Annotated in this window: 110 protein-coding genes (2 of these 110 running past the window's edge); 68 read left to right on the top strand and 42 right to left on the bottom strand. The window is 70.8% G+C overall.

The annotated features are described in order from the left end of the window. The 7 genes from panC to E9232_RS23425 form a co-directional block, all read right to left on the bottom strand. Positions 1–373 carry the start of a pantoate--beta-alanine ligase gene (gene panC / locus E9232_RS23395; RefSeq protein WP_309798053.1) on the bottom strand. 473 nt of this gene lie to the left of the window's left edge, so the window shows 373 of its 846 coding nt (coding positions 1–373); the start codon lies at positions 371–373; its stop codon lies beyond the left edge, outside the window. After that, entirely contained in the window at positions 370–1,194 is an 825-nt protein-coding gene (gene panB, locus E9232_RS23400; RefSeq protein WP_309798056.1) for a 3-methyl-2-oxobutanoate hydroxymethyltransferase, read from the bottom strand. Before panB ends, panC begins: the two co-directional genes overlap by 4 nt. 143 nt (positions 1,195–1,337) lie before the next feature. After that, a complete protein-coding gene (locus E9232_RS23405; RefSeq protein WP_309798059.1) occupies positions 1,338–1,814 on the bottom strand; it encodes a carboxymuconolactone decarboxylase family protein in 477 nt (158 codons plus the stop codon). Between the two features lie 123 nt (positions 1,815–1,937). Then, a complete protein-coding gene (locus tag E9232_RS23410) occupies positions 1,938–3,728 on the bottom strand; it encodes an ABC transporter ATP-binding protein (protein ID WP_309798061.1) in 1,791 nt (596 codons plus the stop codon). A gap of 428 nt (positions 3,729–4,156) precedes the next feature. Beyond that, positions 4,157–5,740 (bottom strand): M28 family metallopeptidase, encoded by a 1,584-nt coding sequence (locus tag E9232_RS23415; RefSeq protein WP_309798063.1) that lies wholly within the window; start codon positions 5,738–5,740, stop codon positions 4,157–4,159. 313 nt (positions 5,741–6,053) lie between these two features. Further along, on the bottom strand, positions 6,054–7,652 hold the full coding sequence (locus E9232_RS23420; RefSeq protein ID WP_309798066.1) for a M20/M25/M40 family metallo-hydrolase: 1,599 nt from the start codon (positions 7,650–7,652) through the stop codon (positions 6,054–6,056). A 288-nt stretch (positions 7,653–7,940) separates the two neighbouring features. Next, positions 7,941–8,552 (bottom strand): glutathione S-transferase family protein, encoded by a 612-nt coding sequence (locus E9232_RS23425; RefSeq protein WP_309798068.1) that lies wholly within the window; start codon positions 8,550–8,552, stop codon positions 7,941–7,943. Positions 8,553–8,751: 199 nt separating this feature from the next. On the opposite strand from E9232_RS23425, the gene sucC reads away from it, so the two are divergent. From sucC to queC, 11 genes are all read left to right on the top strand, one after another. Further along, positions 8,752–9,948, top strand: a complete 1,197-nt coding sequence (gene sucC / locus E9232_RS23430; protein ID WP_309798069.1) for an ADP-forming succinate--CoA ligase subunit beta — start codon at positions 8,752–8,754, stop codon at positions 9,946–9,948. Further along, the gene (gene sucD / locus E9232_RS23435) at positions 9,948–10,823 is read left to right on the top strand and encodes a succinate--CoA ligase subunit alpha (RefSeq protein WP_309798071.1); all 876 of its coding nucleotides are present in this window, start codon (positions 9,948–9,950) and stop codon (positions 10,821–10,823) included. Before sucC ends, sucD begins: the two co-directional genes overlap by 1 nt. Before the next feature lie 382 nt (positions 10,824–11,205). Next, the gene (locus tag E9232_RS23440) at positions 11,206–14,118 is read left to right on the top strand and encodes a 2-oxoglutarate dehydrogenase E1 component (protein WP_309798270.1); all 2,913 of its coding nucleotides are present in this window, start codon (positions 11,206–11,208) and stop codon (positions 14,116–14,118) included. A 42-nt stretch (positions 14,119–14,160) separates the two neighbouring features. Further along, entirely contained in the window at positions 14,161–15,420 is a 1,260-nt protein-coding gene (gene odhB / locus E9232_RS23445) for a 2-oxoglutarate dehydrogenase complex dihydrolipoyllysine-residue succinyltransferase (protein ID WP_309798073.1), read from the top strand. A 51-nt stretch (positions 15,421–15,471) separates the two neighbouring features. Then, the gene (locus E9232_RS23450) at positions 15,472–15,975 is read left to right on the top strand and encodes a YfjT/YkfB family phage-associated protein (RefSeq protein ID WP_309798074.1); all 504 of its coding nucleotides are present in this window, start codon (positions 15,472–15,474) and stop codon (positions 15,973–15,975) included. 73 nt (positions 15,976–16,048) lie between these two features. Further along, positions 16,049–16,618: a TetR/AcrR family transcriptional regulator gene (locus tag E9232_RS23455; protein ID WP_309798076.1), complete on the top strand. Its 570-nt coding sequence runs from the start codon at positions 16,049–16,051 to the stop codon at positions 16,616–16,618. A gap of 131 nt (positions 16,619–16,749) precedes the next feature. Beyond that, the gene (locus E9232_RS23460; RefSeq protein WP_309798078.1) at positions 16,750–17,205 is read left to right on the top strand and encodes a (2Fe-2S)-binding protein; all 456 of its coding nucleotides are present in this window, start codon (positions 16,750–16,752) and stop codon (positions 17,203–17,205) included. 13 nt (positions 17,206–17,218) lie between these two features. Next, complete coding sequence (locus tag E9232_RS23465) at positions 17,219–19,438, top strand: xanthine dehydrogenase family protein molybdopterin-binding subunit (RefSeq protein WP_309798080.1); 2,220 nt, start codon at positions 17,219–17,221, stop codon at positions 19,436–19,438. A 218-nt stretch (positions 19,439–19,656) separates the two neighbouring features. Beyond that, positions 19,657–20,289 carry a 7-carboxy-7-deazaguanine synthase gene (gene queE, locus E9232_RS23470; protein WP_309798082.1) on the top strand — a complete coding sequence of 211 codons (633 nt, stop codon included), beginning with the start codon at positions 19,657–19,659 and terminating at the stop codon, positions 20,287–20,289. Continuing rightward, entirely contained in the window at positions 20,286–20,642 is a 357-nt protein-coding gene (gene queD, locus E9232_RS23475; RefSeq protein ID WP_309798083.1) for a 6-carboxytetrahydropterin synthase QueD, read from the top strand. The genes queE and queD overlap by 4 nt, the downstream gene beginning before the upstream one ends. Then, positions 20,632–21,366 (top strand): 7-cyano-7-deazaguanine synthase QueC, encoded by a 735-nt coding sequence (gene queC, locus E9232_RS23480; RefSeq protein WP_309798085.1) that lies wholly within the window; start codon positions 20,632–20,634, stop codon positions 21,364–21,366. The genes queD and queC overlap by 11 nt, the downstream gene beginning before the upstream one ends. On the opposite strand, the gene E9232_RS23485 is transcribed toward queC, so the two are convergent. Then, positions 21,350–22,618: an MFS transporter gene (locus E9232_RS23485; protein WP_309798087.1), complete on the bottom strand. Its 1,269-nt coding sequence runs from the start codon at positions 22,616–22,618 to the stop codon at positions 21,350–21,352. The genes queC and E9232_RS23485 overlap by 17 nt on opposite strands. 223 nt (positions 22,619–22,841) lie before the next feature. Between E9232_RS23485 and E9232_RS23490 the strand changes: the two genes are divergently transcribed. Together E9232_RS23490 and E9232_RS23495 are read left to right on the top strand one after the other, a co-directional pair. Continuing rightward, positions 22,842–24,230 (top strand): FAD-binding oxidoreductase, encoded by a 1,389-nt coding sequence (locus E9232_RS23490; protein WP_309798089.1) that lies wholly within the window; start codon positions 22,842–22,844, stop codon positions 24,228–24,230. 125 nt (positions 24,231–24,355) lie between these two features. Continuing rightward, entirely contained in the window at positions 24,356–25,249 is an 894-nt protein-coding gene (locus E9232_RS23495; RefSeq protein ID WP_309798091.1) for an SDR family oxidoreductase, read from the top strand. A 17-nt stretch (positions 25,250–25,266) separates the two neighbouring features. Here the strand turns inward: E9232_RS23495 and E9232_RS23500 are convergent, their stop codons facing one another. Further along, complete coding sequence (locus tag E9232_RS23500) at positions 25,267–26,175, bottom strand: choline sulfate utilization transcriptional regulator (protein ID WP_309798093.1); 909 nt, start codon at positions 26,173–26,175, stop codon at positions 25,267–25,269. 133 nt (positions 26,176–26,308) lie between these two features. Between E9232_RS23500 and betC the strand changes: the two genes are divergently transcribed. Then, complete coding sequence (gene betC / locus E9232_RS23505; protein ID WP_309798095.1) at positions 26,309–27,841, top strand: choline-sulfatase; 1,533 nt, start codon at positions 26,309–26,311, stop codon at positions 27,839–27,841. 39 nt (positions 27,842–27,880) lie between these two features. Beyond that, entirely contained in the window at positions 27,881–28,828 is a 948-nt protein-coding gene (locus E9232_RS23510) for a choline ABC transporter substrate-binding protein (RefSeq protein ID WP_309798097.1), read from the top strand. Positions 28,829–29,107: 279 nt separating this feature from the next. Here the strand turns inward: E9232_RS23510 and E9232_RS23515 are convergent, their stop codons facing one another. Continuing rightward, entirely contained in the window at positions 29,108–29,947 is an 840-nt protein-coding gene (locus E9232_RS23515; RefSeq protein WP_309798098.1) for an alpha/beta fold hydrolase, read from the bottom strand. Positions 29,948–30,264: 317 nt separating this feature from the next. Here E9232_RS23515 and E9232_RS23520 point away from each other — a divergent pair, with 317 nt between their 5' ends. Further along, positions 30,265–30,729, top strand: coding sequence for a MarR family winged helix-turn-helix transcriptional regulator (locus E9232_RS23520; protein ID WP_309798100.1), 465 nt, complete (start codon positions 30,265–30,267; stop codon positions 30,727–30,729). Positions 30,730–30,835: 106 nt separating this feature from the next. Beyond that, positions 30,836–32,236: a dihydrolipoyl dehydrogenase gene (lpdA, locus tag E9232_RS23525; protein WP_309798102.1), complete on the top strand. Its 1,401-nt coding sequence runs from the start codon at positions 30,836–30,838 to the stop codon at positions 32,234–32,236. 189 nt (positions 32,237–32,425) lie between these two features. On the opposite strand, the gene E9232_RS23530 is transcribed toward lpdA, so the two are convergent. Next, on the bottom strand, positions 32,426–33,115 hold the full coding sequence (locus tag E9232_RS23530; protein ID WP_309798103.1) for an IclR family transcriptional regulator: 690 nt from the start codon (positions 33,113–33,115) through the stop codon (positions 32,426–32,428). Positions 33,116–33,268: 153 nt separating this feature from the next. Between E9232_RS23530 and E9232_RS23535 the strand changes: the two genes are divergently transcribed. From E9232_RS23535 to E9232_RS23555, 5 genes are all read left to right on the top strand, one after another. Then, positions 33,269–34,468, top strand: a complete 1,200-nt coding sequence (locus E9232_RS23535) for a CaiB/BaiF CoA transferase family protein (protein WP_309798105.1) — start codon at positions 33,269–33,271, stop codon at positions 34,466–34,468. Further along, positions 34,465–35,331, top strand: a complete 867-nt coding sequence (locus tag E9232_RS23540; RefSeq protein WP_309798107.1) for a citryl-CoA lyase — start codon at positions 34,465–34,467, stop codon at positions 35,329–35,331. The genes E9232_RS23535 and E9232_RS23540 overlap by 4 nt, the downstream gene beginning before the upstream one ends. A gap of 74 nt (positions 35,332–35,405) precedes the next feature. Then, positions 35,406–36,386: a Bug family tripartite tricarboxylate transporter substrate binding protein gene (locus tag E9232_RS23545; RefSeq protein WP_309798109.1), complete on the top strand. Its 981-nt coding sequence runs from the start codon at positions 35,406–35,408 to the stop codon at positions 36,384–36,386. Further along, entirely contained in the window at positions 36,386–36,913 is a 528-nt protein-coding gene (locus E9232_RS23550) for a tripartite tricarboxylate transporter TctB family protein (RefSeq protein WP_309798111.1), read from the top strand. Before E9232_RS23545 ends, E9232_RS23550 begins: the two co-directional genes overlap by 1 nt. A 1-nt stretch (position 36,914) precedes the next feature. Further along, positions 36,915–38,423: a tripartite tricarboxylate transporter permease gene (locus E9232_RS23555; protein WP_309798113.1), complete on the top strand. Its 1,509-nt coding sequence runs from the start codon at positions 36,915–36,917 to the stop codon at positions 38,421–38,423. 4 nt (positions 38,424–38,427) lie between these two features. Here the strand turns inward: E9232_RS23555 and E9232_RS23560 are convergent, their stop codons facing one another. Then, positions 38,428–38,658, bottom strand: coding sequence for a hypothetical protein (locus E9232_RS23560; RefSeq protein WP_309798117.1), 231 nt, complete (start codon positions 38,656–38,658; stop codon positions 38,428–38,430). A gap of 107 nt (positions 38,659–38,765) precedes the next feature. Between E9232_RS23560 and E9232_RS23565 the strand changes: the two genes are divergently transcribed. After that, positions 38,766–39,839, top strand: coding sequence for a LacI family DNA-binding transcriptional regulator (locus E9232_RS23565; RefSeq protein ID WP_309798119.1), 1,074 nt, complete (start codon positions 38,766–38,768; stop codon positions 39,837–39,839). Between the two features lie 85 nt (positions 39,840–39,924). After that, positions 39,925–40,236 carry a hypothetical protein gene (locus E9232_RS23570; RefSeq protein WP_309798121.1) on the top strand — a complete coding sequence of 104 codons (312 nt, stop codon included), beginning with the start codon at positions 39,925–39,927 and terminating at the stop codon, positions 40,234–40,236. Between the two features lie 21 nt (positions 40,237–40,257). Here E9232_RS23570 and E9232_RS23575 read toward each other — a convergent pair whose 3' ends face one another. Next, positions 40,258–40,959 carry a haloacid dehalogenase type II gene (locus E9232_RS23575; protein WP_309798122.1) on the bottom strand — a complete coding sequence of 234 codons (702 nt, stop codon included), beginning with the start codon at positions 40,957–40,959 and terminating at the stop codon, positions 40,258–40,260. Between the two features lie 45 nt (positions 40,960–41,004). Next, positions 41,005–41,400: a winged helix-turn-helix transcriptional regulator gene (locus E9232_RS23580; RefSeq protein ID WP_309798124.1), complete on the bottom strand. Its 396-nt coding sequence runs from the start codon at positions 41,398–41,400 to the stop codon at positions 41,005–41,007. 56 nt (positions 41,401–41,456) lie between these two features. Here E9232_RS23580 and E9232_RS23585 point away from each other — a divergent pair, with 56 nt between their 5' ends. Both E9232_RS23585 and E9232_RS23590 read left to right on the top strand, forming a co-directional pair. Beyond that, positions 41,457–41,786 (top strand): nuclear transport factor 2 family protein, encoded by a 330-nt coding sequence (locus tag E9232_RS23585; RefSeq protein ID WP_309798126.1) that lies wholly within the window; start codon positions 41,457–41,459, stop codon positions 41,784–41,786. After that, complete coding sequence (locus tag E9232_RS23590; protein ID WP_309798128.1) at positions 41,783–42,589, top strand: SDR family oxidoreductase; 807 nt, start codon at positions 41,783–41,785, stop codon at positions 42,587–42,589. The genes E9232_RS23585 and E9232_RS23590 overlap by 4 nt, the downstream gene beginning before the upstream one ends. A 166-nt stretch (positions 42,590–42,755) precedes the next feature. Here E9232_RS23590 and E9232_RS23595 read toward each other — a convergent pair whose 3' ends face one another. Further along, positions 42,756–43,700 (bottom strand): 2-hydroxyacid dehydrogenase, encoded by a 945-nt coding sequence (locus E9232_RS23595; protein WP_309798130.1) that lies wholly within the window; start codon positions 43,698–43,700, stop codon positions 42,756–42,758. A 239-nt stretch (positions 43,701–43,939) separates the two neighbouring features. Between E9232_RS23595 and E9232_RS23600 the strand changes: the two genes are divergently transcribed. The 3 genes from E9232_RS23600 to E9232_RS23610 all read left to right on the top strand — a co-directional run bounded on the left by E9232_RS23600 (position 43,940) and on the right by E9232_RS23610 (position 47,412). Next, positions 43,940–44,479 carry a glutathione peroxidase gene (locus E9232_RS23600; protein WP_309798132.1) on the top strand — a complete coding sequence of 180 codons (540 nt, stop codon included), beginning with the start codon at positions 43,940–43,942 and terminating at the stop codon, positions 44,477–44,479. 235 nt (positions 44,480–44,714) lie between these two features. Beyond that, positions 44,715–46,019, top strand: a complete 1,305-nt coding sequence (locus tag E9232_RS23605; protein ID WP_309798134.1) for an MFS transporter — start codon at positions 44,715–44,717, stop codon at positions 46,017–46,019. A 1-nt stretch (position 46,020) separates the two neighbouring features. Beyond that, positions 46,021–47,412, top strand: a complete 1,392-nt coding sequence (locus E9232_RS23610) for an FAD-binding oxidoreductase (protein ID WP_309798136.1) — start codon at positions 46,021–46,023, stop codon at positions 47,410–47,412. Here E9232_RS23610 and E9232_RS23615 read toward each other — a convergent pair whose 3' ends face one another. Next, a complete protein-coding gene (locus E9232_RS23615) occupies positions 47,413–47,841 on the bottom strand; it encodes a MarR family winged helix-turn-helix transcriptional regulator (protein ID WP_309798138.1) in 429 nt (142 codons plus the stop codon). It lies immediately after the preceding gene. 102 nt (positions 47,842–47,943) lie between these two features. Here E9232_RS23615 and E9232_RS23620 point away from each other — a divergent pair, with 102 nt between their 5' ends. Then, a complete protein-coding gene (locus E9232_RS23620; protein WP_309798140.1) occupies positions 47,944–49,797 on the top strand; it encodes a chloride channel protein in 1,854 nt (617 codons plus the stop codon). A 3-nt stretch (positions 49,798–49,800) separates the two neighbouring features. Here E9232_RS23620 and E9232_RS23625 read toward each other — a convergent pair whose 3' ends face one another. Beyond that, positions 49,801–50,583 carry a gamma-glutamyl-gamma-aminobutyrate hydrolase family protein gene (locus E9232_RS23625; protein ID WP_309798142.1) on the bottom strand — a complete coding sequence of 261 codons (783 nt, stop codon included), beginning with the start codon at positions 50,581–50,583 and terminating at the stop codon, positions 49,801–49,803. Between the two features lie 212 nt (positions 50,584–50,795). Between E9232_RS23625 and E9232_RS23630 the strand changes: the two genes are divergently transcribed. Together E9232_RS23630 and E9232_RS23635 are read left to right on the top strand one after the other, a co-directional pair. Next, positions 50,796–51,197 carry an SET domain-containing protein gene (locus E9232_RS23630; RefSeq protein ID WP_309798144.1) on the top strand — a complete coding sequence of 134 codons (402 nt, stop codon included), beginning with the start codon at positions 50,796–50,798 and terminating at the stop codon, positions 51,195–51,197. After that, positions 51,194–51,685 carry a GNAT family N-acetyltransferase gene (locus tag E9232_RS23635; RefSeq protein ID WP_309798146.1) on the top strand — a complete coding sequence of 164 codons (492 nt, stop codon included), beginning with the start codon at positions 51,194–51,196 and terminating at the stop codon, positions 51,683–51,685. The genes E9232_RS23630 and E9232_RS23635 overlap by 4 nt, the downstream gene beginning before the upstream one ends. 16 nt (positions 51,686–51,701) lie before the next feature. Here the strand turns inward: E9232_RS23635 and E9232_RS23640 are convergent, their stop codons facing one another. From E9232_RS23640 to E9232_RS23650, 3 genes are all read right to left on the bottom strand, one after another. Further along, positions 51,702–52,895 (bottom strand): MFS transporter, encoded by a 1,194-nt coding sequence (locus tag E9232_RS23640; protein ID WP_309798148.1) that lies wholly within the window; start codon positions 52,893–52,895, stop codon positions 51,702–51,704. 155 nt (positions 52,896–53,050) lie between these two features. Then, the gene (locus E9232_RS23645; RefSeq protein ID WP_309798150.1) at positions 53,051–53,959 is read right to left on the bottom strand and encodes a LysR substrate-binding domain-containing protein; all 909 of its coding nucleotides are present in this window, start codon (positions 53,957–53,959) and stop codon (positions 53,051–53,053) included. Between the two features lie 71 nt (positions 53,960–54,030). Then, the gene (locus E9232_RS23650) at positions 54,031–54,660 is read right to left on the bottom strand and encodes a LolA family protein (protein ID WP_309798152.1); all 630 of its coding nucleotides are present in this window, start codon (positions 54,658–54,660) and stop codon (positions 54,031–54,033) included. A 222-nt stretch (positions 54,661–54,882) separates the two neighbouring features. Between E9232_RS23650 and E9232_RS23655 the strand changes: the two genes are divergently transcribed. Both E9232_RS23655 and E9232_RS23660 read left to right on the top strand, forming a co-directional pair. After that, the gene (locus E9232_RS23655) at positions 54,883–56,100 is read left to right on the top strand and encodes a mandelate racemase/muconate lactonizing enzyme family protein (protein ID WP_309798153.1); all 1,218 of its coding nucleotides are present in this window, start codon (positions 54,883–54,885) and stop codon (positions 56,098–56,100) included. 10 nt (positions 56,101–56,110) lie between these two features. Continuing rightward, positions 56,111–57,724, top strand: a complete 1,614-nt coding sequence (locus E9232_RS23660) for a GMC family oxidoreductase (RefSeq protein ID WP_309798154.1) — start codon at positions 56,111–56,113, stop codon at positions 57,722–57,724. Between the two features lie 103 nt (positions 57,725–57,827). On the opposite strand, the gene E9232_RS23665 is transcribed toward E9232_RS23660, so the two are convergent. From E9232_RS23665 to E9232_RS23685, 5 genes are all read right to left on the bottom strand, one after another. Next, positions 57,828–58,250: a hypothetical protein gene (locus tag E9232_RS23665; RefSeq protein WP_309798155.1), complete on the bottom strand. Its 423-nt coding sequence runs from the start codon at positions 58,248–58,250 to the stop codon at positions 57,828–57,830. A 287-nt stretch (positions 58,251–58,537) separates the two neighbouring features. Then, complete coding sequence (locus E9232_RS23670; protein WP_309798157.1) at positions 58,538–58,759, bottom strand: hypothetical protein; 222 nt, start codon at positions 58,757–58,759, stop codon at positions 58,538–58,540. A 165-nt stretch (positions 58,760–58,924) separates the two neighbouring features. Then, complete coding sequence (locus tag E9232_RS23675; RefSeq protein WP_309798158.1) at positions 58,925–61,561, bottom strand: DNA translocase FtsK; 2,637 nt, start codon at positions 61,559–61,561, stop codon at positions 58,925–58,927. Positions 61,562–61,571: 10 nt separating this feature from the next. Then, positions 61,572–62,804, bottom strand: coding sequence for an aminotransferase class I/II-fold pyridoxal phosphate-dependent enzyme (locus tag E9232_RS23680; protein ID WP_309798160.1), 1,233 nt, complete (start codon positions 62,802–62,804; stop codon positions 61,572–61,574). Positions 62,805–63,074: 270 nt separating this feature from the next. Further along, on the bottom strand, positions 63,075–63,221 hold the full coding sequence (locus E9232_RS23685; RefSeq protein WP_309798162.1) for a hypothetical protein: 147 nt from the start codon (positions 63,219–63,221) through the stop codon (positions 63,075–63,077). A 111-nt stretch (positions 63,222–63,332) separates the two neighbouring features. Here E9232_RS23685 and E9232_RS23690 point away from each other — a divergent pair, with 111 nt between their 5' ends. Then, positions 63,333–64,559, top strand: a complete 1,227-nt coding sequence (locus tag E9232_RS23690) for a UbiH/UbiF/VisC/COQ6 family ubiquinone biosynthesis hydroxylase (protein WP_309798164.1) — start codon at positions 63,333–63,335, stop codon at positions 64,557–64,559. Between the two features lie 34 nt (positions 64,560–64,593). On the opposite strand, the gene thpR is transcribed toward E9232_RS23690, so the two are convergent. The 3 genes from thpR to E9232_RS23705 form a co-directional block, all read right to left on the bottom strand. Beyond that, on the bottom strand, positions 64,594–65,130 hold the full coding sequence (gene thpR / locus E9232_RS23695; RefSeq protein ID WP_309798166.1) for an RNA 2',3'-cyclic phosphodiesterase: 537 nt from the start codon (positions 65,128–65,130) through the stop codon (positions 64,594–64,596). 14 nt (positions 65,131–65,144) lie between these two features. After that, entirely contained in the window at positions 65,145–66,125 is a 981-nt protein-coding gene (gene ftrA / locus E9232_RS23700) for a transcriptional regulator FtrA (RefSeq protein ID WP_309798168.1), read from the bottom strand. Positions 66,126–66,344: 219 nt separating this feature from the next. After that, the gene (locus E9232_RS23705; protein ID WP_309798171.1) at positions 66,345–68,876 is read right to left on the bottom strand and encodes a Tex family protein; all 2,532 of its coding nucleotides are present in this window, start codon (positions 68,874–68,876) and stop codon (positions 66,345–66,347) included. A gap of 273 nt (positions 68,877–69,149) precedes the next feature. Between E9232_RS23705 and E9232_RS23710 the strand changes: the two genes are divergently transcribed. The 8 genes from E9232_RS23710 to E9232_RS23745 all read left to right on the top strand — a co-directional run bounded on the left by E9232_RS23710 (position 69,150) and on the right by E9232_RS23745 (position 76,377). Continuing rightward, a complete protein-coding gene (locus tag E9232_RS23710; protein ID WP_309798173.1) occupies positions 69,150–70,628 on the top strand; it encodes a DHA2 family efflux MFS transporter permease subunit in 1,479 nt (492 codons plus the stop codon). A 94-nt stretch (positions 70,629–70,722) separates the two neighbouring features. Beyond that, positions 70,723–71,526, top strand: coding sequence for a DUF1835 domain-containing protein (locus tag E9232_RS23715; protein ID WP_309798174.1), 804 nt, complete (start codon positions 70,723–70,725; stop codon positions 71,524–71,526). 18 nt (positions 71,527–71,544) lie between these two features. Then, positions 71,545–72,309, top strand: coding sequence for an aldolase/citrate lyase family protein (locus E9232_RS23720; RefSeq protein WP_309798176.1), 765 nt, complete (start codon positions 71,545–71,547; stop codon positions 72,307–72,309). An 83-nt stretch (positions 72,310–72,392) separates the two neighbouring features. After that, positions 72,393–72,776 carry a DUF2946 family protein gene (locus E9232_RS23725; protein ID WP_309798177.1) on the top strand — a complete coding sequence of 128 codons (384 nt, stop codon included), beginning with the start codon at positions 72,393–72,395 and terminating at the stop codon, positions 72,774–72,776. 104 nt (positions 72,777–72,880) lie between these two features. Beyond that, positions 72,881–73,375, top strand: coding sequence for a copper chaperone PCu(A)C (locus tag E9232_RS23730; RefSeq protein ID WP_309798179.1), 495 nt, complete (start codon positions 72,881–72,883; stop codon positions 73,373–73,375). A gap of 1 nt (position 73,376) precedes the next feature. Next, on the top strand, positions 73,377–73,982 hold the full coding sequence (locus tag E9232_RS23735; RefSeq protein ID WP_309798181.1) for an SCO family protein: 606 nt from the start codon (positions 73,377–73,379) through the stop codon (positions 73,980–73,982). A gap of 65 nt (positions 73,983–74,047) precedes the next feature. Beyond that, on the top strand, positions 74,048–74,566 hold the full coding sequence (locus E9232_RS23740) for a YcnI family copper-binding membrane protein (protein ID WP_309798186.1): 519 nt from the start codon (positions 74,048–74,050) through the stop codon (positions 74,564–74,566). A gap of 110 nt (positions 74,567–74,676) precedes the next feature. After that, positions 74,677–76,377 (top strand): copper resistance CopC/CopD family protein, encoded by a 1,701-nt coding sequence (locus E9232_RS23745; protein ID WP_309798187.1) that lies wholly within the window; start codon positions 74,677–74,679, stop codon positions 76,375–76,377. A gap of 13 nt (positions 76,378–76,390) precedes the next feature. Here the strand turns inward: E9232_RS23745 and E9232_RS23750 are convergent, their stop codons facing one another. Beyond that, a complete protein-coding gene (locus tag E9232_RS23750; protein ID WP_309798189.1) occupies positions 76,391–77,125 on the bottom strand; it encodes a prepilin peptidase in 735 nt (244 codons plus the stop codon). Between the two features lie 13 nt (positions 77,126–77,138). Next, positions 77,139–79,340 (bottom strand): type II secretion system secretin GspD, encoded by a 2,202-nt coding sequence (gene gspD, locus E9232_RS23755; RefSeq protein ID WP_309798191.1) that lies wholly within the window; start codon positions 79,338–79,340, stop codon positions 77,139–77,141. A gap of 362 nt (positions 79,341–79,702) precedes the next feature. On the opposite strand from gspD, the gene E9232_RS23760 reads away from it, so the two are divergent. From E9232_RS23760 to E9232_RS23825, 14 genes are all read left to right on the top strand, one after another. Beyond that, complete coding sequence (locus E9232_RS23760; RefSeq protein ID WP_309798193.1) at positions 79,703–81,388, top strand: GspE/PulE family protein; 1,686 nt, start codon at positions 79,703–79,705, stop codon at positions 81,386–81,388. Between the two features lie 4 nt (positions 81,389–81,392). Continuing rightward, the gene (locus tag E9232_RS23765; protein ID WP_309798195.1) at positions 81,393–82,598 is read left to right on the top strand and encodes a type II secretion system F family protein; all 1,206 of its coding nucleotides are present in this window, start codon (positions 81,393–81,395) and stop codon (positions 82,596–82,598) included. Positions 82,599–82,606: 8 nt separating this feature from the next. Beyond that, positions 82,607–83,065: a type II secretion system major pseudopilin GspG gene (gspG, locus tag E9232_RS23770; protein ID WP_309798198.1), complete on the top strand. Its 459-nt coding sequence runs from the start codon at positions 82,607–82,609 to the stop codon at positions 83,063–83,065. After that, a complete protein-coding gene (locus tag E9232_RS23775) occupies positions 83,040–83,531 on the top strand; it encodes a GspH/FimT family pseudopilin (RefSeq protein ID WP_309798199.1) in 492 nt (163 codons plus the stop codon). Before gspG ends, E9232_RS23775 begins: the two co-directional genes overlap by 26 nt. Next, positions 83,521–83,940: a type IV pilus modification PilV family protein gene (locus E9232_RS23780; RefSeq protein ID WP_309798200.1), complete on the top strand. Its 420-nt coding sequence runs from the start codon at positions 83,521–83,523 to the stop codon at positions 83,938–83,940. Before E9232_RS23775 ends, E9232_RS23780 begins: the two co-directional genes overlap by 11 nt. Continuing rightward, entirely contained in the window at positions 83,937–84,779 is an 843-nt protein-coding gene (locus E9232_RS23785) for a prepilin-type N-terminal cleavage/methylation domain-containing protein (protein WP_309798201.1), read from the top strand. Before E9232_RS23780 ends, E9232_RS23785 begins: the two co-directional genes overlap by 4 nt. Continuing rightward, complete coding sequence (locus tag E9232_RS23790) at positions 84,760–85,755, top strand: type II secretion system minor pseudopilin (RefSeq protein WP_309798203.1); 996 nt, start codon at positions 84,760–84,762, stop codon at positions 85,753–85,755. The genes E9232_RS23785 and E9232_RS23790 overlap by 20 nt, the downstream gene beginning before the upstream one ends. 8 nt (positions 85,756–85,763) lie before the next feature. Then, on the top strand, positions 85,764–86,819 hold the full coding sequence (locus E9232_RS23795) for a PilN domain-containing protein (RefSeq protein ID WP_309798205.1): 1,056 nt from the start codon (positions 85,764–85,766) through the stop codon (positions 86,817–86,819). Next, positions 86,816–87,388, top strand: coding sequence for a type II secretion system protein GspM (gene gspM, locus E9232_RS23800; protein ID WP_309798206.1), 573 nt, complete (start codon positions 86,816–86,818; stop codon positions 87,386–87,388). The genes E9232_RS23795 and gspM overlap by 4 nt, the downstream gene beginning before the upstream one ends. Position 87,389: 1 nt before the next feature. Continuing rightward, a complete protein-coding gene (locus E9232_RS23805; protein ID WP_309798208.1) occupies positions 87,390–87,905 on the top strand; it encodes a hypothetical protein in 516 nt (171 codons plus the stop codon). Next, complete coding sequence (locus E9232_RS23810; RefSeq protein ID WP_309798210.1) at positions 87,902–88,558, top strand: cell wall hydrolase; 657 nt, start codon at positions 87,902–87,904, stop codon at positions 88,556–88,558. Before E9232_RS23805 ends, E9232_RS23810 begins: the two co-directional genes overlap by 4 nt. Before the next feature lie 238 nt (positions 88,559–88,796). After that, positions 88,797–89,216, top strand: coding sequence for a rhodanese-like domain-containing protein (locus tag E9232_RS23815; RefSeq protein WP_309798212.1), 420 nt, complete (start codon positions 88,797–88,799; stop codon positions 89,214–89,216). Positions 89,217–89,294: 78 nt separating this feature from the next. Beyond that, a complete protein-coding gene (gene upp / locus E9232_RS23820) occupies positions 89,295–89,945 on the top strand; it encodes a uracil phosphoribosyltransferase (protein ID WP_309798213.1) in 651 nt (216 codons plus the stop codon). A 5-nt stretch (positions 89,946–89,950) separates the two neighbouring features. Then, a complete protein-coding gene (locus tag E9232_RS23825) occupies positions 89,951–90,196 on the top strand; it encodes a DUF4170 domain-containing protein (protein ID WP_309798214.1) in 246 nt (81 codons plus the stop codon). A 23-nt stretch (positions 90,197–90,219) separates the two neighbouring features. Here the strand turns inward: E9232_RS23825 and E9232_RS23830 are convergent, their stop codons facing one another. Continuing rightward, positions 90,220–90,678 (bottom strand): MarR family winged helix-turn-helix transcriptional regulator, encoded by a 459-nt coding sequence (locus E9232_RS23830; protein ID WP_309798215.1) that lies wholly within the window; start codon positions 90,676–90,678, stop codon positions 90,220–90,222. Positions 90,679–90,859: 181 nt separating this feature from the next. Between E9232_RS23830 and E9232_RS23835 the strand changes: the two genes are divergently transcribed. The 4 genes from E9232_RS23835 to E9232_RS23850 all read left to right on the top strand — a co-directional run bounded on the left by E9232_RS23835 (position 90,860) and on the right by E9232_RS23850 (position 94,025). Further along, positions 90,860–91,282, top strand: coding sequence for an organic hydroperoxide resistance protein (locus E9232_RS23835; RefSeq protein WP_309798216.1), 423 nt, complete (start codon positions 90,860–90,862; stop codon positions 91,280–91,282). A 60-nt stretch (positions 91,283–91,342) separates the two neighbouring features. Next, positions 91,343–92,116 (top strand): alpha/beta fold hydrolase, encoded by a 774-nt coding sequence (locus E9232_RS23840; RefSeq protein WP_309798217.1) that lies wholly within the window; start codon positions 91,343–91,345, stop codon positions 92,114–92,116. A 69-nt stretch (positions 92,117–92,185) separates the two neighbouring features. Next, complete coding sequence (locus tag E9232_RS23845; RefSeq protein ID WP_309798218.1) at positions 92,186–92,746, top strand: GNAT family N-acetyltransferase; 561 nt, start codon at positions 92,186–92,188, stop codon at positions 92,744–92,746. A 91-nt stretch (positions 92,747–92,837) separates the two neighbouring features. Further along, complete coding sequence (locus E9232_RS23850; protein WP_309798219.1) at positions 92,838–94,025, top strand: hypothetical protein; 1,188 nt, start codon at positions 92,838–92,840, stop codon at positions 94,023–94,025. A 333-nt stretch (positions 94,026–94,358) separates the two neighbouring features. On the opposite strand, the gene E9232_RS23855 is transcribed toward E9232_RS23850, so the two are convergent. The 6 genes from E9232_RS23855 to E9232_RS23880 all read right to left on the bottom strand — a co-directional run bounded on the left by E9232_RS23855 (position 94,359) and on the right by E9232_RS23880 (position 99,896). Further along, the gene (locus E9232_RS23855; protein WP_309798220.1) at positions 94,359–94,709 is read right to left on the bottom strand and encodes a hypothetical protein; all 351 of its coding nucleotides are present in this window, start codon (positions 94,707–94,709) and stop codon (positions 94,359–94,361) included. A gap of 9 nt (positions 94,710–94,718) precedes the next feature. Continuing rightward, the gene (locus E9232_RS23860; protein WP_309798221.1) at positions 94,719–95,069 is read right to left on the bottom strand and encodes a hypothetical protein; all 351 of its coding nucleotides are present in this window, start codon (positions 95,067–95,069) and stop codon (positions 94,719–94,721) included. Between the two features lie 94 nt (positions 95,070–95,163). Then, positions 95,164–96,420: a DUF763 domain-containing protein gene (locus E9232_RS23865; RefSeq protein WP_309798222.1), complete on the bottom strand. Its 1,257-nt coding sequence runs from the start codon at positions 96,418–96,420 to the stop codon at positions 95,164–95,166. Positions 96,421–96,450: 30 nt separating this feature from the next. Further along, positions 96,451–97,008 (bottom strand): DUF6886 family protein, encoded by a 558-nt coding sequence (locus E9232_RS23870; RefSeq protein ID WP_309798223.1) that lies wholly within the window; start codon positions 97,006–97,008, stop codon positions 96,451–96,453. Positions 97,009–97,028: 20 nt separating this feature from the next. Continuing rightward, positions 97,029–99,182 carry a methylmalonyl-CoA mutase gene (scpA, locus tag E9232_RS23875; protein WP_309798224.1) on the bottom strand — a complete coding sequence of 718 codons (2,154 nt, stop codon included), beginning with the start codon at positions 99,180–99,182 and terminating at the stop codon, positions 97,029–97,031. Between the two features lie 84 nt (positions 99,183–99,266). Next, a complete protein-coding gene (locus tag E9232_RS23880; protein WP_309798225.1) occupies positions 99,267–99,896 on the bottom strand; it encodes a LysE family translocator in 630 nt (209 codons plus the stop codon). A gap of 144 nt (positions 99,897–100,040) precedes the next feature. On the opposite strand from E9232_RS23880, the gene E9232_RS23885 reads away from it, so the two are divergent. The 3 genes from E9232_RS23885 (at position 100,041) to olsC (ending at position 101,740) form a co-directional block, all read left to right on the top strand. After that, a complete protein-coding gene (locus E9232_RS23885) occupies positions 100,041–100,280 on the top strand; it encodes a type II toxin-antitoxin system Phd/YefM family antitoxin (RefSeq protein WP_309798271.1) in 240 nt (79 codons plus the stop codon). Beyond that, positions 100,277–100,666 carry a type II toxin-antitoxin system VapC family toxin gene (locus E9232_RS23890; protein ID WP_309798227.1) on the top strand — a complete coding sequence of 130 codons (390 nt, stop codon included), beginning with the start codon at positions 100,277–100,279 and terminating at the stop codon, positions 100,664–100,666. Before E9232_RS23885 ends, E9232_RS23890 begins: the two co-directional genes overlap by 4 nt. A 228-nt stretch (positions 100,667–100,894) precedes the next feature. Beyond that, positions 100,895–101,740: an ornithine lipid ester-linked acyl 2-hydroxylase OlsC gene (gene olsC, locus E9232_RS23895; RefSeq protein ID WP_309798228.1), complete on the top strand. Its 846-nt coding sequence runs from the start codon at positions 100,895–100,897 to the stop codon at positions 101,738–101,740. Positions 101,741–101,912: 172 nt separating this feature from the next. Here the strand turns inward: olsC and E9232_RS23900 are convergent, their stop codons facing one another. The 4 genes from E9232_RS23900 to E9232_RS23915 all read right to left on the bottom strand — a co-directional run bounded on the left by E9232_RS23900 (position 101,913) and on the right by E9232_RS23915 (position 104,430). Continuing rightward, a complete protein-coding gene (locus tag E9232_RS23900) occupies positions 101,913–102,491 on the bottom strand; it encodes a cysteine hydrolase family protein (protein ID WP_309798230.1) in 579 nt (192 codons plus the stop codon). Then, the gene (locus tag E9232_RS23905; RefSeq protein ID WP_309798232.1) at positions 102,491–103,495 is read right to left on the bottom strand and encodes a GlxA family transcriptional regulator; all 1,005 of its coding nucleotides are present in this window, start codon (positions 103,493–103,495) and stop codon (positions 102,491–102,493) included. The genes E9232_RS23900 and E9232_RS23905 overlap by 1 nt, the downstream gene beginning before the upstream one ends. A 232-nt stretch (positions 103,496–103,727) precedes the next feature. Continuing rightward, on the bottom strand, positions 103,728–103,901 hold the full coding sequence (locus E9232_RS23910) for a hypothetical protein (protein WP_309798234.1): 174 nt from the start codon (positions 103,899–103,901) through the stop codon (positions 103,728–103,730). A 67-nt stretch (positions 103,902–103,968) separates the two neighbouring features. After that, on the bottom strand, positions 103,969–104,430 hold the full coding sequence (locus tag E9232_RS23915) for an MEKHLA domain-containing protein (RefSeq protein ID WP_309798236.1): 462 nt from the start codon (positions 104,428–104,430) through the stop codon (positions 103,969–103,971). A gap of 196 nt (positions 104,431–104,626) precedes the next feature. Between E9232_RS23915 and E9232_RS23920 the strand changes: the two genes are divergently transcribed. After that, complete coding sequence (locus tag E9232_RS23920; protein WP_309798238.1) at positions 104,627–105,406, top strand: substrate-binding domain-containing protein; 780 nt, start codon at positions 104,627–104,629, stop codon at positions 105,404–105,406. 316 nt (positions 105,407–105,722) lie between these two features. Then, on the top strand, positions 105,723–109,496 hold the full coding sequence (gene metH / locus E9232_RS23925) for a methionine synthase (RefSeq protein WP_309798240.1): 3,774 nt from the start codon (positions 105,723–105,725) through the stop codon (positions 109,494–109,496). 268 nt (positions 109,497–109,764) lie between these two features. Here metH and E9232_RS23930 read toward each other — a convergent pair whose 3' ends face one another. Next, complete coding sequence (locus E9232_RS23930) at positions 109,765–110,232, bottom strand: MarR family winged helix-turn-helix transcriptional regulator (protein WP_309798242.1); 468 nt, start codon at positions 110,230–110,232, stop codon at positions 109,765–109,767. Between the two features lie 112 nt (positions 110,233–110,344). Between E9232_RS23930 and E9232_RS23935 the strand changes: the two genes are divergently transcribed. Both E9232_RS23935 and ilvD read left to right on the top strand, forming a co-directional pair. Further along, complete coding sequence (locus E9232_RS23935; RefSeq protein ID WP_309798244.1) at positions 110,345–111,754, top strand: MFS transporter; 1,410 nt, start codon at positions 110,345–110,347, stop codon at positions 111,752–111,754. A gap of 169 nt (positions 111,755–111,923) precedes the next feature. Next, positions 111,924–112,090, top strand: the 5' end (the start) of a protein-coding gene (gene ilvD / locus E9232_RS23940) for a dihydroxy-acid dehydratase (protein WP_309798246.1). Its footprint extends 1,696 nt past the window's final position; 167 of the gene's 1,863 nt are visible here — the first part of the coding sequence; it begins with the start codon at positions 111,924–111,926; its stop codon lies off the right edge, out of view.

Here is a 112,090-nt window from a genome sequence, read left to right on the forward strand (position 1 = left end):
CGGCCACGATCGGCCCGCCCGGCACGATCGAGAAGGCGAAGCCGGGCGGATAGATCTCCTCCACCGTCGGCAGGTAAGCCAGATCGGCGCCGATGCCGGCCAGCTTGGCCAGATCCTCGGCCTCGCGCCGGGGATAGCGGCTGAAATCCTCCTTCGGCCCGAACTGGGCCGGGTTGACGAAGATGCTGAACAGGATCCGGTCGGCCCCCGCCCGCCGCGCCGCCTCGGCCAGGGTGAGGTGGCCCTGGTGCAGCGCGCCCATGGTCGGGACCAGGCCGATCCGGGCGCCGTCGCGGCGCCAGCCGGCCACCACGGTGCGCAGTTCGGCCGCCGTCCGGGCGACCAGCGGAAGGGCGGGCGCCGCAGGGCTCATGACGGCTTCTTCTCGGCAAAGACGTGTTCGGGGCCGGGGAAGCGCCGGGCCTTCACATCCGCGGCGAAGGCCGACGCCGCCTCGGTGATGGCGCCGGCGAGGTCGGCGTAGCGGCGGACGAAGCGCGGCGTGCCGGCCCCGGTCAGCCCCAGCAGGTCGTCCACCACCAGCACCTGGCCGTCACAATCGACCGAGGCGCCGATGCCGATGGTCGGCACCGCCACCTCTTCCGTGATCCGGCGGGCCAGCGGCTCGACCGTGCCTTCGATCACCAGGGAGAAGGCGCCGGCCTCGACCATGGCCTTCGCTGCCGCCAGGATGCGCTCGGCCTCCTCCGGGCTGCGGCCGCGGGCGTTGTAGCCGCCGAGCATGTTGACCGATTGCGGCAGCAGGCCGACATGACCCATCACCGGGATGCCGCGGGCGGTGAGGAAGGCCACCGTCTCCGCCATCTCCGCGCCGCCCTCCAGCTTCACCGCCGAGGCGCCCTCGACCATCAGCCGGTGCGCGGCGGCGAAGGCGTCGCGCGGAGACGCCTGGTAGCTGCCGAAGGGCAGGTCGGTCACGATCGCGGCACGGACGGAACCGCGGCGCACCGCGGCGGTGTGCAGGGCCATCATCTCGACCGTGACGCCGACGGTGCTGTCCAGCCCGTGCACCACCATGCCGACGCTGTCGCCGACCAGCAGCACGTCGACATGCGGGTCGAGCAGCCGGGCCACCGGCGTGGTGTAGGCGGTCAACGCGACGATCGGCTCCTGCCCCTTGCGGGCGCGGAGCTGCGGGATCGTGATGCGCCGGATCGCGGCGGAAACGCTCACCTCGGTGCTCTCCCAGTCGAACGGGATCTGTCGTCCCCGGACCGGGATGCTGCAGTGCAAAATCATCCAGCGCAAGCCGGATGTCATGCAGTGAAAAACCGTGGGCGGCCGAGGCCGCCCACGGTCAGGTCATGGGCCGGACGTCAGGCCGCGGCGGCCTGGGCGCTGGCCGCGTCCGGCTTCGGCGCCGCGGCGAAGCCGACCGCGATCCGGTTCCAGCTGTTGATCGAGCACACCGCGAGGGTCAGGTCGACCAGGTCGCGGTCGCTGAACTCCGCCTTCACCGCCTCGTAGATCGCGTCCGGCACCTGCCGGGTGTCGGCGATGCGGGTCAGCGCCTCGGCCCAGGCCAGCGCCGCCTGCTCGCGGGCGCTGAACAGGCCATGCGCTTCGCGCCAGCCGGCGACGCAGTCCAGCCGCTGCTGGCCCTCGCCGTCCTCGCGCAACGCCTTGGAGTGCATGTCGAGGCAGTAGGCGCAGCCGTTGATCTGCGACACCCGCAGGAAGATCAGCTCCTGCAGGGTCTTCGGCAGGTTGGAGCTTTCGAGATAGGCGTGCACGCCCAGCTGGGCCTGCAGGGCACCCGGCGCGGCGGCGGCATAGTTGAGACGCTTGGACATTTCGGAACGGCTCCCGTTTCGGATCGGAGCCGCCGCTCCCCATGGAAACGGCGGCCTCGATCATAAGACGAGATGGTGCTCGCGGATGTGACAGGGGCGGGAGAAGAAGGTTCCGATCCTCCCCTATGCCGCCTCCTGGCCGTCGATCAGGCCCATCGCCTGGTGCTCGAACAAGGCGCGGTAGTGGCCGCCCTCACGCTTCACCAGCTCGGCATGGGTGCCCTGCTCGACGATGCGGCCGCGGTCGAACACCAGGATGCGGTCGACCTTCTGCACCGTCGATAGCCGGTGGGCGACGATGATCGTGGTGCGCCCGACGATCAGCTTCTCCACCGCCGCCTGGATCAGCGATTCCGACACGCTGTCCAGGCTGGACGTCGCCTCGTCCAGGATCAGGACCGGCGCGTCGGCCAGGATGGCGCGGGCCAGGGCCACGCGCTGCCGCTCGCCGCCCGACAGCTTCACCCCGCGCTCGCCGACCGGCGTCTGGTAGCCCTGCGGCAGGCGCTCGATGAAGTCGTGGGCATAGGCCTGCTTCGCCGCATCGATGATCTGCTCCAGCGTCGCCTCGGGCCGGCCATAGGCGATGTTCTCCGCCAGCGAGCGGTGGAACAGGATCGGCTCCTGCGGCACCAGCGCGATCTGGCGGCGCAGGCTCTCCTGCGTCACCGCGGCGATGTCCTGGCCGTCGATCCGGATGGCGCCGCCATCGATGTCGTACAGCCGCTGCACCAGCTTGACGAAGGTGCTCTTGCCGCTGCCGGAATGGCCGACCAGGCCGATCTTCTCGCCCGGGGCAATGGCCAGCGAGAAGTCGTCATAGATCGGGTCCCGCTGCCCCTGGTAGCGGAAGGTCACGGCGTCGAGGTCGATGCGCCCGGCTGCGACGGCGATCTCCGGCGCGCCCGGGCGGTCCTCGACCCCGAGCGGCTGGTCCATGAAGTCGACCAGCTCCTCCATGTCGTTGACCGCACGCTGCAGGTTGCGGACATGCATGCCGACGCCGCGGAGATAGCCGTGGATCAGGGCGTAGGTGCCCAGCACATAGGTGATGTCGCCCGGCGTCGCCTGGCCGCGGCTCCACAGCCACAGGGCGATGCCCAGCACCATGCCGTTCAGCGCCACCATCAGCAGGTTCTGGGTGGTGCCGGAATTGGTGCCGCGGTGCCAGGTGCGGATGGTGCGGCTGCGCCAGATCTCGACCGTGCGAGCGATGAAGGCGTCCTCGCGCCGCTCGGCGCCGAAGGTCTTCACCACAGCGTTGCAGCCGATCGAATCGGCCAGGTTGCCGCCCAGCTTCGAATCCATCTCATTGGCCAGCCGCGCCGCCGGGGCGACGTAGCGCAGCACCAGGATCAGGCTGAGCAGCAGGAACAGGGCGACGCCGAACGCCACCGCCACCCCCATGATCGGCCAGCGCGCCGCCAGCAGCGCGGTGGCGCCGAGCAGAACCAGCACCGAGGGCAGCAGCTCGACCAGGATGACGTCGTTGAGCAGGTCCATTGCCCAGGTGCCGCGGTTGATCTTGCGCACCGTGGCGCCGGCGAAGCTGTTGGCGTGCCAGTCGGTCGAGAAGCGCTGGACCCGCCAGAACGCCTCCTGCGTCATCGCCTGCATGATCCGGGTGGTCAGCCGGATGATGGCGCGGAACACGGTGTCGCGCAGCGCGACATAGACGATGCCGAGCCCGACGATGGTCAGCAGCGCCGTCAGCGCCGCGTCGAAGCCGCCGCCGCCCGCCGCGATGGCGTCGACCATGCGGCCGGCGAAGATCGGCAGCACCACGTCGATCGCGGTCGAGGAGACCACGGCGCCGATGGCGACCGTCACCGCCAGCGGATGGCGGCGCCAATGGGCAAAGGTGAAGCGCAGCACGCGCGCGAGGGGATTCTGGGTGTTCTGGTCTACGGCCACGGTCGTTCCGACACCGCCAAAGCGGCATCCTCCCGGCTGAATCGTTCTGGCGAATCGACAACGGCGCGAACCGGCATCGACGGCGATCTGGAGGGGTTTCGGGACGGGACGCCGGTTTCGGAAGTCGTCGGGCGTCCTCGGCGTGGATCCGGCGGCCCCCGGGGCCAAACCTGCCGGGAGCGCGGGGCGGGACCTACCTAGTGACGGAGGTCCGGGGAGCTGGCGAAGCGTGTTGGTGTCACTGCAACTCCCCCTTTGTCGTTTCGTGAACGCCGATCGACCCGCCGCACGGGACGGGAGGATCTTGATACCAGCGACAGATTGTTTCGGCAAGCCGGCATGGGAAGAATGTCGGGACGGGCCGGATCGCGGGCATGAAAAAGGGGCCGGGCGTCGCCGCCCGGCCCCTCGGGATCCGGCTGCCGCGATCAGCGCTGCAGCATCGGGCCCTTGTACAGCGGGCCGCGCTTGGCCGAGGCGGCGCGCTTGGCGGCCGAGGCCGCGAACTCCGCGGTGTCGGCCACCGGGTCGCGCCGCATCGCGAAGGTGATCACCGAGTTCGCCACCGCGTCCGAGAACTGGTCCAGCGCCGTGTTGCTGATGTTGGCGATGCCGTCGCAGGGCTGGTGGTAGCAGGCATCGTAGGGCTGGCCGGCGGTGCCGCCATAGATCCGCGCCTCGGCCTCGGACTTGACGTTCTCGGCGCCGCTGAAAAGGCCGCCGGCCGGGATGCCGTTCTCGATGAACGGGCCGTAGTCGGACCGGCCGTCGAAGGCGGTGGGGGCGGTGGCCAGGTTCTTCCGGGCGAAATGGGCCAGGAACACGTTCTCGATCAGGCCCGAGCCGTTCGGCCCGGCATCCGGCGTGTCGGAGCCGTTGCCGTCATAGACGAAGCGGACGTAGTTGGGCGACGCCAGCATGTCGAAGTTCAGGTTCAGCAGGATCTTCGCCTTCTCGGCGGCGCTGAGCGACGCGACGTAGTGGGTCGAGCCGAGCAGCCCCAGCTCCTCGCCGCCCCAGAAGGCGAAGCGCACCTTGTTGCGCAGCAGCAGCTGGCGGCGGCCCACCTGCTCGGCGACCTCGAGATTGGTCGCGGTGCCGCTGCCATTGTCGTTGATGCCCGGGCCGACCTGCACCGAATCGAGATGCGCCCCGACCGTGACGACCTTGTTCGGGTTGCCGAACCAGGTGTCGGCGATCACGTTCCAGTTCGTCCGCCGCTCGTTGACCGCCTGGACCTTGATGCGGACGGTGACCGGGCCGGACTGGGCCTGGGTGTACAGCTCGTTGCCGACCTCGAAGGTGGTGAACACCCCCGGATACGGCCGCGGCCCGCCGAGGCCGACGCCCTCGACCACCTCGGTGCGGCCCGGCTGGCCCTCATTCATGATGATGACGCCGATGGCGCCCGCCGCCTCCGCCATCTCCGCCTTCTGGGCGAAGGGGCAGGTGCCGCGCTGGATCAGCGCGATGGCCCCGGCCGTCTCCGGCGGATAGTCGGCGGCCTCGCAGCCGCTGGCCGAGCTCGGCGTCGGCGTTGGCGGCAGGACGATGTTGTTGGTCGGCACCACCCGGCCGGTGACCTCACGCGAGGCGGAATAGAGCGTGGTCGCGAAGTCGGCATGGGGTGCGTAGGTGCGCGGCGACGGCGACACCCGCGCCAGCTCCGGCGTCCCGGTCTCCTGAAAGAAGTCGAACGGGAAGGGCTGGACGGTGACCTGGTAGCCGGCGCGCTGCAGCCGCTGCTTCACATAGTCGACCGAGGCCTTGTAGCCCGGCAGTCCGGCGGCGCGGTTGCCGCCATTGGCGGTGGCGATCGCCTGCAGCGCGGTCAGGTGCTGGCGGATGCCGGCGACCGTGACCGCGCGCTGCAGGTCGGCGCTCATCAGCCCGGTGATCAGGTCGCCGATCGGATTGCTGCTTTGGGCGGATGCCGTGGCGGCCAGGGCCGAAGACGCAGGAATCGCGATGGCGGTCGCCAGCAGGGCGGCCGCCAGACAGCGGATTTTCACGATGGTCCCCCTTCAATTCGTTGCGGAGGGGCTTGTGCCGCCCGAGTCGCATCGAATGGCCCCGCTTGGCCAGCCCCCTCTTGACTGCACTGTCCGGCACCGCTGCGAGAGACGTCAAATGATTTGTTGAATTTCGTTTTGGGAAATCTTTGAGAAAATTTTATCTGATCTCAATTTATGCTTTAAGAACCTTGGATTCTCAAAATTACCCTTTCCAATTGCCGGACAATATCCGGTTTTCTCTTGGCGAGACTGAGACAAAGAAAAGGGCCGGACGCAAGCGTCCGGCCCCCTTCATGGTCTGGCTTGCAGCTCAGCGGATGAGCAGCGGGCCCTTATAGAGCGCACCGCGCGTCGCGGCGCGGGTCGCGGCACGCTTGGCGGCCGAGGCCACCAGGCCGGCGGTGTCGACGACCGGCTGGCTGCGCTGGGCGAAGACGACGACCGAGTTCGCCACCGAATCCGAGAACTGGTCGAGCACGGTGTTGTTGATGTTGGCGATGGTGTCGCAGGCCTGGTGATAGCAGGCGTCGTAGGGCTGGCCGGCGGTGCCGCCGTAGATCCGCGCCTCGGCCTCGGTCTTGATCCCCTCGGCGCCGGTGAAGATGCCGCCGGCCGGGATGCCGGCGTCGGTGAAGGCGACGTAGTCGGACCGCCCGTCGAAGGCGGTCGGGCTGGTCGCCAGGTTGCGCTTGGCGAAGAACGCCAGGAACACGTTCTCGACCACGCCGGAGCCGTTCGGGCCCGCCGCGTCCGGGAAGGTCGACCCGTTGCCGTCATAGACGAAGCGCACGTAGTTGGGCGACGCCAGCATGTCGAAGTCCAGCATCACCTTGACCTTCGCCCGCTCGGCGTCGCTCAGCGTCTCGACATAGTGGAACGCGCCGAGCAGACCGAGTTCCTCCGCGCCGAAGAAGGCGAACCGCACCTTGTAGCGCAGCAGCAGCTGGCGGCGGCCCAGCTGCTCGGCAACCTCGAGGTTGGTCGCGGTGCCGCTGCCGTCGTCGTTGATGCCCGGGCCCGCGGGCACCGAATCATTGTGGGCCCCGACCACCACGACCGTGTCGGGCCGGCCGAAATACGTCTCGGCGATGACGTTCGAGGTCGGACGGTTCTCGGACAGCGTGTTGGTGGTGACATGCACGGTCACCGGGCCGGCCTGGGTCTGGGCATAGAGGTCGGCGCCGACCTGGAAGGTGGCCTTCAGCACCGGAATGTCGATCGGCACATCCATGGCGGCGGTGGGGAACAGGTCGGTCCGGCCGGGCTGGCCTTCGTTGAAGATGACCACGGCCCTGGCCCCGGCCGCCTTGGCGTTGGCCGCCTTGGTGCTGAAGTCGCAGGTGCCGCGCTGGACCAGCGCGATCTGGCCGGACACCGCGGCCGGGAAGTCCGCGGCCTCGCAGCCGCTGCTCGAATTCGGCGCCGGGGCCGGCGGGATTTCGATGTCGTTGGTCGGCACCAGCCGCCCGGTGACGTCGCCCGACCCCGAGAACGGCATCGTGGTGAAGTCGGTCAGGTCGACATAGGTCTTCGGGGTCGGCGCCGTCTCGGCGAAGCTGCCCGGGCCGAGCTCCTTGTAGAACGGGATGTCGAAGTTCTGCACCGTCACCCGGTAGCCGGCGCGCTGCAGCCGCTGCTTGAGGTAGTTGACCGTGGCGACGTTGCCCGGCGTGCCCGCGGCGCGGGTGCCGTCATTGGCGTCGGCGATCCGCTGCAGGGCGTTGAGGTGCTGGCGGATGCCCGGGACGGTGACCGCCCGCTGCAGGTCCAGGCTCATCAGACCGGTGATCAGGTCGCCGAGCGGATTGCCCTGGGCGGAGACGTTGGTGGCCGTGGCGGCCAGGGCAGAAGACGCAGGAATGGCGATGGCGGACGCCAGCAAGGCGGCCGCCAGATGACGCACTTTCACAATGGTCCCCCTTCGTTTCGTTGCGGTGGGGCTTTTGGCCGCCCGGATCGCATCGAATGGCCTCGGTCCAGGCCAGCCCCCACTTGCCGACACTGTCAAACAGCGCAGAGACAAAGGTCAATAGACCAAAGTTGAATTCATTTTATCCATCTTTGAGCAAACTTGACGTCAGATTGATGGATTTTGCCCTTCTCTTGTCCTAATCTTATACTGCTTACTCAATTGCCAGACAAAACGTCAAACGATCTGTGGAAAGGACTGCATAACCGCGTCCTCACTACCGGCATCTCAGTCGAAATACTGGGCCCAGGTCTCGGCCACGACAGGGTTCGCCAGCATCCGGTCCCAGGCGGTGCCCAGCGGCGGCATCTCCTCGCGGAAGTCGTACCAAGTCAGCAGCATCAGCAGGTACAGGTCGGCCGCCGTCATCTGGTCGCCCAGCAACAGCGGGCCGGGATCGAGCGCGTCGGCGATCAGCGCCCAGCAGCGGTCCACGGCGCGGTCCGCCACCTCCTTCACCCCCGGCGCGCCGGCGGGGTCGGTGGTGTAGCGCTCGGGGTGGAACTGCCGCAGGGCGGCGCCATACAGGTTCACCGCCATGAACAGCAGCCAACGGTCGAACCGGGCGCGGTCGGCGCTGCCGGGCGGCGGCGCCAGCCCGGCCTGGGGATGGGCGTCGACCAGATGCAGCAGCATCGCCGCCGATTCGGTCAGCACCGTGCCGTCGGGCAGCACCAGGGTCGGCACCTCGCCCATCGGGTTCAGCCGGAGATAGTCGGGCCGGCGGTGCTCGCCCTGGAGATGGTCGATCCGGATCCGTTCGCAGGGCACGCCGGCCAGGCGCAGCACCACATCGGGCGCGAAGGCGCCGGTGTCCTTGTTCCAGTACAACCTGTACATCGCCGACATCCTCGCCCCAGGGGACCACCGCGGAGCATTGTATCACCGCGGCGGGACGATGGCCGGGATCAGCGAGCCCGTCGCCCGCGGTTTTGCTGCATTGCGGCGACTCGGTTGCCCGCTGCGATTCAGGTGCTATTGTGCCGCCCGTTTCGCGGGCGGCCTCAGGCGCCGCGCTCTCACCCAGGACGGACGGTCCATGAACATCCACGAATATCAGGCGAAGGCGCTGTTGGGACGGTACGGTGTCCCGGTGCCGCGCGGCGGGGTGGCGTACACGCCGGAGGAGGCGGTTCGCGTGGCGGAGGGTCTCGGCGGCGGTGTGTTCGTCGTGAAGTCCCAGATCCATGCGGGCGGCCGCGGCAAGGGCCACTTCAAGGAGGATCCGGCGGGCAAGGGCGGCGTCCGGGTGGTGAAGTCGGTCGAGGCGGTGAAGGCCGAGGCCGAGGCGATGCTGGGCCGGACGCTGGTGACGGTGCAGACCGGGCCTGCGGGCAAGGAAGTCGGGCGGGTCTATGTCGAGGAAGGCTGCGACATCGCCCGTGAGCTGTACCTGTCGCTGCTGGTCGACCGCAAGAGCGGCCGGGTGACGGCGATCGCGTCGACCGAGGGCGGCATGGCGATCGAGGAGGTGGCGGAAGCCACGCCGGAGAAGATCCTGACCATCGCGATCGACCCGGCGACGGGGCTGTCGGACTTCCACGCCCGCAAGGTGGCCTTCGGGCTGGGCCTGGAGGGCAAGCAGGTCGGCGCCGCGGTCGGCTTCCTGAAGAGCCTGTACAAGGCCTTCACCGAGCTCGACGCCGCGCTGTTGGAGATCAACCCGCTGGTGGTGACCGGGGCCGGGCAGATCATCGCGCTCGACGCCAAGATGGGCTTCGACGACAACGCGCTGTTCCGCCACCAGGAGATCGAGGAGCTGCGCGACGAGAGCGAGCAGGACCCGACCGAGACGGCGGCGGAGAAGGCGTCGCTGAACTACGTCAAGCTGGACGGCAACATCGGCTGCATGGTCAACGGCGCCGGGCTGGCGATGGCGACCATGGACATCATCAAGCTGGAAGGCGGCGAGCCGGCCAACTTCCTGGATGTCGGCGGCGGCGCCACGCGGGAGCGGGTGACCACGGCGTTCAAGCTGATCCTGTCGGACCCGAATGTCGAAGGCATCCTGGTCAACATCTTCGGCGGCATCATGCGCTGCGACGTGATCGCCGAGGGCGTGGTAGAAGCCGCGCGCGAGGTGGCGCTGCACGTGCCGCTGGTGGTGCGCCTCGAGGGCACCAATGTCGAGCGCGGCAAGCAGATCCTGGCCGAGAGCGGGCTGCCGATCCTGTCGGCCGACGACCTCGGCGACGCCGCGACCAAGATCGTCCGTGCCGTGAAGGAGGCCGCATAATGGCCGTGCTCGTCGACAAGACCACCAAGGTGCTGTGCCAGGGCTTCACCGGGGCCCAGGGGACGTTCCATTCCGAGCAGGCGATCGCCTACGGCACCCGCATGGTCGGCGGCGTGACGCCGGGCAAGGGCGGCACCAGGCACCTGGACCTGCCGGTGTTCGACACCGTGGCCCAGGCGGTGGACCAGACCGGGGCCAACGCCAGCGTGATCTACGTGCCGCCACCGTTCGCGGCGGATGCGATCCTGGAGGCGATCGACGCCGAGATCCCGCTGGTGGTGTGCATCACCGAGGGCATTCCGGTGCTGGACATGGTGAAGGTGAAGCGGGCGCTGGCCGGGTCGGGCACGCGGCTGATCGGGCCGAACTGCCCGGGGGTGATCACGCCGGGTGAATGCAAGATCGGCATCATGCCCGGCCACATCCACCGTCGCGGCAAGATCGGCATCGTCAGCCGGTCGGGCACGCTGACCTATGAGGCGGTGGCGCAGACCACGGCGGCTGGGCTGGGCCAGACCACCTGCATCGGCATCGGCGGCGACCCGGTGAACGGGACCAGCTTCGTCGATGCGCTGGAGCTGTTCCTGGGCGACCCGGAGACCGAGGGCATCATCATGATCGGCGAGATCGGCGGCGACGCCGAGGTGATGGGCGCCGAGTTCCTGAAGGCCAGCGGCACCAAGAAGCCCGTCGTGGGCTTCATCGCCGGGCGCACCGCGCCGCCGGGCCGCCGCATGGGCCATGCCGGGGCCGTGATCTCCGGCGGCCACGACACCGCCGACCACAAGATCGAGGCCCTCAAGGCCGCCGGCATCGCCGTCGCCGCCTCCCCCGCCGATCTCGGACGCACCATGCTCGCGGCGATGAAGGGCTGATCGGCCCGTCACCGCACCACACCAGCCCCCGACCGGCGTGCCGGTCGGGGGCTTTTTCTTGGCCGGACGGGATCGCCGCGCCACCGGAGAGCGGCGGGCCACCTGGCGTCGGCGCGATCGAATCCGCCAGCCGCACCGCCGATCCGGACCGATTCGACCTTTCTGTTCCCGACACCATGTCGCGTTTGCGTTCTTTGCGTGGGTGATCTGTCGTAATGACGCCGGAAATTGCTCGTTCCGCGCCCGACATATCTTTCATCGCCAACACTTTCGGCGTAGGTTGCGCGCCACTTGGACCCGTCCCGCAAGGGACCGCCCGGTCGCGGCGTCAACGCGACAGCCGACCGCCAGGGAAACGGCCGGACACCGGCCGTTGAGAATGATGGGTAGCCCGTCGGAACAAAGTTCCTTCCTTTTCGCCCCGAACGCAGAATTCATCGCCGAGCTGCATGACCGGTACAGGGCCGATCCGGCCTCGGTCGACGGCAGCTGGCGTGCGTTCTTCGACGGCCTCGACGAAGCCGCGCCGGAGACCGAGGCCGGACCGTCCTGGGGCCCGCGCAACGGCGCGATCTCGGCGGTCAGGCTGAACGGCCTGGGCGAGGCCTTCGGGCTGGAGGCGCCGACCGAGGCGCCCGCCAAGGGCCAGAAGCCGGGCAAGGCCCCGGCGACGGCCGCACCGGTCGGGGCCGATGCCGATGCGGTCCGGCGCGCCGCGCATGACACGCTGCGGGCGATGCAGCTGATCCGCGCCTACCGGGTCCGCGGCCACCTGCTGGCCGATCTCGACCCGCTGGGCCTGACCGAGCACAAGTCGCACCCCGACCTCGATCCCGCGACCTACGGCTTCACCGAAACCGATTTGGAGCGGCCGATCTATGTCGCCGGCCAGCTCGGCCTCGACACCCCGACGCTGCGCCAGATCGTGACCCGGCTGCGCGCCACCTATTGCGGCCATATCGGCGTCGAATACATGCACATCCAGGACCCGGCGGTCCGCGCCTGGATCCAGGAACGCATCGAGACGATCGAGAACCGCACCGAATTCACCCCACAGGGCAAGCGCGCCATCTATGAGCGCCTGACCGCGGCCGAGACCTTCGAGCGCTTCCTCAACGTCAAGTACACCGGCACCAAGCGCTTCGGCCTGGACGGCGGCGAGGCGATGATCCCGGCACTGGAGCAGGTGCTGAAGCGCGGCGGCCAGCTGGGCCTCGAGGACGTCGTGTTCGGCATGGCCCATCGCGGCCGGCTGAACACCCTGACCAACGTCATCGGCAAGCCGTTCACCGCGATCTTCTCGGAGTTCCAGGGCAACCCGGCCAACCCCGAGGACGTGCAGGGGTCGGCCGACGTCAAATACCATCTGGGCACCTCGTCCGACCGCGAGTTCGACGACAAGGTCATCCACCTCTCGCTGACCGCCAACCCGTCGCATCTCGAATGCGTCAACCCGGTGGTGGTGGGCAAGGTCCGCGCCAAGCAGACCCAGCGCCGCGACGAGGACCGCAGCCGGGTGCTGCCGCTGCTGATCCACGGCGACGCCGCCTTCGCCGGCCAGGGCGTGGTGGCCGAGACGCTGATGATGTCCGACCTCAAGGGCTACCGCGTCGGCGGCACCGTCCATTTCGTCATCAACAACCAGATCGGCTTCACCACCGCGCCGGTCTATTCCCGCTCGGGCCCCTACTGCACCGATGTGGCGCGGACGGTCCAGGCGCCGATCTTCCACGTCAACGGCGACGATCCGGAGGCGGTGGTCCACGCCTCGCGCATCGCCATCGAGTTCCGCCAGGAATTCGGCCATGACGTGGTGGTGGACATGTTCTGCTACCGCCGCTTCGGCCACAACGAGGGCGACGAGCCGGCCTTCACCCAGCCGCTGATGTACAAGACCATCGCCCAGCACGCCTCGGTGCGCGAGCTGTACGCCAAGCAGCTGGTCGAGGAAGGCCTGCTGAAGGCCGAGGAGGCCGAGGGCATCGTCCGCGACTTCCAGAAGCATCTGGAGGACGCGTTCCAGGCCGCCACCTCGTACAAGCCGAACAAGGCGGACTGGCTGGGCGGCGCCTGGTCGGGCTTCACCATCGCCGCCGGCGACGAGCGGCGCGGCGCCACCGCGGCGCCCGACGCGCTGCTGCGCGAGGTCGGCCGCGCCATCAGCAGCGTACCGGACAGCGTCAAGGTCAACCCCAAGGTCGCGCGCCAGCTCAAGGCCAAGGCGCAGATGATCGAGACCGGCCGCGACATCGACTGGGCGACGGCCGAGGCCCTGGCCTTCGGCACGCTGGTGGCCGAGGGCATCCCGGTGCGGCTGTCCGGCCAGGATTCCGGCCGCGGCACCTTCAGCCAGCGCCATTCGGTGCTGGTCGACCAGGAGACCGAGGAGCGCTACGTCCCGCTGAACCATGTCCGCGAGGGTCAGGCGACCTTCGAGGTGCATGACAGCCCGCTGTCGGAATTCGCGGTGCTGGGCTTCGAGTACGGCTATTCCCTGGCCGAGCCGCGGGCCTTGACCCTGTGGGAGGCGCAGTTCGGCGACTTCGCCAACGGTGCCCAGACCATCATCGACCAGTTCATCTCCTCCGGCGAGCAGAAGTGGCTGCGCATGTCCGGCCTGGTGATGCTGCTGCCGCATGGCTATGAGGGCCAGGGGCCGGAGCATTCCTCGGCCCGCATCGAGCGCTACCTGCAGCAATCGGCCGAGGACAACTGGCAGGTGGTCAACCTGACCACCCCGGCCAACTACTTCCACGCGCTGCGCCGCCAGATCCACCGCGACTTCCGCAAGCCGCTGGTGGTGTTCACGCCGAAGTCGCTGCTGCGCCACAAGGAATGCGTCTCGACCCTGGCCGATTTCGGCGTCGGCTCGGCCTTCCACCGCGTGCTGCCGGAGACGGCGGAGCTGGTGGCCGGCGGCGAGGTCAAGCGCGTCGTGATCTGCTCCGGCAAGGTCTATTACGACCTGAAGAAGGAGCGCGACGAGCGCGGGCTGAAGGACGTCGCCATCATCCGCCTGGAGCAGCTGTTCCCATTCCCGCGCAAGACGCTGGGCGCGGAGCTGGCGAAGTATCCGAAGGCCGAGGTGGTGTGGTGCCAGGAGGAGCCCGAGAACCAGGGCGCCTGGTACTTCGTCGACCGCAAGATCGAAGCCGTGCTGGGCGACATCGGCCGCGCCGGCGCCCGCCCGCGCTACGCCGGCCGGCCGGAGGCCGCGGCCCCGGCCACCGGCCTGCTGCGCCGCCACAACCAGGAACAGGCCAAGCTGGTCGACGAGGCCCTGTCGGTCGGCTGACCCCCGGACTGCCGCCGCCCCGGTCGAAGGAATGGAGACTCTATGAGCGTCGAGATCAAGGTGCCCGCGCTGGGCGAATCGGTGACCGAGGCCACCGTCGCCCGCTGGCTGAAGAAGCCGGGCGAGGCGGTCGCCATGGATGAACCCCTGGTCGAGCTCGAGACCGACAAGGTGACGCTCGAGGTCAACGCCACCGCGGCCGGCGTGCTGGAATCGGTGACGGCCGAGGAAGGCGCCAATGTCGAGGTCGGCGCCCTGCTGGGCAGCATCGGCGAAGGTGCCGGCGCCCCGGCCGCCAAGCCGGCGGCGAAGGCCGAGGCTGCTGCCCCGGCCCCTGCGGCCAAGCCTGCCGCGGCCGCCCCGGCTGCCAAGGTGAATGGTGGCGACGCCCCGATCGTGATGCCGTCGGCGGCCAAGATCATCGCCGAGACCGGCCTCGACGCCGCCGCCATCGCCGGCAGCGGCAAGGGCGGGCGCATCCTGAAGGAGGACGCGCAGAACGCCGCCGCCTCGGGCACCAAGCCGGCGGCCGCGCCTGCGACCGGCAGCACTATCGAGATCCCTGCCTTCACCCGCCCCGACAGCGGCCCGCGGCCGCAGAAGGACCGGGAAGAGCGGGTGCGCATGTCCAAGCTGCGCAAGACCATCGCCTCGCGGCTGAAGCAGGCCCAGAACAACGCCGCCATGCTGACGACCTTCAACGAGGTCGACATGACGGCGCTGATGGCGCTGCGCAACCAGTACAAAGACAGCTTCGAGAAGAAGCACGGCGTGAAGCTGGGCTTCATGTCCTTCTTCCTGAAGGCCTGCATCGTCGCGCTGAAAGAGCTGCCGGCGGTCAACGCCGAGATCGACGGCGACGACCTGGTCTACAAGAACTACTACGACATCGGGGTCGCGGTCGGCACGCCGAACGGGCTGGTGGTGCCGATCGTACGCGACGCCGACGCCCTGTCCTTCGCCGAGGTCGAGAAGACCATCGGCGACCTCGGCCGCAAGGCGCGCGACGGCAAGCTGTCGATCGCCGACATGACCGGCGGCACCTTCACCATCTCCAATGGCGGGGTCTACGGCTCGCTGATGTCGACGCCGATCCTGAACCCGCCGCAATCCGCCATCCTAGGCATGCACAAGATCCAGGAGCGGCCGATGGCGGTGGCCGGCAAGGTCGAGATCCGGCCGATGATGTACCTGGCCCTGTCCTACGACCACCGCATCATCGACGGGCGCGAGGCCGTGACCTTCCTGGTCCGGGCCAAGGAGTGCCTGGAGGATCCCCAGCGCATCCTACTCGACATGTGATCGTCACGAAGGGCACGCTGGGCGTGCCCTTCTTCGTTTCGGAGCCCCGCCTTGGTCCGCGCCGCCGTCCTCGCCCTGCCTGTCCTGCTTGCCGCCACGGCCGCCGCCGGCGCACAGGAGGCCGAGGGCTGGGGCACCAACTACCATCTCGGCACCTTTTACGCCGGCCTGACCAATGCCGGCGGCGCCCATCTCGGCGTCTACTGCGCCGAGATGGTGGGCGTGGCGGGATCGGCGGCCCCCACCGGCCCCTATGTGCTGTTCTCGGTGCCGCGCAAGCTTGCGGTGGCCGGGCCGAAGGCGACCGTCACCTTCCGCGTCAACGACAAGCCGATGCCGGTGCCGATGACGGCCACGGTCGAGGAGGCGTCGACCAGCTTCGACTGGCGCCCGGGCAAGGCCTACACCGCCGACCAGATGAAGGCGCTGGTCGAGGCGCTGCGCCACGGCAAGACGCTGCGCGTCGATCTGGCCGACCCGGCCGTGGCCGAGCCCTTCACCCTCGCCGGTTCCGGCGCCGCACTGAACGGCATCCTCGACTGCGGCAAGGGCTGACGGCCCGCCGTCGTTCTTGACAGCGAAGCGGCTTGCCGGCTAACTAGAACGAACGTTCGATCGAGTACAATTCATGGATGGCGACAGCAAACGCGGCGCGATCCTGAAGGCAACCCTGGAGCTGGTGGCGGAGCGTGGCTTCCACGACACGCCGATGTCCTTGGTGGCCAAGCGGTCGGGCGCCAGTCCGGGGGTGATCTACCACTACTTCACCAGCAAGGACGAGCTGATCCGCGACCTCTACAGCGAGGTCAAGGCGGTGAAGGGGCGGGCCCTGGTGCAGGGCGATTTCGAGGGTCTTTCGCCGAAGGAGACGTTCAAGCGCACCTGGCTGAACGCCTATGCGTTCTACCGCACGCATCGGCAGGAGGCCCAGTTCCTCGACCAGTACGAGAACTCTCCCTATCACCGGCCCGTCGAACTGGCGGCGCTGGCGGCCGAGGACCCGAACTTCGCCTGCCTGGCGCAACGGCTGAGCCTGAGCGACGGCAGCAGCCCGTTCAAGGCCCTGCCGTCGGACATCGTCCAGGACCTGACCTTCGCGGTGGCGGCACGCCTGGCCAAGCGGACGACGGAGACGCCGCTGGACGACGCGGCGCTGGACGACATTGCCGAGGGCTGCTGGCGCGCAGTGGCCCGTTGAGTCGATTTTTTGACCGGAACCAGATCGAACATTCGATCTAGGACAAAGATCCGCCTGATCAGAGCGGACAGGACCAGCCTCGGCGCGGTGCCCGGTTCCTTGCACCGCACACTCAAATTGGGACATCGACCATGGTGAAACTGAACATCAATGGCGCGGACCACGAGCTCGACATCGATCCCCAGATGCCGCTGCTGTGGGCCTTGCGCGACCACCTCACGATGACCGGCACCAAGTTCGGCTGCGGCCAGGCCTTGTGCGGCGCCTGCACCGTGCATCTCGACGGCCAGCCGGTGCGGTCGTGCCAGACCTTCGTCGGCGATGTCGGTGACAGCAAGGTCACCACCATCGAGGGCGTCTCCGGCAAGGTCGCCGAAGCGGTGCGGGCCGCCTGGACCAAGCTGGACGTGGTGCAGTGCGGCTACTGCCAGTCCGGCCAGATCATGTCGGCGATCGGCCTCTTGACCCAGACGCCGAAGCCGACCGATGACGACATCGTCTCGGCGATGGACGGCAACATCTGTCGCTGCGGCACCTATCAGCGCATCCGCGCGGCGATCCACGACGCCGCGTCGACGCTGGCATAGGGAGGACGCATCCATGTTCGCCAAGCCAATCGCCACCTCGGCCCTCGCCGCGTCCAGCGTCGCCGCCGAGCCCGCCGCGCCGAACCGCCGTTCCTTCCTCAAGGGCGCCAGCGCCCTGGGCGGCGCGCTGGTGATCGCCACCCACCTGCCCCTCGTCCGCCGCGCCATGGCCGCGGCCGGGGACGCGCCCTTCGCCCCCAACGCCTTCGTCCGCATCGCGGCCGACGACACCGTGACGGTGCTGATCAAGCATTGCGAGATGGGCCAGGGCGTCACCACCGGCCTGACCACCATCGTCGCCGAGGAGCTGGACGCTGACTGGGGCCAGATGCGCTTCGGCTTCGCCCCGGCGGACGCCAAGACCTACAACAACACGCTGTTCGGGCCGATCCAGGGCACCGGCGGGTCGACCTCCACCGCCAATTCCTGGGACCAGCTGCGCAAGGCCGGCGCCACCGCCCGCGCCCTGCTGGTGGCCGCGGCGGCGGCCGCCTGGAAGGTGCCGGCTGGTGAGATCACCGTGCTGAAGGGCGTCGTCGCCCATGCCGCCTCCGGCAAGTCGGCCCGCTTCGGCGAGCTGGCGGCCCAGGCCGCGACGCTGACGCCGCCGGCCGAGGTCACGCTGAAGGACCCCAAGGCCTTCACCCTGATCGGCACCCGCGTGCCGCGGCTGGACACGCCGGCCAAGATCACCGGCAAGGCCGGCTTCTCGATCGACGTGCGCCGTCCCGGCCAGCTGACCGCGCTGGTCGCCCACCCGCCGCGCTTCGGCGGCACGCCAAAGAGCGTCGACGCCGCGGCGGCGAAGCAGGTGCCGGGCGTGGTCGACGTGGTGACCATCCCGACCGGCGTCGCCGTGGTCGCCCAGGACACCTGGGCGGCGATGAAGGGCCGCGAGGCGCTGAAGATCGAATGGGATGCGGCCGCGGGCGAAGGCCAGTCCAGCGATGCGATCATGGCCGGCTACAAGGCCGCGGCGCAGACGCCGGGCCTGACCGCGGCCAAGCGCGGCGATGCCGAGGCGGCGCTGAAGAAGGCGGCCAAGGTGGTCGAGGCGGAGTTCGAGTTCCCATACCTCGCCCATGCGCCGATGGAGCCGCTGAACGGCGTGCTGGAGCCGACGGCCGACGGCGCGGTGTGGTGGGCCGGGTCGCAGTTCCAGACCGTCGAGCAGGCCACCATCGCCGCCATCCTCGGCCTGAAGCCGGATCAGGTGACGATCAACTCGACCTACACCGGCGGCTCCTTCGGCCGGCGCGCCACCCCGACCGCGGATTACGCGGCCGAGACGGCGATGATCGTCAAGGCCACCGGCATGAAGGCGCCGATCCACCTGATGCGGACGCGCGAGGACGACATGAAGGCCGGCTACTACCGGCCGATGGCCTACCACAAGGTCCGCGCCGGGATCGACGCCGCCGGCGCCATCAGCGGCTGGGACCATGTGGTGGTCGCCAAGTCGATCATGATCGGCACCTCGTTCGAGGCCTTCGCGGTGAAGGACGGCATCGACGCCACCAGCATCGAGGGCGCGTCGGACACCGCCTATGCCGTGCCGGACCTGACCGCGACGGTGCACAACGCCAAGGAGGGCGTGCCGGTGCTGTGGTGGCGCTCGGTCGGGCACACCCACACCGCCCATGCGGTGGAGACCATGGTCGACGAGCTGGCCCATGCCGCGGGCCAGGACCCGGTGGCCTTCCGCACCGCGCTGCTGAAGGACCAGCCGCGCCATGTCGGCGTGCTGGCCCTGGCGGCGGAGAAGGCGGGCTGGGGCCAGGCCATGCCGGCCGGGACGGGACGCGGCGTCGCCGTGCACCAGTCCTTCGGCACCTATGTCGCGACGGTCGCCGACGTCTCGGTCAAGGACGGCGCGCTGAAGGTCGAGCGGGTGGTGGCGGCGGTCGATTGCGGCATCGCGGTCAACCCCGACGTCATCCGGGCCCAGGTCGAGGGCTCGGTCGGCTTCGCCCTGTCCGTGGTCCTGCGCAACAAGATCACGCTGAAGGACGGCGAGGTCGAGCAGGCCAATTTCGACACCTATGAGCCGACCCGGATGTCGGAGATGCCGAAGGTCGAGGTCCACATCGTGGCATCGGGCGAGGCGCCGACCGGCATCGGCGAACCCGGCGTGCCGGGGCTGGCCCCGGCGATCGGCAACGCCGTCTTCGCCGCCACCGGGCAGCGGCTGCGGTCGCTGCCGCTGGACCTGAGCAAGCTGACCAGCACCTGAGCCGTCGGCCGCAACGGATCGGCTGAACCCGGATCACGGCCCGCGCTCACCCGCGGGCCGTGATCTGTTTCCGGCGCCGGCGCTGCCCTGGATTGCGCGACTCGGCGGGCTCCGTGGCAATTCGCACCTGACCCCGCGGAACAAAAGGTCTACAAACGCGCCTCGCGGAAGGCGCGGCCCCGATCGTCAGGCCCGCCTGGCATCGCCGGATTGGTGGCATGGGCTACGTCGTCAAAGAGATCTTCAAGACCCTCCAGGGCGAGGGCCGCAACGCCGGGCGGGCCTCGGTGTTCTGCCGCTTCGTCGGCTGCAACCTGTGGACCGGCCGCGAGGCGGACCGGGCCGGGGCCGTGTGCAAGTTCTGCGACACCGATTTCCTCGGCACCGACGGGCTGGGCGGCGGCCGCTTCGACGACGCCGAGGCTCTGGCCGACGCCATCGAGGCCTGCTGGGCCGGGGCGGCGGCCGACCGCTTCGTCGTCTTCACCGGCGGCGAACCCCTGCTGCAGCTCGACCCCACCCTGCTCACGGCCGTGCGGTCGCGCGGCTTCACCGCGGCGGTCGAGACCAACGGCACCATCGAGCCGCCGGCCGAGCTGGACTGGGTCTGCGTCAGCCCCAAGGCCGGCGCCCCGCTGGTCGCCCGCCGCGGCGACGAGCTGAAGCTGGTGTTCCCGCAGCCCGGCCTGATGCCGGACGCGGTGTCGGGTCTCGATTTCACCCATTTCTGGCTGCAGCCGATGGATGGGCCCGACCGGGTGGCGAACACCGCCGCCGCGGTGGCCCATTGCCTCGCCCACCCGCAATGGCGGCTGAGCCTGCAGACCCATAAGCTGATCGGTATTCCATGAGGATCACCCAGGCCTTCACCTTCGAGGCGGCGCACCGGCTGCCGCATGTGCCGGCGACCCATCGCTGCCACCGGATGCATGGCCATTCCTACCGGGTCGAGCTGCGGCTGGACGGCCCGGTCGACCCGGTCACCGGCTTCGTGGTCGACTTCTTCGATGTCGAGGCCGCCTTCGCGCCGCTCTTGGCCCGGCTGGACCATTATTGCCTGAACGAGATCGAAGGCCTGGAGAACCCGACGGCGGAGCACATCGCGATGTGGATCTGGACGCGGACCAAGCCCATGCTGCCGCTGCTGTCTGCCGTCGCGGTCTATGAGACACCCCTTTGCTGGGCGGAATACGATGGTCACTAACAAGAAGGACGGCGCCCTGGTGCTGTTCTCCGGCGGCCAGGATTCGGCCACCTGCCTGGCCTGGGCGCTCGACCGCTTCAAGCGGGTGGAGACGGTAGGCTTCGACTACGGCCAGCGGCACCGGGTCGAGCTCGACGTCCGACCCAGTATCCTCGAGGTGTTCCGCACCGAGTTTCCCGACTGGGCGGGCCGGCTAGGCCCCGACCAGCTGCTGCATCTCGCGGCGCTCGGCGAGGTCAGCGAGACGGCGCTGACCCGCGACGTCGAGATCGCGATGGAGGACAGCGGCCTGCCGAACACCTTCGTACCCGGCCGCAACCTGATCTTCCTGAGCTTCGCCGCCGCCCTGGCCTATCGCCGCGGCCTGCGCCACATCGTCGTCGGCGTCTGCGAGACCGACTTCTCCGGCTATCCCGACTGCCGCGACGACACCATGAAGGCGATGCAGCTGGCACTCAACCTGGGCATGGACCGGCGCTTCGTCGTCCACACCCCATTGATGTGGATCGACAAGGCCGAGACCTGGCGGCTGGCGGCATCGCTGGGCGGCCCCGCGCTGGTCGAGCTGATCCGAGACGAGACCCACAGCTGCTATCGCGGCGACCGCGGCACGTCCCACCTGTGGGGCCATGGCTGCGGCGAGTGCCCGGCCTGCAAGCTGCGCGCCGAGGGCTGGCGCCGTTACCGCGCCGCCCCCGCCGCCGGCGTCACCGTGCGCTGCTAGCCGACCCGGCCGGCGACGGCCGGCGCTGCAGGCTGCGGTGGATCGCCCAGTTGGCGACCGCCCCGGCCAGCATCAGCGCGCTGGTGGCGAAGAACACCGAGCGCATGCCGAACTGCGCACCGACGAAGCCGCCGACCAGCGGGCCGGTGATCTGGCCGAGATACTGGGCCGACTGGGAATAGCCCAGCACGCCGCCCGTCACCGTGTCCGGCACGCTGTGGCGGATCAGCGAGGTGATCGAGGGCAAGAGCCCGGCCAGCGCCAGCCCCATCAGGAAGCGCAGGCCCACCAGCTGCCAGGCATCGGTGACGAAGGCCTGCGGGATCAGCAGCAGGGCGCAGGCGGCGAGGCAGCCGATCACCACGCCCCAGGCGCCGATCCGGTCGGCCAGCCGTCCGATGCGCGGGGCGGCGATGATGCTGGCCAGCGCCGCCGCCGCCATCACCAACCCCGACATCAGGGCGATGCGCCCGCCCTCCGGCACCAGCTGGGCGACATAGACGGTGATGATCGGTTCGATCGACATGTTGGCGAACATCAGCATCAGCGCCGTCGCCAGCATGGCCAGGACCGGGCGCCGGTCCGGGATCGCCGCCCAGGTGCCGATGCGCGGCGCGCCGGAGGCTCGCCGGGCGGCCAGCGCGCCGTGATCCTCGCGGATCAGGAAGCAGGTCGCCAGGAAGGCGATGAAGATGGTGCCGCCGGCGGCGAAGAAGGTCTGCCGCAGCCCGATCAGGTCCGGCAGCACGCCGCCCACCAGCGGCCCGACGAAGCTGCCGGCCATGACGCCGATCGACAGCGTGCCGAGCGCCCAGGCGGAGCGGTCCTTCGGCGTCTGCATCGCCACCAGGATGACGGCGCCGGAGGCATAGCCGCCGGCCAGGCCGGTGAGCAGCCGCAGCGCCACCAGCTCATAGACATTGTGCGCCAGCCCCATCATCGACATCACCACGGCCATGCCCAGGCTGGCGCGCACCAGCATCAGCTTGCGGCCATAGCGGTCGGCCAGCCGGCCCCATAGCGGCGACACCAGCGCCGCGGCCAGGAAGGTGATGCCGAAGGCGACGCCGGACCATTGCACGATCGCCGCGGGCGACCGCACGCCGAGATGTTCGACATAGAGCGGCAGGAACGGCAGCAGCAGCGTCATGGCGATGATGGTCGTGAACGACCCGAACAGGCAGACATAGAGATTCTGCCGCCAATGGGCCGCTTCGGTCGAGGTCGTGGCGGCGGGAGTGTCAGAGACCATGGGATGCCAAGTGGTCTGCTTTGCCGGGCACTGTCAACGCGTCGGGACCGGTGTATCTGCCATGCCGATGCAATCGGCGGGACGTCGGTTGAGGTCCCCACAACAAGGCATCCCGGACAAACCTCGCCTACAGCCGTAACCCGATGCCCCGATGAGGACATCACGACGTAACGGAGCGGCGACACGCTTGGTCCTCAACCGATCGATCCCGGCGAGGAAAAGCATGACGACTCCAAGGCTGAAGCGGCGCGACGGCGCCGTCATCGACACGGCGCTGATCGCGGCGTTTGCGGAAGGGTTCAGCGGCGCGGTGATCCAGCCCGAGGGCGCCGGCTACGACGCGGCGCGGCGGATCTGGAACGTCAGCATCGACAAGCATCCCGGCCTGATCGCCCGCTGCCAGGGCGTGGCCGACATCGTCCGCGCCGTCCACTTCGCCCGCGACAACGACCTGCTGGTCGCGGTCCGCGGCGGCGGCCACAATGTCGGCGGCCGGGCGGTGTGCGACGACGGCATCGTCATCGACCTCTCGGCGATGAAGGCCGTCTTCGTCGACCCGCAGCAGCGGACGGTGCGGGTGCAGGGCGGGGCGACGCTGGGCGACCTGGACCGCGAGACCCATCTGCACGGCCTGGCGGTCCCGACCGGCGTGGTCTCGCGCACCGGCATCGGCGGCCTCGCCCTCGGCGGCGGCGTCGGCTGGCTGGTGCGCAAGCACGGCCTGACCTGCGACAACATCCTGTCCTGCGAGGTCGTCACCGCCGCGGGCGAGATCGTCACCGCCAGCGCCGACTCCAATCCAGACCTGTTCTGGGGCCTGCGCGGCGGCGGCGGCAATTTCGGCATCGTCGCCTCGTTCCTGTTCCAGGCGCATCCGGTCTCGATCGTGCTCGGCGGGCTGGTCCTGTACCCGCGCGACCAGGCGGCGGCGCTGCTGCGCCACTATCGCGGCTTCATGGCCACCGCGCCGGACGAGCTGACCGCCTATTGCGGCCTGATCTCGACCCCGGACGGCATGCCGGCCGCCGCCGTGGCCCTGTGCTACAGCGGCGACATCGCGGAGGGCGAGAAGCTGCTGCAGCCGCTGCGCGGCTTCGGCACGCCATTCCTCGACATCGTGCAGCCGATGCCGTTCCCAGCGATGCAGCAGCTGGCCGACGGGTCCTTCCCGGACGGCACCTACAACTACTGGAAGTCGACCTTCCTGGCGGATCTGAGCGACGAGGTCATCGACCTGATCGTCGAGCACGGCAACCGCGCGACGTCGCCGCTGTCCGGCGCCCTGGTCGAGTTCTACGGCGGCGCCGCCGGCCGGGTCGCCCCTGGCGACACTGCCTTCGCCCAGCGCCAGTCGGAGTTCAATGTCGGGATCACGGCGCAGTGGACCGACGCGGCCGAGGCCCAGCAGCACATCGCCTGGGTCCGCGAGGCATGGGACGCGCTGCAGCCCCATTCCAGCGGCGGCTACCTCCTGAACTTCCTCGGCGAGGAGGCCCCGACCACGATCCAGGCGGCCTTCGGCGCCAACCACGCCCGGCTGGTGGCGCTGAAGACCAAATACGACCCGACCAACTTCTTCAGCCTCAACCAGAACGTGGCGCCGGCGCGCTGAACCGCGCCCGGTTCGGCACGGCGGCTATGGTAAGCCTGTTAATGATTATACCTGTATAATCTCACGACTTTAATAGGATCAACTATGGAGCGACATGACTCTCCGAACCAATCGGAGAGTCTCCCATGCGAGTGTTTCTCACAGGCGCGACCGGCTTCATCGGATCCCGCATCGTGCCCGAGCTGCTGGCCGCCGGGCACCAGGTCCTGGGCCTGACACGATCCGATGCCGGCGCGCAATCCCTCGCGGCCGCCGGTGCGGAGGCGCATCGCGGCACCCTCGAGGATCTCGACAGCCTGCGCGCCGGGGCGGCACAGGCGGACGCCGTGATCCACACCGCCTTCGATCACGACTTCGCGCATTTCGTCGCGAACTGCGAGAAGGACCGGCGGGTGATCGAAGCCCTGGGCACCACGCTCAAGGGCTCCGACCGGCCCCTCATCATCACATCGGGCACCGGGATGGGCGGTGCCGGGCTGGGCGGCCTCGCGACGGAAGATGTGCTCGACCGGAGCCACCCCAATCCGCGCATCGCCTCCGAGCTGGCGGGCCAGGCGCTGCTGGAGGCGGGCGTTGACGTGCGCGTGGTGCGGCTGCCGCAGGTCCATGATCCGGTCCGGCAGGGGCTGATCACGCCCCTCATCGCGATCTCGCGGCAGAAGGGCGCCGTGGCCTATGTCGGCGACGGCGCCAACCGCTGGCCGGCGGCCCATGTGCTCGATGTGGCGAAGCTCTACGCACTCGCCTTCGACAAGGGCCGCAGGGGCGCCCGGTATCATGCCGTCGCCGAAGAGGGCGTCGCGGTGCGCGACATCGCGGCGGTGCTCGGCGCGGGTCTCGGCCTGCCGGTGGTGTCCCTGTCGCCTGAGGAGGCACAGGCGCATTTCGGATGGCTTGCGATGTTCGCCGGGCTGGACCTTCGCGCCTCCAGCGCCTGGACCCGCGACCAGCTGGGCTGGGACCCGACCGGCCCGGGACTGATCACCGACCTCAAGCGGATGGACTATTCCGCAGCGTGAGCTGGCCGGCGGCCGCCCTACCCCGAGGCCTCGGCCACCAGCCAGTCGCGGAAGGCGGCGCGCAGGGGGTCGGGGCGGTCGGCGAGGGGCTGGGCCAGGAAATAGCCACGCTGGGTGCGGTAGGGCGCGGGCAGGCCGGCCACCAGCTGGCCCGCCGCCAGCAGGTCGTCGACCAGCGGCCGCCAGCCCAGCGCCAGACCCTGCCCGGCCAGCGCCGCCTGCAGCACCAGCGGATAGTTGTTGAGGCGCAGCGACCGGCCCTGCGGCGCGCCCTCGACCCCCTGGCCGCGGAACCAGCCGGGCCAGTCGAGCCAGCGCGACGGGTCCGGGCTGTCGAGATGCAGCAGCGGCAACCCCAGCAGGTCGGCCGGCGCCGCGATCCGCGGCAGGCGCGCCAGCAGGACGGGGCTGCAGATCGGCAGCACCACCTCGGGGAACAGCCGGTCGACGGTGCAGCCGGGCCAGCGCCCCGCCCCGAAGGCGACCACCGCGTCGACGGCGCGGTCGCGCGGGTCGATCACGTCCTGGCTGGCCAGGATGCGGATCTCGACCCCGCCCAAGGCCGCGCGCAGCCGCTCCAGCCGCGGCAGCAGCCAATAGGTGGCGAAGGCGAAATCGGTGGCGACGGTCAGCCCGCCGGGGTCGCGCGCCTGCCGGATCTCCGCCGCGGTGTCGGCGATGGCGTCGAGCGAACGCGTCACCACCTGCAGCAGCCGCTCGCCGTCGGGGGTCAGGGCGACGCCGCGGTGCAGCCGCCGGAACAGGGCGGTGCCCAGCCGTGCCTCCAATGCGGCGATCTGATGGGAGACGGCCGGCTGGGTGGCCCCGAGCTCGCGCGCCGCGGCGCTGAAATTCGACAACCGGCCTGCGGCCTCGAAGGCCAGCAGCGCCGGCATGGGCGGCAGGTCCCGGCGACGCGTTGCCATAAATCCAGCTAATGCCTCCATGAGCGGCGCCGGTCTTCACCGGCCGGCCGGCCGCGCCCCATCCTGTCGGTTGAACTGAGACACGCCGCCGGCCCGGACGCAAGCAGGGCCGCGGTGCCAGGAGGGGCTGATCGTGACAGCGCGGCGACCGAACATCCTGATCCTGATGGCGGATCAGCTGACGCCCTTCGCCCTGCCCGCCTATGGCAACCGGGTGGTGCAGGCGCCGGTGATGACGGCGCTGGCGCGGGACGGGGTGGTGTTCGACGCCGCCTATTGCAACAGCCCGCTCTGCGGTCCCTCCCGCGCCGTGTTCATGTCCGGCCGGCTGCCCTCGGCGATCGGCGCTTATGACAACGCCACCGAGTTCCCCTCCGACGTGCCGACCTTCGCCCATGGGCTGCGGGCCCAGGGCTATCGCACCATCCTGGCCGGCAAGATGCATTTCTGCGGCGCCGACCAGTTGCATGGCTTCGAGGAGCGGCTGACCACCGACATCTACCCTGCCGATTTCGGCTGGACCCCGGACTGGGACCGGCCGGAGGCGCGGCCGAGCTGGTACCACAACATGGCCTCGGTGCTCGACGCCGGGCCCTGCATCCGCACCAACCAGCTGGATTTCGACGACGAGGTGGTGTTCGCGGCCGAGCGCCGGCTGTACGACCTGGTCCGCCGGGTGCCGGGATCGGCCGATGACCGGCCGTTCTGCCTGACCGTGTCGCTGACCCATCCGCACGACCCCTTCGCGGTGCCGGAGCGGTACTGGGCCCTGCATCGCGACGAGGACATCCCGCTGCCCGAGGACGCGCCGGCCGACGACCCGCATTCGCGCCGGCTGCGTGCGGTGTGCGAGCTGGACCGCACCCCGGTGACGCCGGAGCAGACCCGCCGGGCCCGCCGCGCCTATTACGGCGCCATCGCCTATGTCGACGAGCAGTTCGGCCGGGTGATGGAGGCGCTGCGCCGCACCGGCCTGGCCGAGGACACGGTGACCATCATCCTGTCCGACCACGGCGAATTCCTGGGCGAGCGCGGCCTCTGGTACAAGATGAGCTTCCTGGAGGGCGGCAGCCGCATCCCGCTGATCGTGCATGCGCCCGGCCGCTTCGCCCCGCGCCGGGTCGGCGCCGCCGTGTCCTCCGCCGACCTGCTGCCGACCCTGATCGACCTCGCCTCGCCCGCAGGCGCGGCGCCGCACCCGACCCCGCTGGACGGCCGCAGCCTGCTGCCGCATCTGGCCGGCACCGGCGGCCATGACCTGGTGCATGGCGAATACCTGGCCGAAGGCGCGGTGGCGCCGATGGTGATGGTCAGGCGCGGCGCCTGGAAGTTTATCCACAGCCCGGCCGACCCCGACCAGCTGTTCGACCTCGCCACCGATCCGGGCGAGCGGGTGAACCGCGCCGGCGACCCAGCTGAGGCCGCCCGCATCGCCGCCTTCCGGGCCGAGGTGGCGGCGCGCTGGGACCTGCCGCGTCTGCATGAGCAGGTGCGCGAAAGCCAGCGGCGGCGGCACTTCGTCGACACCGCGCTGCGCCAGGGCGCGGCGCATGGCTGGGACTGGCAGCCGCGCCAGGACGCGACCCGGCAATACATCCGCAACCACATGGATCTCGACGACCTGGAGGCATCCGCCCGGTTCCCGCGCGTCACGCGCGGCGGCTGACGACACCGGCGACAACGATAACAACGGGGAGACTGCATCATGTCCGGACCACGTCTCATCATCCTCGCCCTGGCCGGCCTGCTGCTGGCCGCGGCGCCCGCGGCGGCGGCCGAGCCCGAGAGCTGCGCCACCGTGCGCATGTCCGACCCGGGCTGGACCGACATCACCTCGACCAACGGCATCCTCGGCACCCTGCTGGCGCCGCTGGGCTACACCCAGAAGGTCGACACCCTGGCCGTGCCGGTCACCTTCGAAAGCCTGAAGAACCAGCAGATCGACGTGTTCCTCGGCAACTGGATGCCGGCGCAGAAGCGCTTCATCGAGCCGCTGACGGCCGAGAAGGCGATCGAGGTGATCCGCCCCAATCTGGACGGCATCCGCTTCACGCTGGCGGTGCCGGCCTATGTCGCCGAGGCCGGGATCAAGGATTTCGCCGACCTCGCCAGGCATGCCGACCGGTTCGACCACAAGATCTACGGCATCGAGTCGGGGGCGCCGGCCAACCAGAACATCCAGAAGATGATCGACGCCAAGGATTTCGGCCTGGACGGCTGGTCCCTGGTCGAATCGAGCGAGCAGGGGATGCTAAGCCAGGTGGACCGGGCCACCCGGAAGAAGGATTGGATCGTGTTCCTGGCGTGGGAGCCGAACCCGATGAACACCAAGTATCCGCTGAACTATCTCAGCGGCGGCGACGCCTATTTCGGCGCGAATTACGGCGGCGCCACCGTCTACACCGTGACGAGGCGAGACTTGTCCCAGAATTGCCCCAATCTCGCCCGGCTGCTGTCACAGCTGACATTCACGGTGGAGATGGAAAATCAGATCATGGGGTCGATCCTGGACCAGGGAGAGGACGGCAAGACCGCCGCCACCCGCTACCTCAAGGATCATCCCGATCTTCTCGCCGGCTGGTTGGCCGGTGTCACCACCCGCGACGGACAGGATGGGCTCACCGCCGTCCGCGCCGCATTGACCAAGGGTTGAAGGAGGCCCGACGCGCATGTGGACCGTGATCCGGGGTTGGATCGACCAGCTGATCAAGCCGCGCTATCGCCCGGAGCGGCACTACATGCGCGGCCGCCCGTCCAACACGGCCTCCCGCTGAGAGCCGTCGCCCCGGCGACAGGCCCAGAATAACTCGTCATCGCGAGCCCCGCCCTTACACTTGATTGGGGCCGTGGCGATCCGGCGGCACCGACCTCTGGATCGCCACGGCGCTGCGCGCCTCGCGATGACGGTTCTTACTTATCGGCAGACCGGCGGTCAGCCCTTGACGAAGGCCAGCAAGTCCGCGTTGAGCACATCGGCATGGGTGGTCAGCATGCCGTGCGGATAGCCCTTGTAGATCTTCAGCGTGGCGTTTTTCAGCAGCTTGGCCGAGAGCACGCCCGCGTCCGCGTACGGCACGATCTGGTCGTCGTCGCCATGCAGGACCAACACCGGCACCTCGATCGCCTTCAGATCCTCGGTGAAGTCGGTCTCCGAAAATGCCTTGATACAGTCGTAATGGGCCTTGGCGCCGCCGATCATGCCCTGGCGCCACCAATTGTCGATCACGCCGGGATAGACCTTCGCGCCCGGGCGGTTGAAGCCGTAGAACGGCCCTTCCGGCAGGTCGCGGTAGAACTGCGCCCGGTTCGCGGCCAGCGCGGCGCGGAGGCCGTCGAACACCTCGATCGGCAGGCCGCCGGGGTTCTTCTCCGACTTCACCATGACCGGCGGCACGGCGCTGACCAGCGCTGCCTTGGCCACCCGGCCGTTGCCGCCATGCCGGGCGACATAGCGCGCCACCTCGCCGCCGCCGGTGGAATGGCCGATATGGACGGCGCCCTTCAGGCCGAGATGCTCGAACAACTGGGCCGCGTCCGAGGCGTAGGTGTCCATCTCGTTGCCGGTGTCGGTCTGGCTGGACCGGCCATGGCCGCGCCGGTCATGGGCGACGACGCGGTAGCCCTGGCCCAGGAAGTACAGCAGCTGAGCGTCCCAGTCGTCGCTGCTGAGCGGCCAGCCGTGATGGAACACGATCGGCTGCGCGGCACGCGGGCCCCAGTCCTTGTAGAAGATATTGGTGCCGTCCTTGGTCGCGAACAATCCGCTGCTCATGGTGCTGTCTCCCGATGTTGGCCGTGTGGGTGCGGCGCCATTCTGCGCCAGGGAAGAATGCGGCAGGGCCGCCACGGCGGCGAGTCCAACCCCCGCCGCCAGAACGAGCCGGCGCGAGATTCCGTCCGTCCCATACTCGCTGTGAACCATCTGCGGCTCCGTTGGTATCACCATAATGAATAGGTTACATCGCGATAATTATTATCGCGATAAACAAAGAGATAGCCGACCGTTCTGCCCGCGTCCAGCGAAATTTTTATCGCGATATTATTTTTCGTGATAAATATGATCGCGCATCAGGAACAGGAGGGCGCCGCATGCCCTTGCCGAAGGACCGCCCGCTCGCGCTCGACGAGCAGATCTGCTTCACGCTGTACCGCACCGCCATGTCCATCAACCGGACGTACAAGCCGATGCTGGACGAGATGGGCATCACCTATCCGCAGTATCTCGTGCTCAACGTGCTGGGCGAGGAGGACGGCCGGACGATCGGCACCATCGCCGCCCGCCTCGCCCTCGATTCGAGCACGATCACGCCCCTGGTGAAGCGGATGGAGGCGGCCGGGCTGGTGCAGCGGCGACGCGGCCCGGACAATGAGCGCGAGGTCCAGGTCCGGCTGACCGAGGCGGGTCGCGCCCTGTTCGCCCGCAGCCGGTGCCTGGGCGAGGCGCTGCTGCAGCGGTCGGGCCTGACGCTGCCGCAGCTCGACGCCCTCAACCGCGAGATCCAGGCGCTGGGAGCCGCCCTTGATGACCAGCGCGGCCGGGGCTTCGGACCATAGGCCCGCATATCATCGCGAGATGGCAGAACTCCGCTCGACGCAGTTGCGGCGGCGGCCCCGCTCATGCAGGGTGCGGCCACCCTTTCCGCCACGCTGAGTGCGAGCGATGACTGACCCCGTTGCCTCCTATGACGTGATCGTGATCGGTTCCGGCCCCGGCGGCTATGTCGCCGCCATCCGCGCCGCCCAGCTGGGACTCAAGACTGCCTGCGTCGAGAAGATGCCGACCCTCGGCGGCACCTGCCTGAACATCGGCTGCATCCCGTCCAAGGCGCTGCTGCACGCCTCGGAGAAGTTCGAAGAAGCCGGCCATGCCCTGGCCGCCTTCGGGGTCAAGGTCGCGGGGGTCGAGCTCGACCTGCCGGGCATGATGGGCCACAAGGACAAGGTGGTGAAGTCGAACGTCGACGGCGTCGACTTCCTGTTCAAGAAGAACAAGATCGACCGGCTGAAGGGCACCGCCCGCTTCACCGCCAAGGACCGCATCGAGGTCGAGGGCAAGGCCTACGCCGCCAAGAACGTCATCATCGCCACCGGCTCCGACTCGACCCCGCTGAAGGGTGTCGAGGCCGACGAACAGCGCATCGTGACCTCGACCGGCGCGCTGTCGCTGCCGGAGGTGCCGAAGCATCTGGTGGTGATCGGCGGCGGCGTCATCGGGCTCGAGCTCGGCTCGGTCTGGTCCCGCCTGGGCGCCAAGGTCACGGTGGTGGAGTTCCTCGACCGCATCCTGCCGACCAATGACGGCGAGGTGTCGAAGCAGATGCAGCGCATCCTGACCAAGCAGGGCATGGCGTTCAAGCTGAGCTCCAAGGTCACCGCCGCGCAGAAGACCGACAAGGGGGTCACCCTGACGGTCGAGCCGGCCAAGGGCGGCGATGCCGAGACCATCGAGGCCGATTACGTGCTGCTGTCGATCGGCCGCCGCCCCTACACCGAAGGGCTGGGGCTGGACGCGGCCGGCGTGGCGCTGGACGAGCGCGGCCGGGTGAAGACCGACAAGCACTTCCGCACCAATGTCGAGGGCATCTACGCCATCGGCGACGTCATCGCCGGGCCCATGCTGGCGCACAAGGCCGAGGATGAAGGCATCGCCGTGGCCGAGATCCTGGCCGGCCAGGCGGGCCATGTGAACTACGACGCGATCCCGAGCGTGGTCTACACCTGGCCCGAAGTGGCCTCGGTCGGCCGCAGCGAGGAAGAGCTGAAGCAGGCCGGCGTCGCCTACAAGAGCGGCAAGTTCCCGTTCCTGGCCAATGGCCGGGCGCGCGCCATGAACGCGACCGACGGCTTCGTGAAGATCCTGGCCGACGCCAAGACCGACCGGGTGCTGGGCGTGCACATCATCGGCGCCGAGGCCGGCACCATCATCGCCGAATGCGTGCTGGCGATGGAGTTCGGCGCCTCGGCCGAGGACATCGCCCGCACCTGCCACGCCCACCCGACCCTGAACGAGGTGGTCAAGGAAGCCGCCCTCGCCGTCGACGGCCGCCCGATCCATATCTGAGGCCGGCCGCGGCGGCCCTCGGAGGGCGGTCGGGACACAACGCGTCGGCTCTCCCGCCTCTCTCCTCCGTCATTGCGAGCGCAGCGAAGCAATCCATGGCGCCGTCCGGCATGGATTGCTTCGTCGGCTACGCCTCCTCGCAATGACGAAGAGGGGGCGGCGCGCTCCCTCTGGTGGCCCCCCTCGCCCCTACCCCAGCGCCGGTTTCAGCCTGGCGGTGGCGGCGTGCAGCAGGACCAGGGCCCGGTCTCGCGCCGGGGCGTCGAAGCGGGCGGCGAGGCCGGAGACCGCCAGGGCGCCGCGGAACCGGCCGGCGCCGTCGAACACCGGCACCGACACCGCCGCCACCAGCGGGTCGCGTTCGCCCAGCGAGACGGAATGGCCCTGTGCCCGGACCGCCGCGCTCGCCGCATCTTCTGGCGCATCCTGCGGGGCCGTGAACGCCATCAGGATGCGGGCGCTGGCGCCGGCGGTCAGCGGCAGCTGCGCGCCCTCGTCGAGATGGTGGCGTGCCGCCTGCGGCGAGTTCTGGCGGTACAGGCACACCCTGGTGTCGCCGTCGCGGACATAGAAGGACGCGGTCTCGCGCGTCGCCTCGACCAGCCGCGCCAGCTCGGGCCGGATCGCGTCGGCCAGGTCGAAGCCGCTGCGGTAGACCGTGCCCAGCCGCCCCAGCGCCGGCCCCAGCCGCCAGGCGCCGTCCTCCTGGCGCAGCAGGTAGCCGCAGTGCTCCAGCGACCCCGCCAGCCGCAGGATGGTGCTCTTGTACAGGCCGGTCGCCGCCGCCAGCTCGGCCAGCGTCCGCCGCGGCTGCGCCGCATCGAAGGCGCCGAGGATCGCCAGGGCACGCTCCACCGCCTCGACCCTGTCCTGCGTCATCCCGCCCTCCGTCGCCGTGCCCGCGCAGTGTCGCGCAACATCGTTCTGACTGCCAGAACGATGTTGCGCCTGACGGAATTCCAGATTAATAGAACATCATTCTATCAGTCGGAATGACCGCCCGGAAACAGGGCGGTCCCGCGGGAGGGCACCTTGGGTCTGCTGTCGGGCGTGCGGGTTCTCGATCTGACCAATGTGCTGGCCGGGCCCTTCGCCGGCTATCAGCTGGCCCAGCTGGGCGCCGACGTGATCAAGGTCGAGACGCCGCAGGGCGGCGATCTGGCCCGCCAGCTGGGCGCCGACCCCGAGCTGAACCGCCGCCACATGGGCGTGTCCTTCCTGGCCCAGAACGCCGGCAAGCGGTCGATCACCCTGAACCTGAAATCGCCCAAGGGCGTCGCCGCCTTCAAGCGGCTGGTCGCCACCGCCGATGTGGTGATCGAGAACTTCCGGCCCGGGGTGATGGACCGGCTGGGCCTGGGGCCCGCCGTGCTGATGGCGGCGAAGCCCGACCTGATCTACTGCGCCATCTCCGGCTTCGGCCAGGACGGGCCGCTGCGCGACAACCCGGCCTATGACCAGATCATCCAGGGCCTGTCCGGGGTGATGAGCGTGACCGGCGACGCCGACAGCGCGCCGCTGCGGGTCGGCTATCCCGTCGCCGACACCATGGGCGGCATCACCGCCGCCTTCGCCGTCGCCGCCGCCCTGGTGCAGCGCGGCCGCACCGGCAAGGGCGAGGTGATCGACGTGTCGATGCTGGAATCGACCCTGGTGGCGATGGGCTGGGCGGTGTCGAACTGGCTGATCGCCGGGGTGGCGCCGCGGCCGATGGGCAACGAGAACATGACCGCCGCCCCGTCCGGCACCTTCCGCACCGGCGACGGGCTACTGAACATTGCCGCCAACAAGCAGGAGCAGTTCGTGACGCTGTGCCGGCTGATCGGCCGCGACGACCTGGCCGCCGACCCCAGGTTTTCCGAGCGCGAGGAGCGCAAGCGCCATCGCGCCGCCCTGACCGCCGAGATCGAGGCGGCGCTGGCGGACAGGCCCGCCGCGGAATGGTCGCCGCTGCTGAACCGCCACGGCGTGCCGGCCGGCGAGGTGCTGTCGGTGCCGGCGGTGCTGGAGCACCCGCAGCTGGTCGAACGCGGCCTGCTGCAACGCTTCGAGACGGTGCCCGGGGTCGACCGGCCGGTCCGGGTGGTGCGCAGCGGCTTCCGCCTCGCCAGCGGCGATCCCGCCCCATCCGGCCCGCCGCCGGCGCTGGGCGCAGATACCGGTTCGATTCTGGCCGAACTCGGATACTCTGCCTCCGAGATCGATGCCCTGAGGGGAGAGGGGGCACTATGAGCGGACGTCCGGAGAAGACGCCCCAGGACTGGTGGGCGACCGGCATCATCGAGATGCGGCCGGGCCATATCGCCATGCGCGGCTATGCCATCGAGGACCTGATCGGCCGCGTCTCCTATGCCGAGATGGTCTATCTGATGACCCGGGGCGAGCTGCCGGGCCGCGAGGCCGCGGCGCTGCTGGAGGCGGCGCTGGTCGCCGCGGTCGACCACGGGCCGCAGGCGCCGTCGATCGCCGTCGCCCGCATCGCCGCCACCTGCGGCGTGGGCATCAACAACGCCATGGCCTCGGCCATCAACACCCTGGGCGACGTCCATGGCGGCGCCGGCGAGCAATGCGTCGCCCTGTATGGCGAGATCGCCGCCGCGCTGCCGGAGGGCGAGATCGACCCCGAGGCGCTGCACCGGGCGGCCGGGGAGGCGATCGACGCCCTGGCGGCGCGCGGCATCCGGCATGTGCCGGGCTTCGGCCACCGCTTCCATCCGCTGGACCCGCGCGCCCCGCGGCTGCTGGGCCTGGTCGATCGCGCGGCCGAGGCCGGCACGGTGACCGGGCGCTTCGCCGCCATCGCCCGCGCGGTCGAGGCGGTGCTGGCGGCGCGCAAGGGCAAGCCGATCCCGATGAACATCGACGGCGCCACCGCCGTGGTGTTCGCCGAGCTGGGCTTCCCCCCGCCCCTGTGCCGCGGCCTGTTCGTGCTGTCGCGGTCGGTCGGGGTGCTGGCCCATGCCTGGGAGGAGATGCAGTCGGGCGAGCGCAACAAGGGCCCGATCCCGCGCCACCTGATCTGGAGCTACACCGGCCAACCCGCGCGGCCGGTGCCCAAGCCTCGCGAGGACCAAGACGAGGCGTCGACACACTGAGAACCGCGCCGGCCGGCCGCCGGACAAGGACGCCCGAGAGCGTCCGGCTTCACTATCGACACGGGGGAGACCTGATGATCAACCGACGCCACCTTCTGCTCGGAACCCTCGCCGCCCCGGCGCTGGCCGGGCTGGCGACGCTGCTGCCGGCCGGACGGGCCGAGGCCGCCATCGACCTGCTGAAGATCTTCGTGCCGGCCGCGCCCGGCGGCGGCTGGGACCAGACCGCGCGCACCATCGAGCAGGTACTGCGCGCCACCGGCGCCGTCGGCGGGGTGCAGATCACCAATGTCGCCGGGGCCGGCGGCGTGGTCGGCCTGCCGCAATTCGTCAACCAGTGGAAGGGCCAGGGCAACGCCCTGATGGTCGCCGGCATGGTGATGGTCGGCGCCATCGTCGCCAACAAGAGCTCGGTCGACCTGACCAGCACCACGCCGATCGCCCGGCTGACCGGCGAGTTCCTGGCCCTGGTGGTGCCGGCGGAATCGCCGTTCAAGACCGCCAAGGACTTCGCCGACGCGCTGAAGGCCGACCCCACCAAGGTGCCGGTGGCCGGCGGTTCGGCCGGCGGCTCCGACCACATCCTCCTGGGCCTGATCGCCAAGGCGGTCGGCGTCCAGGCGTCGCAGCTGGGCTATGTCGCCTTCGCCGGCGGCGGGCCGGCCACGGCGGCGCTGCTGGGCAACCAGGTCGCCGCCGGCATCTCCGGCTACGGCGAGTTCTCCGAGCAGGTCAAGGCCGGCAAGCTGCGCATCCTCGCCATCTCGGCCGACAAGCGCCAGCCCGGCATCGACGCCCCGACCCTGATCGAGCAGGGCATCCCGGTGGACCTGTTCAACTGGCGCGGCGTGTTCGCCCCGCCGGGTGTCGACGACGCCGAGCGCGCCGCGATGATCGAGATGATCAAGGCGCTGGCCGCGGCCCCACAATGGGCCGAGGCCTGCAAGACCCGCGACTGGACCCCGATCCCGCTGTTCGGCGACGAGTACAAGGCGTTCCTCGAGACCGAGACGGCGCGGATCGCCGGCATCCTCAAGGATCTCGGGCTGGCCTGATGAGCGGGCAGCAGGCGGACCGGCCGGTGCCGCGGCACCGGCCGGTGGGGGAGCTGGTCATCGCGCTCGGCGTGATCGCCCTCGCCATCGTGATCTACTGGCAGACCATGGCGATGCCGGTGTCGCCGATCTACGCCCAGGCCGGGCCGACCATCGCGCCGAAGATCTCGGCCGCGGGCCTCGGCCTGCTGGGCCTGGCGCTGCTGGCCTCCGCCCTGCGCGGCGGCTGGCAGCCGGAGGATGAGCGCGAGACGGCGCCCGACATGCCGGCCCTGCTGTGGGTCCTCGCCGGGCTGGTGCTGAACGTGCTGCTGATCGGCGTCGCCGGCTTCACCGTCGCCTCGATCCTGCTGTTCGTCTGCGTGGCGCGGGGCTTCGGCTCCCGCGCCTTCCTGCGCAACACCCTGATCGGCGCCGCCTTCGCCCTGATCGCCTATTTCGGCTTCGCCGAGGCGCTGGGCATCAACATCGGCGCCGGCTGGGTCGAGAACGGCCTGGATTCGCTGCTGCGCGGCAGGGGGCATTGAGATGGACAGCTTCAACCAGCTGCTGCACGGCTTCGCCGTCGCGCTGACCCCGGTCAACCTGCTGTGGTGCCTGCTGGGCACCACCGTCGGCACCGCCATCGGCGTGCTGCCCGGCATCGGCCCGGCGCTGACCATCGCGCTCTTGCTGCCGATCACCTTCCAGGTCGAGCCGGCGGCCGCCTTCATCCTGTTCGCCGGCATCTATTACGGCGCGATGTATGGCGGCTCCACCACCTCGATCCTGCTGAACACGCCGGGCGAGAGCGCCACCATCGTCACCGCGCTGGAGGGCAACAAGATGGCCCGCAAGGGCCGCGGCGGCGCAGCGCTGGCGACCTCGGCCATCGGCTCCTTCGTCGCCGGCACCATCGGCACGCTGGGCATCGTCTTCCTGGCGCCTGTCGTGGTCGACTTCGCGCTGAGCTTCGGCCCGGCCGAGTATTTCTCGCTGATGGTGTTCTCCTTCGTCACCGTCTCGGCGGTGCTCGGCTCCTCCGCCATCCGCGGGCTGACCTCGCTGTTCGCCGGCATCTTCCTCGGCCTGGTCGGCATCGACCTGCAGACCGGCCAGGCGCGCTTCACCTTCGGGGTGCCGGAGCTGCTGGACGGCATCAATGTCATCGTCGTCGTGGTCGGGCTGTTCGCGGTCGGCGAGACCTTCTACGTCGCCTCGCGCTACCGCCACGGCAAGGACGAGATCATCCCGCTGAAGGGGTCGATCTGGATGACGCGGGACGAGTGGAAGCGGTCGTGGAAGCCGTGGCTGCGCGGCACCGTCATCGGCTTCCCGATCGGCGCCATGCCGGCCGGCGGGGCCGAGATCCCGACCTTCCTGAGCTATTTCGTCGAGAAGAAGCTGTCGTCGAAGCCGGAGGAGTTCGGCCATGGCGCGATCGAGGGCGTGGCCGGGCCCGAGGCGGCGAACAACGCCTCCACCGCCGGCGTGCTGGTGCCGCTGCTGACGCTGGGCCTGCCGACCTCGGCCACCGCCGCCATCCTGCTCTCGGCGTTCCAGAGCTACGGCATCAACCCCGGGCCGCTGCTACTGGAGAGCCAGCCGACGCTGGTGTGGGGCCTGATCGCGTCGCTGTTCATCGGCAACGTCATGCTGCTGGTCCTGAACCTGCCGATGATCGCGCTGTGGGTGAAGATGCTGCAGATCCCGGCGCCGCAGCTCTATGCCGGCATCCTGGTCTTCGCCACCATCGGCACCTACGGCATCACCCAGTCGCCGGTCGACCTGGTGCTGCTCTATGTCGTCGGCGCCATCGGCTACGTCATGCGGCGCTACGACTTCCCGACCGCGCCGGTGATCATCGGCATGATCCTGGGGCCGCTGGCGGAGCAGAACTTCCGCCAGGCGATGACGATCTCGGCCGGCGACATCTCGGCGCTGGTGACCCGGCCGCTGTCGGCCACGCTGCTGGCGCTGGCGGTGCTGGCGCTGTTCGGGCCCAGGCTCTACGCCCTGGCCACCCGGCCACGGCAGCCGAGCCGCACACCGGGCTGACCGGTCACGCCGCCCGCCGCGGCGGCGGACAGCGATCCTGCATCGGGGACGGCACCGCGCCGTCCCCGATCGCGTTTCCGGGCGGGGCCGCAGGCCTCGCCGCAGCCGCGGCCTCCTGGTCCGCCGCGAACGCCTCCAGCTCCGCCGCCACCGTCGGCGGCAGGTGCGAGAACCGACCGGCCAGCCTGCGTTCCATGAGATAGCCGACCAGCGGGAATCCGGTCATGAATGCCATGACGGTCTCCTTTGAATCGATTTTTTGAATCGATTCATATTTGGTACGGACGGTCCCGTGGTCAAGCAGAATTTGAATCGGTTCAAAGCAGCCGGTAGGGTGTCGCCATGACCGCCGACGCCCCCCTTCCCAAGCCCAAGGCCCGGCTACGCGACATCGCCCTGGCGGCGGGGGTGGCGCAGGGCACCGTCTCCAATGTCTTCAACCATCCCGAGCGGGTCAGCGACGCGATCCGCGGCAAGGTGATGGCGGCGGCCGAGGCGCTGGGCTACCAGGGCGCCGACCCGCTGGCACGGATGCTGCGCACCGGCCATATCGGCACCATCGCGGTGGTGATCCCGGAGGGGCTGGGCTACGCCTTCGGCGACCCGGCGGCGCTGGCCCTGATCCAGGGCGTCGCCGCGGTGTGCGACGAGACCGGTCGCGGCATCTCGGTCTACGCCGCCGCGGATGTCGAGGCGGCGCGCAAGGCCCTCGCCTCGGCCGCGGTCGACGGCTTCATCATGTACTGCATGGAGGAGGAGCCGGGCGTCCTCGACATCATCCGCGGCCGCGGCCTGCCGGTGGTGACGGTCGACCAGCCGCTGCTGGAGGGCTGCCGCACCGTCACCGTCGCCGACCGCAGCGGCGCCGCGGCAGCCACCCGGCACCTGCTGGGCCTGGGCCACCGCCGCATCGGCGTGCTGTCGATGGAGCTGATGCCGGATTCGCGCGAGGGCGAGGTGTCGCTGGACCGGATCCACGGCTCGATCTACGCCGCCGGCCAGGAGCGGCTGTTCGGCATTCTCGACGCGGCGTTCGCGGCCGACATCCCGGCCGCGCGGCTGCCGATCGAGGAATGCCTGTTCGACGTGGAGTCAATCGAGCGCGGCACGGCGCGGCTGCTGCAGCGCCAGCCCGGCCTGACCGCGATCCTGGCCACCTGCGACCGGCTGGCGCTGGGGGCGATGGGCTGGCTGGCGCGGCAGGGACTGGCGGTGCCGGGCGACGTCTCGGTGATCGGCTTCGACGACATCCCGGCCGCCGCGACCGCCACCCCGCCGCTGACCACCATCCGCCAGCCGCTGGTCGGGAAGGGCCGCGCCGCCGCCGGACTGCTGATCGACCCCGGCGACCGCCGCGAGATCCATTTCGAGACCGAGCTGGTGCTGCGCGGCTCGACCGGCCCGGCCAAGGGCTGACCCGGAACCATTCCCGCCACAACGGGTTTTTCCGGCGTCCGCGATGTGGCGCGGAATCCCGAGAGAGCCCAAGGGGAGCCCTTCCGTGAAGAGCCTCTTTCTCGCCGCGACCCTGACGCCGCTGCTGGCCCTGCCGGCCTTCGCCGACTGCACCGCCGATTTCACGGCGCAGACCAGCAAGATCCCGGCCCTGCAATCCGCCTCGCTGTTCAAGCTGGGCGCGCCGCCGGCCGAGAAATGCGCGGCGCAGAAGGACCTGCTGGACGGCTACATCAGGCTGAGCGAGATCTACAAGACCTGCCAAGCCGAACTGAAGATCCCGGAGTCGGACATCAAGGACCAGGACCAGGTCATCGCCGACCAGCAGCAGAGCTACGCCCAGGATTGCGGCGGCTGATCCGGGCCGGTCCGCGGAGTCTCAAGCCCCGACCAGGGCCGGCAGCTCCGCCAGCGACGCCACCTGCCGGTCCGGCGCACCGGGCAGGCGTTCCGGCCGCTGGCCGTAGCGGTTGCACCACACCACGCGCAGGCCGAAGGCCGAGGCGGCGAAGGCGTCCCAGGCGTTGGACGACTGGAAGGCGATTGCCCCGGCCGGCAGGCCGAGCGTGTCGAGCGCCAGCTGGTAGACGCTGGGATGCGGCTTGTAGACACCGACCTGCTCGACCGACAGCACCGCGTCGAACTGGTCCTGCAGCCCGGCGCCGGCGACCAGCGCCTCCAGCATCGCCGGCGTGCCGTTGGACAGGATCGCCGTCTTCAGCCCGGCGGCACGCAGCCGGCGCAGCACCGCCGGCACCTCCGGGAACGGTTCGAGCGTGAGGTACAGGTCCATCAGCCGGTCGCGCAGGCCGGGTTCGCGGATCCCCTGCGTCTCCAGCGCGAAATCGAGCGCGTCGCCGGTGACCTGCCAGAAATCGGCGTGGCGGCCCTGCACCGCCCGCAGCCAGGAATAGCCGAGCTGCTTGTCGCGCCACAGCGCGGCCAGCGGGCCGACCCGGTCGCCCAGCGCATCGGCGCAGCGCCGGGCGGCCGAGACCAGGTCGAACAGGGTGCCATAGGCGTCGAAGACGCAGGCCTTGACCCCGGTCAGTGGCACCCCGGTCAGCGGATCGGTGTCCATGCTGTCACTCGCTCCTCGGTCGTGGCCCCCCGGACTCCGTTCGTGTCAGCCCGCCGCCGGGTCAGCCGCCGCGTCGTCCGGCCGCAGCTCCGCCCATCGCAGGATCTCGTCCAGCGCCGGGCACAGCGCCTGGCCCCAATCGGTCAGCCCGTATTCGACCTTGGGCGGCACCTGGTGATGGACGATGCGGCGGACCATGCCGTCCGCCTCCATCCCCCGCAGCTGCTGGATCAGCATCTTTTGCGAGATGGCGGGGATCGCGCGCTCCAGCTCCGAGAAGCGCAGCACCTTGCCGCCGAACAGGTGGAACAGGATCAGCAGCTTCCACCGCCCCTCCAGCATCTTCAGCGCCTGTTCGATGCCCTCGGCCGCGCTGCCGGCGGTGTAGGCCGGGCGCTTACTTTCCGGTGGGTACCTTACTTTTTCGTGCGTTCTTGCCATTGCGAAACCGTATTCCCATCCTTGGCGTCATGCAATCCGCCCGCCGAGGAGCCGTCATGACCCTGTCGCTGCCCGAACCGATCGCCACCTACATCGCCGCGGAAAACGCCGATAATGCGGCGGCGCTGTCGGCTTGCTTCGCCGCCGACGCCGTGGTCCGCGACGAGGGCCGCACCATCCGCGGCCTGGAGGCGATCACGGCCTGGAAGGCCGAATCCAAGCGCAAATACCAGCACACGGTCGAGCCCCTTGATGTGACCGAGGCGGACGGCAGGACCGTGCTGACCGCCCGGGTCACGGGCCAGTTCCCCGGCAGCCCGGTCGAGCTGCGCTTCGCCTTCGGCCTGGCGGGCGACAGGATCGCGTCCCTGGAGATCGTGGGATGACCAGCCGTCGTCCCGTCTTCACCGCCGACCCGCGCGAGCTGGCAGGCCGGCGCGCCCTGGTGACGAGTGGCAGCCGCGGCATCGGCGCCGCGGTGGCGGCGCGGCTGCGCCGGGCCGGGGCCAGGGTCCTCGCCGTCGCCCGCAGCCGGCCCGCCGAGCTGGACGATGGCGAGCCGTTCGTGGCGGCGGACCTGGCCACGGCCGAAGGCTGCGCCGCCGTGGCCGATGCGGTGCGCGGCGATCTCGGCGGCGCCGACATCATCGTCCACGTCCTCGGCGGGTCGAAGGCGCCGTCCGGCGGCTTCGCCGTGCTGGACGACCGGGAATGGCAACGCGCCTTCGACCTGAACCTGCTGCCTGCTGTGCGACTGGACCGGGCGCTGCTGCCGGAGATGCTGGACCGGGGGTCGGGCGTGATCGTCCATGTCGGGTCGATCCAGAGCCGGCTGCCGCTGCCCGAGGCCACCACCGCCTACGCCGCGGCCAAGGCGGCGCTGTCCACCTATAGCAAGGCGCTGTCGAAGGAGGTCGGCCCCAGGGGCGTGCGCGTGGTGCGGGTGTCGCCGGGCTGGGTCCAGACCGACGGCGCCACCGGGCTGATCGCGGAGCTGGCGGCCAAGCTGGGCACCGACACCGAGGGCGCCCGCCAGGCCCTGATGGCATCGCTGGGCGGCATCCCGATCGGCCGCCCCGCCTGGCCGGAGGAGGTGGCGGAGCTGGTGACCTTCCTGGCCTCCGACCGCGCCGCATCGATCCATGGCAGCGAGCATGTGATCGATGGCGGCACCGTGCCGGTGGCCTGAGAGCCTGTTTGATAATGCACCTGGCGCGGCCGTCTGACGGCGGTTTCTGCACTTCCGGTGCTCACGGACCCAAACGTCCGCTGCGCGCCGGGTCTCGAAACCACCGCCAGCCGACTCACGCCAGCGTATTTCCAAACAGTCTCTGAGCCGCAGGCCGCCGCTTTCGTCAGCGCGCGTTGGTCAGGGGCCGGCCGGCGAAGAAGTTGTCCAGGCTTTCGATCGTCATCCGGCACATCTCGCGATGCGCCGCCTGGGTCATGCTGGCGATGTGCGGCGCCAGCACCACATTCTCCAGCCGGATCAGCGCCTCCGGCACCGCCGGCTCGTGCTCGAACACGTCGAGTCCGGCGCCGGCGATGGTGCCGGACTCCAGTGCCGCGATCAGCGCCGCCTCGTCCACCACCTCGCCGCGGGCGATGTTGACGACATGGCCCTGCGGCCCCAGCGCCGCCAGCACGCTGCGGTCGACGATGCCGCGGGTGCTTTCGTCGGCGCGGCAGGCGACGACCAGGATGTCGGCCCATTCCGCCAGCGACGCCAGCGTGTCGTGATAGGCCCAAGGGGCATCCGGCTTCGGCCGGCGGTTGTGGTAGGCGACCTCCATGTCGAAGGCCGCCGCCCGGCGCGCGATCTTCTCGCCGATCGAGCCGAGGCCGAGGATGCCGACGCGACGCCCGGCCATGCCGGTCGAGATCAGCGCCGGCGGTGCCGCCGGCTTGGTCCAGCGCCCGGCGCGCAGGAAGCGTTCGCCCTCGCCCAGCCGGCGGACGCTGGCCAGCAGCAGCGCCAGCGCCATGTCGGCGACGCAGGCGGCGTTGGCGCCGATGTTGCTGGTGACGACGATGCCGCGCTCCCGCGCCGCGACGATATCGATCCGCTCATAGCCCGAGCCGTAGCAGGCGATGATGCCGAGGTTGGGCAGCCGCTCGATCAGCGCGCGGTCGATGCCGATCACGCCGATGGTGACCACGCCGCGGATGCGGTCGGCCTGCGGCAGCGGGTCGGCGGCGATGCCGGCGAAGGCCCGCTCGACCAGGTCGTAGCGCTCGCGCAGCGGGCGGAGCGACGCTTCCGGCATGCCGGGATGAAGGTTCAGGACGGTTTCGGGCACGGGCGTGGATCCATCGCCGGGGAGGTCCGGCCGAGATCCGTCCTAGCACGGGAGGCCGGCCGCGGCGACCGGCCGCCGATGCGGCCGGCGCAGATCCGCCATCGCCGGGCCGCGGGCGGCGAACAGGGTCTTGTCCGGCGCGGCCTGACGGTGCAGCGTGGCGGGACGATCCTGAGATCGTCATCCGGACCGCCCGGCGCGGCGTATCCATACGGACGACGTGGCTTGGAGATCCCGCGATGCTGGCCCGATTCCTGCTCCTGGTGCTGATCATGACCACGACCCCCGCCGCGGCCACGCCGCTCGACTGGTCCGCCTTGCCGCTGCCGAAGATCGAGGGCGGCGCCTTCACCCCCGACGCCTTCGCCGGCAAGGTGGTGCTGGTGGTGAACACCGCATCCTTCTGCGGTTACACCAAGCAGTATTCCGGGCTGGAGCAGCTGTGGGCCGGGCATCGCGACCAGGGCTTCGTCCTGCTCGGCGTGCCGTCGAATGATTTCGGCGCGCAGGAGCCGGGCAGCGCCGACGAGATCAAGGATTTCTGCGAGACCACCTTCGGCATCGACTTCCCGATGCTGGCCAAGCAGGTGGTGGTCGGCGACGCCGCCCATCCGCTGTATCGCTGGGCGGCGAGCCAGGCCGCCGGCGCCGTGCCGAAATGGAACTTCCACAAGCTGCTGATCGGCCGCGACGGCACCCTGCTGGCCGCCTTCCCGAGTTCGGCCGAGCCGACCGGGCCGGAGGTGACGAAGGCGGTCGATGCGGCCCTGGCGCGCTGATTCACCACCTCCCGCATCTTCCCGGCGACCTATTTGTCCGATCTGTCGCAACGGACGCTTGCAGCCGCGTCCGGATGCGGCTTACGATCGAAATACCTTAAGCTTAAAACAATTGGCAGGGCTGGAGACGGCCGTACCGCGCAACCGCGGTGACGGCCAAACTCGGCCCGGCGATCCGACGTCGGGCCGGCACCCGTCCAGGGCCTGTCCCGCCGTCCAATGCGGGGGGCAGGGCATGTCGGCAGACGCAGCAGCAGTCGCGGTCTCGGCGCGCGATGGCGGGACCCTGAGACGGGCCGTGATCGCCTCGGTCGTGGGCAACACGCTCGAATGGTACGATTTCTTCCTGTACGGCACCGCCGCCGCGCTGGTCTTCGGCCGGCTGTTCTTCCCGGCCGGCACCGACCCGATGGTCGGCACCCTGGCGGCCTTTGCCGGCTACGCCATCGGCTTCATCGCCCGGCCGCTGGGCGGGCTGGTGTTCGGCCATCTCGGCGACCGCCAGGGCCGTAAGGTCGCCCTGGTCTGGACCCTGTCGATCATGGGCTTCGCCACCTTCGCTATCGGCCTGCTGCCGGTCTATGCCACCGCCGGGATCTGGGCGCCGGTGCTGCTGGTGGCGCTGCGCCTGCTGCAGGGCGTGGCCGCCGGCGGCGAATGGGGCGGGGCTGTGCTGATGACGACCGAGAACGCACCGCCCGGGCGGCGCGGCTTCTACGGCGCCTGGAGCCAGGTCGGGGTCGGCGGCGGCTTCATCCTGTCCGCGCTGGTGTTCTACCTGGTGCAGCAGCTGCCGGAGGCCGACTTCCTGGCCTGGGGCTGGCGCATCCCGTTCCTGCTGAGCGTCGCGATCTTCGGCGTCGGCATCTACATCCGCTTCAGCGTTCAGGAGAGCCGCGACTTCCAGGAGGCGGCCGAGCGCACCGGCGTCCCGCACCAGCCGATCCTGGAGCTGTTCCGCAGGCATCCGCGCGAGATGCTGGTCGGCATCGGCGCGCGGCTGGCGGAGATGGGCGGGTCGCACCTGATGATCGTGTTCTCGCTGGCCTATGGCAAGTTCGTCGGGGCGCCGACCGATGTGCTGCTGCTGGGCGTCGCCCTGGCCATGGCCGCCGATGCCGGGATGATGCTGGTGTTCGGCGCCCTGTCGGACCGCTACGGGCGCCGTCGCATCTACCTGTTCGGCATCATCACCATGGCCGCCTTCGGCTATCCCTTCTTCCTGATGATCGCCAGCCAGTCGACCGCCCTGATCCTGCTGGCGCTGCTGGTCGGCAACGGCGTCTGCCACGCCGCCATGATCGGGGTGCAGCCGGCGCTGTTCACCGAGCTGTTCCCGACCGAGCTGCGCTATTCCGGGCTGGCCGTGGCGCATGAGGTGTCGTCGGTGGTGGTCGGGGCGGCGCCGCTGATCGCCACCGCGCTGTTCGCGCATTACCAGTCGGCCGTGCCGGTCGCGATCTACCTCGCCGTGCTATGTCTACTGTCGGCCATTTCCGTGCTGTGCGCCCGGCCGGCGCGGCGTGATACCGGAGTTTAGGATGACCGAGGCGGCGACCATCGCCGATGCCGCAGTGGCGGCCCTGCTGGCGCAGCTGGGGGCGGACCTGGTCCGCACCGGCGACGCGATCGACCCCCGCTTCCACCACGACTGGGCCGACTATCCGGCGACGCGGCCGAAGGCCCTGGTGCTGCCCAGGACCACCGAGGACGTGTCTGCCGCCCTGCGGATCTGTCACGCGCATCGCCAGGGGGTGGTGACGCAGGGCGGCCTGACCGGCCTGGCCGGCGGCGCCCACCCCGGCCCCGATGACGTTGCGCTGTCGCTGTCGCGCATGGTGGGGATCGAGGAGGTCGACGCCTCCAGCGCCACCCTGACGGCGCTGGCCGGCACGCCGCTGGAGCAGCTGCACCAGGCGGCGGAGGCTGCGGGCTTCACCTGCGGCATCGATCTCGGCGCCCGCGGCAGCTGCACCATCGGCGGCAACGTCGCGACCAACGCCGGCGGCATCAACGTGCTGCGCTACGGCATGACCCGGCAGAATGTCCGCGGGCTGGAGGTGGTGCTGGCGGACGGCACCGTGGTCCGGTCGCTCAACAAGCTGATCAAGAACAACACCGGCTATGACTGGCCGCAGCTGTTCATCGGCGCGGAGGGCACGCTGGGCGTGGTCACCCGCGTGGTGCTGGCCCTGCACCCGCCGGTCCGCAGCCGGCAGACGGCGCTGTGCGCGATCCGGGACTTCGACGCGGCCCTGGCCATCCTGCGCTTCCTGGAGCAGGAGATCCCCGGGCGGCTGCTGGCCTTCGAGGCGATGTGGCCGGACTTCTACCGCTTCGCCACCCGGACAGCGGGGATATCGGCGCCGCTGCCCGGCGACGCGCCGCTGTACCTGCTGGTCGAGACCAGCCTGCCCGACCAGGAGAGCCTGGAGGCGCCGCTGGCCGTGCTGCTGGAGCGCGGGCTGCTGCACGACGCGGTCCTGGCCAAGTCGGAGGAGGAGCGGCGGAAGCTGTGGGCCATCCGCGAGGTGCCGGCGGAATACGCCCGGCATTTCCGGGGCGGCAGCGTGAAGTTCGATGTCGGCATCCCGCTGGGCCATATGGGCGAGGCGGTCGGCACGCTGCGCGACCTGATCGACCGCAACTGGCCGGAGGCCACCGCCGTGTTCTACGGCCATGTCGCGGACAGCAACCTGCATCTGGTGCTGGGACGGCTGGACGGCGCTGTCCTGCCGCAGCACGAGATCGAGGACGCGGTCTACGGCATCGTCTCGCGCTTCGAAGGGTCGGTGTCGGCGGAGCACGGGATCGGCCGCAGCAAGAAGGCCTACCTGCCGCTGTCGCGGTCGCCCGAGGAGTTGGGGCTGATGCGCCTGATCAAGGGCGCGATCGACCCGCTCGGCCTGCTCAACCCCGGCAAGGTGCTGTAGCTACCCCTCCGTTCCCAGCCGGGCCAGGAGTGCTGCGAGCGAGGGCCCGAGGCGGCGCAGCTCGTCGCGATGGATCGCCGACAGGCCGGCCAGCACGGCTTCGGCCTGGTCGGTCAGCGCGACATGGATGCGGCGGCGGTCCGCCGGATCGGCCTCACGCCGCACCAGCCCCAGCGCCTCCAGCCGGTCGACCAGCCCGACCGTGCTGTGGTGGCGCTGCACCAGCTGCTCCGCCAGTTCGCCGATCGTCACCGAGTCGCGCCCGGGGAAGCCCTTGATCGCCAGCAGCGCCTGGTGCTGCTGGGGCGTCAGCCCTTCCGCCTTCGCCGCCTCGCCGCTGAAGTCGAGGAAGCGCCGCAGGGCGTGGCGGAAGGCGGCCAGCGCCTCGTAATCCGCCTTGGTCAGGGCCGTCTCGGGGGCCTCGGTCATCGGGTCGCACTTCCTGCTCTTGAAATTATATCGTACTGCGATATTTATTTTCCATCCGGGCTCAGCGTCGGATACCCCTTTGATCATCCGGAATCCGGCCTCATGTCGAGACCCGCAGACCAGGCGGCGCCATCCCGCGCCGCATCGGCCCGTCCCGCCCCACACCCGCCCGGCCCGGCGGACCGCGCCGTCAGCCGGCCCGTCCGCATCCTCGGCGACTTCACCGTCGATCCCGGCGTGCTGCGGCTGGTCGCCATGGCGCCGATCGTCGGCACCGCCGGCACCGCGGCCGCCTGGGTGCTGCTGCAGCTGATCGCGCTGGTCACCAACCTCGCCTATTTCGGCCAGCTCTCCACCGCCGCGGTCGATCTCGGCCAGTCTCCCTGGGGCATCGCCGCAGCGCTGGTGCCGCCGGCCGGCTGCCTGATCATCGGGCTGATGGCCCGCTACGGGTCGGAAAAGATCCGCGGCCACGGCATCCCCGAGGCGATTGAGGCGATCCTGATCGGCAGCAGCCGGATCCAGCCCAAGGTGGCGATCCTGAAGCCGCTGTCCTCCGCCATCTCGATCGGCACCGGCGGGCCGTTCGGCGCCGAGGGGCCGATCATCATGACCGGCGGCGCGCTGGGGTCGCTGTTCGCCCAGCTGTTCCACCTGACGGCGGCGGAGCGCAAGACGCTGCTGGTGGCCGGCGCCGCCGCCGGCATGACTGCGATCTTCGGCACCCCGGTCGCCGCCGTGCTGCTGGCGGTCGAGCTGCTGCTGTTCGAATGGAAGCCGCGCAGCCTGATCCCGGTCGCCACCGCCGCGATCGTCGCCGCGGCGTGGCGCCCGCTGGCGTTCGACGCCGGCCCCCTGTTCGCCTTCCACGGCATGGTCGACCTGTCCGGCCCGGCCCTGGCCGCGGTGATCGGCGTCGGCATCGTCGCCGGCCTGGGCTCGGGCATCCTGACCGCGTTGGTCTATGGCTTCGAGGACCTGTTCGAGAAGCTGCCGATCCACTGGATGTGGTGGCCGGTGCTGGGCGGCGTCGCCATCGGCGTCGGCGGCCTGATCGACCCGGCGGCGCTGGGCGTCGGCTATGATTCGATCCGCGCCCTGCTGGCCGGCAGCCTGTCGCACCAGGAGGTGCTGCGGCTCTTGATCGTCAAGGCGCTGATCTGGTCGATCGCGCTCGGCTCCGGCACCTCCGGCGGCGTGCTGGCGCCGCTGCTGATCCTGGGCGGGGCGCTGGGCGCGCTGGAGGGGCTGGTGCTGCCCGGCGGCACCGGCGTGTGGGCCCTGCTGGGCATGGCGGCGATGATGGGCGGTACCATGCGGTCGCCGCTGACCGCCGCGGTGTTCGCGGTCGAGCTGACCGGCGACCTGGCGATGCTGCCGGCGCTGCTGGCCGCCTGCATCGCCGCCTACGCCGTGACGGTGCTGCTGCTGAAGCGGTCGATCCTGACCGAGAAGATCGCCCGGCACGGCCACCATGTGCTGCGCGAATACATCGTCGACCCGTTCGAACTGACCCGCGTCGCCGACGTCATGGTGGCGCCGGTGGACACCCTGCCGGCGGCGATGACGGTGCAGGACACCATCGCCTTCTTCACCAGCGACGCCGGCCAGCCGCGGCACAAGAGCTATCCGGTGGTCGACGCGGCCGGGCAGGTGGCGGGCATGGTGGCCCGCGCCGACGTGCTGCGCTGGACCGTCGCCGGCTGGCCGCATGGCACCACGCTGGGCGAGACGCTGGCGGACGGCCCCCTGCTGGCCGGGCATCCCGACGAGATGGTGGGCCGGCTGGCCGACCGCATGGCGGAAGCCGATATCGGCCGCGTGCCGGTCACCCGGCGCGAGGACGGGACCCTGGTCGGCATCGTCGCACGCAAGGACCTGCTGCGGGTGCGCGCCAAGCTGCGGAGCGAGGAGATCGAGCGCGCCAGGCTGCTGCGCCCCGGCGGGCAGCGCTGAGGCCTATTCCGCCGCGGCGCGATGGGCGTCGCGGTCGGCGACGTAGCGGCGGATCGCGACGCCGAACGCCTTGAACAGCGCCGTCGAATCCGGGTTCTCGCGGAAGCGCCATTCCGGGTGCCACTGGGTGGCGAGGCCGAAATAGGGGGCGGCCTCGATCCGCACCGCCTCGATCTGGCCGTCCGGCGCCGTGGCCTCGACCGCCAGGCCGGCGCCGAGCCGGTCGATGCCCTGGGCGTGGATGGTGTTGACCGTGGTCCCGGCCTTGCCGAACAGCGCGGCCAGCGCGCCGCCTTCCGCCAGGGCCACGTCATGCGCCGGTCCGTACTGGACCTCGACCGCCTTGCTGTCGTCGGCCCGGTGGTCGACCCGGCCAGGCACCCGCTCGACATGCTGGTGCAGCGTGCCGCCGCAGACCACGTTCAGCTCCTGCAGCCCGCGGCAGATCGCCAGCACCGGGATGCCGCGTTCGATGGCGCGGCGGATCAGCGGCAGGGTGGTGGCGTCGCGGTCCGGATCGTGCAGCGTGCCGGGCTCACTGGCCACGCCGTCATAATGCTTCGGCTCGACATTCGACGCGCTGCCGGTGATCAGCAGCCCGTCCAGCCGGTCGAGCACGGCGTCGATGTCGTACCAGCCGCCCAGCGCCGGGATCAGGAAGGGCAGGCAATCCGCCCCCTCGGACACCGCGCGGATGTACTTGTCGCCGACCGCGTGGAAGGGGTGGGCCCCGACCGGCTTGATGCAGGCGGGAATGCCGACGACGGGACGGGACGGGGCAGGCATGCGATGGCTCCAGGACCGGGCGCCGCGCAGCGCTGCGGCGACAGCCCTATATTTCGGCCCGCAGCCGGTTTCGACCAGCCCTGCGCGGGCGGGAATGGCCCTGCGGCGGGCGCATGGCTCGCGCGCCGCTACAATGCCTTGTTCTGCCCCCTATCGGCCGGCCGGCTTCCGTGGTTATAAGCGATTCAGGACAGTGAGACAGCGGGGGCCCCATGTTCCTGGTTCCGACCTATGTCGCGCCGAGCGCCATCCACGGCCTGGGCGTCTTCGCCACCGCGCCGATTGCCCGGGGCACGCCGATGTGGCGGTTCGAGCCGGCGCTGGACAAGGTGGTGCCGGAGGATGTCGTGGCCGCCCTGCCCGACGTGCCGCGGCGTTTCTTCGAGACCTATGCCTACCTGTCGCCGGACATTCCGGGCGGCTTCGTGCTGAACGGCGATGATGCCCGCTTCCTGAACCATGACGACGACCCCAACACCGACAATTCCGGCCCGGTGACCCTGGCGGCGCGCGACATCGCGGCGGGTGAGGAGATCACCTGCGACTATCTGGTGTGCTGCCTGGAGGAGCGCGACGGCCCCCTGGCGCGCCGGCTGGAAACCACGGGGTCGTGAGCGGCGACCTGACGGTCCGGCCGATCCGCGAGGCCGATCTGGAGGCGGTGCGCCGGCTGCAGGCCGATTCCTTCGCCGCCCTGGCCACCGCCCTGCACAGCCCGGCGCAGATCGCAGCCCATGTCGCGATGATCATGGCGCCGGACTATGCCGGGGACCTGCTGTCGAACAACATCCTGGTGGCCGAGGCGCCGGGTGGCGCGCTGGTCGCCACCGCGGGCTGGTGCCGGGTGCCGGACGACGCCGCCGTGGCCCGGCTGCGCAAGGTCTTCGTCGCCCCGGACCGGGCCGGCCAGGGCCTGGGCCGCCGCATGGTCGAGGCGGCGGAGGACGCCGCCCGCGCCGCCGGCTTCCGCCGCTTCCGGGTGCGCGCCAACGCCAATGCCGAGGCCTTTTACGCCAGGCTGGGCTACCGCGCGATCCGGCACGAGGAGATGCCGACACCCGCGGGCGTCGCCATGCCGACCGTGATCATGGTCAAGGACTGAGAGCAGGCTCTGCGCGTCAGGCCCGTGCCGGGGCGGAGTGGACCGGGATGGTCACCGCCCGGTCGTTGATCGGGAAGTGCAGCGCCGCCGCCACCAGCCCTGCCGCCGCGGTGGCCGCCCAGATCAGCGAGTAGGAGCCGGTGACGTCGAAGACGAAGCCGCCCAGCCAGGCGCCCAGGAACGAGCCGATCTGGTGGCTGAGGAAGCAGACGCCGAACAGCGTCCCGAGATGGCGCGTGCCGAACACCTTCGCCACCAGCCCGCTGGTCAGGGGCACCGTCCCCAGCCAGGTCAGCCCCATCACGGCCGCGAAGATGACGACCGAGGCGCTGGATTTCGGCAGCAGGAAGAAGGCGGCGATCGCGACGCCCCGGATCAGGTAGAGCCACCCCAGCACATATTGCTGGCGGTAGCGCCCGCCCAGCCAGCCGCAGGCCCAGCTTCCCGCCATGTTGAACAGCCCGATCAGCGACAGGGCGGTGGCCCCAAGCCCGATCGGCATGTGGCAGAGGACCAGGTACCCCGGCAGATGGGTTCCGATGAAGGCCAGCTGGAACCCGCAGGTGAAGAAACCGATGGTGAGCAGGCGATAGCCGCTGTGGCGACAGGCCTGGGAAAGCGCCTCGCCCAGCGACGGCGGCGGCGGGCCCTGCACCGGCGCGGCGCTCGGCTCGCGCCGGTCGAGGATGATCCCGAGCGGCGCCGCCGCCAGCACCAGTAGCGCGAGCACGAGAAGCGATGCGGCGATGCCTGAGGTTTCCGTCACCACCTGCGCCAGGGGCACGATCAGGACCTGGCCGAGCGACCCGCCGGCGCTGGCGAGGCCCATCGCCATGCTGCGCTTCTCGGAGGAGGCGACGCGGCCGACCGCGGTCAGCACGACGCCGAAGGTGGTGCAGCTGACGCCGATGCCGACCAGCACACCCATGCCGACAACCAGCATGATCCCCGACGGCGCCACGGCCGCGAGCACCAGCCCGGCGGCGAAGGCGACCGCGCCGAAGGCCACCACCGGCGCGGCGCCGTAGCGGTCCGCGGCGGCGCCGGCGAAGGGCTGGGCGAAGCCCCACACCAGGTTGTGCAGGGCGATGGCGAAGGCGATCAGGGTCACCGGCAGGCCGCGGTCGAAGGAGAACGGCCCGATGAACAGCCCGAAGGTCTGCCGGATCCCCATCGCGGCGCTGAGGATCAGCGCGGCCGCCAGGACCACGAGCGTGGCCTTGTTCCTGAACGTGCCAAGATATGGTCGATGTGCCGCCGGCATGCTGGGCCCTCCCTCGACCGGACAATGGCAAGGGGCGGCCGCAGCGGCAAAGGAGAAGGTTTCGACGATGGATGAAGGATCTTCACCTGTCGCCCGATCCGTCAGGGCTCCCGGCAACCCTCGAAGGCTTCGGCCTCGCGCAGCAGCCATTGCTTGAAGCCCAGCAGGTCGGGCCGGTGGTCCGCCCCGTCCGAGCTGACCAGCCAGTAGGCGGTCTGGGCGATCCTCTCTTCCGGGCTGAGGGCGACCAGCGTCCCGGCAGCGAGGTCGCGGTCCACCAGCGGGCGCCGCCCCAGCGCCACGCCGAGGCCCTCGATGGCGGCCTCGAACGCCAGCTGGATGGTGTCGAAGCGCAGGCCCCCGGCGGATTCGACGCCGGCGATGCCGCTGCCGTCCAGCCAGGCCTGCCAGTCCTCGCTGGCGGGGGTGACATGGATCAGGGTCGCCCGGCGCAGATCGATGGCCCCGGCCTCATCGACCAGGGTGTCGCGATAGGCCGGGCTGCACACCGGCACCAGCCTTTCGCCGAACAGCCTGGTCCAGGCCGCCCCGGCGACCGGGGCCCGGCTCATCCGCAGGGCGAAATCGAAGCCGTCGACGGGAAAGCCGACCTGGCCCCGCGAGGTATCGACGCTGACGCTGACATTCGGCCAGCGCTTGCTGAAGCCGTGCAGCCGCGGCAGCAGCCAGCGCGAGGCGAGGGTCGGGGCGCAGCTGACCGCGATGGTGCGGTTGGCGCGGTGGTTCGGCAGGCGCTGCGTCCCCATCGCGATCAGGGACAGCGCCTCGGAGACATAGGGCAGGTAGTCCGCGCCCTCCGGCGTCAGCGACAGCCGACGGGGCTCGCGGATGAAGAGTTCGACGCCGAGGGCCTGCTCCAGCCCCACGATGCCGTGGCTGACCGCGCTCGGCGTCACGTTCAGCTCCGCGGCGGCGAGCTTGAAGCTGCGATGCCGTCCGGCGGCCTCGAAGAAGCGAAGGGGTGACAGCGGTGGCAGGCGCAGCGGCATCACATGTCCCCGACGTCGGCTCGACCGATACCCACCCCAACAGCCCGCAAGGCCCGCGACAGGAGCTTACGTCAGCGCGACGGCCGGCGGCCGCGTGGCACGATGAACAGCTTGTTGTCCAGCTCCACCCCTGGGCGGATGCCGGTCAGGTCGACCTGGGTGACGGTGCCTTGTGGGTCGACCGCCACCCAGCTCTGCAGCAGGATCGGCGTGGCCGTGAAGTTCAGGGTCAGGCTGCCGTCGTCCGGCTTGTCGGTCTGCACCAGCTGGACGCTGAGCAGGTTGTTGCCGCGGGTGACCTTGGTGACGGTGACGTCGCCCGACAGCTTGACGTTCGCCCGGGTGATGAAGTCGGCGATGGTGGAGCCCAGCGGCACGTCCTTCCGCTGGTTGAGCTCGGCATCGTAATAGGTCAGCCAGGTGCCGTCGGCGATGTACATGAACGAGATCGGCGGCTCGTATTCCAGCCGCATCTTGCCCGGCCGCTTCAGGTAGAAATGGCCGCGGTAGAGGTCGGTGTTGTTGGTGGTCTGGACGAAATCGGCCTGCACCGTGGTCAGCCCGCCGAGATACTGCTCGACCCGCCGCAGGTCGGCCTGGTCCTGGGCGGTTAGCTGCGCCGGCTGGACCGCGGCGACGGCGGGGCCGGCGGCGAGGAGGAAGGCGGCCAGGGCCGCGGCGATGAGGCGTGCGATCGTCATGTCGGTCCGATTAGCCCGGTTGTGTGTTCCAAGTTGGGCACGGATCGCCGGAAGTCCAGTGCGGCCTTTGCGGATGGCCGGCAGTTCACCATCCCGCCAGGATCGAAAGCCCGCCGGGATCGAGAGAACGTCGCGCCTGAGGCAGCGGCGTTCGAACCGAGGCGCAAACCCGGACACCGCACTGTTAGGATGGGCCCGGTTTCGCAGCAGCCGAGGCACCGCATGAAGATCGCATCGCTCCAGACCCATGTCGTCGCCGTGCCGCCGCCGCATATCGGCGGCATGTACTGGATCTTCGTGCAGCTGAAGACCGATGACGGCATCGAAGGCGTCGGCGAGATCTACTCGACCGCCTTCCACCCCCGGGCGATGGTGCCGCTGATCGACGACGTGTTCGAACGGCACCTGCTGGGCCACGACCCGCACCGGATCGAGCGGTTCTGGCGGTCGGCCTATTCCAGCGGCTTCACCCAGCGCCCGGACCCGACGATGATGGGCATCGTCTCGGGGCTGGAGATGGCCTGCTGGGACATCATCGGCAAGGCGGCGGGCCGGCCGGTCTACGACCTGCTGGGCGGCCTGGTGCATGAGAAGCTGCGCGCCTACACCTATCTCTATCCGAAGAACGCGGCCGGCGAGTTCGACTTCAACGACCCCGATTTGGCCGCCGAATGCGCGGTCGAGATGGTCGGGATGGGCTTCACCGGGGTGAAGTTCGACCCGGCCGGCCCCTACACCGCCTATTCCGGGCACCAGGTGTCGCTCGGCGTGATGGACCGCTGCGAGACCTTCTGCCGCAAGGTGCGCGAGGCGGTGGGCAGCAGTGCCGACCTCTTGTTCGGCACCCATGGCCAGATGGTGCCGTCCTCGGCCATCCGCCTGGCCAAGCGGCTGGAGAAATACGACCCGCTGTGGTTCGAGGAGCCGGTGCCGCCGGGGCAGGAGGAGGCGATGGCGCAGGTGGCGCGCGCCACCTCGATCCCGATCTCGACCGGCGAGCGGCTGTGCACCAAATACGAGTTCCAGCGGGTGCTGGAGCTTGGCGCCGCCTCGATCCTGCAGCCCGATATCGGCCGGGTCGGCGGCATCCTGGAGACCAAGAAGATCGCCAGCATGGCCGAGGCCTACTACGCCCAGATCGCGCCGCATGTGTATTGCGGCCCGGTGGTCGCGGCCGCCAGCATCCAGATCGGCGCCTGCTCGCCGAACTTCCTGATCCAGGAATCGATCCTCGATTACGGCGGCTTCCACGGCGAGATCCTGAAGACGCCGCTGACCTTCGACGACGGCTATCTGATCCCGTCGCGCGAGCCCGGGCTGGGGGTCGAGCTGAACCTGGACGTGGTGGCGAAGCATTCGCCCTACACCGGCGACCGGCTGCACCTGCAGATGGCGTCCGAGCCGGCCGACGTGAAGCAGTTCGCCCCGGCGCGGGGGTGAGAGCCGACCCATGACCTACGACTACGTCATCGTCGGCGCCGGTTCGGCCGGCTGCATCCTGGCGGCACGGCTGAGCGAGAACGGCCGGCACAGCGTGCTGCTGCTCGAGGCCGGCGGCCGCGATGATTCGGTCTGGTTCCGCATCCCGGTCGGCTACGCCCGCAGCTACTACAACCCGCGGGTCAACTGGATGTACTGGTCGGAGCCGGAGGCGGCGCTGGGCGGCCGCCGCATCTACTGCCCGCGCGGCAAGGTGCAGGGCGGGTCGGGGTCGATCAACGCCATGGTGTTCGTGCGCGGCGCCGCCGCCGATTTCGACGACTGGGCCGCGGCCGGCAATCCCGGCTGGACCTATGGCGACGTGCTGCCGCATTTCCGCAAGCTGGAGCGCCATGCTGGCGGCGCCTCACCCTGGCATGGCGGCGACGGGCCGATCCATGTCACGCCGATGCGCGGCGCCACCCATCCGGTGACCGACGCCTATCTCGCCGCCTGCCGCGAGCTGCAGCTGCCGGCAAACCCGGACTTCAACGGCGCCGCGATCGAGGGCGCCGGCGTCTACGACGTCAACACCCGCAACGGACAGCGGTCCTCCTCCAGCTTCGAATACCTGCACCCCGCGCTGCAGCGGCCGAACCTGACGGTCGAGCGCGACGCCCTGGCCCGGCGGATCATCCTGGATGCCGACCGCCGCGCGACCGGGGTCGAGGTGCGGCAGGGATCGCAGACCCGGGTGTTCACCGCCCGGCGCGAGGTCATCCTGGCCGCCGGCGCGGTCGACACGCCGAAGCTGCTGCAGCTGTCCGGCATCGGCGACGGGGCGCAACTGGCCGCGGCCGGCATCGCCACGGCGCATCACCTGCCGGCGGTCGGCCAGAACCTGCAGGACCATCTCTGCGCCAGCTTCTACTACCGCTCGCGGGTGCCGACGCTGAACGGCGACTTCGGCAGCCTGTGGGGCCAGGCCAGGCTGGGCCTGCGCTGGCTGCTGACCCGCAAGGGTCCCTTCGCCATGAGCGTCAACCAGGCAGGCGGCTTCTTCCGCGGCGCGCCGGACGAGAAGCGGCCGAACATCCAGATGTATTTCAACCCGCTGTCCTACCGCATCCCGGACAGCCCGAAGGCCGGGCTGAAGCCCGAGCCCTATCCCGGCTTCCTGCTGGCGTTCAACGCGTGCCGGCCGACCAGTCGGGGCACCATCTCCATCGCCTCGCCCGACGCATCGGCGGCGGCGAAGATCCGGCCGAACTACCTGTCGACCGACCGCGATATCGAGGAGGTGCTGCAGGCCAGCCGGCTGGCGCGCCGGATGATGGCGGCGCCGAGCCTGGCCGCGATCACGGTGGAGGAGATGCCGCCCTCGGCCGGGGCCGAAAGCGACGCGGCGCTGCTGGACTGGTTCCGCGCCAACAGCGGCTCGATCTACCACCTGTGCGGCAGCTGTGCGATGGGGCCGGACGCGGGGACTTCGGTGGTCGACGCGACGCTGCGGGTGCACGGGCTGGCCGGGCTGCGGATCGTCGACGCCTCGGTGTTCCCCAACATCACGGCCGGCAACATCAACGCCCCGACCATGATGGTGGCGGAGAAGGGCGCGGCACTGATCCTGGCCGACGCCGCCTGAGGCGACGTCGTCAGGGCCGAACGGAAAGAGGCCCGGCCGCATCTGCGACCGGGCCTCTGTTATCGCGTGGTCACGCCGCCGGGGCAGCGCGGGATCGGCTGGATCACTCGCCGTCGGTCGACGGCGCGTCTCCGGCAGGCGCGCCCTGATCGGCAGGCATCTGGCCCGACGGCGCCATCTGGTCCTGCATGCCCTGCCCCTGCATGCCCTGGGCCGGGGCCGGGGCGCCCCCACCGCTCAGCTGAGCCTGGTTCAGCTGCCGGGTCTGTTCCTCTTCGGCGCTCGAGGCCTTCGAGCCGCGGCGGTGATGGGTGGTTGCCTGGTCGTCGCTCGAGGTCCGGGCGTGATGGCGGCGGTGATGCTGGGTCTTGTGGTCCATCGAATCCATGGACTGCGACGGCGAGGCGGCGGGAGCCTCGACGCCAGGCGCCGCGCCGGGGCTCGGCTCGGTCGTGGTCTGCGCCATGACGGGCGCCGCGAACAGCACCGGCAGGGCGAGGGCGGCGAAGACAAAACTCCTGCGCATAAAGATCTCCATCGAAGGGTCCAAGAGACCGGGGCTGCGACGGCGGACCGACCGCAGCATCTGGTCCGATCAGATCCTCAACAAGGAACGGCGCCGAATGGATCCCGGAAAACGACATCATGAACGATGTTTCACGTTACAGATGTAGAACCGAGGCCTCCGCGGCCGGATCTGCCGCGGCCATAAAAAGAGGCCCGGCTGCTCGCGCAGCCGGGCCTCTGGGGCCGCGGGATCTCGTCTCGGAAGGGGGGGGTGGGGACGAGGTCCTTTGGGGCGGCCCTAACCGGTTACGGGGCCTTGCTGAGCTGGCCTTCGTTCAGCTTGCGGGTCTGATCCTGCTCGCTAGTCGCCGTCGTGGCGCGCTTGTGGTGGGTGGTCCGCGCCGCGTGGTGATGGGACTTCACCATGGTGGTGGCGCCGGCGGCGGTCGGGGCCTGCGACGCCGCAAAGGCGGGGGCCGCGGCGAGAACCGGCACCGTGAGCACGGCGAACAGAAGGCTCCTGCGCATAACGATCTCCATCGAGAGTCAACGAAGATCGGAGGAGAGGCGAGGCGGGAGGCCGCGTCTTGGCTCCGATGAGGAGACGGTAGCGCGACCCGGATGACGCCCCGGTGGGCTGGACATGAAATCCACGTAACCATCCAGCCCGAACGAGGCGGCAGACACCCAGCCCTAGTGGTTGCCCGCCAGGACCTCGCGCTTGCCGACATGGTTGGCCGGGCTGACCACGCCCTCCTGCTCCATCCGCTCGATCAGCCGCGCCGCGCGGTTGTAGCCGATCTGCAGGTGGCGCTGGATGAAGCTGGTCGATGCCTTGCGCTCGCGCGCCACCAGCGCCACCGCCTGGTCGTACAGGTCGTCGCCGGAGCCGCCCTCGCCGTCGAGGCCGAGCGAGTCGAAGGCGCCGCCGTCGTCCTGGTCCTCGAGCACCGAGTCGTTGTAGGCGGGCTCGCCCTGGGCCTTGAGGTGGCGCACCACCTCCTCGACCTCGCCATCGGACACGAAGGGGCCGTGAACGCGGGTGATGCGGCCGCCGCCGGCCATGTACAGCATGTCGCCCTGGCCCAGCAGCTGCTCCGCCCCGCCTTCGCCGAGGATGGTGCGGCTGTCGATCTTGGAGGTGACCTGGAAGCTGATGCGGGTCGGGAAGTTGGCCTTGATCGTGCCGGTGATGACATCGACCGAGGGCCGCTGCGTCGCCATGATCAGATGCAGGCCGGCGGCGCGGGCCATCTGCGCCAGGCGCTGGATCAGCGCCTCGATGTCCTTGCCCGCCACCAGCATCAGATCGGCCATCTCGTCGACGATGATGACGATGTAGGGCAGCTCGGTCAGGTCGATCGGCTGGTCCTCGAACAGCGGCTTGCCGGTGTCGGGGTCGAATCCGGTCTGCACCCGCCGGGTCAGCACCTCGCCCTTGGCCTTGGCCTCGCGCAGCCGCTGGTTGTAGCCCTCGATGTTGCGGACGCCGACCTTGGACATCGCCCGGTAGCGGTCCTCCATCTCGCGCACCGCCCATTTCAGCGCCACCACCGACTTCTTCGGATCGGTGACGACGGGGGCGAGCAGGTGCGGGATGCCCTCGTAGATCGAGAGTTCGAGCATCTTCGGGTCGACCATGATGAAGCGCACCTTGTCCGGCGGCAGCCGGAACAGCAGCGACAGGATCATGGTGTTGATGGCAACCGACTTGCCCGAGCCGGTGGTGCCGGCGACCAGCAGGTGGGGCATGCGGGCGAGGTCGGCGATGATCGGGCCGCCGCCGATGTCCTTGCCCAGCACCAGGCCGAGCTTGGACCCCGCCTTCTCCATCTGGTCGGAATCGAGCAGCTCGCGCAGCAGCACCATCTCGCGCTTCGGGTTCGGCAGCTCGATGCCGATGACGTTGCGGCCGGGCACCACGGCGACGCGGACCGACACCGCGCTCATCGACCGGGCGATGTCATCGGCCAGGCCGATGACGCGGCTGGACTTGGTGCCGGGCGCCGGCTCCAGCTCGTACAGCGTGACCACCGGGCCGGGATTGACCTTCACGATCGAGCCGCGGACGCCGAAATCGCTCAGCACCTGCTCCAGCGCCGCGGCGTTCTGCTCCAGCACCCGCGGGTCCATCACCGCCGGCCGCTTGGTCGGGTCGGGCAGGGTCAGGAGGTCGAGCGGCGGCAGCTCGTAGGTGTCGGACGGCGCCAGCTCGAAGCTGGTCTGGCGCGGCGGTTGCGGGGTCGGGCGTCGCGCCGGGGGCTCGATCGCGGCAGGGGCGACGCGCTGCGGCGGCACCGGGCGGCGTGGCGGTTCCACCACCGGCCGGGCCGAGGGCAGGTCGATCAGGTCGTCGTCATCCTCCTCCGGCCCGTAATCGTCGTCGATCGCAGGACGGTCGCCGCCGCCGATGATGATCGGCGGGCGCGACGGCGCGGGCTCGTCGCCCGGCTCGAGGTTGCGCGGGGCGGGCGGGTTGGCGCGGGCGAAGCGCGGCCGGGCGGCGGGCCCCGCCTCGGGCATGGCGAAGGCCGGCGCGGTGGCGGGGGCCGGCTCGCGCCGCATCATGCTGCCGGCGACGGTGCCGGCGCCCTCCAGGGTGCGTAGGCCGAGCCAGCGCAGCACCCGGCCGAGCGTGCGGGTCATGCTGGCGCTGACCGCCCAGCCGGCGCGGGTGACGGCGCGGATCACCGCCCCGACGCTCTGCCATTCGGTCGGCGACAGGCCGAGCGCGATCAGCACCAGCAGCAGGCCGAGGGCGCCGACGGCGAGCGCCAGCCAGAAGGTGGCGACCGGCCCGGCCGAGAGGATGATGGTGTCGGAGATGCGGTGCAGCAGCATGCTGCCGACCACGCCGCCGAGCGACCCGCGCGCGGCCCAGCCTTCGATCGCCGGCAGCGGCGACAGGCCGGCGGCCAGCAGCAGCACGCCGAACAGCATGCTGGTGACCCGCCACCACAGCCGGTCGAGCGGCTGGTGCCGCATCAGCCGCCACGCCCAGAACAGCGGCAGCACGGCGAGCAGGAAGGCGCCAATGCCCAGCGTCTGGATCAGCAGGTCGGCGAGATGGGCGCCGGGCCGGCCGAGCAGGTTGTTGGCCATCCCCGCCTTGGCGGTGTTCCAGGACGGGTCGGCATGGTCGTAGCTGACCAGCGCCACCAGCACGCCGCAGCCGAGGGTGGCGATGCCGAGGCCGCTGAGCTCGCGCACCCGGTTGCGCAGGAAGTCGCGCACCACGGGCGGGAGGAAGGAGCGCTTGGCCGGGGCGCCGCGCGAGCTGCGCGTCACCGCGGTGCGGTTGCCGCGGGAGGGGGTTCCGGCCATCGTCATGCGGCCCTCGTCATGCTGCGGCCCCAGGCTGGCCCTGGGACAGGATCTCGCCGAGCCGGGTCAGGGCCCGGCCGACGGTCTCGGAATCATGCACCACGGCGATGCGCAGGTAGCGGCGGCCGATCTCCGGCCGCACCGAATGCGCGATATAGCCGCCCGGCAGGGTGCGGATCGCGGCCTCGGCCCACAGCCGGCGCGCCGCCGCCTCGCCGTCGCCGACATCCAGCCACAGGAAGAACCCGCCCTCGGGCCGGCGGAAGCCGAAGCGGCCGCCCAGCGCCGCCTCGGCGGCATCGAACTTGGCGCGGTACAGCGCGCGGTTGGCGACGACATGGGCGTCGTCGGCCCACAGCGCGGCCGAGGCCGCCTGGATCGGCAGCGGCATCCCGGCGGCGGAGTGGTTGCGCAGCCGCAGGAAGGCGGCGACCAGCGCCGGGTCGCCAGCGACGAAGCCGCTGCGCAGCCCGGCCGCGTTCGACCGCTTGGACAGCGAATGGAACACCAGCAGGTTGTCGAGCGACCCGCCGTCCCGCGCCGCCGCGACCTCGAGCACGCCGACCGGCGGCGTCTGGTCGTAGATCTCGGCGTAGCACTCGTCCGCCGCCAGGATGAAGCCGTGGGCGCGGGCCAGGCCGATGGCGCGGTCGAGATAGGCCCGGCTGGCGACGGCGCCCTGCGGGTTGGTCGGGTTGCAGAGATAGAGCAGCTTCAGCCGCGCCAGCAGCGGGGCGTCGGCCTCCAGCGCGTCGAGGTCGGGCAGGAAGCCGGTGGCCGGGCCTGCCGGCAGGAACACCGGCTCGGCCCCCGCCATGGTCGCCGCGCCCTCATAGGGGGCGTAGAACGGGTCGGGCAGCGCCACCGCCGGCACCTGGTTGGCACCGGGCCTGTGGTCGACCGCCAGCTGGGCCGCCAGGAACAGCGCCTCGCGGGTGCCGGACAGCGGCAGGATGTGGGTGGGGTCGATCAGCCCGGCCGGCAGGGAGAAGCGGCGCTGCAGCCAGGCGGCGCAGGATTCGCGGAAGGCCGGGGTGCCGGCGATGCCGGGATAGCGGTTCCAGCTGTCGGTGTTCGCGGCCAGCACCTCGGCCAGGAAGGCCGGCGGCTGGTGCTGCGGCTCGCCCACCGACATGGCGAGCGGCGCCAGCCCCTCGGGCGGCGTGACGCCGGCCAGCAGGGACGCCAGGCGCGCGAACGGATAGTCCGCGAGCCGTTCCAGTGCCTCGTTGAGTCGAACGCCCCGCATGCTCTTCTGCAACACCCGCTTCCGTGCCGGACCGGCCGTCGCCGGCCTTTCCCCCTCGCCTCCGGCAGCCCAAGGCCGCCGCGAAACAGCTCTTAGATTCCAACTACTTTATCCGTTCTTCTGACCTCTCCTGTCAAATCAAGCGTGGCGCCGCGGCCGGCGCCGGACGCTTTTCCGGCCACAGTGTGGCCGGGTCGGCACGCTTTGAGAACGAACGGACGAATCACGAACGAATCAGGATCGGCATGCGACTCGCGGCAGCGCCTGGGGTCAGGGGCCGATGGGAATCGACAGCGCCATCATGCTGCCACTGCCGCCGGAGGAGCCCCAGCTGCCGCCGCCGGCCACGCCGACGCCCCGCCGCTCGGAACATGCGGCCACGAGGATGAGGGAGGTGAGAAACAGGATCCGGACCATGCCATCGCTCCGACCGCCGACATCAACCCTATCACAATGCGGCGGCAGAATGGAGCCGACGCGACATGGCGCCACTGGACAGCGGGGCGCGGCGCACCGATTCTGCGCGGCATGAACGACAGCACTTCCCTGCGCACCCAGGTGGTCGTGGTCGGCGGCGGCCTGGCCGGGGCGACCATGGCGGCGGCGATCGGCCAGGCCGGCATCGATACCGTCATCCTCGACCAGGAGCCGGCGGCGACCCGGACCCTGCCGGAATTCGACGGCCGCACCACCGCCCTGTCCTTCGGCTCGCGCAAGATCGTGGCCGGGGCCGGACTGTGGGACCCGGTGGCGGGCCAGGCCGAGCCGATCCTGGACATCCGCATCGCCGACGGCCGGGCGCCGGTGTTCCTGCATTTCGACCACCAGGAGATGGCGGCGGAATCGGACGGCGCGCCGTTCGGCCACATCGTCGAGAACCGGCTGCTGCGGCTGGCGCAGTTCGAGCGGCTCGAATCGCTGCCGACGGTCCGCCACATCGCCCCGGCCAAGGTGGTGGCGGTCGAGACCGGCGCCGGCCATGCCGCGGTGACGCTGGCCAACGGCCGCGTGGTGCGGGCCGATTTGGTGATCGGCGCCGACGGCCGCGCCTCCTTCACCCGCCAGGCCCTGGGCATCCCGGCGCGCAGCCACGCCTACCGCCAGAAGGCGGTGGTCTGCGTCATGGCCCATGCCGAGCCGCATGACGGCATCGCGGTCGAGCATTTCCTGCCGGCGGGCCCCTTCGCGGTGCTGCCGATGACCGACGACGCCGCGGGCATCCACCGGTCCTCGATCGTCTGGACCGAGGAGCCGGACACGGCCGACGATTTGGTGCACCGCCCGGTCGCCGCCTTCGACGCCGCGCTGCAGGCCAAGGTCGGCGACTGGCTGGGGCCGGTGCGGGTGCTGGGCAAGCGCTTCACCTACCCGCTCGGCGTGGTCCATGCCCGGCACTACAGCACCCGCCGCGCGGCGCTGATCGGCGAGGCGGCGCACGGCATCCACCCGATCGCCGGCCAGGGCCTCAATCTCGGGCTGCGCGACATCGCCGTCCTCGCGGAGCTGCTGGTCGAGCGCAGCCGGCTGGGCCTCGACCTCGGCGATCCCACCCTGCTGCGCCGCTACGAGCAGCGGCGCCGGCCGGACAATGTCGCCATGATCCTGGCGACGGACGGGCTGAACCGGCTGTTCTCGACCGACCTGGCCCCGGTGCAGCTGGCCCGCGACATCGGCCTCGCCGCCGTCGGCCGCCTGCCGCCGGTGAAGCGCTTCTTCATGCGCCAGGCGATGGGGCTGGGGATCAGGCCGCGGTGAGCGTGTAGGTTGGGTTCGCGAATGCGAACCCAACCTACGATAGCGGATAGCTTTCCAGGATCTCGTAGACCGCGCCCTCGCGGCCGAGATGGCTCTGGTAGAGGTGGAAGGCGTCGACCGGGAACGGGTCGGCGCGGAACAGCCCGTGCTCCAGCAGCCAGCGCTCCACCCGCTCCGCCGGCGCCTGTCGCAGCCGGGCCAGGGTGACGTGGGGGGCGTAGCTGCGGTCGTCCGGCGGCTGGCCGGCGGCGACCAAAGCGCGGTCGATCTTGGCGTGCAGGAAGCGCAAAGCCGGCTCCGCCGCCACCCCGGCCCACAGGATGGTGGCCGCGCGCTTCGTCCCGAAATGGCCGACGCCGTCCGGCGCCAGGGTGAACCCCGGCGCGGCGACGGCACGCAGCGCCTCGTCGATCTCCTCCGCCTCCAGCGCGTCGACTTCGCCGATGAAGCGCAGGGTCAGGTGGAAATCCGCAAGGTTGGTCCAGCGCGCCCCGGGCACGCCGCCCTGGAGCAGGGCCAGGCGCTGGCGCAGGACTTCGGGGATGGCGATGGCGACGAACAGACGGAACATGGCGTTGCCCCGGCTCAACCGAGGCTGAAGCCCGCGCGGTACCGCGCGGGACTGGTGGCGAGGCGGCGGCGGAAATGGTGGCGCAGCGTGTCGGCCGAGCCGAAGCCGCATTCGGTGGCGATGCGTTCGACCGGCAGTTCCGTGGTCTCCAGCAGGTCGCGGGCCAGCGCCAGGCGTTCGCCGACCAGCCATTCCGCCGGGGTCATGCCGGTGGCGTCGCGGAAGCGGCGCAGGAAGGTGCGCAGGCTCATCCCGGCCTGGTCGGCGAGGCGATCCAGCGGCAGGTCCCCGGCCAGGTTGCGCCTGATCCAGTCGAACAGCGCGGCCAGGCGCGGCCGGTCCTCGACCTGCACCGGCCGGTCGACGAACTGGGCCTGGCCGCCCTCCCGGTGCGGCGGCACCACCAGGCGCCGCGCCACCTGGTTGGCGATCCGCGCCCCCCAGTCGCGCCGCACGATGTGCAGGCAGAGGTCGAGCCCGGCGGCGCTGCCGGCCGAGGTCAGCACCTGGCCCTCGTCGACATACAGCACGTCGGGCACCACGGAGATGTCGGGATAGCGCGCGGCCAGCGCCTCGGCGTAGCGCCAATGGGTGGTCACCCGCCGGCCGGCCAGCGCCCCGGCCGCGGCCAGCACGAACACGCCGGAGCAGATCGAGACCAGCCGGGCACCGCGGTCGCGGGCCCGGCGCAGGGCGGCCAGCAGCGGTTCGGGCGGGATCTCGCGGATGTCGCGCCAGCCGGGGACGACGATGGTGCCGGCCTCCTCAAGCGCCTCCAGCCCGGCGGCCGCCGTGACCTGAACCCCGCCGATGGCGCGCAGCGGCCCGGTTTCGACGGCGCAGACGGTGAAGCGGTACCACTCGGCGAATTCCGGCCGCGGCAGGCCGAACACCTCGACCGCGACGCCGAACTCGAAGGTGCACAGCCCGTCATAGGCCAGGACGGCGACGGTGCGGTTCGGCGGCGAGGTGGGGCGGTTGGACGGCGAGGGCATGGCCGGGAGATGGGACGCGATCGGGGGCTGAAGCGTCAAGGGCGGGGGATGTGCAGCGGCTCCGACACGCGCGACGACTCTCCCAGCGGCAAGGTCTCAATCGTCATTGCGAGGAGGCGCAGCCGACGAAGCAATCCATGGAGCCGCCTGGCATGGATTGCTTCGCTGCGCTCGCAATGACGATTAAGGGAAGACGGAAGCGACTCCCCGCCCTGATCGCTACCGCCGCTTGCTGGTGCCACTGCCGGCCAGGCCGGCGCGACGCAGGGCCTCGGCCATGGCGCCATCGGGCTCCGGCGCCGGGGCGCGGGGCTTCTGCTGGTAGGGCTGCTGCTGCGGCCTGGACTGGCCCTCGCGCTGCGGCCCGGACTCCTGCCGTGGCCGGTCCTGCCGCGGCTGGCCTTGTCCGGCCTGGGCCTGGCGCGGCTGCCCCTGCCCGGGCTGCCCCTGGCCCGGCTGGCCTTGCCTCGGCTGGCCCTGGCGGCCCTGGTGCTGCCGCGGCGGGCCTGAACGGTCGCGGCCGCCGGGGGTGCCACCGCCCTCGCGGCGCGGCGGGCGGGCGGCGCCGTCATCGTCCAGCCGCATGGTCAGGCCGATGCGCTTCCGCTGGGGGTCGACCTCCAGCACCTTGACCTTCACCACGTCGCCCGGCTTGGCGATGGTGCGCGGGTCCTTCACGAAGGTCTTGGACATCGCCGAGATGTGGACCAGCCCGTCCTGGTGCACACCGATGTCGACGAAGGCGCCGAAGGCCGCGACGTTGGTCACCACGCCTTCCAGCACCATGCCCGGCTGCAGGTCGGACAGCTTCTCGACGCCGTCCTTGAAGGTGGCGGTCTTGAAGCCCGGGCGCGGGTCGCGGCCCGGCTTCTCCAGCTCGCGCAGGATGTCGGTCACCGTCGGCACGCCGAAGCTGTCGTCGGTGAAGGCCTCCGGCGACAGGCCGCGCAGGGTGGCCGCATCGCCGATCAGCGCCTTTATCTCCCCACCCGTCGCCTCGATGATCCGGCGCACCACCGGATAGGCCTCCGGATGCACGCCGGACGCGTCGAGCGGGTCGTCACCGCCGGGGATGCGCAGGAAGCCGGCGCATTGCTCGAACGCCTTGGGCCCGAGGCGCGGCACATCCTTCAGCGCCGCGCGCAGCCGGAACGGCCCGTTGGCGTCGCGATGCTGCACGATGTTCTGCGCCAGGCCTTCGCCGACGCCCGAGACCCGGGCCAGGAGAGGCGCGGAGGCGGTGTTGAGGTCGACCCCGACCGCGTTGACGCAATCCTCGACCACGGCGTCGAGCGAGCGCGACAGCTTGGATTCGGCGAGGTCGTGCTGGTACTGGCCGACGCCGATCGACTTCGGGTCGATCTTCACCAGCTCGGCCAGCGGGTCCTGCAGCCGGCGGGCGATCGAGACCGCGCCGCGCAGCGACACGTCCATGTCCGGCAGCTCCTGCGACGCGAAGGCCGAGGCGGAATAGACCGAGGCCCCGGCCTCGGACACCATCGCCTTGGTCAGCTTCAGGTCCGGGTGCAGCTTCATCAGCTCGGCGGCCAGCCGGTCGGTCTCGCGGGACGCGGTGCCGTTGCCGATGGCGATCAGGTCGACGGCATGCGTCTTGGCCAGCTCGGCCAGGGTGGCGATCGAGTCGTCCCAGCGCTTCTGCGGCTCATGCGGGAAGATCGCGGTGGTGGCCAGCACCTTGCCGGTGGCGTCGACCACGGCGACCTTCACCCCGGTGCGGAAGCCCGGGTCCAGGCCCATGGTGGCGCGGGTGCCGGCCGGGGCGGCCAGCAGCAGGTCGCGCAAATTGCCGGCGAAGACCTTCACTGCCTCCTCCTCCGCCGCCTGCCACAGCCGCAGCCGCAGGTCGACGTCGAGATGGACCAGGATCTTGGTGCGCCAGGCCCAGCGCACGGTCTCGGCCAGCCACTGGTCGCCCGGGCGGCCCTGGGCGACCACGCCGAAGCGATGGGCGATGCGCTGCTCGTAGAGGCCGGGGGCCTTGTCCTTGAGCGCGGAGTCTTCGGGCGCCTGCTCCGGCTCCAGCGTCAGCGACAGCACCTCCTCCTTCTCGCCCCGGAACAAGGCGAGGATGCGGTGCGAGGGCAGCTTGGTCAGGACCTCGGCATAGTCGAAATAGTCGGAGAACTTGGCACCCGTGGTCTCCTTGCCCTCGCGGACCTTGGACAGCAGGCGGCCGCGCGACCACAGCTCCTCGCGCAGGCTGCCGATCAAATCGGCGTCCTCGGCGAAGCGCTCGACCAGGATCGAGCGGGCGCCGTCCAGCGCCGCCGCCACATCGGCCACGCCCTTCTCGGCGTCGACGAAGGGCTCGGCCGCCACCTGCGGGTCGTTCTCGGGACGGCCCAGCAGCCCGTCGGCCAGCGGCTCCAGCCCCGATTCGCGGGCGATCTGCGCCTTGGTCCGCCGCTTCGGCTTGTAGGGCAGGTAGATGTCCTCGAGCCGCGCCTTGGTCTCGGCCGCCTCGATCTGCGCGCGCAGACCGTCGTCCAGCTTGCCCTGCTCGGCGATGCTGTCGAGGATCGTCTTCCGCCGTTCCTCCAGCTCGCGCAGATAGCGCAGCCGCTCATCCAGCGCGCGCAGCTGGATGTCGTCCAGCCCGCCGGTCGCTTCCTTGCGGTAGCGGGCGACGAAGGGGACCGTGGCGCCGCCGTCGAGCAGTTCGATCGTGGCCGCGACCTGGTTTTCGCGAACCGCAAGCTCGTCGGCGATGCGCTGGCTGATGGAGATCATCGGCTGACCGGAAGGGTTGTGAGGAAGGAACAGAAGGCGCTGCTTCTACCGCGCGGCGAGGCCGCAGGTCAAAAGCCGCTTCCACGGGGCCGAGGGTCGAGGGCCGGATTAAAGTCCCCCTGCGATTCTTGCGGTGGTCCATCGTGACATGATACTGAACCACACAGTTAACAAAAACCGCGCCGCCCCCGATCGACAGATCGGGCGGAGAGCCGGGCCATCGCGTCACGGGCGCCGGGCCGGGACCGGCGCAAGCGAAGGGGAAACGCCATCATGACGGACAGCCGTACCACCGACCGGACCTCCGTGCCCCCGGCGCCGGGCAGCGGGCGCTGGCTGGCGCTGACCATCCTGTGCCTCGGCGTGCTGATGATCGTGCTGGATTCGACCGTGGTGAACGTCGCCCTGCCCTCGATCAAGGCCGATCTCGGCTTCACCGAAGCCAGCCTGGCCTGGGTGGTGAACGCCTATCTCCTGACCTTCGGCGGCTTCCTGCTGCTCGGCGGCCGGCTGGGCGACCTGTTCGGCCACCGCCGGCTGTTCCTGATCGGCCTGGCGGCGTTCACCCTGGCGTCGCTGGCCTGCGGCCTGGCCGGCAGCCAGACCTTCTTGGTCGCGGCCCGCGCGGTGCAGGGGCTGGGCGGCGCCGTGGTCTCCGCCGTGGCGCTGTCGCTGATCATGGACCTGTTCACCGAACCGGCCGACCGGGCCAAGGCGATGGGCGTCTACGGCTTCGTCTGCGCCGGCGGCGGCAGCATCGGCGTGCTGCTCGGCGGCCTCTTGACCGGCGCCTTCAGCTGGCACTGGATCTTCCTGGTCAACCTGCCGATCGGCATCGCGGTCTTCGCCCTGTCGCTGATGCTGCTGCCCGCCGGCCGCGGCGAGGCCCCGTCCAGCCGACTCGACATCGCCGGCGCGGTCACCGTGACCGCCGCGCTGATGCTGGCGGTCTACGCCATCGTCGGCGGCAACGAGGCCGGCTGGACCTCCGGCCGCACCCTCGGCCTGCTGGGCGGCGCGGTGGCGCTGCTGGCGGTGTTCCTGGTGATCGAGTCGCGGGTCAGCGCGCCGCTGATGCCGCTGGGCCTGTTCCGGCTGCGCAGCCTGGCCGTCGCCAACATCGTCGGCGTCCTGTGGGCCGCCGCCATGTTCGCCTGGTTCTTCCTGTCGGCGCTGTACCTGCAGCAGGTGCTGGGCTACGACCCGATGGCGGTCGGCCTGGCCTTCCTGCCGTCCAATCTGATCATGGCCGCCTTCTCGCTCGGCCTGTCCGCCAGGCTGGTGATGCGCTTCGGCATCCGGGCGCCGCTGGGCGGGGGGCTGCTGCTGGCCGCGGCCGGGCTGGCGCTGTTCGCCTGGGCCCCGGTCGACGGCAGCTTCACCCTGCATGTCCTGCCCGGCATGCTGCTGCTGGGTCTTGGCGCCGGCATGGCGCTGAACCCGCTGCTGCTGGCGGCGATGAGCGAGGTGGGGCCGACCGACTCCGGCCTGGCCTCGGGCGTGGTCAACACCGCCTTCATGATGGGCGGGGCGCTGGGCCTGGCCGTGCTGGCCAGCCTGGCCGCGGCGCGCACTGGCGGGCTGCTGGCGGCGGGCGCCGACCGGCTGGTGGCGCTGCTCGGCGGCTACCAGGCCGCCTTCCTGGTCGGGGCCTGCTTCGCGGCGCTGGCCGCGGTGCTGGGCGCCGCCCTGCTGCGCAACCCAGCCACGGCAGCGCCGGACGAAGCCAAGGCCGAGACCGTGACCCCGTAGCTGCCGGCCGCAGAGAGCATGCGGCGAATTAGGCGAACGTCCTGTTCGACCGCGGGCGGGTTGCTATAGTCCCGGTCCGGTCCGGAGAATCGCGATGCCCGTTCCCGTCCTGCATGTCTGCTGCGGCGACAGCGCCGCCGAAGTGATCCGCGCCGGGCTGAACCTGCCCGAAGCGGCGGTGCTGGTCCTGCGCGACGACCTGGCGGTCGGGCCGCTCGGCGATGTCGACAGCGACCGGCCCGACGCCCGCGCCGCCTTCTGGCATGCGGTGTTCCCGGATGAGGATCGCGCGGCGATCGAGACCGGCGGCCGGCTGGTCGACCAGTTGGCGGAGGAGGCGGCGGTGCTGCGGGCGCTGCCGGACGCGGCGGAAACGTTCGTCCTGTGGCATGGCAGCGGCGCCGCCGAGCAGTTGAAGCTGCGCCGGGCGATCTGGGCGCTGCGCGACGCCACCGCGCCGCTCGAGGAGGTGGCGGTCGGCCCGGACCTGCTGCCCGGAGCCTTGCGCCGCGACATGACGGCCGTGGGCATGCTGGAGCCCGAGGATGTCCCGCGCGCCGCGGCCACGGCCCGGCCGGTCGATCCCGATCGCCGGGCCCGGTTGGCCGCCGAGTGGGAACGACTGCGCGCCGATGGCGGCGGGCTGCGGCACCACCGGGGCGGCATCATCACCACCCATCCGATCGACGCGCATGACGCCGAGATCCTGGCCGCGGTCGGGACCGATTGGATGCCCGCTGCCCGCGTGATCGGCCAGCCGATGGGCACGATCGCCGGCTTCTTCGCCACCGACGCCTTCTGCTTCTGGCGGCTGCGCCAGCTGGCGGCGCAGGGCCGGGTGGAGTTCGAGGGCAGCCCGGCCACCATCCGTGGCTGCCGGGTGCGGCGGACACGCTGACAGAGGAACGAAACACCGATGGAACTCGACCGGAACCGGTTCAAGGCGGCGCTGGCCGCCGGGCACACCCAGATCGGGCTGTGGAGCAGCCTGTGCAGCAACATCGTCGCCGAGATCATCGGCGACAGCGGCTTCGACTGGATCCTGTTCGACACCGAGCATTCGCCGAACGAGCTGCCGGACCTGCTGGCGCAGCTGCAGGCGGCGGCGCGCGGCACCGCGACGGGCATCGTGCGGCCGGCCTGGAACGACCCGGTGCTGATCAAGCGCATCCTCGACATCGGCGCCCAGGCGCTGCTGATCCCCTTCGTGCAGAATGCCGAGGAGGCGCGCCGCGCCGTGGCCGCCTGCCGCTACCCGCCAGCCGGCATCCGCGGCATCACCACCAGCGGCCGCGGCAGCCATTACGGCCGGGTCGCCGACTACCTGAAGAAGGCGGATGCCGAGATCTGCGTGCTGCTGCAGGTCGAGACCGGCGAGGCGCTGGCGCGGATCGAGGACATCGCCGGGGTCGACGGCGTCGACGGCGTGTTCATCGGCCCGTCCGACCTGTCGGCCTCGATGGGCCATATCGGCAACCCGGCCCATCCGGAGGTGCAGGCCGCGATCCAGGACGCGGTGCGGCGGCTGACCGCGATCGGCAAGCCGGCCGGCATCCTGACCTCGATCGAGGCCGAGGCCCGGCGCTACATCGAATGGGGTTACCGCTTCGTCGCGGTCGGCTCCGACCTCGGCCTGCTCGCCCGCAACGCCGACGCGCTGGCGCGCAGCTACAAGAGCTGATCTGTCGCACAGCGGCCGGGTTTGCGCCCGGCCGCGGCCGTGATATCCCGGCCGGGCTGAAGGGGGAACGCAGCGACGTGCGGATGAGGCGCAGGCAAGGACGGACATCATGGGTCGCGCTGTGCGCGGCCTATCTGCTGTTCTTCCAGGCCCTGATCGGCGGCTTCGCCATTGGCGCCAGCGCCGCCCCCGTCGCCTTCGACCCCCTGTCCGGCCTGTGCCGCGCCGATGGCGGCCCGTCCACCCCCGACCGCCCGGACCAGCCCGCCGGCCACGGCCACCTGCCCGATTGCTGCACCATCGGCTGCAGCATGTTCGGCGGCCACATGGCCCCGGTCTTCGTCGCGGTGCTGCTGGTGCCGCAGCTGGCCGGCGAACCCGAGGCCACGCCCCTCCGCACCGCGCCGGCCGTCGTCGCCGTGCCGCGGTCGCCGGCCAACCCCCGAGCCCCGCCCTTCCAGGCCTGACCCCGCCCGGACCTTCGGGTCCGCAACGGTTCACGACCGCGCCCCCGCCATCCACCCTAAAAATGGGGTGAATCGGGGGGCGGTCCTGCCTGGAGCACCCCATCATGTCCCTGTTTGCGAAAGCCGCCCTGGCCCTGGCGCTGCTGGCCGCCGGGCCGGCGCTGGCCCAGGAGTTCAAGGCCGGCGCCATCCACATCACCCATCCCTGGAGCCGGGCCACCCCGGCCGGGGCCAAGGTCGCCGGCGGCTATGCCGCGATCGAGAACACCGGGTCCGAGCCCGACCGGCTGGTCTCGGCGACGGCCGAGATCGCCGGCCATGTCGAGATTCACCAGATGGCCATGACCGACGGCGTCATGACCATGCGGCTGATGCCGGACGGGCTGCCGGTGCCGGCCAACGGCCGGGCCGCGCTGGCCCCCGACGGCTACCATCTGATGTTCCTCGAGCTGAAGCGGCCGCTGAAGGCGGGCGAGGACTTCGCCGGCAGGCTGACCTTCGAGAAGGCCGGCACCGTCGATGTCCGCTTCGCGGTCGAGGCGATCGGCGCCACCGCGCCGGACCACAGCGCCGCGACCATGCCCGGGATGGGGAATTGAGATGCGCGCCCGCATCCTGGTCCCGCTGCTGCTCGCGGCCATCGCCATCCTGGTGGGGGCCGCCGGCTTCCTGCTGGTCTATTCGAAGGACCCGTCGGCCACCCGGACCGTGGTGTCCGGGGCGCTGCCGGGCGGCGCGTTCCGGCTGACCGACCAGAACGGCGCCATGGTCAGCGACGCCGACCTGAAGGGCCGGCCCTTCGCCATCTTCTTCGGCTTCACCCACTGCCCCGAGATCTGCCCGACCACGCTGTGGGAGATGTCGCAGGCGCTGGCGGCGCTGGGCCCCGAGGCCGACCAGGTGAAGGTGCTGTTCGTCACCGTCGACCCGGAGCGCGACCGGCCGGAGATGCTGCAGCAGTACCTGCAGTCCTTCGACCCCCGTATCACCGGGCTGACCGGCAGCGAGGCCGAGATCACCGCCGTGGCCAAGGCGTACCGCGTCTACTGGCGGAAGGTCCCGACCAGCGACGGCGACTACACCATGGACCATTCGGCGATGATCTACCTGATGGATCGCCAGGGCCGCTTCGCCGACACCATCGCCTACGGCACCCCCGGCCCCGAACGGGTCGCGGCGCTGCGCCGGCTGATCGCCGGCGCCTGAACCCTTTTCCCATTTTTGAACGCCATCCGACCGGCCGCGGCCGGTCCCATCCTGGAGAATCGACCATGCCGAAATCCTTCCTGCCCGCCTTGGCCGCCGCCGCCCTGGCCGCCGCCCCGGCCTTCGCCCACATCACGCTGGAGACGCAGCAGGCGGCCGTGGGCGGCGCCTATAAGGCGGTGCTGCGCGTGCCGCATGGCTGCGACGGGTCGGCCACCATCAAGATCCGCGTCCAGATCCCGGAGGGGGTGATCGCGGTCAAGCCGATGCCGAAGCCCGGCTGGACCCTGGCCACGGTGAAGGGCAAATACGCCGCCTCCTACGACTACTACGGCACCCCGACCAACGAGGGTGTGAAGGAGGTGGTGTGGAGCGGCGGCAACCTGCCGGACGAGTTCTATGACGAGTTCGTGTTCCGCGGCTATCTGACCGCCGACCTGAAGCCGGACACCAAGCTGTACTTCCCGGTGGTGCAGGAATGCGAAAAGGGGACCGACCGCTGGATCGAGATCCCGGCCGAGGGCAAGGACCCCGACGACTACGAGACCCCGGCCCCCGGCATCCGGCTGCTGCCGAGGCCGTGAGAACGTCCTCGACCTGCCTCCTCGGCGCTTCGCAAAAGGAGTCCCCCCTCCCCTCGCGGGAGGGGGCCAGGGGGTGGGGGTTGCCGATCGTAAGGCGCCGGAACCTGGTCGTGAGACCTGACGAATCCGCCCACTCCTTCGCATTCAGAGGTCGTTCTTTCGGCTCGAACCCCCTCTCCCTGGCCCCCTCCCGCAAGGGGAGAGGGGACAAGAGAAGATTCGCTGCGCTCTGGTTCGTTCTCCTGATCGCCATCCTGGCCGGGCTGATCGCCCCCCATGCCGCCCTGGCCCATGCCTCGCTGATCCAGGCCGAGCCGGCGGACAATGCGGTGGTCGCGGCGGCGCCGGCCGGCTTCTCGCTGACCTTCAACGAGCCGGTGTCGCCGCTGGTGCTGCGGCTGATCGGGCCCGACGGCACCGCCACGGTGCTGGACCACTACCGGCTCGAGGACGCCACGCTGGTGATCGAGGCGCCGCCCGGCATCGGCCCCGGCACCCATATGCTGAGCTGGCGCGTGATCTCCGAGGACGGCCATCCGGTCGGCGGGTCCGTCGTGTTCTCGGTCGGCGCGCCCAGTGCCGGGCCGGTGCCGGGGACGGCGGAAGCGGTCGACAGGCCGGTCCGCGCGGCGATCTGGCTGGCCAAGGTCGCGCTTTACGCCGCGCTGTTCCTCGGCGTCGGCGCGGCGGTGTTCCGCGCCGCGGTGGCGCCACTGCCCCGTGCTACCACGCGGACCGCCGTCGTCCTGATGCTGCTGGGGCTGGCGGCCGCGCCGCTGTCGGTCGGGCTGCAGGGGCTGGATGCGCTGGACGTGCCGCTGTCCGGCCTGGGCCAGCGCATCGCCTGGGCCACCGGCTGGGGCACCAGCTACGGCACCACCGCGCTGGTCGCGGCCTTGGCGCTGGCGCTCGGCCTGCTGGCCCTGGCGCTGCGGCGCGGACCGATGGCGGCCGTGCCGGCGCTGCTGGCCCTGGCCGCGACCGGCCTGGCGCTGGCGGCCAGCGGCCATGCCAGCGCCGCCGCGCCGCAGACGCTGACCCGGCCGGCCGTGTTCGTGCACGCGGTCTGCATCACGGCCTGGGCCGGGGCGCTGCTGCCGCTGGGCCTGCATCTGCGCGCCGGCGGACCCGGGGCGGTGGCGGCGCTGCGCCGCTTCGCCGCCCTGATCCCCTTCATCGTCACGCCGCTGGTGGCTGCAGGCCTGACCCTGGCCGTGGTCCAGCTGGACCATTTCTCGGCGCTGTGGACCACCGCCTATGGCCGGGTCCTGCTGGTCAAGCTGGCGCTGGTGCTGCTGCTGTTCGGCTTGGCCGCGCTGAACCGCTGGCGGCTGACCAGCCGGGCCGAGGCCGGCGACGGACCGGCGGCGCGGTACCTGGCCCGGTCGATCGCGGTCGAGACGCTGCTGGTGCTGGCGATCTTCGCCGTCGCCGCCACCTGGCGCTTCACCCCGCCGCCGCGCGCTTTGGCCGAGGCCGCGGCCCGGCCGGCATCGATCCACATCCACACCGCCCCCGCCATGGCTGACCTGACCATCAGCCCCGGCCGCGCCGGCCCGGTGACGGCGTCGATCGTGGTGATGACCGGGGATTTCGGCGCGCTGGACGCGCAGGAGGTGACGCTGGTGCTGTCCAACCCCGCCGCCGGGATCGAGCCGATCCGCCGGCCGGCGGCCAAGGCCGGGGACGGCAGCTGGCGCGTCGACGGGCTGACCATCCCGGTGCCGGGCCGCTGGACCGCCCGGATCGAGGTGCTGATCTCGGATTTCGAGATGGCGCGGCTGGAGGACGAGGTCGAGATCCGGCCGTAGCCGGACCGCAGCCTCAGGGGCCGAGCAGGCGCATCGCCCAGATGCCGAGGGCCAGCCACGGCCCGAAGGCGATGGCGGTGTGCCGGGTCAGCCCCCCGCGCTGAAGGATCAGCGCCGCCGCCAGCGCGCCGCCGGCGCCGATCAGGATCACGCCGGGCAGGGCCTGCCAGCCGAGCCAGGCGCCGCCCGCCGCCAGCAGCTTGGCGTCACCCAGCCCCAGCCCGTCGCGGCCGCGCAGGCGGCGATAGGCGAAGGCGAGGCCGGCGAACACCGCATAGCCAACCGCGGCGCCGGCGATCCGGTCGATGGGCGGCGCGCCATCCATCGTCACCAGCCCTTCCAGCAGCCCGGCGGCGATCAGCGGCAGGGTCAGCATGTCGGGCAGAAGACCGGTGCGCCGGTCGATGGCGCCGAGCAGCAGCAGCCACCAGCCCAGCAGGCAGGTCGCGGGCATCGCCGCGGGGCTGCCGGCCACCAACGCCAGGACGGCGACGCCGACCGCCGCCAGCTCGATCACGGGATGCATCCGGTCGATCGCCGCGCCGCAATGGCGGCAGCGGCCGCGGAGCGCCAGCCAGCTGGCGATGGGAATCAAATCCCGTGCCGTCAGCGGCTGCCGGCAATGGTCGCAGCGCGAGCGGCCGAGCAGCAGGCCCCGGGCGTCGTCCGGCAGACGCTGCGCCGCCGCAGCAAGGAAGCTGCCGATGATCGGCGAGGCGGCGAGCAGCGCGATCGCGACCGGGGTCACGGCGCCCGGCGGGTCAGAGCGGCTTGGGCGGCCGGGTGGGGGAGCCGGTGCGGGGCCGCAGCGCCTCCATCCGCGACCGCAGCTCCTGGGTGATGGCCGCGGCGTCGGCGGCGTTGCGGATCACCCGCGGGGTGATGAACACCATCAGCTCGGTCCGGACCCGGCTGTCGTTGGTGGAGGAGAACAGGTTGCCCAGCAGCGGGATGTCCTGCAGCACCGGCACGCCGCTGCGCCCGTTGGTCTGGTTCTCCTGGATCAGCCCGCCCAGCGCCACGGTCTGGCCGTTGGCGACCGAGACGATCGAGCCGATGCGGCGGGTCGAGATCGTCGGCGCCAGCGCGTCGTCGGCCGAGGAGGAGGCGTCGGGAACGATGTTCGAGACCTCCTGCTGCACATCCATGCTGACGTCGCCGTTGGAGTTGATCCGCGGCGTGACCTTCAGGATCACGCCGGTGTCCTTGTATTCGATGTTGCTGATGACCGGCGAGTTGCCGGTGTCGGTCGACTGGCTCTGCTGTGTCCGCACCGGCACCTGGTCGCCGACCTGCAGCCGGGCGGTCTGGTTGTTCAGCACCGACAGGGTCGGGGCCGAGATCACCCGCACATCGGTGATCGACGACAGCGCGTTGATGATCACCCGCGAATTGGCGCCGGCGACGACCAGGTTGAGGCCACCCCCGGCGGTCGGCTGGGGCGCGTTCACCGATCCGGCCGCGGGCGTGCCGGTGGTGAAGCCGCCGGAGAAGTTGCCGGATTCGAGGTAGTACTGGACGCCGTATTGCAGCTTGTCGTTCAGCGTCACCTCGGCGATCGTCGCCTCGATCACCACCTGCAGCGGGCTGGCGTCGATCGCGCGCAGCGCCGTCTCGATCATGCGGAACGCCGCTGGCCGGGCCCGGATCAGCAGCGCGTTCTTGTCCTTGTCCGGCACCACCCGGACCTCGCCCAGCTTGTCCAGCTTGAACACCGCCGCCTTGCCGGCGGAGGTGCCCGCCAGGCCGAGGATCGAGGCGTCGCCTTCCTTCGACTGGGCGTTGAAGTCGATCGGGGCGAATTGCGACTGCGACCCGCCTGGCTGCCCGGCCCCGGCCTGGGCTGTGCTGCCCGGCTGGCTGGCGGTGCTGCCGCCGGGCGAGGATTGCTGGCCGGCGCCGCCGCTGGTGCTGTCGGTCAGGCCGAGCCCGGGGGCCGTGGTCGAGCCCTGTTCGTCGTCGAAGGGCGAGCTGCCGTTCTGGTCGACCTTGCCGAAGGCCTGGCCCAGCACCCGCGCCATGTTCGCCGCGGTGCCGTTCTGCACCATGTAGACATAGACCCGCTCTTCGTCGGAATCGCCCTGGTCCAGCCGCTTGATCCAGCGGCCGGCCTCGTTGAGCTTGTCGACCCGCGACGTCACCACCAGCACGGCGTTGAGCCGCTCGACCGGCATGAAGTTGATCAGGCCCTTCAGCGGGCCGCGGTCCGGCGCGCCGCCGAACACCGAGCTCAGCTCGCGGATCACCGCCTCGGGCGTCGCCTGGTGCAGCGGGAAGATCCCCGACGACATGCCGCGCAGCCAGTCGACGTCGAAGGATTCGACGGTGGCGCCCAGCGCCGCACGGTCGGCGCTGGTGCCGGAGATCAACACCAGGTTGCGGGTCGGGTCGACGCGCACCAGCTCCGGGTTGGTCGCCGGCGCGATCAGCGGGCCGATGGTTTCGGCCGAGACGTTGCGCAGCGGGATGATGGTGATGCCGTAGCCGGCCGGCAGCGGCTTCGGATCGGTGCCGAGCTGCAGCACGGTGCGGCCGGCGACCGCCTCGCCGAGCGGCAGGATGCGGTAGCCGGCGCGGCCGTCCTGCACCAGCGCGGCGCCGCTGGCGCGCAGCACGGTCTCGAGCATGGCCAAGAGGTCGTTGGGGCTGATCGGCCCCTGGGTCGACAGCGTCACCGTGCCGGTGACCCGCGGGTCCAGCGTGTAGGGCTGGTGGAGCAGGTCACCCAGCACGCCCTGGACCACCTGCGCCAGGTCGGCGTTGTTGAAGTTGATCTGGTAGCCGCCGGGCTGCGCCTGGATCGGCGCGCCGATGTCCGGCTGGCCGCCGGGGGCGGTGTCGATGCCGGGGAAGACTTGGGCCTGGCGCACCGGCGCGGTGCGTCCCGCCGAGGCCACCACGTTCGAGCGCGACCGATTGTCCCCCGGCGCCGCCAGGGAGCGGTTGGACAGGTCGTCGAACATCGAGGGCTGCCGGTCCTGGCCCTGCGGCTGCGCGCAAGACACCAGCGCGAGCAGCAAGGGAATCCCAAGGATCCTGAAGGAAAACGCCCGACAAATCACTGATGCTATCCCCGCGGCGACGTCGAGCCATAGCCCGTCCGGCCCTGGCTCCACAAGAGCCAAGAGCGGTGGGCCCGGAATCAAGACAGCCTTGTTGCATTAATGTTAAGTTTTATTGAAATCGGCAAAGTAACCCCATGATAAGACACAAACATTTCGGTTGACCGTTACAGTCGGGCGGCCGAGATTGCGCGCGGTCGCCGACGCGCCGATGATGCGGGATCGCGGCCAAGCCTGCCGCCATACGGACCGGAAAGGGCGTCGTGAAACCCCTGTTGGACATTCTCGTCGAACTCGGCAAGCTCGGCCCCGAGGATCGGACGCGGGTGTCGCGCCTGCAGGAAAGTTCCGGCGACGCCGTCCCTGCCCTGCTGTCGAAGCTGGGCCTGGTGTCGGGCCGCGACCAGGCGCTGGCCCTGTCGCTGCAGCATGACGTCCCGCTGGTCGGGCCGGACGCGTTCCCGGCCGCACTGCTGTTCGACGGCAAGCTGTCGGCCCGCTTCCTGCGCGAGACCCGGGTGCTGCCGCTGGCCGAGGCCGAGGACGGCGTCGTCCTGGCCATGGCCGATCCCGGCGACCTCTACGCCCGCCAAGCGGTCGAGCTGGCGACCCGCCGGCCGGTCCGCCCCTGCGTCGCGGCGACCGAGGACCTGGACGACGCCTTCGCCCGCTATTTCGAGAGCGGTCGCACCGCTGTCGAGCGCATCGTCGACGACATCGGCAGCGATCCCGAGGAGTCAGCGCGCGACCCGGATGTCGAGCACCTGCGCGACCTGGCGCAGGAGGCGCCGGTGATCCGCCTGGTCAACCAGATCTTCAGCGACGCGATCCGGCTCCACGCCTCCGACATCCACGTCGAATGCTACCGCGACGAGGTCAAGGTCCGGTACCGCATCCACGGCATCCTGCGCGAGATGAAGGGCCCGCCGGTGCGGCTGGCCCCGGCCCTGGTCAGCCGGATCAAGATCCTGTCGCGGCTGGATATCGCCGAGCGCCGGTTGCCGCAGGACGGGCGGGCCCGCTTCGGCGTCGGCGGCCGCAGCATGGACATGCGCGTCGCCACCATCCCGACCCTGCATGGCGAGAACGTCGTCATCCGCCTGCTCGACACCGCCGGCATGGACATCGCGCTGACCGCGATCGGCTTCGCGCCGGAGGTCGAGGCGGCGCTGCTGCGCCAGCTGGCCAAGCCGCACGGCATCCTGCTGGTGACCGGCCCGACCGGCAGCGGCAAAACCACGACGCTGTACGGCGCGCTGCGGATCCTCAATCAGCCGAGCCGCAAGATCCTGACCGTCGAGGACCCGATCGAGTACCAGATCAAGGGCGTCAACCAGATCCATGTCCGGCCCCAGATCGGCCTGGATTTCGCCCGGGTGCTGCGATCCTGCATGCGCCACGATCCCGACGTGATCATGGTCGGCGAAATCCGCGACGGCGAGACCGCCAACATCGCGGTGCATGCCGCCCTGACCGGCCATCTGGTGCTGTCGACCCTGCACACCAACAACGCCGCCGGCGCGGTCAACCGCCTGCTCGACATGGGCGTCGACAACTACCTGCTGACCTCGACCATCGGCGGGGTGATCGGCCAGCGTCTGGTGCGCAAGCTGTGCCCCGAATGCCGCCGGCCGGTGACGACCCCGGACGAGCTGGTCGAGCGGGCCCAGGCGGTGCGGCCGCTGGCGACGGCCACGCCGCAGCTGTACGAATCGGTCGGCTGCAGCGCCTGCGACGGGCTGGGCTACACCAGCCGGATCGGCATCTTCGAGTATTTCGCGCCGGACGATGCGGTGCGCGAGCTGCTGCGCGACAAGGTCTCGACCACCGCTTTGGCCCAGGCGGCGCGCGCCGGCGGCATGGTCACCATGTTCGAGGACGGGCTGCACAAATGCCTGGCCGGGCTGACCACGCTGGACGAGGTCCACCGCGTCACCGAGGAGTGGTAGGGCGGTGCCGGTCTTCGCATACAAGGCGATCGACGCCACCGGCGCCCTGGTCGAAGGCCGCGCCGAGGCCGCGGACGAGGCCAGCCTGGCCACCCGGCTGCAGGCCACCGGCATCCTGCCGCTGGACGTGGCGCCGGTGCGCGCCGGCAAGGGGCCGGCCACCGGCCGTCGCAGCGGCCGCGCGCCAAAACCCGGCGACATCACCACCCTGACCCGCGAGCTGGCGATCCTGCTGGCCGCCGGCCAGCCGCTGGAGCAGGCGCTGGTCACCCTGTCCGAAGGCGCCGGCGTGATCTCCGCCCTCTCCGCCCGGATCCTGGCGCGGGTGCGGGCCGGGGCCAGCCTGAGCACGTCGCTGGAGGAGCAGGGCGCCACCTTCCCCAAGCTGTACGTCAACATGGTCCGCGCCGGCGAAAGCTCCGGCACGCTGGACGTGGTGCTGGAGCGGCTGGCCGAACTGCGCGAGCGCGGCGAGAAGACCCGCGAGATGGTGGTCTCGGCGATGCTGTACCCGGCGATCCTGGTGGTCGTGTCGCTGTCGTCGGTGTTCCTGCTGCTGGCCTTCGTGGTGCCGCAGTTCGAGACCATCTTCAAGGATGCCGGCGCCGCGCTGCCGACGCCGACCGCCATCGTCATCGCCGTGGGCCGCTTCGCCCAGAACTACGGCTGGGTGGTCGGCCTGGGCATCGTGGCGGCGGTGATCGCGGTGCGGCGGCTGCTGGCGATCCCCGGGCCACGCTTGGCCTGGGACAAGGTGGCGCTGCGCCTGCCGCTGTTCGGCCCGCTGCTGCGGCTGCTGGTGACGGCCCGGTTCTGCCGCACCCTGTCGACCCTGGTCGGCAACGGTGTCGACCTGCCGACGGCCATCGCCCTGTCGCGCGACGTGATTTCGAACACCGCGGTGGCCACTGCGATGGAGACCGTCATGAGCGGCGTGCGACAGGGCCGCGGACTGGCCGAGCCGCTGGCCGAGATCGGTGTGTTCCCGCCGCTCGCGGTGCAGATGCTGCGGGTCGGCGAAGAGACCGGCAGGATCGACATGACCGCTGCGCACATCGCCGACGCCTATGAACGCAAGCTCGAAGCTGCCATCAAGCGCCTGGTCACGCTGGTGGAGCCGGCCCTGATCATCATCCTCGGCCTGGCCGTGGGCGGCATCGTCATGTCGATCCTGCTGGCCGTCATCAGCATCAACGACCTCGCCTTCTGAGATCCCGCATGCAGAACACCCCGCACGACACGCCCGCCCTTCCCGCTGCCGCCGAACCGGACCGGCAGGCCGGCTTCACCCTGATCGAGCTGCTGGTCGTGCTCGTCATCCTCGGCCTCCTGGCCGGGCTGGTGGGCCCCCGCGTCCTGGCCTATCTCGGTGGCGCCCGGTCCGATTCGGCGCGGCTGCAGATCGAGAACTTCAAATCCGCGCTCGACCTCTACGCCATCGATGTCGGCGGCTATCCGACCACCAGCCAGGGGCTGAAAGCCCTGCTCGTCTCTCCGGGCGGGCTGCGCGGCTGGAACGGCCCCTATCTGCGCACCACCGATCTGCCGCAGGATCCCTGGGGCGTGGCCTATGGCTATCGCGCGCCGGGGCAGCACGGGGCGTTCGACCTCTACTCCTTCGGCGCCGACAAGCGGGAAGGCGGCAGCGGCGATGACGCCGACATCACCAGCTGGTGAGAGGGCCCGTGACCGGGACAGCCGCGGCTTCACCCTGCTGGAGCTGCTGGTGGTTCTGGTCATCCTCGGCGCCATGGCGGCGCTGGTACCGCCGATGCTGTCGCGCGGCGCCGCCCAGGCGTCGCTGAAGCGCACCGTGGCGACGCTGGCGTCGGAGCTGCGCCAGGCCCGCAGCGACGCCATCCTGCACGCCGACCCGCGCGGCGTGGTGATCGACCCGACCGGGCGGACCTTCGGCCCGGTCGACGCGCCGCTGCGCAACCGCATCGCCGACGGCATCGCCGTCCGCGTCACCGCCGCCGACATCGCCGCCGACCCCGACGGCCGGCCCGGCATCCGCTTCCTGCCCGATGGCCGGTCGACCGGCGGCACCATCTTCCTGGGCGACCAGCGGCGAACCTACCAGGTCGAGGTCAACTGGCTGACCGGCCGGGTCCGCATCGGCGAGGCCGGCGATGGCGCATAGGCGAGGACTGCGCGACCGGACGGCGCCCCAGCGCGGCTTCACCCTGATCGAGGTGGTGGTCTCGCTGGTCATCCTCGGCCTCGTCCTGACCGTCATCTTCCGCATCTTCTCGACCGGGCTGACCGGGCTGGCCCGCGCCGACGGGCTGCAGCGCGCCGCTTTCGTCGCCGAAGGGCTGTCGGCGCAGCTGGGCGCCTCAAGCACGCCGCTGAAGCTGGGCGACCGCCTGGCCGGCGAGGCCGACGGCTATCGCTGGCGGATCGACGCCGACCGCTGGGCCGATGCGCCGCGGGAGAAGGTCAAGCTCGGCGGCCGCGATGCGGTGCTGGCCCAGGTGCGCATCGCGGTCGAAAGCGCGGCCGGCACCCGCTTCGAGATGACCACCGTGACCCTGGTGGCGGTGCAATGATCGCCCGCCGGAACCAGCGCGGCTTCACGTTGATCGAGACGATCATCGCCATGGTCGTGCTGGCCCTGGTGATGGTGCTGCTGACCGGCGGCCTGCGCTTCGTCACCGCCGGCTGGGACCGCGGCGCCCGGGCGACCGACGCCAGCGAGACCATCGCCCTGGTGCAGGCCACGCTGCGGCGCGAGGCGGCCGCGGCGGGGCGCCTGACCCTGCAGGGCGGCCCCAAGCCGGCCGTCGCCTTCCGCGGCGAGGCCGATCGCGTCGGCCTGGCCGTGGTCGATCCCGGCTTCCCCGGCGCGCCCGGCCTGGCCATCGCCATCTTCCATGTCGACGTGGCGGCGGGGGTGTCGACCCTGCGCTACGCCCGCGCCGGCTTCGACCCGCGGCTGGACGATTTCAGCGCGGCCAAGACCACGGACGACCTGATCCTGGCCCACGGCCCGACCCGCTTCGCCTTCGACTATTTCGGCACCGTGCCCGGCGAGGCCAAGCCGCGCTGGGTGTCGCCCTGGCCGGACCGGCAGGCGCCGCCGCTGCTGATCCGGCTGCGCAGCCGCGACGCGGCCGGGCAGGCGCCGTGGCCGGACATCGTGGTGCCGCTGCCGGTCGACCTCGAGGCCGCCTGCGCCCGCACCGCCCCGGCCGCCGGCGCCCAGCCGCCCGAGCAGCCGGATACGACGGGGAAGGACGCCGCCACGCCGCCGGCGCAGCCCAATCCACCGGCGCAGAATGGCCCGGCCAACCCCGCTGCCAACACTACCGCCGCCGCCACGCCCGTCGCGGGCGACGGCGATTTCTGCAGCCTGTCGGTGTCGCACGATGCCAGCAAACCCGGCTGACCCCCACGCCGATGGCGCCCGCCAGGGCGAGCGCGGCATCGCGCTGGTCGTGGTGCTGTGGACGCTGGTGATGCTGGCGATGCTGACGCTCGGCTTCAGCGTCAGCAGCCGGACCGAGGCCCGGGTCGCCGCCAACGGCGCCGAGCAGACCCGCCTGCGCGCCCTGCTGCGCGGCGGGGTGGAGCTGGCCGTGCTGGGCCTGGGCACCGCCGATGACGAGCGCGGCTGGCATGCCGACGGCACCGCCTATCCCGCCGAGATCGACGGCGGCCGCGTCACCGTCCGGATCCGCGACGAGGCCGGCCGCATCGACCTGAACCGCGCCGATGCCGACACGCTGCAGCGGCTGATCACCGCCGTGATGGGTTCGCCGGAAGGCGCGCCGCGCCTGGCCACCGCCATCCTGCACCAACGCGGCGGGGAGGCGGCCCCCACCGCCGCCCGGTCCGCGCCCGCCGGCCAGAACGGCCCCCGGGCCGCGCCGCCGACCAAGGCGATACCGCCGGCCCGGACCGATCCGGACGACCCGGCGGCCGGCCGTCCGTTCCAGTCGCGCGAGGAGCTGCGGCGGGTGCCGGGCGTCACCCGCGCCATCGCCGATGCGCTGATGCCGCATGTCACCGTGCTGTCGCCCGCCGCCGGCATCAACCCCTTCGCCGCCGACCCGATGGTGCTGCAGGCGCTGCCGGGGGTGACCAAGGCCCAGGCCGAGGCCGTGGTGCGGGCGCGACGGGAGAAGCCGCCGCCGACGCCGGAGCGGCTGGCCGCGATGCTGCCGGCCGATGACGCCGACCTGCTGCGCACCGCCGCCGGGCCGATCTATGCCGTCACCGTCGACGCCGTCACCAGCCGCGGCGGGCGCGGCCGGGTCGAGGCGGTGGTGTGGATCGCTGCCGACTCGCAGGCCTTCTATCGTATCCTGGATTGGCGCGAGGCCGGATTCGACCGCCCGCGCAAGGGGGAGGACCCGGCATGATCGCCGGCATGACCAGTCGATTGGCCAAATTCCTGCGCTGGTGGGGGCGCGAGCTCGCCGCCGTGGTGCCGGACCGCTGGCTGCGCCGCCCGGCCCCCCGGCGCCGGGCGATCCTGCTGTGGCGGGACGACGGCCCGCGGCTGATCGAGGCCCGCGGCGCCCGGATGCTGCGCGAGGCGCCCTTCGACCGGGCCATGCCGAAGCCGCGCGGCGCCGCCGTCATCCTGCGCTTTCCGGCCGGGGACGGGCTGCGCCGGCAGATCGTGCTGCCGCGGGCGGCGGAGGCGGCGCTGGGCCGGGTGCTGCGCTTCGAGATCGACCGGCTGACCCCCTGGCCCGCCGACGGCGTCGCCTTCGGCGCCCGCCGCCTGGGCCCGGTCGGCGACGGCGCGACCTTCGCGGTCGAGATCTCGGCGGTGCCGCGCGACCGCATCGACGCAGCATTGCACGCGCTGGCCGGGACCGGCTGGACCCCCGACGTGGTCGACCTGGCCGCCGAGGATGCCGCGGCGCCACCGGGCCCGGATCTGCGCCGGGACATCGATGCCGAACGCCGCCGGGCCCTGCGCCGCCTGGGCTGGCTGTGCGGCCTGGGCCTCGCCGCCCCCGCCGCGATCGCCGGGCTGTGGCTGGGCTGGACCGTGGTGGCGCATTGGTCGGCGGTGTCGGCGCTGCGCGACCAGGTCGCCACCGCGCGGGCGGCGACCGCGCCGATCAGCGCCATGCAGGCCGAGATCCGCGGGCTGGAGGAGGCGGATTCCTATCTCGGCGCCCAGCGCCGCACCACGCCCTATGTCTCGGCCCTGCTCGAATCGATCAGCCACACCGTGCCGGACACCGCCTTCCTGACCGACCTGTCGCTGGAGCAGGGCACGCTGAGGCTTGGCGGCTTTTCCGACGACGCGGCCGGCCTGATCCCGCTGCTGGCGGCGCTGCCGCAGCTGGACGCCGTCGCCTTCGCCGCGCCGAGCGTGCGCGACCCCGAACGCAACCAGGACCGCTTCGCCGTGAGCGCGACGCTGGTGCCCGAGTCGGTGGCCCCCGGGCCGGGAGGCCGGCGATGAGCTTCGACCTCAGCCCCGCCGCCGCCCGCGCCCTGGCCATCGGCCTGCTGCTGCTGCTGGTGGCGGGCATCGGCGTCGGCTTCGCCGCCGGGACGGTCGCCATCCGCGACGCCGACGACACCGCCGCTGGGCTGCGGCAGGAGCTGGCGCTGCTGGCCCGGCTGTCGATGACGCGCGACCGGCTGGAGGAGCGGCGGGCCGCGCTGGTCGCCGCCGCGGGCGGGGCCACCCCGGCGCTGCAGGGCGCCAGTCCGGCGATCGCCGCGGCCTCGCTGCAGCAGCTGGTCGGCGGCATCGTCGCGGCCCATGCCGGCCGGGTCGACAGCACGCTGGTGCTGCCGGCGATCGAGGATCCCGGCTATACCAGGATCGGGCTGCGGGCCACCTTCAGTGCCCGGATCGGCGCGCTGCGCGACATCCTGTATGCTTTCGAGGCGGGCGCGCCGCCGCTGTTCATCCCGGCGTTCACCATCCGCGCCGACACCGCGGCGGGGGATTCCGAGGACCCGGACCTGACCGTGTCGGTCGACCTCTATGGCGTGATGCGCCGATCGGCGGAGGGCAGTTGAGATGGCGTGGCACCCCCTGACCCGGCTGCTGGTGGCGCTCGGCCCGCTGGTCATCGCCGGATCCTACCTGCTGACGCCGGAGGATCCGTCCGCGGTGCCCGCCGTGGTCCGCGCCGGCAACGCCCAGGCCGCGCTGCCGCCGGAAGGCGGGGCCGCGCCACCCGCGCCGGCCCTGGTGGCGGCACCTGACCTGGCCAGCCTGACCGAGACGGTGGAGCGGCCGCTGTTCAGCACCTCGCGCCGGCCGCCGCAGCCGCTGCCGGAGCCGGAGCCGACCGTCGAAGCCCCGGTGGCCACGCCGGCGCCGCCGCCGCCGTCGATGACGCTGCAGGGCATCATGCTGGCCGGGGACCGCAGCGCCGCCCTGCTGCGCCGCGACGACACCGGCGAGACCGTGACGCTGCACGAGGGCGACAATCTCGCCGGCTGGCAGGTCGAGCGGATCGCCGCGGGCTCGGTGACGCTGAGCGGCCCGGACGGAGCGGCCGAGCTGCCGCTGTTCCCGCCCGCCCCGTGACGCGCCGCCCTCTGAAACGCCATGGGGCCCGTTCCCTGGCGCTGCTGGCGGCGCTGGCCTGCCTGGCGCCCGGTCCCGGGCTGCGGGCGCAGACCCTGCCGGGCGAAGGCTGGATCATGCCGGCGGACCCCGACCCCGGCAGCCTGATCCCCAGCCGGCCGGACGCCGACGCCACGGCGGCCGTGCCGCAGCCGGCCCAGAAGAGCGCCGTCACCCCCGCCCAGATCCGCCGCCTGATCGTGGCGCGGCTGCGGCTGGCCGATGCCCGGGCGCGGCCGACGGTGCTGCACCAGGCCAGCTGCCTGGCCTATGCCGTGTATTTCGAAGCCCAGGGCGAGCAGCGGCTGGGCCAGCTGGCGGTGGCGCAGGTGGTGCTGAACCGGCTGCGCGACCCGGACTATCCCAAGACCATCTGCACCGTGATCGGCGACCACGGCCAGTTCCCCTGGACCACCGGCGACCTGACCATCCGCGACATGCCCCGGTTCCGCATCGCCTGGTCGGTGGCGCTGCATGTCATGGCCGGCATCTTCACCGACCCGACCGCCGGCGCCACCCATTTCTACGCCCCGGCGCGGGTGCGGGCGCCGGCCTGGGCGACGGCGGAGGCCTACCGTACCACCATCGGTGGCCACCGCTTCTTCCGGCCCTGAGCCGGCGCCGGCCCCCCAACGCCGTCATTGCGAGGAGGCGGAAGCCGACGAAGCAATCCATGGCGCCGGTTCGGGCTGCCCGATGGATTGCTTCGCTACGCTCGCAATGACGATCTCGGGAGTCGAGAGGTCTCTCCTCGGACAATTGGCAAGATCTGCCCGATGCCTGTCGTTCGCGCCAATGGCAGCCGAGGCGCCGGCTGGGCACAGTTGCGGTCATTCCAACCGGAGACCCGCCATGACCAGCCCTGCCCCGAGATCCGCCCCCAGCGTCGTCGCCGCGATCCCCGCCGCCCCGTCCGATGTCGCCCTGGCGCATTTCCGCGCCCGACTGGGCTTCGAGACCGACTGCTCCGACGTCCATGCCGCCCTGGCGTCCGGCGCCCCCGACTTCGTCCTGGCCGAGGCCCGTGGCCCGAACGCCTATGCCGCCGGCCGCATCGCCGGCGCGATCAACCTGCCGCATCGCGAGATCACGGCGGAGCGGATGGCGGAATGGCCTGCGGACACGCTGTTCGTGGTCTATTGCGCCGGGCCGCACTGCAATGGCGCCGACCGCGCCGCCATCAAGCTGGCCGAGCTGGGCCGGCCGGTGAAGGTGATGATCGGCGGCCTGGCCGGCTGGCTGGACGAAGGCTTCACCCTCGAGCAGGCGTAACCGCCGAGTCCGGCGCGCCCCTTGGAACCGTCGGCCCGGCCCTGTATGGTCGGGCCGCAACCGCCGCGCCGAGGCCCGATGAAGACGCTGCCCGAATTCCCCAACCTCTTCATCCTCGACCACCCGCTGATCCAGCACAAGCTGTCGCACATGCGCGACAAGGGCCGGTCGACCAACGGATTCCGCACCCTGCTGCGCGAGATCTCGCTGCTGATGGGCTACGAGATCACCCGCGACCTGCCGATGACCAGCGAGCGGATCGAGACGCCGCTGGAGCCGATGGACGCCCCCGTCCTGATGGGCAAGAAGGTGGCGCTGGTCGCGATCCTGCGCGCCGGCCTCGGCATGACCGAGGGGCTGATCGAGCTGATCCCCTCCGCCCGCCAGGGCCATATCGGGCTGTATCGCGATCACGACACCAAGATGCCGGTCGAATACCTGGTGAAGCTGCCGGAGCCGCAGGGCCGCATCTTCATCGCGGTCGACCCGATGCTGGCCACCGGCAATTCCGCGGTGCACGCGATCGACGTGCTGAACCGCCACGGCGTGCCGGACGAGCTGATCCGCTTCATGGCCCTCGTGGCGGTGCCGGAAGGCGTGCGCACGCTGCACGCAAAGCACCCCGGCGTGCGCATCTACACCGCGGCGCTGGACCGCTGCCTCGACGGCAACGCCTATATCCTTCCGGGCCTCGGCGATGCCGGGGACCGCATGTTCGGCACGAAGTGAGCGAAATGACCGACCAGCCCAAGCAGCTGCTGCACCTCGTCCTCGGCGGCGACCTCAAGGACCCCACCGGGATCGAGTTCTCCGACCTGTCGAAGCTCGACATCGTCGGCGTTTTCCCGAACTACGCCGAGGCCTATGCCGCGTGGCGGGCCAAGGCGGCGGCGACGGTGGACGACGCGCAGAAACGCTATTTCGTCGTGCATCTGCACCGGCTGCTGGACCCGTCGACCGACCCCAGCCGCAAGGGCTGACGCGCCCAGGCTTTCTGGCGGTCTTACTCGGCCGCCCCGGCGCTGGCGTGCAGGCTGTCGCGCACCTTCAGCAGTGAATCCCGCAGGCTGCCCGCCGTCTCCAGCGTCAGTTCGGCGGCGCAGCCGATCCCCTCGCCCACCGCCGCCACCTCGGCCTGCAGCGACCGTCCCGCGGGGGTCAGGTGGATGTTGACCACCCGCTCGTCCTCGCGGCTGCGGCGGCGCTCGACCAGGCCGGCCGCCTCGAGGCGCTTGAGCAGCGGCGTCAGCGTGCCGGAATCGAGGAACAGCTGCTCGCCGATCGCCTTCACCGCCAAGCCATCGCGTTCCCACAGCACCAGCATGACGAGGTATTGCGGATAGGTCAGGCCGATCCGGTCGAGCAGTGGCTTGTAGACGCGGTTGAAGGCATGCGCCGTGGAGTAGACGGCGAAGCACAGTTGCTGCGCCAGGCGCTGGTGGGGTTCCAGGGTATCGGGCATCGCGGGCTCTCCCGGGGTGGGGAACGGGACAATCCGATTGGATACGCTCCACAATTGGATTGCGCACCATTCAATTTTGCGGCCGCGCCATACCGGAATCACATATCGAGCAATTCAATTGTGCGCTATTTAATTTCTCGCAAGCGGCAACCCGCCGCCCCCTCATCAGCGAGATCCGATCATGAGCATCCTCTATCGCACCAAGGCCACGGCAACCGGCGGCCGTGACGGCCGCGCCACCAGCGAAGACGGCAAGCTGTCCGTCGCGCTGACCACGCCGAAGGAGCTCGGCGGCCAGGGCGGCGACGCCACCAATCCGGAGCAGCTGTTTGGCGCCGGCTATTCCGCCTGCTTCCTGAGCGCGCTGAAATTCGTTGCCGGCCAGCTGAAGGTGAAGGTCCCGGCGGACGCCACCGTCACGGCCGATGTCGGCGTCGGCCCGCGTGACGACGGCCAGGGCTTCGGCCTCGAGGTCGGGCTGACCATTGCCCTGCCCGGCGTGGAGCGTGCGGTCGCCGAGGACCTGGTCGCCCGCGCCCATGTGGTCTGCCCCTATTCGCACGCCACCCGCGGCAATCTCGACGTCCGCCTGACCGTCGCCTGATCCCCCGGCCGGGCCGGCGATGACGCCGGCCCGCCTTCCTTCTCCTTCCGGAGTCGTTTCATGAGCCTTCCCCTGAAGTCGCTCGCACTCGCCGCCGTCGCCGCCCTGGCGCTCGGCCTCGGCCCGGTGTCCGCCGAGGCCGCGCCCACCGGCGTCAAGAACATCGTCCTGGTCCACGGCGCCTTCGCCGACGGGTCGGGCTGGAACGGCGTGGTCGCCGCACTGCAGGCCAAGGGCTATCACGTCACCGCGGTGCAGAACCCGCTGACCTCGCTGGCCGACGACGTCGCCGCCACCAAGCGGGTGCTGGCGCAGCAGGACGGCCCGACCCTGCTGGTCGGCCATTCCTGGGGCGGCGTGGTGATCACCCAGACCGAGTCGCCGAACATCGCCGGCCTGGTCTATGTCGCCGCCCTCGCGCCGGATGTCGGCGAATCCGCGGCCGATGTGTTCAAGCACGGCCCGGCGGCGGTCGAGGCCGATGCCATCCAGCCCGGCCCGGACGGCTTCGCCACCATCCCGGCAGCCCGCTTCCACAGCGCCTTCGCCGCCGATTCGTCGGTCAAGGAGGCGGCGGTGATGGCCGCCACCCAGGGCCCGATCGCGCTCGCGGCCTTCGGCGAGAAGGTGACCGTCGCGAACTGGAAGACCCTTCCGTCGTGGTTCCTGGTGTCGACCGCCGACCGCGTGATCAACCCGGACCTTGAGCGTTGGGAGGCCCAGCGCATCGGCGCCCATGTCGTGTCGGTCACCGGCAGCCACACCGCCTTCGTGGCGAACCCGGCCGTGGTCGCCAAGGCGATCGAAGAGGCGGCGACGTCGCTGCACAAGTGATCTCCCTCTCCTGAGCGAAGGCCGCCCGTGGCGTTGCGCCACGGGCGGGCTTTCGTCTAGGACGGGGGAATGACGATCGAACTGCTTGCCCCGTCCCTCGCCCGGCTGCCCTTCTATGCCGACGCCCTGCGGCGCGGCTGGTCGCCGGACACCGTTCGCAAGGCCGCGGCCGCCACGGAGCAGTTGGAGCGCATCGCCCAGGATCCGGTCGCCTTCGTCGCCGGGCTGGACGATCCCGAAGCCTGCGGCGGCCCGATCCCGATGCCCGACGGCACCACCGTGCCGCGGCTGCCCGGTTTCCAGCGCTGGCTTTGGGATGGCGAATTCTGCGGCAGCATCAACCTTCGCTGGCAGCCCGGCGGGGCCGCTCTGCCGCCGCATGTGCTGGGCCATATCGGCTATTCCGTGGTGCCCTGGATGCAGGGCCGCGGCCATGCCACGCGGGCCCTGGCCCTGCTGCTGCCGGAGGCCCGGGCGCACGGCCTGCCCTATGTCGAGCTGACCACCAACCCCGACAACATCCCGTCGCAGCGGGTCATCCTGGCGAATGGCGGCCGGCTGGTCGAACGCTTCCGCAAGGCGGCGGCCTATGGCGAGGACGAGGCGCTGCGGTTCCGCATCGACCTGTGACGGCGGCGCAAGCCGCCGTCGCGGCGATGGAGTCCGGGCCGGGCTTGCCGTAAACCGGTCCCGGCTTCGCGATTCGGGACGGGAGATCGGCATGGCGGCAAGCGGCGACAGATCATCGGCGGCCGTGCTGGTGCGGCCGATGCTGGGCCTCGCGCTCGGCGCCGGCACCCTGCCGCTGCTCTATGCCGGGGTGTTCCCCCTGCTGCTGCCGGCGATGGCGGCGCAGGTCGGCGCCGGCGGGCTGGTGGCGGCGGAAGCGCTGCTGGCCCTGCTGCCCTACCTGCTATGGGCCACCCTGGCCCGGCGCCGCGACGAACGCGCGCCGATCATCGCCGGCGGCGTGCTGCTGGCGGTGGCGCTGGCCGGCCTGCTGGTCCTGTTGCGCCGGCCGCTGGCGCCCGGCGACGGCGTCCTGCTTCCCGGCCTGCTATGGGCGGCGGCGGTGGCCGGTGCCGCCGGGCTGGTGGTCGGCAACCATCTGCGGCTGGTCCGGCTGAGCGGCGGGTCCAGTGGCCGCACCGCGGTGCTGGCCGCCGCCTCCGCGACGCTGCTGGGCCCGATCCTGGCCAATGCCATCCTGGAGCTGCTGACGCCGGCCGCCGGGCAGCCGGGGATCTCGTCCGGGCCCTGCCTGTTCTGGGCGGCCATGGCGCTGGCCCTCGCCTTCGTCAGCTGGCGCAGCCCGGCGGTCGATGCCGCCCCATCGGCCCCGGCCAACTGGCCGGCGATCCTCGCGGCGACCATCGGGCTGGTGCTGCTGCTGGCCCCGATCATCTGGCTGAACGCCGTCCGGCTGCCGTTGCTGGTCCATGCCGCATCGGTTGCCGGCGTCGCGGTGCCCGGCCTGCTCGGCCAGGCGGCGATGTTCGGCTATCTCGCCATCGCCGTGGTGCTGGTGCTGGCGGCGCTGCATCCCGGCCTAGCCACCCTGCTGGCCGGCCCGCTGGCCGTGGCCATCGTGGTGTGGGCGCTGGTCGGGCTCGACATCCAGGTGCCGGTCTCCCTAGCCTGGGCGGTCAGCAGCGATCCGGCCTATGCCCTGGCCCTGATCGCCGGGCTGGCGGCGATTCTCGGCCGCGGCGCCGGGCCGGTCCGCATCGCCCTCGCCTGGACCGCGCTGCAGGCGGCATCCGTGCTGGGCAACCGCGGCGGTCAGGCCTGGTGGCAGCAGAACCAGTTCGTGGTCACCGATGCGATGCGCCAGGCCGGCATCGGCATGGCCGTGCTCGGCGCGCTGGTCCTGCTCGGCATCATCCTCGCCCGCCGCGCCCGGGGCTGAGGCCGACAGAAAGGAAGCCCCCGGAGGGTGCTCCGGGGGCTTCGAGTGTGGATCGGGCCGGAGGAACGCCAGCCAGGGACCGGCCCGATCGTCGACGGATCGACGGCTTTCGCGATGGCGGCGGCTTAGGTCCAGCCCGCCCGATCCGCGATCTCCACGGCCCGAGGGCCGCCAGCAACCGCGCTGCCGGGGAGGGGGCGACCGGCCTTCGTCATCTCCCGCTCTCCTCGGCAACGCGACTGCAATTCATTCGCAATCGCAGAATACAACTCTGGCTGGGCGGCGCAAGCAGAATCGCCGAGGCCCCGACCAGGATGATCGGGGCCTCTCGCGTCAGTCGAAACGCAGCGGGATGTTGATGGTGATGCCGGGCGCCGGTGCGACATAGACCGGCGGCGGCGGCTCGACATAGACCGGGCGCGGCCGGCGCCGCTCCACATAGTAGCCGTCGTCGTCATAGGGGTTGTCGTAGACGACCACCCGGTCGCGGGGCGGACGGACGTAATAGTAGGCCGGCGGGCCGCGCCAATGGCCGTGACGATGGCCATGCCAGCGGTGACCGCCATCGTCATCATCATCGTCATCATCCGCGATCGCCGCCGACGGGTGGAGCAGCAGCATCGGGGTCGCCGCGGTCAGGGCGAGCAGCGCCAGGAACGACAGGCGCATCAACGGCCGGCGCATGCCCATGCCTCAGTCGAACCGCAGCGGGATGTTGACCGAGATGCCGGGGGCCGGCGCGACGTAGACCGGCGGCGGCGGCGCATAGTAGACCGGCGGACGCTCGTAATAGACCGGGGGCCGTTCGTAGTAGACCGGCGGGCGCTCGTAATAGACGACCGGCGGGCGCGGCCGCACCACCACCACCGGACGGCCGTAATAGCCGCGATCGTAGTAGCCACGGTCGTAGTACCCGCCATGGTGGGCCCAGGGCGGCCCCCAGCCATGATGGTTCCACTTCTTGGCGAGGGCCGGCGACGACACCGCCAGCGTGGTCGCCGCGACGACCAGGGCACTGGCCAGGATTCGGCGCATCGTGATCATCTCATTCATCCTTCTGGCTGCCGGGCGGCACATCGCGCCAAACCCACCAACGCTCGAACGGTTCAACGCACGACCCGGCTGCTTCGATCCGGATTCAATCTGGGCATTTTCGTGGCAGCGACCTCGGCGCCGGCTCCCAGCCGAAGACGCTGCGGCCGCCATAGTCGTGCGAGCGGCGGCGCTCCTCCGCGATGTGTTCGGGCAGGGTCGGACCAGTGGCGTGCCGTTCGACCCGCCGGGCCTGGTCGTCGAGGCGGCGGATCGCGTCGAGCCGTTCGTCATGGCCGAGCTTCGCGGCGGCGACGGCGGATTTCAGCACCGCGATGGTCTTGTCGTAGACCAGGGTCGGCACCGGATAGGGGTGCCGGTCCTTGCCGCCATGGGCCAGCGAGAAGCGCCCCGGATCGGCGAAGCGGCACGGCGCGCCGTGCACCACCTCCGCCACCATGGCCAGCGACCGCACGGTGCGGGCGCCGACGCCCGGCACCAGCAGCAGTTCGCCGAAATCGGCCGGCGCCCGGTCCGCCGCGGCGCTGAGCGCCCCGTGCAGCCGGCGTAGGATCACGTCGCTGGGCCGGACGTCGTGATGCGCCGGCATGGTCAGATGCGGCAGCCGGGGCTGGTCCGGCGGCGGCGGAACCCGGCCCTCCAGCACCGCGACCTCGCCGACGATGCGGTCCGGCCCGAGATCGCGCAGCAGGTCGATCTGGCCGTGGCGCGAGGCCCGCGCCCGCCGGTCGGTCAGGTTGACGATGACGCCCTGGCCGGCGCCCTCGATCGCGGTGTGCGGGGCCTCGACGAAGCTCTTCAGATCCTCGGAATGCCAGTGGTAGCGGCGGGCCAGGCGGCTGTCGCCGTTCATGCCCTGCTGCACCACCACCCAGCATCCGTCATCGGCGACGATGAAGCCGTGGAGGTACAGGTCGAAACCGTCCTGCACCGCGGCGCTGTCGACTTTGGCGACCAGCCGGCTGGCCTGCGCCAGGGCCGCGCCGTCGAAGCCGACGCGGTCGCCGATGGCGACCAGCTCCGCCGGGGTCCGCCGCGAATGCGCGCCGCGCCCGCCGCAGACATGCAGGCCGAGCTCGCCCGCCATCGGCTGCAGGCCGCGCTTCAAGGCGCCGATCACGCTGGTGGTGATGCCGGAGGAATGCCAGTCCATCCCCATCACGGCGCCGAAGGACTGGAACCAGAAGGGATGGGCCAGGCGCCGCAGGAAGTCGTCGCGGCCGTAATGATGGATGATCGCCTCGGCAATCACCGCGCCCAGCCGGGCCATGCGCTGGCCCAGCCAGGCCGGGACCCGGCCATGGTGCAGGGGCAGATCGGCGCTGCCGGCCCGTTTCGCCACGCATCCTCCAGGAACAAAGATGGAACGATCCTAGCGCGGACCTCGCCGGGACGCCAGCGCCCAGGTGGCTGAGTTACGCAGCCGGATCCCGCTGACATGCAGGCTGCTCTCCCACAGCGAGGCGAGCGGGACCAGCGAATCGACGACGCAAAGGTCGACGCCGCACCGCGCCAGCTCGCCGTCGAGCCCGGCCAGGGCGACGCAGCCGAGCGGGACGACCGGCGCCTCGGACACCCACATCCCGGCATCCTCAAGGCTACGGAAGGTCTCGGACGGCAGCTCATAGCGGTGGATCGCGGCGGAGCGCAGCCGGCCGATCCAGGCGGCCTCGACGAAGGCGACGGCGCAAGGCTCGCCGGGTCCCAGCCAGCGCGCCCGGTCCGCCGCCGTGCTCCCCGGCGTCGCCCAGGCAAGGATCCGGGGACAGTCCCGCGGGAACAGGTACAGCATCTGATGGGCGTCATCGATCGCCCAGACCAGCGGCCCGTTGAGCCACTCCAGCCCGGCGGGGCGAACCGACGGCACGCGTGCCGGGCGAGGCTCGAACCGGGCGATCGCCGGATCGTCGCTGAAATGGAACAGCCGCACGATCGCGCCCGCCGGAGGCCCTACGCCGCTGCCGCCCGCGCCTTGCTGATCAGGGTCAGGATCTCGGCCGCCGCCTGCGGGATGTTGGTGCCGGGGCCATAGACGGCGCTGACGCCGGCGGCCAGCAGCGGCTCGTAATCCTGCGGCGGGATCACGCCGCCGCACACCACCAGGATGTCGCCGGCGCCCTCGGCCTTCAGCGCATCCATCAGCTGCGGCACCAGGGTCAGGTGCCCGGCCGCCTGGGACGACACGCCGACGACATGGACGTCGTTCTCGATCGCCTGGCGCGCCGCCTCTTCCGGTGTCTGGAATAACGGACCGATATCGACATCGAAGCCGATGTCGGCGAAGGCCGTGGCGATCACCTTGGCGCCGCGGTCGTGGCCGTCCTGGCCCATCTTCACCACCAGCATACGCGGCCGGCGGCCCTCCACCTCGGCGAAGCGCGCGACTTCGGCCTGGATCCTGGCATAGCCCTCGTCGCCGGCGAAGGCGCCGCCATAGACGCCGGAGACTGAGCGGACCACGGCGCGGTGGCGGGTGAACACCTGCTCCAGCGCGTCGGAGATCTCGCCCACCGTGGCGCGGGCGCGGGTGGCCTTGACCGCCAGGTCCAGCAGGTTGCCCTCGCCGGTCTTCGCCGCCTCGGTCAGCGCCGCCAGCGCCGCCCGGCAGGCCGCGTCGTCGCGGCTGGCGCGGATCTGCTTCAGCCGCGCCACCTGGGCCTCGCGCACCGCCGAATTGTCGATCGCCAGCACCTCGACATGGTCGGGCTTCTCCGGCACGTATTTGTTGACCCCGACGATGGTCTGCTCGCCGCGGTCGATCCGGGCCTGGCGGCGGGTCGCGCTCTCCTCGATGCGCAGCTTCGGCAGCCCGGCCTCGACCGCCTTGGTCATGCCGCCCATGGCCTCGACCTCGTCGATCAGCGCCCGAGCCTTGTCCACCAGCTCCTGGGTCAGCGCCTCGACATAGTAGCTGCCGCCCAGCGGGTCGACGGTGCGGGTGACGCCGGTCTCCTCGGCGATCACCAGCTGGGTGTTGCGGGCGATGCGGGCCGAGAACGGGGTGGGCAGGCCCAGCGCCTCGTCGAAGCTGTTGGTGTGCAGGCTCTGGGTCCCGCCCAGCACCGCGGCCAGCGCCTCGATCGTGGTGCGCACCACGTTGTTGTAGGGGTCCTGCTCGGTCAGGCTGACGCCGGAGGTCTGGCAATGGGTGCGCAGCATCAGGCTCTCGACCTTCTTCGGCGCGAATTCGGCCTGGATCAGCTCGGCCCACAGCCGGCGGGCGGCGCGCAGCTTCGCCACCTCGGTGAAGAAGTCCATGCCGATGGCGAAGAAGAAGGACAGGCGCCCGGCGAAGGCGTCGACGTCGAGCCCGCCGGCGATCGCGGCACGGACATATTCCAGCCCGTCGGCCAGGGTGTAGGCCAGCTCCTGCACCGCCGTCGCCCCGGCCTCCTGCATGTGGTAGCCGGAGATCGAGATCGAGTTGTATTTCGGCATCCGCGCGGCGGTGTAGGCGATGATGTCGGCGACGATCCGCATCGAGGGCCCGGGCGGGTAGATGTAGGTGTTCCGGACCATGAACTCCTTGAGGATGTCGTTCTGGATGGTGCCGGACAGCTTGGCCTCCGGCACCCCCTGCTCCTCCGCCGCGACGATGTAGCCGGCCAGCACCGGCAGCACCGCGCCGTTCATGGTCATCGACACCGACATGCGGTCGAGCGGGATGCCGTCGAACAGGATCTTCATGTCCTCGACGGAATCGATCGCCACGCCGGCCTTGCCGACATCGCCGACCACGCGCGGATGGTCGCTGTCGTAGCCGCGATGGGTGGCGAGGTCGAAGGCCACTGAGACGCCTTGCTGCCCGGCCGTGAGGTTGGCGCGGTAGAAGGCGTTCGACGCCTCGGCCGTGGAGAAGCCGGCATATTGCCGGACGGTCCAGGGCCGGCCGGCATACATGGTGGCGCGCACGCCGCGGGTGAACGGCGCGAAGCCCGGCAGCTCGGCCTCCGCCTGCGCCGGCAGGTCCGCGGCGGTGTAGAGCGGCTTGACGTCGACGCCCTCGGCCGTCTCGACGGCGAGGTCGGCCAGCTTCTTGTCGCGCAGCTCCTTCTGCGCCAACGCCTCCCAATCGGCGCGGCTCCGCTTCTCGAAGGCGGTCATGGGCGGCACTCCTCCAGTCACGGCGCGAGTATAGGAGGGGCGATCGCCGCGGTCACGCGGGCCGCGCAGCTTTCTTTCGCTTGCTCAATTGCGGCTGAGCGCCATGTGCGCGCCGAGGCCGACCAGGGCCGAGCCGCTGCCGACCCTCAGCCAGCGCGCCACCCGGGCGCTGCGGCGCAGCCGGGCCATCGCCTGGTCGATACACAGCAGCGTCACCACGTCGGCGGCGAAGAACACGGCGTTGACGATCAGCCCCAGCACCAGGAACTGGGCCCAAACCGGGAGCCCGGCAGCGGGGTCGACGAACTGGGGCAGGAAGGCGATGAAGAACAGCGCCGTCTTCGGGTTCAGGAGCTCGACCGTCACGCTTTCGGCGAAGGCGCGGCGCGCGGTCTTCTGCGCCACCTGCGGCAAGGCGTCCGCGGCATGGCGGCTGCGCACCATGCGGACACCGAGCCAGACCAGATAGGCGGCGCCGAAGATCTTGACCGCCAGGAACAGGGTCGGCGACCAGCGGAACACCGCCGACAGCCCGGCCGCGGCCGCGGCGACATGCACGAGGTCGCCGACCGCGATCCCGGTGGCCGCGCGGAAGCCCGCCGCCCGGCCGCGCGCCAGGGTCTGGGCCACGGTGTAGAGGATGGCGGGGCCCGGGATGATCGCGATCAGCACGGTGGCCAGGAGGAACGGCAACAGGTGGGCGAGGGACGGCATGGCGGGCCTCCTGTGGAATTGCGAGCCATCATAGCGCGGCCGGACGCAGGCGTCAGGCATCCGGCCTCAGCGGTTGCAGCCATCCGAGCGCGGGCCTATATCTAGCTAAGCCTAGCTAGGATCGACGCCATAACCACCGTCAACATCTTCGAGGCCAAATCCAGCCTCTCCCGTCTGGTGGCAGCGGTCGAGGAGGGACGGGAGACGGAGATCGTCATCGCCCGCAACGGCCGACCGGTGGCGCGCCTCGTCCCCATCGCCCCCGCGGCGGACGCGACCAGGCGCCTCGGCCTTCTCGCCGGCCGGTATCCGGCGATGACACTCCAGGAATTCGACGCCGACAACGAGCGGATCGCGGCGCTGTTCGCGGGCGAGGCGGAGTGAGGCTGCTGCTCGACACCCATGTCGCGATCTGGGCCCTGGTGTCCCCGGAGGTGATGCCGGCGGCGATCCAGGCCCTGATCGCCGACCCCGCGAATGCCATCCACGTCTCCGCCGCCAGCGTCTGGGAGATCGCGATCAAACATTCGATGGCGCGGCGCGGAGCACCGCCCTTTTCCGGGTCTCAGGCGCTCGCGTATTTCGGCCAGGCCGGATACGCCCTTCTCGCGGTGTCGGCCGAACATGCCGCGGGAGTCGAGACGCTGCCCTTGCTTCATGCCGACCCGTTCGACCGGCTCCTCATCGCCCAGGCCCTGGCCGAGCCCCTGCGGCTGGTGACCCACGACGCCGTGGTCGCGTCCTATGGCGGCTCCATCATCCATTTCTGAGCGGTCCGCGGCACCGTACCGCTCCCGCATTGTCTTGACGCTGTCACAATTCCAGATAGGACTGACTCGCAGACAGTGCGATGGCGGTCGCGGCGGCGTTGGTGTAGGGGAAGAATCACGTGGCGGACCGAGATCCCAACCCGCGGTTTTCTGCGGTATGATGGCCATGGCAGAGCGCAAGATCGCAGCCTATGTTCGAAAGCGAGAGCAGAGTCGGAGTGTGAGACCGTGAACGTTAGCGTCGGAAACCACGGCACCGCGACGCATCCGGGCCAGATCAAGCCGAAGCAGACGATCGTCACCGAAGGCATCGACCCGACCCTGGACCGGCCCAGCGCGGTCACCCGGTTCTTCATGCGCATCGTGGCCGGGGCCGAGCGGCTCAACCTCAGATACAGCAAGGTCGGCAACCCCCCGGTCTACGACAACGCCACCTTCCCCTGGGTGGCGGAGATCGAGCGCGAGTGGCATCTGATCCGGAGCGAGCTGGACCGCGTCCTGCTGCGCCAGAGCGAGCTGCCGAGCTTCCAGGAGATCGCTTCCGACGTGAAGACGATCAGTAAGGACAACCACTGGAAGACGTTCTTCCTGACCGGCTACGGCGTCAGTTCGGACCGCAACATCGCGCAATGCCCGGAGACCTGGCGCATCGTCCAGAAGATCCCGGGGCTGAAGACGGCGATGTTCTCGATCTTCGAGCCAGGCAAGCACCTGGCGCCGCATCGCGGGCCCTACAACGGCGTGCTGCGGCTGCATGTCGGCCTGCTGGTGCCCGAACCGCGCGACCAGCTGGCGATCCGCGTCGACAAGCAGATCTGCCATTGGAGCGAGGGCAAGGCCCTGGTGTTCGACGACGCCTATGAGCACGAGGCCTGGAACCACACCGACAAGACCCGCGTCGTGCTGTTCGTCGACTTCGTCAAGCCGCTGCGCTTCCCGGCGAAGCTGGTGAACTGGCTGCTGCTGAACCTCGCCGTCTTCACCCCCTTCATCCGCGAGGGCCAGGACGCCCACAAGGAGTGGGAGAAGAAGTTCTACGCCCAGGCCGAGGCGCTGCGGAACCACAAAGCTTAAGGCGTCGCCCGTAGCAACTGTCTTATGCGGCACAATTTCAGGTGTCATGCCACGGCTTGACCGTGGCATCCAGGGGCGGCCAGGGCGGCTCTTTGTGGCCCCTGGATTGCCCGGTCAAGCCGGGCAATGACAGTGGAAGGGGATCCTGGGACGTAGGTTAGGTTGGGCGACGCTACGCCCCCAGCCCCTCCATCACCGCATTCGTCGTCGTCACCGTCGCAAACTCCGCCGCAAGCGTCGCCAGATGGGCCCGCTGCAGGTCCTCGGCCGTGATCATGCCGCCGGCGCCGTCGGGCAGGTCGAAGCAGGCGGAGGCATCGCCGACCAGGATCGCGCGGTAGCCGAGATTGGCCGCCACCCGCACCGTGGTCGAGACGCACATGTCGGTCGTCAGGCCGAACATCACCACCGTGCCGACGCCCAGCCGCCGCAGCCGCAGGTCGAGATCGGTGGCGATGAAGGCGCAGTTCACCGATTTCGCCACCACCGGCTCGTTGTCCCACGGCTCGAAACCGGGCCGCAAGGCGTTGCCCGGATGCGACGGCACGAAGACCGAGCCGGATTCCACGGAATCGTGGCGGATGTGCAACAGCGGCAGCCCCGCCGCCCGCCAGGCCACCAGCAGCCGCAGGCCGTTGGCGTCGAGATCCGGGTTGTTGCGCCGGCCGAAGGGCGGCAGGTCGAAGCCGCGCTGCATGTCGATCGGCAGCAGGGCGGCCCGGCTGGACCACAGGTCGGGGGTCGCGGTCATCATGTCCTCACAGGGAGATCTGGGGCGTGGATGGCGGCCCGGCCGTTGCCGGCAGGCGGACGGAAGCGCTCGCGATAGTCGCTCGGCGCCACGCCGATCCGGCGCAGGAAGGCGCGGCGCATGCCGTCGGCATTGCCGAAGCCGCAGCTGCGGGCCACGGTCTCGCCCGGCAGGTCGGTCTCCTCCAGCCGCCGGCGCGCCGCCTCGATCCGCAGCCGCTCGACATAGGCGGCCGGGGTGGCGCCGATCTCGCGCAGGAAAGCGCGGGCGAAGTTGCGCGGGCTCATCGCCGCCCGGTCGGCCAGGGCCGGCACCGACAGGTCGGCCTCGGGATGGGCCAGCATCCAGTCCTGCAGCGCGCGCAGCGGCGGCCGTTCGGCGATCTGGCCGGCCAAAGCGGCGCTGAACTGCGACTGGCCGCCCGGGCGCTTCAGGAACATCACCAGATCGCGGGCGGTGGCCAGGGCCAGGTCGCGGCCGTGATCGGCCTCGATCAGGGCCAGCGCCAGGTCCATCCCGGCGGTGACGCCGGCGGAGGTCCACACCCTTCCATCCTGGATGAAGATCGGGTCGGGCTCGACCCGCACCGCCGGATAGCGCCGGCTCAGCCTTTCGCACCAGTTCCAATGGGTCGCCGCCCGGCGCCCATCCAGCAGCCCGGCCTCGGCCAGCAGCAGCGCCCCGGTGCAGACCGAGCCGAGCCGCCGCACCCGCGGCGCCATGCCCCGCAGCCAGGCCACCAGGGCCGCGTCGGCGACCGCGGCCTCGATGCCGGCGCCGCCGGCCACCAGCAGGGTGTCGATGCCGTCGCCGGCCTCATCCAGCCCGCGATCGGCCAGGACGGACAGGCCGGAGGTGGCGCGCACCGGGCCGGCCCGTGCGGCCAGCACCTCGACGGCATAGCCCGGCGGCGCCCCCGCGTCGCGCTGCAGGGCGGTGGCGGCGGCGAAGACCTCCAGCGGCCCGACGACGTCGAGCAGCTCGACTCCGGGAAAGGCGAGCATGGCGATGCAGCGTGGCCGAAGGCTGGGAGAGGCTGACATCTGCGCAGTCTGTCCGGATCGGCCGATGGCAGCAAGGCCATGATGCCGTCGGATTCTGCCAAACCCGATCCTGCGCGAAGGGCCAGCGCCGCCAGGGCTGTCGTCGGTGGCCGGCCCAGGCCGGCCTGGGTCCAAATCCTACAGAGTACGGAAGGGGGGTACGGACGGGCGACTGAGGGCCTTCAAAGCGCCGTCAGGACGACGCCATGGCCATGACGATGCCGAAGACGACCAGCACCAGGACAAAAGTGGATCCGACGGCCTTGATCGCACCCCACGGGCCGTAACCGCCGGCGACCATGAGAATGATCACCAGAAAGGCCGCGAGAATCGAGCCGTAGATCAGAAACGCCTTGATCCGCCCCATGCGTGGCCTCCCTCTTCGCCGGAGGTGAAGCCTAGCATGGCCCCGAAGCCGTGGCGGAGGAGGATCCCTACTCGTCCCGCCAGTCGCTGAACGTCGCGGCCTGGCCGCGCAGCACGCCGGCCTCGTCGATCAGCTGCCAGACCGTGGCGTTCTCGATCCAGAAGCGGCGGCCGGACTTGGCGATGCGCAGGCCGCGATAGTCGCTGATGAAGCCGTCGCGGGTGACCATGTCCAGCAGGCGCTGCCGCTCGGTCCGGTCCGGCGCCTCGGCGGAGAGGCGGGACGGCAGCGTGGTGAACTCGTCCCAGCCATACTCGAACCGGGCCTGGGCCGCGCGGTTGGCGTAGACGAAGCGGGGGTCGGCGTCGGTGTTGTGCGCCAGCACGCAGAACGGCGCCGTCTCGTACAGCCAGCGCGCCTGCGCGGCGGCGTCGCCGCCCGCCTCCTCCGGAATCAGCGGCGTGCCGACCAGCCGGGCATGGCTGCCGGCCAGCAGGCGGAGGAAATCGGGATCATGGGCCAGGCTCATCAGCGGACTCCGGTCGCGCCGCGATGGCAGCGCATGGGGTCTAGGTCGGACATGAAGCCGGGACAGGCAAGCCGGCGGGGCTGCGGCACGGTGTCCGGCCCGGGGCATGGCAGACCCGACGGACCGGCGGAGGCCGGGCCGCGGCATTTTCGGCCACGATAGGACCCTGATCCGATTCAGCCGAGGAACTGGTCCCATGAAGCTGCCGCCGATCCTCTCCCTTGCCGTCGCCGGCCTGCTGCTGCTGGCCCAGCCCGCCGCCGCGGCCGAGCTGCAGGTCGTCAGCTCCGGCGGCTTCGCCCCGGCCTACCGCGCCCTGGCCCCGCAATTCGAACAGGCCAGCGGCGACACCTTGAAGATCGGCTGGGGCCCGTCGATGGGCGACACGCCGAACGCGGTGCCGGTGCGGCTGGCCCGCGGCGAGAAGCTGGATGTCGTGATCATGGTCGGCTATGCCCTCGACGACCTGATCAAGCAGGGCAAGGTGCTGGCCGACAGCAAGGTCGTCCTCGCCCGCTCCAGCATCGGCGTCGCGGTGCGGGCCGGCGCGCCGAAGCCGGATATCGGCTCGGCCGAGGCGGTGAAGCAGGCGCTGCTGGCGGCGAAGTCGATCGCCTATTCCGACAGCGCCAGCGGCGTCTACATCGAGACCGAGATGTTCCCGCGCCTGGGCATCGCCGAACAGATGGCGACCAAGGCCCGCAAGATCCCGGCCACGCCGGTCGGCGAGATCGTGGCCAAGGGCGAGGCGGAGCTGGGCTTCCAGCAGATCGCCGAGCTGAAGGCGGTGCCGGGCATCGACCTGGTCGGGCCGCTGCCGCCGGAGCTGCAGCAGGTGACGCTGTATTCCGCCGGCATCGTCGCCGGCTCGCACGACCCGGCGGCGGCCAGGAAGCTGCTCGACTTCCTCGCCTCGCCCGCCGCCGCCCCGGCCATCGCCGCGACGGGGCTGGAGCCGGTCGCGACAGCCAGGTAGGGGCAGGCGGAGCGCAAGGCGGCCAAGGCGGCGAAAGCGGCAGCGCCGGAGCCTGTCCCCGCGGCCCTCGAGGCTGCCCCCGAGCCGGCCGAGAACTCCGAGCCGCGCGAGACCCTGGCCGAGGCCGAGACCCCCGAGTTCGAAGACTTGGCGGAGGAATCGGAGGAGGCCGCGAATGGCTGGGGCAACCTGAAAAGGCTTCGGCCCGTCGCTCTCTCGGCGACATCCGTAGCTCTTTCGGCGACATCGAATGTTGATATAAAGATATCTTTATGTCATTACATACCCTCCCATCCGGAACCCGGTCCCGTCCGCCATGACCACGCGCGTCGAAGCCTTCGATATCCCGCTGGAGCCGGTCGACGGCGCCGAGGTGCTGGCCGCCCTGACCGCGGCGGCGCGCGAGCGCGTGCTGATCCTGGACGGCGCCATGGGCACCCAGATCCAGGGGCTGGGCTTCGAGGAGGACCATTTCCGCGGCACCCATTTCCTGGGCTGCGACTGCCACCTCAAGGGCAACAACGACCTTCTGACCCTGACCCAGCCGGACGCGATCGAGGCGATCCATTTCGGCTACGCCATCGCCGGCGCCGACATCCTCGAGACCAACACCTTCTCCTCGACCTCGATCGCCCAGGCCGATTACGGCATGGAGGCGGTGGTCTACGACCTGAACCGCGACGGCGCCCGGCTGGCGCGCCAGGCCGCGGCCAAGGCCCGGCGGATGGACGGCAGGCGCCGCTTCGTCGCCGGCGCGCTGGGGCCGACCAACCGCACCGCCTCGATCTCGCCCGACGTCAACAACCCGGGCTACCGGGCGGTGACCTTCGACACGCTGCGCGACGCCTATGCCGAGCAGGTGCGCGGGCTGATCGACGGCGGCGCCGAGATCATCCTGATCGAGACCATCTTCGACACGCTGAACGCCAAGGCGGCGATCTTCGGCACCGAGCTGGTCTTCGCCGAGAAGGGCGTGCACCTGCCGGTGATGATCTCCGGCACCATCACCGACCTGTCGGGCCGCACCCTGTCGGGCCAGACGCCGACCGCGTTCTGGAATTCGGTACGCCACGCCAGGCCCTTCACCATCGGCCTGAACTGCGCCCTGGGCGCCAACGCCATGCGGGCGCATCTGGCCGAGATCGCCGCCGCGGCCGACACCTTCGTCTGCGCCTATCCCAATGCCGGGCTGCCGAACGAGTTCGGCCAGTACGACGAATCGCCCGAGGCGATGGCCGCCCAGATCAAGGGCTTCGTCGAGGAAGGCCTGGTCAACATCGTCGGCGGCTGCTGCGGGTCGACCCCCGACCACATCCGCGCCATCGCCGACGCGGTCGCGGGCCTGCCGACCCGGTCGGTGCCGACCATCGCGCCGCTGATGCGCCTGTCCGGCCTGGAGCCGTTCACGCTGTCGAGCGACATCCCGTTCGTGAATGTCGGCGAGCGCACCAACGTCACCGGCTCGGCCAGGTTCCGCAAGCTGATCACCGCCGGCGACTTCGCCGCCGCGCTGGACGTGGCCCGCGACCAGGTCGCCAACGGCGCCCAGATCCTCGACATCAACATGGATGAGGGCCTGATCGATTCCGAGCGGGCGATGGTCGAGTTCCTGAACCTGATCGCGGCCGAGCCGGACATCGCCCGGGTGCCGGTGATGATCGACAGCTCGAAATTCTCGATCATCGAGGCCGGGCTGAAATGCGTCCAGGGCAAGCCCCTGGTCAATTCGATCTCGATGAAGGAGGGCGAGGCCGCCTTCCTGCACCATGCCCGGCTGGTGCGGTCCTACGGCGCCGCCGTCGTGGTCATGGCCTTCGACGAGGCCGGCCAGGCCGACACGCTGGAGCGCAAGGTCGCGATCTGCACCCGCGCCTACAAGCTGCTGACCGAAGAGGCCGGCTTCCCGCCCGAGGACATCGTCTTCGACCCCAACGTGTTCGCGGTCGCGACCGGCATCGAGGAGCACAACGGCTACGGCGTCGCCTTCATCGAGGCGACCAAGCAGATCCGCGAGACCCTGCCGCATGCCCACATCTCCGGCGGCGTCTCCAACCTGTCCTTCTCGTTCCGCGGCAACGAGCCGGTGCGCGAGGCGATGCACGCGGTGTTCCTGTACCACGCCATCCAGGTCGGCATGGACATGGGCATCGTCAACGCCGGCCAGCTCGCGGTCTACGAATCGATCGAGCCCGACCTGCGCCAGGCCTGCGAGGACGTCGTCCTCAACCGCCGCGACGACGCGACCGAGCGGCTGCTGACCCTGGCCGAGCGCTTCAAGGGCGCCGCCGGGCGCGAGGCCAAGGAGCGCGACCTGACCTGGCGCGAGCGCACGGTCGACAAGCGGCTGGAGCACGCGCTGGTCAACGGCATCACCGAGTTCATCGAGGTCGATGTCGAGGAGGCGCGGCTGGCGGCCGAACGGCCGCTGCATGTGATCGAAGGCCCGCTGATGGCCGGCATGAACGTGGTCGGCGACCTGTTCGGCGCCGGCAAGATGTTCCTGCCCCAGGTGGTGAAGTCGGCCCGCGTCATGAAGCAGGCCGTGGCCCAGCTGCTGCCCTACATGGAGGCCGAGAAGGCCGCCGGCGGCGGCGGCACCGGACGCAGCAGCGCCGGCAAGATCCTGATGGCCACGGTCAAGGGCGACGTCCACGACATCGGCAAGAACATCGTCGGCGTCGTGCTGGCCTGCAACAACTACGAGATCATCGACCTCGGCGTCATGGTGCCGGCCACCAAGATCCTGGAGACGGCGAAGGCCGAGAAGGTCGACATCATCGGCCTGTCCGGCCTCATCACCCCGTCGCTGGACGAGATGGTGCATGTGGCGGCGGAGATGGAGCGCGACGGCTTCGACATTCCGCTGCTGATCGGTGGCGCCACCACCAGCCGGGTGCACACCGCGGTGAAGATCCACCCGCGCTACAACAGCGGCCAGACCGTCTACGTCAACGACGCCAGCCGCGCCGTCGGCGTGGTGTCGAACCTGCTGTCGCCCGAGGGCCGCCGCGGCTATGTCGACGGCGTGCGCGAGGAGTACCGCAAGGTCGCCGACGGCCATGCAAGAGCCGAGGCCGAGAAGCAGCGCCTGCCGCTGGCGGCGGCGCGGGCGGCGCCGTTCAAGATCGACTGGGCGGCCTACCAGCCGCCGAAGCCGTCCTTCCTCGGCACAAGGGTGTTCGACGATTACGACCTGGCCACCCTGGCCCGCTACATCGACTGGACCCCGTTCTTCCAGACCTGGGAGATGAAGGGCCGCTATCCCGCCATCCTGCAGGACGAGAAGCAGGGCGAGGCGGCGCGCCAGCTGTTCGCGGACGCCCAGGCCATGCTGGTCCGGGTGATCGAGGAGCGCTGGTTCAAGCCCAAGGCGGTGATCGGCTTCTGGCCGGCCGGCGCGGTGGGCGACGACATCCGCCTGTTCACCGACGACACCCGCGGGCAGGAGCTGGCGACCTTCTTCACCCTGCGGCAGCAGCTGTCGAAGCGCGACGGCCGGCCGCGGGTGGCGCTGTCCGACTTCGTCGCCCCGGTCGACAGCGGCAAGGCGGATTACGTCGGCGGCTTCGTGGTCACCGCCGGGATCGAGGAGGAGGCGATCGCCGACCGCTTCGCCCGGGCCAATGACGACTACTCCTCGATCCTGGTCAAGGCGCTGGCCGATCGCTTCGCCGAAGCTTTCGCCGAGGCCATGCACCAGCGGGTGCGCAAGGAGATCTGGGGCTATGCCCCGGACGAGCCCTTCGCCCCGGACGAGCTGATCGGCGAGCCCTATCGCGGCATCCGCCCGGCGCCGGGCTATCCGGCCCAGCCGGACCACACCGAGAAGGTGACGCTGTTCCGCCTGCTCGACGCCGAGCGCCGGATCGGGGTGCGCCTGACCGAGAGCTACGCCATGTGGCCCGGCTCCTCGGTCTCCGGCGTCTACCTGGCGCATCCGGACTCGTATTACTTCGGCGTCGCCAAGGTCGAGCGCGACCAGGTCGAGGACTATGCCCGCCGCAAGGGCATGCCGATCGCCGAGGTCGAGCGCTGGCTGGGCCCGATCCTGAACTACATCCCCACCCCGCTGGTCGAGGCGGCGGAGTAGGCGACAAGCGGAGCGTTGCGTTGCCTCTCCCGCTTGCGGGGTCTTTTTAAAAGCCTACCCCCTCGTCGTCATTGCGAGGAGGCGAAGCCGACGAAGCAATCCATGGGCCCGCACGAGCGGCCCGATGGATTGCTTCGCTGCGCTCGCAATGACGGGGTTGGGGGCTCCAACTGCGGTTGTCCGGCAGGACTCCTGCCCTAGCTTAACAACCGACTCGTGTTCATGATCTGTTCATGGACACAGCGCACCCCGCCACCGCAGCCGTGGTTCAGCCGCCCGACGGCGCCTGGTATTCCGCCAGGCGCTGCAGCAGCGTGCCGACGGCGATCAGCTGCGCCCGCTCCTCCGCCGACAGGCAGGCCTCCACCGCCTCGGCCATCCAGGCCTCGCGCCGGCTGCGGTTGGCCAGCACCGCCTCCGCGCCGGCATCGGTGATCACGACATGCAGCCGGCGGCGGTCGCCGGCGTCGGCCTCGCGCCGGACCATCCCCTCCTTCTCCAGCTCGCGCAGCAGGGCCGCGACGTTGGACGAGCGCAGCCCCTCGGCCGTGCCGAGCTCGGTCGGGCTGGCCGTGCCGCCCAGGCGCAGCAGCGCGGCCAGCAGCATCAGCTTCGACAGCGGCAGGTCGCCGCTGTCGGATTCGCGCCGCAGCCGCCGCAGCAGCGCCATCAGCTGCAGCCGCAGGGCGCCGAGCTGCTCTCGTTCGGTCGGGGACATCGGGTCGGGGTTGGTCATTTTACTATTCTGTTATAGCTAAAACGCTATAGCCATTTCCGACGGCTGGTTCCAGGATCATGCCATGGACGGCGGACCCGAGGGTGCCCGCCGCGAAACGCGAGGTCATCCCGTGTCCCTGCCCGACGGCCTTCCTCTGCCCCGCCGCAGATGGGCCTTCGCCACCGTGGTGCTCGGCATCATGCTCGCCGTGCTCGACGGCTCCGTCGCCAATGTGGCGCTGCCGACGATCGCGGCCGAGTTCCAGGCCAGCCCGTCGATGTCGATCTGGATCGTCAACGCCTACCAGCTGGCCGTGGTGGTGTCGCTGCTGCCCCTCGCCGGGCTGGGCGAGATCTATGGCTATCGCCGGGTCTATCTCGGCGGCCTGGCCCTGTTCACCGTCGCCTCGGTCGCCTGCGCCCTGTCCGATTCGCTGATCACCCTGACCCTGTCCCGCGTCGCCCAGGGCTTCGGCGCCGCCGGGATCATGAGCGTCAACACCGCGCTAATCCGCTACATTTTCCCGCGCGCCCGGCTGGGCCATGTGCTGGGCGTCAACGCCATGATCGCGGCCGGCGCCTCGACCGTCGGCCCCAGCTTCGCCGGCGCCCTGCTGGCGATCGCCTCCTGGCCCTGGCTGTTCGCGATCAACCTGCCGCTCGGCGTCGCGGCCCTGATCATCGGCAGCCGCAACCTGCCGGAGAGCGACCTGGCCGACCGCCGCTTCGACCTGCTGGGCGCGCTGCTCTCCGCCGCCACCTTCGGCCTGCTGATCACCGGGATCGACAGCATCGCCCACGGGCTGGACTGGGGGCTGGTGGCGCTGCAGCTCGGCATCGGCATCGGCGCCGCGATCTGGCTGGTGCGGCGGCAGCTGGGCCGGGCGACGCCGCTGGTGCCGCTGGACCTGCTGCGCATCCCGGTGGTCGGGCTGTCGGTCGTCACCTCGATCACCTCCTTCGCGGCGCAGATGGCGGCCTTCGTGACGCTGCCCTTCCTGCTGCAGACCGGCTCCGGCTTCTCCCCGGCCCAGGTCGGCCTGCTGATGATCCCCTGGCCGCTGGCGGTCGCGGTCACCGCGCCGATCGCCGGCCGCCTGTCCGACCGGCACCCGCCCGGCCTGCTGGGCGGCATCGGCCTCGCCCTCATGGCCATCGGCCTGGTGCTGATGGCGACCCTGCCGGCGGATCCCTCTCCCTGGCACATCGTCTGGCGCATGGCGCTATGCGGCGCCGGCTTCGGCCTGTTCCAGGCGCCCAACAACCGGGTGATGATCGGGTCGGCCCCGCGCAGCCGCAGCGGCGCCGCCAGCGGCATGCTGGGCACCGCCCGCCTGCTGGGCCAGGCCACCGGCGCGGCGCTGGTCGCGCTGCTGTTCGCGCATTTTCCGGACCATGGTGCCCAGGCGGCGCTGCTGACCGCGGCCGGGCTGGCGACCGCCGCCACGGTGGTCAGCTGCCTGCGCCTGGCCACCCCGGCCTATGCCGCCGACGACCCGGCGCCGGAGCCCGAACCCCACGCCCCCGCGCCCATGCGATAGGGCAGGCGACAGGCCCGCGCGCGGGTGCCTTGCATCCGCCGCCCTTGCGCAACGGCCGGGAATGGCGTTTTTTCAGGATCGGACGTTTCGGGCGGGCGCCGCAGCCGTGCGCGAATGCCGCAGCCCGTCCGCCCGACCGAAAGTGACCCGAGCCAGTACGGACCCGATCATGCCAGCCTATCGCTCCCGCACCACCACCCACGGCCGCAACATGGCCGGAGCCCGCGGGCTCTGGCGCGCGACCGGCATGACGGATGCGGATTTCGGCAAGCCGATCATCGCCGTCGTCAACTCCTTCACCCAGTTCGTCCCCGGCCATGTCCACCTCAAGGACCT

The sequence above is a fragment of the Inquilinus ginsengisoli genome (assembly GCF_031453975.1).
GTDB classification, from domain to species: Bacteria; Pseudomonadota; Alphaproteobacteria; order DSM-16000; family Inquilinaceae; genus Inquilinus; species Inquilinus ginsengisoli_A.

What these genes read in the sequence shown, in the direction of transcription:
- E9232_RS23405 (WP_309798059.1), bottom strand. Translation starts at nt 1,814, where the DNA reads ATGTCCAAGCGTCTCAACTATGCCGCCGCCGCGCCGGGTGCCCTGCAG.
- E9232_RS23425 (WP_309798068.1), bottom strand. Translation starts at nt 8,552, where the DNA reads ATGTACAGGTTGTACTGGAACAAGGACACCGGCGCCTTCGCGCCCGAT.
- sucC (WP_309798069.1), top strand. Translation starts at nt 8,752, where the DNA reads ATGAACATCCACGAATATCAGGCGAAGGCGCTGTTGGGACGGTACGGT.
- sucD (WP_309798071.1), top strand. Translation starts at nt 9,948, where the DNA reads ATGGCCGTGCTCGTCGACAAGACCACCAAGGTGCTGTGCCAGGGCTTC.
- E9232_RS23440 (WP_309798270.1), top strand. Translation starts at nt 11,206, where the DNA reads ATGGGTAGCCCGTCGGAACAAAGTTCCTTCCTTTTCGCCCCGAACGCA.
- odhB (WP_309798073.1), top strand. Translation starts at nt 14,161, where the DNA reads ATGAGCGTCGAGATCAAGGTGCCCGCGCTGGGCGAATCGGTGACCGAG.
- E9232_RS23455 (WP_309798076.1), top strand. Translation starts at nt 16,049, where the DNA reads ATGGATGGCGACAGCAAACGCGGCGCGATCCTGAAGGCAACCCTGGAG.
- E9232_RS23460 (WP_309798078.1), top strand. Translation starts at nt 16,750, where the DNA reads ATGGTGAAACTGAACATCAATGGCGCGGACCACGAGCTCGACATCGAT.
- E9232_RS23465 (WP_309798080.1), top strand. Translation starts at nt 17,219, where the DNA reads ATGTTCGCCAAGCCAATCGCCACCTCGGCCCTCGCCGCGTCCAGCGTC.
- queE (WP_309798082.1), top strand. Translation starts at nt 19,657, where the DNA reads ATGGGCTACGTCGTCAAAGAGATCTTCAAGACCCTCCAGGGCGAGGGC.
- queD (WP_309798083.1), top strand. Translation starts at nt 20,286, where the DNA reads ATGAGGATCACCCAGGCCTTCACCTTCGAGGCGGCGCACCGGCTGCCG.
- queC (WP_309798085.1), top strand. Translation starts at nt 20,632, where the DNA reads ATGGTCACTAACAAGAAGGACGGCGCCCTGGTGCTGTTCTCCGGCGGC.
- E9232_RS23485 (WP_309798087.1), bottom strand. Translation starts at nt 22,618, where the DNA reads ATGGTCTCTGACACTCCCGCCGCCACGACCTCGACCGAAGCGGCCCAT.
- E9232_RS23490 (WP_309798089.1), top strand. Translation starts at nt 22,842, where the DNA reads ATGACGACTCCAAGGCTGAAGCGGCGCGACGGCGCCGTCATCGACACG.
- E9232_RS23495 (WP_309798091.1), top strand. Translation starts at nt 24,356, where the DNA reads ATGCGAGTGTTTCTCACAGGCGCGACCGGCTTCATCGGATCCCGCATC.
- E9232_RS23500 (WP_309798093.1), bottom strand. Translation starts at nt 26,175, where the DNA reads ATGGCAACGCGTCGCCGGGACCTGCCGCCCATGCCGGCGCTGCTGGCC.
- E9232_RS23510 (WP_309798097.1), top strand. Translation starts at nt 27,881, where the DNA reads ATGTCCGGACCACGTCTCATCATCCTCGCCCTGGCCGGCCTGCTGCTG.
- E9232_RS23515 (WP_309798098.1), bottom strand. Translation starts at nt 29,947, where the DNA reads ATGAGCAGCGGATTGTTCGCGACCAAGGACGGCACCAATATCTTCTAC.
- E9232_RS23520 (WP_309798100.1), top strand. Translation starts at nt 30,265, where the DNA reads ATGCCCTTGCCGAAGGACCGCCCGCTCGCGCTCGACGAGCAGATCTGC.
- lpdA (WP_309798102.1), top strand. Translation starts at nt 30,836, where the DNA reads ATGACTGACCCCGTTGCCTCCTATGACGTGATCGTGATCGGTTCCGGC.
- E9232_RS23530 (WP_309798103.1), bottom strand. Translation starts at nt 33,115, where the DNA reads ATGACGCAGGACAGGGTCGAGGCGGTGGAGCGTGCCCTGGCGATCCTC.
- E9232_RS23540 (WP_309798107.1), top strand. Translation starts at nt 34,465, where the DNA reads ATGAGCGGACGTCCGGAGAAGACGCCCCAGGACTGGTGGGCGACCGGC.
- E9232_RS23545 (WP_309798109.1), top strand. Translation starts at nt 35,406, where the DNA reads ATGATCAACCGACGCCACCTTCTGCTCGGAACCCTCGCCGCCCCGGCG.
- E9232_RS23550 (WP_309798111.1), top strand. Translation starts at nt 36,386, where the DNA reads ATGAGCGGGCAGCAGGCGGACCGGCCGGTGCCGCGGCACCGGCCGGTG.
- E9232_RS23555 (WP_309798113.1), top strand. Translation starts at nt 36,915, where the DNA reads ATGGACAGCTTCAACCAGCTGCTGCACGGCTTCGCCGTCGCGCTGACC.
- E9232_RS23560 (WP_309798117.1), bottom strand. Translation starts at nt 38,658, where the DNA reads ATGGCATTCATGACCGGATTCCCGCTGGTCGGCTATCTCATGGAACGC.
- E9232_RS23565 (WP_309798119.1), top strand. Translation starts at nt 38,766, where the DNA reads ATGACCGCCGACGCCCCCCTTCCCAAGCCCAAGGCCCGGCTACGCGAC.
- E9232_RS23575 (WP_309798122.1), bottom strand. Translation starts at nt 40,959, where the DNA reads ATGGACACCGATCCGCTGACCGGGGTGCCACTGACCGGGGTCAAGGCC.
- E9232_RS23580 (WP_309798124.1), bottom strand. Translation starts at nt 41,400, where the DNA reads ATGGCAAGAACGCACGAAAAAGTAAGGTACCCACCGGAAAGTAAGCGC.
- E9232_RS23585 (WP_309798126.1), top strand. Translation starts at nt 41,457, where the DNA reads ATGACCCTGTCGCTGCCCGAACCGATCGCCACCTACATCGCCGCGGAA.
- E9232_RS23590 (WP_309798128.1), top strand. Translation starts at nt 41,783, where the DNA reads ATGACCAGCCGTCGTCCCGTCTTCACCGCCGACCCGCGCGAGCTGGCA.
- E9232_RS23600 (WP_309798132.1), top strand. Translation starts at nt 43,940, where the DNA reads ATGCTGGCCCGATTCCTGCTCCTGGTGCTGATCATGACCACGACCCCC.
- E9232_RS23605 (WP_309798134.1), top strand. Translation starts at nt 44,715, where the DNA reads ATGTCGGCAGACGCAGCAGCAGTCGCGGTCTCGGCGCGCGATGGCGGG.
- E9232_RS23610 (WP_309798136.1), top strand. Translation starts at nt 46,021, where the DNA reads ATGACCGAGGCGGCGACCATCGCCGATGCCGCAGTGGCGGCCCTGCTG.
- E9232_RS23615 (WP_309798138.1), bottom strand. Translation starts at nt 47,841, where the DNA reads ATGACCGAGGCCCCCGAGACGGCCCTGACCAAGGCGGATTACGAGGCG.
- E9232_RS23620 (WP_309798140.1), top strand. Translation starts at nt 47,944, where the DNA reads ATGTCGAGACCCGCAGACCAGGCGGCGCCATCCCGCGCCGCATCGGCC.
- E9232_RS23625 (WP_309798142.1), bottom strand. Translation starts at nt 50,583, where the DNA reads ATGCCTGCCCCGTCCCGTCCCGTCGTCGGCATTCCCGCCTGCATCAAG.
- E9232_RS23630 (WP_309798144.1), top strand. Translation starts at nt 50,796, where the DNA reads ATGTTCCTGGTTCCGACCTATGTCGCGCCGAGCGCCATCCACGGCCTG.
- E9232_RS23645 (WP_309798150.1), bottom strand. Translation starts at nt 53,959, where the DNA reads ATGCCGCTGCGCCTGCCACCGCTGTCACCCCTTCGCTTCTTCGAGGCC.
- E9232_RS23650 (WP_309798152.1), bottom strand. Translation starts at nt 54,660, where the DNA reads ATGACGATCGCACGCCTCATCGCCGCGGCCCTGGCCGCCTTCCTCCTC.
- E9232_RS23655 (WP_309798153.1), top strand. Translation starts at nt 54,883, where the DNA reads ATGAAGATCGCATCGCTCCAGACCCATGTCGTCGCCGTGCCGCCGCCG.
- E9232_RS23660 (WP_309798154.1), top strand. Translation starts at nt 56,111, where the DNA reads ATGACCTACGACTACGTCATCGTCGGCGCCGGTTCGGCCGGCTGCATC.
- E9232_RS23665 (WP_309798155.1), bottom strand. Translation starts at nt 58,250, where the DNA reads ATGCGCAGGAGTTTTGTCTTCGCCGCCCTCGCCCTGCCGGTGCTGTTC.
- E9232_RS23670 (WP_309798157.1), bottom strand. Translation starts at nt 58,759, where the DNA reads ATGCGCAGGAGCCTTCTGTTCGCCGTGCTCACGGTGCCGGTTCTCGCC.
- E9232_RS23675 (WP_309798158.1), bottom strand. Translation starts at nt 61,561, where the DNA reads ATGACGATGGCCGGAACCCCCTCCCGCGGCAACCGCACCGCGGTGACG.
- E9232_RS23680 (WP_309798160.1), bottom strand. Translation starts at nt 62,804, where the DNA reads ATGCGGGGCGTTCGACTCAACGAGGCACTGGAACGGCTCGCGGACTAT.
- E9232_RS23685 (WP_309798162.1), bottom strand. Translation starts at nt 63,221, where the DNA reads ATGGTCCGGATCCTGTTTCTCACCTCCCTCATCCTCGTGGCCGCATGT.
- E9232_RS23690 (WP_309798164.1), top strand. Translation starts at nt 63,333, where the DNA reads ATGAACGACAGCACTTCCCTGCGCACCCAGGTGGTCGTGGTCGGCGGC.
- thpR (WP_309798166.1), bottom strand. Translation starts at nt 65,130, where the DNA reads ATGTTCCGTCTGTTCGTCGCCATCGCCATCCCCGAAGTCCTGCGCCAG.
- ftrA (WP_309798168.1), bottom strand. Translation starts at nt 66,125, where the DNA reads ATGCCCTCGCCGTCCAACCGCCCCACCTCGCCGCCGAACCGCACCGTC.
- E9232_RS23705 (WP_309798171.1), bottom strand. Translation starts at nt 68,876, where the DNA reads ATGATCTCCATCAGCCAGCGCATCGCCGACGAGCTTGCGGTTCGCGAA.
- E9232_RS23710 (WP_309798173.1), top strand. Translation starts at nt 69,150, where the DNA reads ATGACGGACAGCCGTACCACCGACCGGACCTCCGTGCCCCCGGCGCCG.
- E9232_RS23715 (WP_309798174.1), top strand. Translation starts at nt 70,723, where the DNA reads ATGCCCGTTCCCGTCCTGCATGTCTGCTGCGGCGACAGCGCCGCCGAA.
- E9232_RS23720 (WP_309798176.1), top strand. Translation starts at nt 71,545, where the DNA reads ATGGAACTCGACCGGAACCGGTTCAAGGCGGCGCTGGCCGCCGGGCAC.
- E9232_RS23725 (WP_309798177.1), top strand. Translation starts at nt 72,393, where the DNA reads ATGAGGCGCAGGCAAGGACGGACATCATGGGTCGCGCTGTGCGCGGCC.
- E9232_RS23730 (WP_309798179.1), top strand. Translation starts at nt 72,881, where the DNA reads ATGTCCCTGTTTGCGAAAGCCGCCCTGGCCCTGGCGCTGCTGGCCGCC.
- E9232_RS23735 (WP_309798181.1), top strand. Translation starts at nt 73,377, where the DNA reads ATGCGCGCCCGCATCCTGGTCCCGCTGCTGCTCGCGGCCATCGCCATC.
- E9232_RS23740 (WP_309798186.1), top strand. Translation starts at nt 74,048, where the DNA reads ATGCCGAAATCCTTCCTGCCCGCCTTGGCCGCCGCCGCCCTGGCCGCC.
- gspD (WP_309798191.1), bottom strand. Translation starts at nt 79,340, where the DNA reads ATGTTCGACGACCTGTCCAACCGCTCCCTGGCGGCGCCGGGGGACAAT.
- gspG (WP_309798198.1), top strand. Translation starts at nt 82,607, where the DNA reads ATGCAGAACACCCCGCACGACACGCCCGCCCTTCCCGCTGCCGCCGAA.
- E9232_RS23775 (WP_309798199.1), top strand. Translation starts at nt 83,040, where the DNA reads ATGACGCCGACATCACCAGCTGGTGAGAGGGCCCGTGACCGGGACAGC.
- E9232_RS23780 (WP_309798200.1), top strand. Translation starts at nt 83,521, where the DNA reads ATGGCGCATAGGCGAGGACTGCGCGACCGGACGGCGCCCCAGCGCGGC.
- E9232_RS23785 (WP_309798201.1), top strand. Translation starts at nt 83,937, where the DNA reads ATGATCGCCCGCCGGAACCAGCGCGGCTTCACGTTGATCGAGACGATC.
- E9232_RS23790 (WP_309798203.1), top strand. Translation starts at nt 84,760, where the DNA reads ATGCCAGCAAACCCGGCTGACCCCCACGCCGATGGCGCCCGCCAGGGC.
- E9232_RS23795 (WP_309798205.1), top strand. Translation starts at nt 85,764, where the DNA reads ATGACCAGTCGATTGGCCAAATTCCTGCGCTGGTGGGGGCGCGAGCTC.
- gspM (WP_309798206.1), top strand. Translation starts at nt 86,816, where the DNA reads ATGAGCTTCGACCTCAGCCCCGCCGCCGCCCGCGCCCTGGCCATCGGC.
- E9232_RS23805 (WP_309798208.1), top strand. Translation starts at nt 87,390, where the DNA reads ATGGCGTGGCACCCCCTGACCCGGCTGCTGGTGGCGCTCGGCCCGCTG.
- E9232_RS23815 (WP_309798212.1), top strand. Translation starts at nt 88,797, where the DNA reads ATGACCAGCCCTGCCCCGAGATCCGCCCCCAGCGTCGTCGCCGCGATC.
- upp (WP_309798213.1), top strand. Translation starts at nt 89,295, where the DNA reads ATGAAGACGCTGCCCGAATTCCCCAACCTCTTCATCCTCGACCACCCG.
- E9232_RS23825 (WP_309798214.1), top strand. Translation starts at nt 89,951, where the DNA reads ATGACCGACCAGCCCAAGCAGCTGCTGCACCTCGTCCTCGGCGGCGAC.
- E9232_RS23830 (WP_309798215.1), bottom strand. Translation starts at nt 90,678, where the DNA reads ATGCCCGATACCCTGGAACCCCACCAGCGCCTGGCGCAGCAACTGTGC.
- E9232_RS23835 (WP_309798216.1), top strand. Translation starts at nt 90,860, where the DNA reads ATGAGCATCCTCTATCGCACCAAGGCCACGGCAACCGGCGGCCGTGAC.
- E9232_RS23840 (WP_309798217.1), top strand. Translation starts at nt 91,343, where the DNA reads ATGAGCCTTCCCCTGAAGTCGCTCGCACTCGCCGCCGTCGCCGCCCTG.
- E9232_RS23845 (WP_309798218.1), top strand. Translation starts at nt 92,186, where the DNA reads ATGACGATCGAACTGCTTGCCCCGTCCCTCGCCCGGCTGCCCTTCTAT.
- E9232_RS23850 (WP_309798219.1), top strand. Translation starts at nt 92,838, where the DNA reads ATGGCGGCAAGCGGCGACAGATCATCGGCGGCCGTGCTGGTGCGGCCG.
- E9232_RS23855 (WP_309798220.1), bottom strand. Translation starts at nt 94,709, where the DNA reads ATGCGCCGGCCGTTGATGCGCCTGTCGTTCCTGGCGCTGCTCGCCCTG.
- E9232_RS23860 (WP_309798221.1), bottom strand. Translation starts at nt 95,069, where the DNA reads ATGATCACGATGCGCCGAATCCTGGCCAGTGCCCTGGTCGTCGCGGCG.
- scpA (WP_309798224.1), bottom strand. Translation starts at nt 99,182, where the DNA reads ATGACCGCCTTCGAGAAGCGGAGCCGCGCCGATTGGGAGGCGTTGGCG.
- E9232_RS23880 (WP_309798225.1), bottom strand. Translation starts at nt 99,896, where the DNA reads ATGCCGTCCCTCGCCCACCTGTTGCCGTTCCTCCTGGCCACCGTGCTG.
- E9232_RS23900 (WP_309798230.1), bottom strand. Translation starts at nt 102,491, where the DNA reads ATGACCGCGACCCCCGACCTGTGGTCCAGCCGGGCCGCCCTGCTGCCG.
- E9232_RS23905 (WP_309798232.1), bottom strand. Translation starts at nt 103,495, where the DNA reads ATGCTCGCCTTTCCCGGAGTCGAGCTGCTCGACGTCGTCGGGCCGCTG.
- E9232_RS23910 (WP_309798234.1), bottom strand. Translation starts at nt 103,901, where the DNA reads ATGGGGCGGATCAAGGCGTTTCTGATCTACGGCTCGATTCTCGCGGCC.
- E9232_RS23915 (WP_309798236.1), bottom strand. Translation starts at nt 104,430, where the DNA reads ATGAGCCTGGCCCATGATCCCGATTTCCTCCGCCTGCTGGCCGGCAGC.
- E9232_RS23920 (WP_309798238.1), top strand. Translation starts at nt 104,627, where the DNA reads ATGAAGCTGCCGCCGATCCTCTCCCTTGCCGTCGCCGGCCTGCTGCTG.
- metH (WP_309798240.1), top strand. Translation starts at nt 105,723, where the DNA reads ATGACCACGCGCGTCGAAGCCTTCGATATCCCGCTGGAGCCGGTCGAC.
- E9232_RS23930 (WP_309798242.1), bottom strand. Translation starts at nt 110,232, where the DNA reads ATGACCAACCCCGACCCGATGTCCCCGACCGAACGAGAGCAGCTCGGC.